Annotated in this window: 107 protein-coding genes, 1 tRNA gene and 1 pseudogene (1 of these 109 running past the window's edge); 38 read left to right on the forward strand and 71 right to left on the reverse strand. The window is 67.2% G+C overall.

Annotated elements, in window-relative coordinates; all coding sequences use genetic code 11:
- Both ACFOW8_RS01545 and ACFOW8_RS01550 read left to right on the forward strand, forming a co-directional pair.
- Positions 1–534 (forward strand): annotated as a pseudogene (locus ACFOW8_RS01545) (pyridine nucleotide-disulfide oxidoreductase); the annotation flags it as partial.
- Positions 535–586: 52 nt separating this feature from the next.
- Entirely contained in the window at positions 587–1,429 is an 843-nt protein-coding gene (locus tag ACFOW8_RS01550; RefSeq protein WP_378544263.1) for an amidohydrolase family protein, read from the forward strand.
- 13 nt (positions 1,430–1,442) lie between these two features.
- Here the strand turns inward: ACFOW8_RS01550 and ACFOW8_RS01555 are convergent, their stop codons facing one another.
- Positions 1,443–1,925, reverse strand: a complete 483-nt coding sequence (locus ACFOW8_RS01555; RefSeq protein WP_378544266.1) for a DUF456 domain-containing protein — start codon at positions 1,923–1,925, stop codon at positions 1,443–1,445.
- Positions 1,926–2,052: 127 nt separating this feature from the next.
- Here ACFOW8_RS01555 and ACFOW8_RS01560 point away from each other — a divergent pair, with 127 nt between their 5' ends.
- A complete protein-coding gene (locus tag ACFOW8_RS01560) occupies positions 2,053–3,144 on the forward strand; it encodes a CaiB/BaiF CoA transferase family protein (protein WP_378544269.1) in 1,092 nt (363 codons plus the stop codon).
- Positions 3,145–3,336: 192 nt separating this feature from the next.
- On the opposite strand, the gene yczR is transcribed toward ACFOW8_RS01560, so the two are convergent.
- Positions 3,337–4,839, reverse strand: a complete 1,503-nt coding sequence (gene yczR, locus ACFOW8_RS01565) for a MocR-like transcription factor YczR (protein WP_378544272.1) — start codon at positions 4,837–4,839, stop codon at positions 3,337–3,339.
- A gap of 61 nt (positions 4,840–4,900) precedes the next feature.
- Between yczR and ACFOW8_RS01570 the strand changes: the two genes are divergently transcribed.
- The 3 genes from ACFOW8_RS01570 to ACFOW8_RS01580 all read left to right on the forward strand — a co-directional run bounded on the left by ACFOW8_RS01570 (position 4,901) and on the right by ACFOW8_RS01580 (position 6,752).
- Complete coding sequence (locus ACFOW8_RS01570) at positions 4,901–5,092, forward strand: hypothetical protein (protein WP_378544275.1); 192 nt, start codon at positions 4,901–4,903, stop codon at positions 5,090–5,092.
- A gap of 118 nt (positions 5,093–5,210) precedes the next feature.
- The gene (locus ACFOW8_RS01575; RefSeq protein ID WP_378544278.1) at positions 5,211–5,774 is read left to right on the forward strand and encodes a methylated-DNA--[protein]-cysteine S-methyltransferase; all 564 of its coding nucleotides are present in this window, start codon (positions 5,211–5,213) and stop codon (positions 5,772–5,774) included.
- 159 nt (positions 5,775–5,933) lie between these two features.
- Positions 5,934–6,752 carry an alpha/beta fold hydrolase gene (locus ACFOW8_RS01580; RefSeq protein WP_378544280.1) on the forward strand — a complete coding sequence of 273 codons (819 nt, stop codon included), beginning with the start codon at positions 5,934–5,936 and terminating at the stop codon, positions 6,750–6,752.
- A 284-nt stretch (positions 6,753–7,036) separates the two neighbouring features.
- On the opposite strand, the gene ACFOW8_RS01585 is transcribed toward ACFOW8_RS01580, so the two are convergent.
- The 3 genes from ACFOW8_RS01585 to ACFOW8_RS01595 all read right to left on the reverse strand — a co-directional run bounded on the left by ACFOW8_RS01585 (position 7,037) and on the right by ACFOW8_RS01595 (position 10,272).
- Positions 7,037–7,330 (reverse strand): hypothetical protein, encoded by a 294-nt coding sequence (locus ACFOW8_RS01585; protein WP_378544282.1) that lies wholly within the window; start codon positions 7,328–7,330, stop codon positions 7,037–7,039.
- A gap of 162 nt (positions 7,331–7,492) precedes the next feature.
- Entirely contained in the window at positions 7,493–8,362 is an 870-nt protein-coding gene (locus ACFOW8_RS01590; protein ID WP_378544285.1) for a hypothetical protein, read from the reverse strand.
- Positions 8,363–8,982: 620 nt separating this feature from the next.
- A complete protein-coding gene (locus tag ACFOW8_RS01595; RefSeq protein ID WP_378544288.1) occupies positions 8,983–10,272 on the reverse strand; it encodes an adenylosuccinate synthase in 1,290 nt (429 codons plus the stop codon).
- A gap of 246 nt (positions 10,273–10,518) precedes the next feature.
- Here ACFOW8_RS01595 and ACFOW8_RS01600 point away from each other — a divergent pair, with 246 nt between their 5' ends.
- The 3 genes from ACFOW8_RS01600 (at position 10,519) to ACFOW8_RS01610 (ending at position 12,897) form a co-directional block, all read left to right on the forward strand.
- A complete protein-coding gene (locus ACFOW8_RS01600; protein WP_378544291.1) occupies positions 10,519–11,178 on the forward strand; it encodes a hypothetical protein in 660 nt (219 codons plus the stop codon).
- Positions 11,175–11,963 (forward strand): site-2 protease family protein, encoded by a 789-nt coding sequence (locus ACFOW8_RS01605; protein WP_378544294.1) that lies wholly within the window; start codon positions 11,175–11,177, stop codon positions 11,961–11,963. Before ACFOW8_RS01600 ends, ACFOW8_RS01605 begins: the two co-directional genes overlap by 4 nt.
- A 76-nt stretch (positions 11,964–12,039) precedes the next feature.
- Positions 12,040–12,897, forward strand: coding sequence for a glycosyltransferase (locus ACFOW8_RS01610; protein WP_378544297.1), 858 nt, complete (start codon positions 12,040–12,042; stop codon positions 12,895–12,897).
- A gap of 4 nt (positions 12,898–12,901) precedes the next feature.
- Here the strand turns inward: ACFOW8_RS01610 and ACFOW8_RS01615 are convergent, their stop codons facing one another.
- Positions 12,902–14,065, reverse strand: coding sequence for an FUSC family protein (locus ACFOW8_RS01615; RefSeq protein ID WP_378544300.1), 1,164 nt, complete (start codon positions 14,063–14,065; stop codon positions 12,902–12,904).
- A gap of 23 nt (positions 14,066–14,088) precedes the next feature.
- Positions 14,089–14,523 (reverse strand): DUF3151 domain-containing protein, encoded by a 435-nt coding sequence (locus ACFOW8_RS01620; protein WP_378544303.1) that lies wholly within the window; start codon positions 14,521–14,523, stop codon positions 14,089–14,091.
- A 1,285-nt stretch (positions 14,524–15,808) separates the two neighbouring features.
- On the opposite strand from ACFOW8_RS01620, the gene ACFOW8_RS01625 reads away from it, so the two are divergent.
- Both ACFOW8_RS01625 and ACFOW8_RS01630 read left to right on the forward strand, forming a co-directional pair.
- Complete coding sequence (locus ACFOW8_RS01625) at positions 15,809–17,335, forward strand: Rv0361 family membrane protein (protein WP_378544306.1); 1,527 nt, start codon at positions 15,809–15,811, stop codon at positions 17,333–17,335.
- A gap of 98 nt (positions 17,336–17,433) precedes the next feature.
- Complete coding sequence (locus ACFOW8_RS01630) at positions 17,434–18,489, forward strand: fused (3R)-hydroxyacyl-ACP dehydratase subunits HadA/HadB (RefSeq protein WP_378544309.1); 1,056 nt, start codon at positions 17,434–17,436, stop codon at positions 18,487–18,489.
- A gap of 6 nt (positions 18,490–18,495) precedes the next feature.
- On the opposite strand, the gene ACFOW8_RS01635 is transcribed toward ACFOW8_RS01630, so the two are convergent.
- Positions 18,496–19,167, reverse strand: coding sequence for a hypothetical protein (locus ACFOW8_RS01635; RefSeq protein ID WP_378544312.1), 672 nt, complete (start codon positions 19,165–19,167; stop codon positions 18,496–18,498).
- A gap of 123 nt (positions 19,168–19,290) precedes the next feature.
- On the opposite strand from ACFOW8_RS01635, the gene ACFOW8_RS01640 reads away from it, so the two are divergent.
- Positions 19,291–21,063 carry a hypothetical protein gene (locus tag ACFOW8_RS01640; RefSeq protein ID WP_378544315.1) on the forward strand — a complete coding sequence of 591 codons (1,773 nt, stop codon included), beginning with the start codon at positions 19,291–19,293 and terminating at the stop codon, positions 21,061–21,063.
- A 16-nt stretch (positions 21,064–21,079) separates the two neighbouring features.
- Here the strand turns inward: ACFOW8_RS01640 and ACFOW8_RS01645 are convergent, their stop codons facing one another.
- From ACFOW8_RS01645 to ACFOW8_RS01655, 3 genes are all read right to left on the reverse strand, one after another.
- A complete protein-coding gene (locus tag ACFOW8_RS01645; protein WP_378544318.1) occupies positions 21,080–22,198 on the reverse strand; it encodes a BTAD domain-containing putative transcriptional regulator in 1,119 nt (372 codons plus the stop codon).
- Positions 22,199–22,238: 40 nt separating this feature from the next.
- Entirely contained in the window at positions 22,239–23,276 is a 1,038-nt protein-coding gene (fbaA, locus tag ACFOW8_RS01650; protein WP_378544321.1) for a class II fructose-bisphosphate aldolase, read from the reverse strand.
- An 87-nt stretch (positions 23,277–23,363) separates the two neighbouring features.
- Complete coding sequence (locus ACFOW8_RS01655; protein WP_378544324.1) at positions 23,364–24,329, reverse strand: DUF368 domain-containing protein; 966 nt, start codon at positions 24,327–24,329, stop codon at positions 23,364–23,366.
- A gap of 26 nt (positions 24,330–24,355) precedes the next feature.
- Between ACFOW8_RS01655 and ACFOW8_RS01660 the strand changes: the two genes are divergently transcribed.
- Positions 24,356–25,039 (forward strand): DedA family protein, encoded by a 684-nt coding sequence (locus ACFOW8_RS01660; RefSeq protein WP_378544327.1) that lies wholly within the window; start codon positions 24,356–24,358, stop codon positions 25,037–25,039.
- 3 nt (positions 25,040–25,042) lie between these two features.
- On the opposite strand, the gene ACFOW8_RS01665 is transcribed toward ACFOW8_RS01660, so the two are convergent.
- From ACFOW8_RS01665 to ACFOW8_RS01675, 3 genes are all read right to left on the reverse strand, one after another.
- Positions 25,043–26,131: a glycoside hydrolase family 76 protein gene (locus ACFOW8_RS01665; protein WP_378548374.1), complete on the reverse strand. Its 1,089-nt coding sequence runs from the start codon at positions 26,129–26,131 to the stop codon at positions 25,043–25,045.
- A gap of 168 nt (positions 26,132–26,299) precedes the next feature.
- Positions 26,300–26,983 (reverse strand): TrmH family RNA methyltransferase, encoded by a 684-nt coding sequence (locus ACFOW8_RS01670; RefSeq protein ID WP_378544330.1) that lies wholly within the window; start codon positions 26,981–26,983, stop codon positions 26,300–26,302.
- A 25-nt stretch (positions 26,984–27,008) separates the two neighbouring features.
- A complete protein-coding gene (locus tag ACFOW8_RS01675) occupies positions 27,009–27,320 on the reverse strand; it encodes a DUF4190 domain-containing protein (RefSeq protein ID WP_378544333.1) in 312 nt (103 codons plus the stop codon).
- 75 nt (positions 27,321–27,395) lie between these two features.
- On the opposite strand from ACFOW8_RS01675, the gene ACFOW8_RS01680 reads away from it, so the two are divergent.
- Positions 27,396–27,863, forward strand: a complete 468-nt coding sequence (locus ACFOW8_RS01680) for a hypothetical protein (RefSeq protein ID WP_378548377.1) — start codon at positions 27,396–27,398, stop codon at positions 27,861–27,863.
- A 137-nt stretch (positions 27,864–28,000) separates the two neighbouring features.
- Here the strand turns inward: ACFOW8_RS01680 and ACFOW8_RS01685 are convergent, their stop codons facing one another.
- From ACFOW8_RS01685 to clpB, 8 genes are all read right to left on the reverse strand, one after another.
- Complete coding sequence (locus ACFOW8_RS01685) at positions 28,001–28,939, reverse strand: alpha/beta fold hydrolase (RefSeq protein ID WP_378544337.1); 939 nt, start codon at positions 28,937–28,939, stop codon at positions 28,001–28,003.
- A 165-nt stretch (positions 28,940–29,104) separates the two neighbouring features.
- On the reverse strand, positions 29,105–29,809 hold the full coding sequence (locus ACFOW8_RS01690; RefSeq protein WP_378544340.1) for a lysoplasmalogenase: 705 nt from the start codon (positions 29,807–29,809) through the stop codon (positions 29,105–29,107).
- Position 29,810: 1 nt separating this feature from the next.
- Complete coding sequence (locus ACFOW8_RS01695; protein WP_378544343.1) at positions 29,811–30,869, reverse strand: beta-ketoacyl-ACP synthase 3; 1,059 nt, start codon at positions 30,867–30,869, stop codon at positions 29,811–29,813.
- Between the two features lie 68 nt (positions 30,870–30,937).
- Positions 30,938–31,501 carry an orotate phosphoribosyltransferase gene (gene pyrE, locus ACFOW8_RS01700; protein ID WP_378544346.1) on the reverse strand — a complete coding sequence of 188 codons (564 nt, stop codon included), beginning with the start codon at positions 31,499–31,501 and terminating at the stop codon, positions 30,938–30,940.
- A gap of 81 nt (positions 31,502–31,582) precedes the next feature.
- On the reverse strand, positions 31,583–32,389 hold the full coding sequence (locus ACFOW8_RS01705) for an SDR family NAD(P)-dependent oxidoreductase (RefSeq protein ID WP_378544349.1): 807 nt from the start codon (positions 32,387–32,389) through the stop codon (positions 31,583–31,585).
- Between the two features lie 60 nt (positions 32,390–32,449).
- Positions 32,450–33,595 carry a hypothetical protein gene (locus ACFOW8_RS01710; RefSeq protein WP_378544352.1) on the reverse strand — a complete coding sequence of 382 codons (1,146 nt, stop codon included), beginning with the start codon at positions 33,593–33,595 and terminating at the stop codon, positions 32,450–32,452.
- Positions 33,596–33,662: 67 nt separating this feature from the next.
- Entirely contained in the window at positions 33,663–34,430 is a 768-nt protein-coding gene (locus tag ACFOW8_RS01715) for a DUF5666 domain-containing protein (RefSeq protein ID WP_378544354.1), read from the reverse strand.
- A 63-nt stretch (positions 34,431–34,493) separates the two neighbouring features.
- Positions 34,494–37,067: an ATP-dependent chaperone ClpB gene (gene clpB, locus ACFOW8_RS01720; protein ID WP_378544357.1), complete on the reverse strand. Its 2,574-nt coding sequence runs from the start codon at positions 37,065–37,067 to the stop codon at positions 34,494–34,496.
- A 212-nt stretch (positions 37,068–37,279) separates the two neighbouring features.
- On the opposite strand from clpB, the gene ACFOW8_RS01725 reads away from it, so the two are divergent.
- Both ACFOW8_RS01725 and ACFOW8_RS01730 read left to right on the forward strand, forming a co-directional pair.
- The gene (locus ACFOW8_RS01725; RefSeq protein ID WP_378544360.1) at positions 37,280–38,269 is read left to right on the forward strand and encodes an NADP-dependent oxidoreductase; all 990 of its coding nucleotides are present in this window, start codon (positions 37,280–37,282) and stop codon (positions 38,267–38,269) included.
- Between the two features lie 32 nt (positions 38,270–38,301).
- The gene (locus tag ACFOW8_RS01730) at positions 38,302–38,814 is read left to right on the forward strand and encodes a hypothetical protein (protein WP_378544363.1); all 513 of its coding nucleotides are present in this window, start codon (positions 38,302–38,304) and stop codon (positions 38,812–38,814) included.
- Here ACFOW8_RS01730 and ACFOW8_RS01735 read toward each other — a convergent pair whose 3' ends face one another.
- The 5 genes from ACFOW8_RS01735 to ACFOW8_RS01755 form a co-directional block, all read right to left on the reverse strand.
- Positions 38,815–39,594 (reverse strand): ESX secretion-associated protein EspG, encoded by a 780-nt coding sequence (locus tag ACFOW8_RS01735; protein WP_378544365.1) that lies wholly within the window; start codon positions 39,592–39,594, stop codon positions 38,815–38,817.
- Between the two features lie 13 nt (positions 39,595–39,607).
- Positions 39,608–40,930, reverse strand: a complete 1,323-nt coding sequence (locus ACFOW8_RS01740; RefSeq protein WP_378544368.1) for a hypothetical protein — start codon at positions 40,928–40,930, stop codon at positions 39,608–39,610.
- A gap of 2 nt (positions 40,931–40,932) precedes the next feature.
- The gene (locus tag ACFOW8_RS01745; RefSeq protein ID WP_378544371.1) at positions 40,933–41,283 is read right to left on the reverse strand and encodes a hypothetical protein; all 351 of its coding nucleotides are present in this window, start codon (positions 41,281–41,283) and stop codon (positions 40,933–40,935) included.
- A gap of 42 nt (positions 41,284–41,325) precedes the next feature.
- On the reverse strand, positions 41,326–41,832 hold the full coding sequence (locus ACFOW8_RS01750; RefSeq protein ID WP_378544374.1) for a DUF3558 domain-containing protein: 507 nt from the start codon (positions 41,830–41,832) through the stop codon (positions 41,326–41,328).
- A 274-nt stretch (positions 41,833–42,106) separates the two neighbouring features.
- The gene (locus ACFOW8_RS01755; protein WP_378544376.1) at positions 42,107–42,328 is read right to left on the reverse strand and encodes a hypothetical protein; all 222 of its coding nucleotides are present in this window, start codon (positions 42,326–42,328) and stop codon (positions 42,107–42,109) included.
- 410 nt (positions 42,329–42,738) lie between these two features.
- Here ACFOW8_RS01755 and ACFOW8_RS01760 point away from each other — a divergent pair, with 410 nt between their 5' ends.
- Positions 42,739–43,899, forward strand: coding sequence for an FAD-binding oxidoreductase (locus ACFOW8_RS01760; protein ID WP_378544379.1), 1,161 nt, complete (start codon positions 42,739–42,741; stop codon positions 43,897–43,899).
- A 30-nt stretch (positions 43,900–43,929) separates the two neighbouring features.
- Positions 43,930–44,688 carry an FAD-binding oxidoreductase gene (locus ACFOW8_RS01765; RefSeq protein ID WP_378544382.1) on the forward strand — a complete coding sequence of 253 codons (759 nt, stop codon included), beginning with the start codon at positions 43,930–43,932 and terminating at the stop codon, positions 44,686–44,688.
- Positions 44,689–44,828: 140 nt separating this feature from the next.
- Here ACFOW8_RS01765 and ACFOW8_RS01770 read toward each other — a convergent pair whose 3' ends face one another.
- Positions 44,829–45,368, reverse strand: a complete 540-nt coding sequence (locus tag ACFOW8_RS01770) for a dihydrofolate reductase family protein (RefSeq protein WP_378544385.1) — start codon at positions 45,366–45,368, stop codon at positions 44,829–44,831.
- Positions 45,369–45,551: 183 nt separating this feature from the next.
- Here ACFOW8_RS01770 and ACFOW8_RS01775 point away from each other — a divergent pair, with 183 nt between their 5' ends.
- Positions 45,552–46,208: a TetR/AcrR family transcriptional regulator gene (locus tag ACFOW8_RS01775; RefSeq protein WP_378544388.1), complete on the forward strand. Its 657-nt coding sequence runs from the start codon at positions 45,552–45,554 to the stop codon at positions 46,206–46,208.
- Between the two features lie 19 nt (positions 46,209–46,227).
- Here the strand turns inward: ACFOW8_RS01775 and ACFOW8_RS01780 are convergent, their stop codons facing one another.
- The 8 genes from ACFOW8_RS01780 to ACFOW8_RS01815 form a co-directional block, all read right to left on the reverse strand.
- Positions 46,228–47,397 (reverse strand): globin domain-containing protein, encoded by a 1,170-nt coding sequence (locus ACFOW8_RS01780; protein ID WP_378544391.1) that lies wholly within the window; start codon positions 47,395–47,397, stop codon positions 46,228–46,230.
- A gap of 616 nt (positions 47,398–48,013) precedes the next feature.
- Complete coding sequence (locus ACFOW8_RS01785) at positions 48,014–48,415, reverse strand: heat shock protein transcriptional repressor HspR (protein WP_378544394.1); 402 nt, start codon at positions 48,413–48,415, stop codon at positions 48,014–48,016.
- On the reverse strand, positions 48,415–49,593 hold the full coding sequence (dnaJ, locus tag ACFOW8_RS01790; RefSeq protein WP_378544397.1) for a molecular chaperone DnaJ: 1,179 nt from the start codon (positions 49,591–49,593) through the stop codon (positions 48,415–48,417). The genes ACFOW8_RS01785 and dnaJ overlap by 1 nt, the downstream gene beginning before the upstream one ends.
- Before the next feature lie 21 nt (positions 49,594–49,614).
- Positions 49,615–50,181 carry a nucleotide exchange factor GrpE gene (grpE, locus tag ACFOW8_RS01795; RefSeq protein WP_378544400.1) on the reverse strand — a complete coding sequence of 189 codons (567 nt, stop codon included), beginning with the start codon at positions 50,179–50,181 and terminating at the stop codon, positions 49,615–49,617.
- The gene (gene dnaK, locus ACFOW8_RS01800; protein ID WP_378544403.1) at positions 50,178–52,025 is read right to left on the reverse strand and encodes a molecular chaperone DnaK; all 1,848 of its coding nucleotides are present in this window, start codon (positions 52,023–52,025) and stop codon (positions 50,178–50,180) included. Before dnaK ends, grpE begins: the two co-directional genes overlap by 4 nt.
- Positions 52,026–52,389: 364 nt before the next feature.
- Entirely contained in the window at positions 52,390–53,940 is a 1,551-nt protein-coding gene (locus ACFOW8_RS01805) for a dynamin family protein (RefSeq protein ID WP_378544406.1), read from the reverse strand.
- Positions 53,937–55,763 (reverse strand): dynamin family protein, encoded by a 1,827-nt coding sequence (locus ACFOW8_RS01810; protein WP_378544409.1) that lies wholly within the window; start codon positions 55,761–55,763, stop codon positions 53,937–53,939. Before ACFOW8_RS01810 ends, ACFOW8_RS01805 begins: the two co-directional genes overlap by 4 nt.
- Before the next feature lie 17 nt (positions 55,764–55,780).
- A complete protein-coding gene (locus ACFOW8_RS01815) occupies positions 55,781–57,889 on the reverse strand; it encodes an IniB N-terminal domain-containing protein (RefSeq protein WP_378544412.1) in 2,109 nt (702 codons plus the stop codon).
- Between the two features lie 282 nt (positions 57,890–58,171).
- Here ACFOW8_RS01815 and ACFOW8_RS01820 point away from each other — a divergent pair, with 282 nt between their 5' ends.
- The 6 genes from ACFOW8_RS01820 to ACFOW8_RS01845 all read left to right on the forward strand — a co-directional run bounded on the left by ACFOW8_RS01820 (position 58,172) and on the right by ACFOW8_RS01845 (position 67,427).
- Positions 58,172–59,953 carry an Hsp70 family protein gene (locus ACFOW8_RS01820; protein WP_378544415.1) on the forward strand — a complete coding sequence of 594 codons (1,782 nt, stop codon included), beginning with the start codon at positions 58,172–58,174 and terminating at the stop codon, positions 59,951–59,953.
- Positions 59,943–62,420 (forward strand): LuxR C-terminal-related transcriptional regulator, encoded by a 2,478-nt coding sequence (locus ACFOW8_RS01825; protein WP_378544418.1) that lies wholly within the window; start codon positions 59,943–59,945, stop codon positions 62,418–62,420. Before ACFOW8_RS01820 ends, ACFOW8_RS01825 begins: the two co-directional genes overlap by 11 nt.
- 43 nt (positions 62,421–62,463) lie before the next feature.
- Positions 62,464–63,579: a hypothetical protein gene (locus ACFOW8_RS01830; protein ID WP_378544421.1), complete on the forward strand. Its 1,116-nt coding sequence runs from the start codon at positions 62,464–62,466 to the stop codon at positions 63,577–63,579.
- Positions 63,580–63,696: 117 nt separating this feature from the next.
- A complete protein-coding gene (locus ACFOW8_RS01835) occupies positions 63,697–65,058 on the forward strand; it encodes a S1 family peptidase (protein WP_378544424.1) in 1,362 nt (453 codons plus the stop codon).
- Positions 65,059–65,201: 143 nt separating this feature from the next.
- Complete coding sequence (locus ACFOW8_RS01840) at positions 65,202–66,464, forward strand: S1 family peptidase (RefSeq protein ID WP_378544427.1); 1,263 nt, start codon at positions 65,202–65,204, stop codon at positions 66,462–66,464.
- Between the two features lie 117 nt (positions 66,465–66,581).
- Positions 66,582–67,427 (forward strand): NRDE family protein, encoded by an 846-nt coding sequence (locus tag ACFOW8_RS01845; protein WP_378544430.1) that lies wholly within the window; start codon positions 66,582–66,584, stop codon positions 67,425–67,427.
- A 51-nt stretch (positions 67,428–67,478) separates the two neighbouring features.
- Here the strand turns inward: ACFOW8_RS01845 and ACFOW8_RS01850 are convergent, their stop codons facing one another.
- Positions 67,479–68,189, reverse strand: coding sequence for a hypothetical protein (locus ACFOW8_RS01850; protein WP_378544433.1), 711 nt, complete (start codon positions 68,187–68,189; stop codon positions 67,479–67,481).
- 458 nt (positions 68,190–68,647) lie between these two features.
- Between ACFOW8_RS01850 and ACFOW8_RS01855 the strand changes: the two genes are divergently transcribed.
- The 3 genes from ACFOW8_RS01855 to ACFOW8_RS01865 all read left to right on the forward strand — a co-directional run bounded on the left by ACFOW8_RS01855 (position 68,648) and on the right by ACFOW8_RS01865 (position 72,640).
- Positions 68,648–71,917: a (Fe-S)-binding protein gene (locus tag ACFOW8_RS01855; protein WP_378544436.1), complete on the forward strand. Its 3,270-nt coding sequence runs from the start codon at positions 68,648–68,650 to the stop codon at positions 71,915–71,917.
- A gap of 112 nt (positions 71,918–72,029) precedes the next feature.
- Positions 72,030–72,230, forward strand: a complete 201-nt coding sequence (locus tag ACFOW8_RS01860) for a type II toxin-antitoxin system VapB family antitoxin (RefSeq protein WP_378544439.1) — start codon at positions 72,030–72,032, stop codon at positions 72,228–72,230.
- Positions 72,231–72,241: 11 nt separating this feature from the next.
- Entirely contained in the window at positions 72,242–72,640 is a 399-nt protein-coding gene (locus tag ACFOW8_RS01865; protein ID WP_378544442.1) for a PIN domain nuclease, read from the forward strand.
- 7 nt (positions 72,641–72,647) lie between these two features.
- Here ACFOW8_RS01865 and ACFOW8_RS01870 read toward each other — a convergent pair whose 3' ends face one another.
- Complete coding sequence (locus ACFOW8_RS01870; protein WP_378544445.1) at positions 72,648–73,271, reverse strand: YdcF family protein; 624 nt, start codon at positions 73,269–73,271, stop codon at positions 72,648–72,650.
- Positions 73,272–73,413: 142 nt separating this feature from the next.
- On the opposite strand from ACFOW8_RS01870, the gene ACFOW8_RS01875 reads away from it, so the two are divergent.
- Positions 73,414–74,736, forward strand: a complete 1,323-nt coding sequence (locus ACFOW8_RS01875) for a UDP-glucose dehydrogenase family protein (RefSeq protein WP_378544447.1) — start codon at positions 73,414–73,416, stop codon at positions 74,734–74,736.
- Between the two features lie 125 nt (positions 74,737–74,861).
- A complete protein-coding gene (locus tag ACFOW8_RS01880) occupies positions 74,862–76,178 on the forward strand; it encodes an Hsp70 family protein (RefSeq protein WP_378544450.1) in 1,317 nt (438 codons plus the stop codon).
- Position 76,179: 1 nt separating this feature from the next.
- Here ACFOW8_RS01880 and ACFOW8_RS01885 read toward each other — a convergent pair whose 3' ends face one another.
- The 3 genes from ACFOW8_RS01885 to ACFOW8_RS01895 form a co-directional block, all read right to left on the reverse strand.
- A complete protein-coding gene (locus tag ACFOW8_RS01885; protein WP_378544453.1) occupies positions 76,180–77,454 on the reverse strand; it encodes a YibE/F family protein in 1,275 nt (424 codons plus the stop codon).
- Positions 77,455–77,844: 390 nt separating this feature from the next.
- Positions 77,845–79,098 carry a pyridoxal phosphate-dependent aminotransferase gene (locus tag ACFOW8_RS01890; RefSeq protein WP_378544456.1) on the reverse strand — a complete coding sequence of 418 codons (1,254 nt, stop codon included), beginning with the start codon at positions 79,096–79,098 and terminating at the stop codon, positions 77,845–77,847.
- A gap of 39 nt (positions 79,099–79,137) precedes the next feature.
- Positions 79,138–80,400 carry a helix-turn-helix domain-containing protein gene (locus tag ACFOW8_RS01895; protein WP_378544459.1) on the reverse strand — a complete coding sequence of 421 codons (1,263 nt, stop codon included), beginning with the start codon at positions 80,398–80,400 and terminating at the stop codon, positions 79,138–79,140.
- A gap of 204 nt (positions 80,401–80,604) precedes the next feature.
- Here ACFOW8_RS01895 and ACFOW8_RS01900 point away from each other — a divergent pair, with 204 nt between their 5' ends.
- Positions 80,605–81,117 (forward strand): hypothetical protein, encoded by a 513-nt coding sequence (locus ACFOW8_RS01900; RefSeq protein WP_378544462.1) that lies wholly within the window; start codon positions 80,605–80,607, stop codon positions 81,115–81,117.
- Here ACFOW8_RS01900 and dcd read toward each other — a convergent pair.
- Positions 81,030–81,629, reverse strand: a complete 600-nt coding sequence (gene dcd, locus ACFOW8_RS01905; protein ID WP_378544465.1) for a dCTP deaminase — start codon at positions 81,627–81,629, stop codon at positions 81,030–81,032. The two genes, ACFOW8_RS01900 and dcd, sit on opposite strands and share 88 nt — an antisense overlap.
- Before the next feature lie 111 nt (positions 81,630–81,740).
- Here dcd and ACFOW8_RS01910 point away from each other — a divergent pair.
- Positions 81,741–81,814, forward strand: a tRNA-Gly gene (locus tag ACFOW8_RS01910).
- 107 nt (positions 81,815–81,921) lie between these two features.
- On the opposite strand, the gene ACFOW8_RS01915 is transcribed toward ACFOW8_RS01910, so the two are convergent.
- Positions 81,922–83,283, reverse strand: a complete 1,362-nt coding sequence (locus ACFOW8_RS01915; RefSeq protein ID WP_378544468.1) for a Fic family protein — start codon at positions 83,281–83,283, stop codon at positions 81,922–81,924.
- 304 nt (positions 83,284–83,587) lie between these two features.
- Entirely contained in the window at positions 83,588–83,902 is a 315-nt protein-coding gene (locus tag ACFOW8_RS01920) for a hypothetical protein (RefSeq protein ID WP_378544471.1), read from the reverse strand.
- Between the two features lie 129 nt (positions 83,903–84,031).
- Here ACFOW8_RS01920 and ACFOW8_RS01925 point away from each other — a divergent pair, with 129 nt between their 5' ends.
- The 3 genes from ACFOW8_RS01925 to ACFOW8_RS01935 all read left to right on the forward strand — a co-directional run bounded on the left by ACFOW8_RS01925 (position 84,032) and on the right by ACFOW8_RS01935 (position 86,771).
- Positions 84,032–84,781, forward strand: a complete 750-nt coding sequence (locus ACFOW8_RS01925) for a crotonase/enoyl-CoA hydratase family protein (RefSeq protein WP_378544474.1) — start codon at positions 84,032–84,034, stop codon at positions 84,779–84,781.
- Between the two features lie 169 nt (positions 84,782–84,950).
- On the forward strand, positions 84,951–86,057 hold the full coding sequence (locus ACFOW8_RS01930; protein ID WP_378544477.1) for a DUF4185 domain-containing protein: 1,107 nt from the start codon (positions 84,951–84,953) through the stop codon (positions 86,055–86,057).
- Positions 86,058–86,081: 24 nt separating this feature from the next.
- Positions 86,082–86,771 (forward strand): class I SAM-dependent methyltransferase, encoded by a 690-nt coding sequence (locus ACFOW8_RS01935; RefSeq protein WP_378544480.1) that lies wholly within the window; start codon positions 86,082–86,084, stop codon positions 86,769–86,771.
- Here ACFOW8_RS01935 and ACFOW8_RS01940 read toward each other — a convergent pair.
- On the reverse strand, positions 86,751–87,215 hold the full coding sequence (locus ACFOW8_RS01940) for a flavodoxin family protein (protein WP_378544483.1): 465 nt from the start codon (positions 87,213–87,215) through the stop codon (positions 86,751–86,753). The two genes, ACFOW8_RS01935 and ACFOW8_RS01940, sit on opposite strands and share 21 nt — an antisense overlap.
- 34 nt (positions 87,216–87,249) lie before the next feature.
- Positions 87,250–87,843, reverse strand: a complete 594-nt coding sequence (locus ACFOW8_RS01945) for an alpha/beta hydrolase family protein (protein ID WP_378544486.1) — start codon at positions 87,841–87,843, stop codon at positions 87,250–87,252.
- Between the two features lie 198 nt (positions 87,844–88,041).
- Here ACFOW8_RS01945 and ACFOW8_RS01950 point away from each other — a divergent pair, with 198 nt between their 5' ends.
- From ACFOW8_RS01950 to ACFOW8_RS01960, 3 genes are all read left to right on the forward strand, one after another.
- Positions 88,042–89,877 (forward strand): acyl-CoA dehydrogenase, encoded by a 1,836-nt coding sequence (locus tag ACFOW8_RS01950; RefSeq protein WP_378548380.1) that lies wholly within the window; start codon positions 88,042–88,044, stop codon positions 89,875–89,877.
- 300 nt (positions 89,878–90,177) lie between these two features.
- Positions 90,178–91,257: a HigA family addiction module antitoxin gene (locus ACFOW8_RS01955; protein ID WP_378544489.1), complete on the forward strand. Its 1,080-nt coding sequence runs from the start codon at positions 90,178–90,180 to the stop codon at positions 91,255–91,257.
- 85 nt (positions 91,258–91,342) lie between these two features.
- Positions 91,343–92,056, forward strand: coding sequence for an MmyB family transcriptional regulator (locus ACFOW8_RS01960; protein ID WP_378544492.1), 714 nt, complete (start codon positions 91,343–91,345; stop codon positions 92,054–92,056).
- 219 nt (positions 92,057–92,275) lie between these two features.
- Here ACFOW8_RS01960 and ACFOW8_RS01965 read toward each other — a convergent pair whose 3' ends face one another.
- The 25 genes from ACFOW8_RS01965 to ACFOW8_RS02085 all read right to left on the reverse strand — a co-directional run.
- A complete protein-coding gene (locus ACFOW8_RS01965; RefSeq protein WP_378544495.1) occupies positions 92,276–92,596 on the reverse strand; it encodes a hypothetical protein in 321 nt (106 codons plus the stop codon).
- 1,411 nt (positions 92,597–94,007) lie between these two features.
- Positions 94,008–94,568: a hypothetical protein gene (locus ACFOW8_RS01970; protein ID WP_378544498.1), complete on the reverse strand. Its 561-nt coding sequence runs from the start codon at positions 94,566–94,568 to the stop codon at positions 94,008–94,010.
- Positions 94,569–94,746: 178 nt separating this feature from the next.
- Entirely contained in the window at positions 94,747–95,343 is a 597-nt protein-coding gene (locus tag ACFOW8_RS01975) for a pentapeptide repeat-containing protein (RefSeq protein ID WP_378544501.1), read from the reverse strand.
- A gap of 65 nt (positions 95,344–95,408) precedes the next feature.
- Positions 95,409–96,647 carry a hypothetical protein gene (locus ACFOW8_RS01980; protein WP_378544504.1) on the reverse strand — a complete coding sequence of 413 codons (1,239 nt, stop codon included), beginning with the start codon at positions 96,645–96,647 and terminating at the stop codon, positions 95,409–95,411.
- Between the two features lie 428 nt (positions 96,648–97,075).
- The gene (locus tag ACFOW8_RS01985; protein WP_378544507.1) at positions 97,076–97,444 is read right to left on the reverse strand and encodes a hypothetical protein; all 369 of its coding nucleotides are present in this window, start codon (positions 97,442–97,444) and stop codon (positions 97,076–97,078) included.
- Positions 97,445–97,503: 59 nt separating this feature from the next.
- Positions 97,504–97,950 (reverse strand): hypothetical protein, encoded by a 447-nt coding sequence (locus tag ACFOW8_RS01990; RefSeq protein ID WP_378544510.1) that lies wholly within the window; start codon positions 97,948–97,950, stop codon positions 97,504–97,506.
- Positions 97,950–99,239 carry a hypothetical protein gene (locus ACFOW8_RS01995; RefSeq protein ID WP_378544513.1) on the reverse strand — a complete coding sequence of 430 codons (1,290 nt, stop codon included), beginning with the start codon at positions 99,237–99,239 and terminating at the stop codon, positions 97,950–97,952. Before ACFOW8_RS01995 ends, ACFOW8_RS01990 begins: the two co-directional genes overlap by 1 nt.
- A 32-nt stretch (positions 99,240–99,271) precedes the next feature.
- Positions 99,272–100,315 (reverse strand): hypothetical protein, encoded by a 1,044-nt coding sequence (locus ACFOW8_RS02000; RefSeq protein WP_378544515.1) that lies wholly within the window; start codon positions 100,313–100,315, stop codon positions 99,272–99,274.
- A gap of 1 nt (position 100,316) precedes the next feature.
- Positions 100,317–101,423 carry a hypothetical protein gene (locus tag ACFOW8_RS02005; RefSeq protein ID WP_378544518.1) on the reverse strand — a complete coding sequence of 369 codons (1,107 nt, stop codon included), beginning with the start codon at positions 101,421–101,423 and terminating at the stop codon, positions 100,317–100,319.
- A 10-nt stretch (positions 101,424–101,433) separates the two neighbouring features.
- The gene (locus ACFOW8_RS02010) at positions 101,434–102,474 is read right to left on the reverse strand and encodes a hypothetical protein (protein WP_378544521.1); all 1,041 of its coding nucleotides are present in this window, start codon (positions 102,472–102,474) and stop codon (positions 101,434–101,436) included.
- Between the two features lie 15 nt (positions 102,475–102,489).
- Positions 102,490–104,052 carry a Gp37-like protein gene (locus ACFOW8_RS02015; RefSeq protein WP_378544524.1) on the reverse strand — a complete coding sequence of 521 codons (1,563 nt, stop codon included), beginning with the start codon at positions 104,050–104,052 and terminating at the stop codon, positions 102,490–102,492.
- A complete protein-coding gene (locus tag ACFOW8_RS02020) occupies positions 104,052–104,945 on the reverse strand; it encodes a phage tail protein (protein WP_378544527.1) in 894 nt (297 codons plus the stop codon). Before ACFOW8_RS02020 ends, ACFOW8_RS02015 begins: the two co-directional genes overlap by 1 nt.
- Positions 104,942–106,051, reverse strand: coding sequence for a hypothetical protein (locus ACFOW8_RS02025; RefSeq protein ID WP_378544530.1), 1,110 nt, complete (start codon positions 106,049–106,051; stop codon positions 104,942–104,944). Before ACFOW8_RS02025 ends, ACFOW8_RS02020 begins: the two co-directional genes overlap by 4 nt.
- 1,526 nt (positions 106,052–107,577) lie before the next feature.
- Entirely contained in the window at positions 107,578–108,003 is a 426-nt protein-coding gene (locus tag ACFOW8_RS02030) for a DUF5361 domain-containing protein (RefSeq protein ID WP_378544533.1), read from the reverse strand.
- Complete coding sequence (locus ACFOW8_RS02035) at positions 107,964–108,320, reverse strand: hypothetical protein (protein ID WP_378544536.1); 357 nt, start codon at positions 108,318–108,320, stop codon at positions 107,964–107,966. Before ACFOW8_RS02035 ends, ACFOW8_RS02030 begins: the two co-directional genes overlap by 40 nt.
- Positions 108,321–108,334: 14 nt before the next feature.
- Positions 108,335–108,922, reverse strand: coding sequence for a phage tail tube protein (locus tag ACFOW8_RS02040; protein ID WP_378544539.1), 588 nt, complete (start codon positions 108,920–108,922; stop codon positions 108,335–108,337).
- 97 nt (positions 108,923–109,019) lie between these two features.
- Positions 109,020–109,457: a hypothetical protein gene (locus ACFOW8_RS02045; protein WP_378544542.1), complete on the reverse strand. Its 438-nt coding sequence runs from the start codon at positions 109,455–109,457 to the stop codon at positions 109,020–109,022.
- Positions 109,458–109,934: 477 nt separating this feature from the next.
- Positions 109,935–110,534 carry a hypothetical protein gene (locus tag ACFOW8_RS02050; protein ID WP_378544545.1) on the reverse strand — a complete coding sequence of 200 codons (600 nt, stop codon included), beginning with the start codon at positions 110,532–110,534 and terminating at the stop codon, positions 109,935–109,937.
- A gap of 8 nt (positions 110,535–110,542) precedes the next feature.
- Positions 110,543–110,785, reverse strand: a complete 243-nt coding sequence (locus ACFOW8_RS02055; RefSeq protein WP_378544548.1) for a hypothetical protein — start codon at positions 110,783–110,785, stop codon at positions 110,543–110,545.
- A 58-nt stretch (positions 110,786–110,843) separates the two neighbouring features.
- The gene (locus ACFOW8_RS02060) at positions 110,844–112,193 is read right to left on the reverse strand and encodes a hypothetical protein (protein WP_378544551.1); all 1,350 of its coding nucleotides are present in this window, start codon (positions 112,191–112,193) and stop codon (positions 110,844–110,846) included.
- A complete protein-coding gene (locus ACFOW8_RS02065) occupies positions 112,190–112,825 on the reverse strand; it encodes a hypothetical protein (protein WP_378544553.1) in 636 nt (211 codons plus the stop codon). Before ACFOW8_RS02065 ends, ACFOW8_RS02060 begins: the two co-directional genes overlap by 4 nt.
- 209 nt (positions 112,826–113,034) lie before the next feature.
- Complete coding sequence (locus ACFOW8_RS02070) at positions 113,035–113,802, reverse strand: peptidoglycan recognition protein family protein (RefSeq protein ID WP_378544556.1); 768 nt, start codon at positions 113,800–113,802, stop codon at positions 113,035–113,037.
- A 236-nt stretch (positions 113,803–114,038) separates the two neighbouring features.
- Positions 114,039–114,344 carry a hypothetical protein gene (locus ACFOW8_RS02075; RefSeq protein ID WP_378544559.1) on the reverse strand — a complete coding sequence of 102 codons (306 nt, stop codon included), beginning with the start codon at positions 114,342–114,344 and terminating at the stop codon, positions 114,039–114,041.
- Positions 114,313–114,543, reverse strand: coding sequence for a hypothetical protein (locus ACFOW8_RS02080; protein WP_378544562.1), 231 nt, complete (start codon positions 114,541–114,543; stop codon positions 114,313–114,315). Before ACFOW8_RS02080 ends, ACFOW8_RS02075 begins: the two co-directional genes overlap by 32 nt.
- A gap of 23 nt (positions 114,544–114,566) precedes the next feature.
- Positions 114,567–115,343, reverse strand: partial view of a PE-PPE domain-containing protein gene (locus ACFOW8_RS02085; RefSeq protein ID WP_378544565.1) — the 3' portion only. 3 nt of this gene lie beyond the right edge of the window; only the last 777 of its 780 coding nucleotides appear in the window; its start codon lies beyond the right edge, outside the window; it ends in the stop codon at positions 114,567–114,569.

Below are 115,343 nucleotides of genomic sequence, written 5' to 3' on the forward strand. Positions count from 1 at the left end.
AAGGTCGTCGGTCTCAAGACCGAACGCACCCAGCTCGACGGCACCGGCAACGTCAAGGGCACCGGCGAGTACAAGCAGTGGGACGTGCAGGCGATCTACCGCGCCGTCGGCTACCTGTCGCAGAACATCACCCAGCTGCCGTTCGACGACCAGGCAGGCACCGTGCCCAACGAGGCAGGCCGCGTGATCGCCGACGAGGCCGCCGAAGGACCGGCCCGGTTCATGCCCGCCACCTACGTGACCGGCTGGATCAAGCGCGGACCGGTCGGCCTCATCGGCCACACCAAGGGCGACGCCAACGAGACCATCGCCTGCCTGCTCGACGACGCCAAGGACTTCGCCCCGGCCGCCAAGCCGGAACCCGAAGCGGTCACCGAGTTCCTCGAGGGCAAGGGCATCCCGTTCACCACCTGGGCCGGCTGGTACCGCCTCGACGCCCACGAACGCGCCCTCGGCGAGCCCGAAGGCCGCGAGCGTGTGAAGGTCGTGGAGCGCGAGGACATGCTCCGCGCTTCCGAGCCGAACAAGGTCTAGGGGCGAGCCCCGGACTCGCCGGTCCGGGGTCGGGTGAGGCATTCTGATACACGTGTTCGATGCGCACGTCCACATCATCGATCCGCGGTTTCCGCTGATCGAGAACGAGGGCTACCTACCCGACCCCTACACCATCGCGGACTATCGAGAGCGCATGGCGCCCTTCGATGTTCGCGGGGGTGCCGTAGTGAGCGCCTCGTTCCAGGGGACCGACCAGACATATCTGAAGGCAGCCATCGCCGCGCTCGGCGACGGCTGGGTCGGCGTCACCCGGCTCGACCTCGACGCCACCGACGACGAGATCCTCGACCTGGACCGGGCCGGGGTGCGAGCGCTGCGGTTCAACCTCAAACGCGCCGCCGCCGACATCACCCAGATGACCGTGCAGGCCCTGCGCGCCCACGAGCTGGCCGGCTGGCATGTGGAGCTCTACATCGACGGCCAGATGCTGGCCTCGCTGCAACCGGTGATCTCCAAACTGCCCGCGCTGTCGATCGATCACCTCGGCATGTCGCAGGAGGGTCTGCCCTATCTGCTCGATCTGGTCGACCGCGGTGCCAGGGTGAAGGCGACCGGGTTCGGCCGCGTCGACATGGATGTGGCCGAGACCCTGCGCCGCGTGCACGCCGTGAACCCCGGCGCGCTGATGTTCGGCTCCGACCTGCCGGGCACCCGCGCGGGCAGGCCGTTCGCCGACACCGATATCGACCTGATCTGCCAGGTCGTCGGCACCGACATGCACGCCGTCCTGGAGGACAACGCCCGCGCGGCCTACCGCCTGCCCGCGGTGCAGCGGCCCGCGGCCGACCCGCTGCCGACCATGCCGATCCCGCGCACCGACAACCCGACGCTGCCCATCCCCCGCGCCGAATTACCCACCGCGGGAATTGAATAGCACCCGGCCCTACTCAAACGATCACCACGCCGGCCAGCCAGACGCCCGCGGCGATGAGGGCGCCGAACAGTTCGACCACCATCGACAGGCCGACGCCTTTGAGCGCGTGCACGGTGGCGGGCCAGGCCAGCTCGTTGGTCTTCAAGCGGTACAGCTCGGCCAGGTACACGCCGAGGACGAAGCCGATGAACAGGCCGACGACCGGGATGACGAAGAAACCGACGATGCCGAACAGCGCGCCGACCAGCAGCGCCTTGTTCGACACTCCCGCCTCGCGCATCCGCCTGCCGGGCCAGGTGTATTTCACGACGCCGGAGAGCACCAGCGCGATCGTGGCGATCGCGAAGACCACCCATGCCGTTGTTCCGCCGGTGAGGAAGGCCCACACGGCGACGGCGGCGAAGATCAGGATGACGCCGGGCAGAATCGGCACGATCACGCCGATGATGCCGACCAGAATGACGAGGCCGACGAGGACCTCACCCCACACGCTCACTACCGGTTCCTCCCGTAACGGCGCCGGGTCGCGCCACCGGAATTCTCGCCCATGGTCTACCGGGGCCGCCATCGGAGACGATATTGTCGTTGTGTCAATACGGTTCGACGAGGAACAGAGGTCAGGTGTGAGTACCACTGCCAGGACGGGGCCCCTCGCGGGCATCAAGGTCATCGAGCTGGCCGGGATCGGCCCCGGGCCGCACGCGGCGCTCCTGCTCGCCGACCTGGGCGCCGACGTGGTCCGGGTACAGCGTCCGGGCATGATGCCCGGCTACATGGAGCGCCCGCAGTGGCGCGGCCGGACCATTGTCGAGGCGAACCTGAAGGATCCGGCCGATGTCGCCAAGATCCTCGACCTGGTCGAGAAGGCCGACGTGCTGCTCGAGGGCTTCCGGCCGGGTGTCACCGAGCGTATGGGTCTCGGCCCCGACGACGCGCTGGCCCGCAACCCGCGCCTGGTCTACGGCCGGATGACCGGCTGGGGACAGTTCGGTCCGCTGGCCGACCGCGCCGGGCACGACATCAACTACATCTCGCTGACCGGCGTACTCAACGCCATCGGCCGCAAGGGTGAGCGCCCGGTGCCGCCACTGAACATGGTGGGCGATTTCGGTGGCGGCTCGATGTTCCTGGTGTTCGGCGTGCTCGCCGCCCTGGTCGAGCGGCAAGGCTCCGGCAAGGGCCAGGTGATCGACGCCGCCATGGTCGATGGCGCGCTGGCCCTCTCGCACATGATGTGGGGCATGCGCGGGGTCGGGCTGTGGTCCGACGAGCGCGGCACCAACCTGCTCGATACCGGCATGGCGTTCTACGACACCTACGAGACCTCCGACGGCAAGTACATGGCCGTCGGCGCGATCGAACCGCAGTTCTACGCCCAGTTGCTGGCGGGGCTGGAGATCGACCCGGAGGGTCTGCCCGCGCAGATCGACCCGAACGGGCAGGACCAGCTGCGCAAGCTGTTCGCCGACAAGTTCAAGACCAAGACCCGCGACGAATGGGCCGCGATCTTCGACGGCACCGACGCCTGCACCACCCCGGTCCTCACCTTCACCGAGGCCACCGAGAACCCGCACATCGCGGCACGGACCGGCCTGATCGAAATCGAGGGCGTCGTCCAGCACGCGCCCGCGCCGCGCTTCTCGCGCACCCCTGGCGGCGTACCGACCCCGCCGCCCTCGGAGACCACCCCGATCGAATCGGTCTGGGCCGACTGACCACCGGCCTGTCGTCGATGGTGGCACCATCGACGACAGGCCGACCGGAGCTCTCGGCGGTCACGGAATGGCGAGCACGAGTTTCAGCGCGCTGTCGACGGCAAGAATCGTTGCCGGAGAAATCGTTCCGAGCAGCACCCCTAATTCGTCGCGATGCAACGCGAGAAGTGATGCGGACCGTGGTGCGGCTGATCAGTAGCAGGTGAGCGGTTGGAGCGGGTCGGCGGCGCGCGGGGACAGCGCCTCGTAGGCGGTGGCGATCGCCTTCACCGCCAAGCGCAGTTCGGGTTCGGGGTGGGTGAACGGCAGCCGCAGGAAGCGTTCGAAGGCGCCCTGCACGCCGAACCGCGGCCCCGCGGCGAGCAGCACCCCATGATTGGGCGCGGTGGCCGCCAGCGCGGTGGAGACCGGGCTCGGCAGCTGGGCCCAGACCGACATGCCACCGGCACCGGGCTCGGCATGCCATCCGGGCAGGTTCTCGGCGATCGCGTCGAGCAGGGCGGCGCGCTGGGCGCGCAGCTGGCCGCGGCGGCGCTCCAGGATGTTCTCGGCGTGCTCGAGCAGATGCACGGTCGCGAGCTGATCCATCACCGGGGTGCCGAGGTCGACGGTCGAGCGGATGCCGAGCAGCTTGGTGATCAGCGCCTGGTTGGTGCGGATCCAGCCGACCCGAAGGCCACCCCAGAACGACTTGGAGGCCGAGCCGATGGTGATGATCTCCGAGCCCTTGGCGAACGCGGCCACCGGCGCGGGCATGGGGGCCTCGGACAGGTTCAGTTCGCTCATCGACTCGTCGACGACGATGGTCATCCTGGTGTCGCGGGCGATGGCGGTCAGCTCGGCGCGGCCCGCCTCGTCGAGCAGCAGGCCGGTCGGATTGTTGAAGTCGGGCACCAGGTAGGCCAGCGTCGCCGCGGTCTGCCGCGCCGTGCTACGCAGCCCGTCGAGATCCCAACCGGCATCCGGCGATTCGGGACGCAACGGCACGGGGATCGGACGGGCGCCGACGTCGCGAATGGCCTCGATGGCGTTCGGATAGCTGGGATGCTCGATCAGCACGCGGGCCGCGGGCGAAGTGAGCACATTGAGCAGCAGCCGAAGCCCGTGCTGCGCACCGAGAGTCACCAGGATCTGATCGGGCTCGGTGGGCAGGCCGCGCGCGGTGTAGCGGCGGGCCAGCGCCTCGCGCAGCGCGAGTACGCCGACCGGATCCATGCCGTGCGTGCCCAGATACGGCGGAATACCCTGCAGTGCGGTGGAATACGCCTCGTGCAATTCTGGCGGCGCCGACATCGCCGCGTAGGTCATGTCGATCGTCGGCAGTTCCGGCTGGGCCATCAGGGCCATGATCCCGCGTGTCGGTTTGGCGCCGTCGTGCGCTACCGCGGGCGGCAGCGCCACCGTGCTGCGGGAACCCTGGCGGCTGATCAGGTAGCCGTGCTCGCGAAGCAGCGCGTAGGTGGAGGTGATAGTGGTCCGGCTGACACCGAGGGTGGCGGCCAGATCGCGCTCACTCGGCAGCGCGACGCCGAGCGGGGCGCGACCGTCGTGGATCAGCAACCGGATGGCCTCGGCCAGCGCCAGGTAGGCGGGCCGGTGCGGGCGGCGCTCGGGAAGGTCACCGTCGGGTTCGGGGTCGCGCCACCGCCCGAGGTCACGGGCAAGGCCGGACGCGCCGATCACTCTTGTCGCCATGAAGTCCAGTATTCCGTAAGTGGATATTTCTCGGCAAGGCCAGTTAGTGGATTCTTGCGATATGACCACCTTCCTCGTCCTCGCCGCCGTCGCCGTCATCGGACTCACGGCGTATCGCTTCTCGCCCACATCCGCGGACACGCGGTTCTGGCCATCCTTCCGATCGGCGCACGATCACGCCTTCGACACCTACGACGACCAGCGCCTGCACCGCGAGCTGGACACCATGCGGGCGCGCGCGGACACCGCCTAGGACGTGGCACCGACTCCCACCACACCAGTCCAGTATCCGAAAACTGGACCTTCCGATGCGGATAGGCGCGGTCCGGTCGCCGCGTGAACCTGTCACCGGGTGGGCGCACACTGTGCCCATGAGTTCCGGTACCAGGATCGAACCCGTCGCGGCGGCGCTGTTCGACACCGCGATCGGGCTGTGCGCCATCGCCTGGCACGGCGACACCGTCGTGCGGTTCCAGCTGCCAGAGGCCAGCGAGGAGGAGACGCTCGCCAGGATCACCCGGCCACTGGCAGGCATGCCGGTCGCCGAGGGCGAACCGGGGCAGGCGGTCACCACCGCGATCGCGGGCATCCGCGCGCACCTGGCCGGCCACCTCGACGCGCTGCGCTGGATCGACGTCGATCCCCGCGGCGCACCGGAGTTCCACCGCGCCGTCTACACGGTGACGCGTGAGATCGATCCAGGCCGCACCATGAGCTACGGCGATATCGCCGTCAGGATCGGCGCGCCCGGCTCCGCCCAAGCCGTCGGACAGGCGCTCGGCCGCAATCCGGTTCCACTCATCATCCCGTGTCATCGGGTACTGGCCGCCGACCACGCGCTGCACGGCTTCTCCGCCCCTGGCGGGGTCGGCACCAAGGCGCGTCTGCTCGAACTCGAGCGTACGCCGGGTTTCGGCGAGCCGATGCTGTTCTGATCGGTCGACTATCCGCCGCATCGATGAGTTCCTGGCCTGCGCGTCGTCGATACGAGTGACGGCACGGCGACCGAACGGGTAGCGGCGGGAAGCCCTGCCGACCTGCGCGGGACGCCTCGCGTACCGTCGAGTCCGACCCGAAACCGAGAGGAACCACCCATGCAGACTGTGACGTCGGCCGATGGCACCACGATCGCCTACGACCGGATCGGGACCGGCACGGCGGGCACGGTCATCCTGATCGGCGGCGCGTTCAGCTATCGCGAGTTCCCGACCATGGTCGAGCTCGCCGAGACGCTGGCGAAGGATCACGATCTGACGGTGCTGAACTACGACCGACGTGGGCGCGGCGACAGCGGCGACTCGCCCGGGGTGTACAACGTCGCCAACGAGATCGCCGATATCGCCGCGCTGATCGAGGCCGCGGGCGGACAGGCCGCGCTGTTCGGGTGGTCCTCCGGCGCGGCGCTGGCACTGCTCGCGGCCAAGACGCTGCCCGCGGTCACCGAGGTGGTCGCGTTCGAGCCGCCGTTCGTCGTCGATGCCAAACACCATGTGCCGCCGCAGGATCTGGAAGCCAAACTGCATCCGATGATCGCCGCGGGCGAGCGTAACAAGACGGTGCGGTACTACATGACCAAGGCCATGGGCATGCCGTGGCTGATGGTCGCCGCCATGCGGCCGACGCCGTTCTGGAAATCCCTTGCCGCGAACTCGAATTCGACCGCGCACGACTGGGCGGTGATGAAGCCGTACATGAGGGGGAAGGCGCTGGATCCGGCCGACTGGAGTGGAGTCACCGTGCCGGTGCTGGTCCTCGCCGGCGAGCGCACCGCACCGCTGCTCATCAAGGGCGCCAAGGCCGCGGCCGAGGTGCTGCCGAACTCCGAGTTCGCCGGTCTGCCCGGAGTGAGCCACAACCCGAAGGCGTCGGCGCTCGCCCCAGTAGTCGGCGAATTCCTCACGCGCGCACGCTGATCGGTGCGCTCGGCGTCGTCTTCGCCGCCAGATGGTCACGGTTTCGCGCCCGGCGGGTGTTCCTGGCATTCTCGATCGCCGCCGCTACTTGCGCGGCCGGTGGAGCGGCAGGGGCGCACCGATGTGCACGCCCACGACGGGCTGACGGTGCCGCCGTTCCCGAACCTGGTGCTCATGTACAGGCGATGGCCGATCGGCGCAGGCATCCAGCGCCCGCGGCGCCGAGCTGCCGGTTCGGCCGCACGCCTCCGGGGTGATCACGGTAGTGGGCGTCTCGCCGACCGCTATGGCGGTGGCGGGTGGTCGCGGTAGAACTGGCACGCGTCGCCGGTGAGATAGCCGTCCATGCAGGCGAAGTACGTTTGTACGCACGCGTTGCTGACGCAGCCCGCCGTGTAGAGCATCCCGCGAATACGCTCGTTGCGCTGTTGCGCCTGGTCGAGCATCTCCGCGGGCGGGGCGCTCGTTCGAACCGGCGACGCGCTGATCTGCCGCGCCGGTCCGGATGAGGAGGCGCAACCGGCCAGGGCCGTGAGCGCGACGAGTACCAGCCCGCACAGTCTCCCGCGAACAGTCATCCGCCACCTCCGATCCCGCGAGCCCCCTCCATCATCCCGGCACCGCGGCCAAAGCACGAACCCGAGAGCTGGACAGGTGATCACCAGGCGGTGGTGCGAGCGTTTCGCGAGTGGAATCCTGCACTATCGCCTGATGATCTTGAACTGGTGGCGCGGGCGCGGTCAGAGGGTGGCGCCGTAGCCGCTGCCGAGTACGCCACCGGCGACGGCGCCCGCGGCGGCGGCGGGAATGCCGAGTGCCGCGGCGCCGACGGCGGCCCCGACGCCCGCACCGATCGCTGCACCCGCGCCGGTGGCCGCCGCGGCGATGGGCCAAGCGGCCACGAATCCGCCCGTGATGATCGGGACCGCCGCGGCACCCGCGGTAGGGACAGCGGCGGCACCCGCGAGGATCGCGGTCGCACCCGCTGTACCTGCGGCGCCGACCGCGAAACCGATGCCGGCGCCGACACCGGCACCGATCAGCCCGCCGCCGACCGCGCCGACCGCGGCGGCAGGCACACCGGCGACGGCGGCACCCGCGAGCGCACCGCCGACGGTGGCGGCGGCGATCTTGTCGGAGCGGCTCGGGTTGATACCGATCGAGCGGCCCTGGGTGGCGATGGCGGCTTCGACGTCGGCGGCGGTGGTGTTCACGCCGTCGAGGAGCTCGCCGGGGACCTCGTCGGGGACGGGACTGGTGAAGTCGCCGACGCGCAGGGTGCGCGGGGGCGGGGCGATGGGGGCCACCGGCTCGACCGGCTCCGGGAGGTGCAACTCCTCGATGACGACCGGCGGAGGCGGCGTCGTGTACTCGGGCACCGGCCGCGACTCGGGCCGCGCCGGCTCCGGCGCCAGCCGCTGCAGCGTGTCGGGGGTATCGAAGTTGCCGAGTTCGGAGCGGCCCTCCTCGGCGGGCGCCGGGGTGTTGATGCCCGGCTGAGCGGGCGGCTGAGTGACCCCAGGCTGCGGCACCGCCACCGCGACACCGGCACACGCCACGGCCAGCGCCATCGGCAGCGCACCGACGATCGGGCGCGCGACGCGCCGCACCGTCGAATTGTTCACATCATCGGACCGACGGTTCACGCCGAACACCCACTCACACACTCGCCGAAACGCGACACGTCCCCGCGTGCCGCGCAGCGACGATAGCGTTAGCCGAACGGATGCTGTCAAATCGATAGCGAGTCGACATCACCCGCGCGTGTCGCCCCCGAACAGCGGAAACAACCGGCTACGCCGAGCGAAAAGCGCGCATGAACCGCATGCTGACCACCAACCAGCCCGCGCGCCCAGGCCCCGAGAAGGTGCACACCGCGCAGCGTCGGAACCGTCCGGTCCCGTCGAGACCCAAGGTGGCCGCGACGCGAGGACGCGAGCGCGCCAGCGCTCAACCAAACACAGCGCCTCGAGCGCGCCACCCAACCCGACCCCGTGGAGGGTCCGACCCGTCAGCGGCGGTCGAGCGCGCCAGCGCTCCAAACGAGCGCCGCAGCGTCACCACCCAACCCGTCCCCGCACGACCCGACCTCGAGGAGGGTCCGCCGCGCAGCGGCGGTCGCGGCCGTCCCCGTCGATCAGGCGCCGTTTCGCAAGCGACGAAGGAGCAAGAAACGGCGCCTGATCGACGGGGACCAAGGGGCCGCGACACGAGCGCGCCAGCGCTCCAACTAACAGAGCACGTCGTGGCGGACGATGGTCTGGTCGCGGCCGGGACCGACGCCGATGCAGGAGATCCGCGCGCCCGAAAGCTCTTCCAGCCGAAGCACATACGCCTGCGCGTTGGCCGGCAGCTCCGCGAAGGTGCGGGCGTGCGAGATGTCCTCCCACCAGCCGGGCATCTCCTCGTAGATCGGCTTGGCGTGGTGGAATTCGGTCTGGGTGGTCGGCATCTGCTCGACCCGCTCGCCGTCGATCTCGTAGGCGACGCAGATCGGCACGGTATCCAGCCCGGACAGCACGTCGAGCTTGGTGAGGAAGTAGTCGGTGATGCCGTTGACGCGGGTGGCGTACCGGCCGATCACGGCGTCGAACCAGCCGCAGCGGCGGGCACGCCCGGTGGTGACACCCACCTCGCCGCCGTTCTTGGCCAGGAACTCACCGAAGTTGTCGAACAGTTCGGTGGGGAACGGGCCGGAGCCGACGCGGGTGGTGTAGCACTTGAGGATGCCGAGCACCGTGTCGATCTTGTTCGGGCCGATGCCGGAACCCACCGCGGCGCCGCCGGAGGTGGGGTTGGACGAGGTGACGAACGGGTAGGTGCCGTGGTCGACGTCGAGCAGCGTGCCCTGCGAGCCCTCGAGCAGAATCGTGTCGCCGCGCTCGAGCGCCAGGTTCAGCTCGAGCCTGGTGTCGGAGATGCGGTGCTTGAACGACTCGGCCTGCGCGAGCACCTCGTCCACCACCTGCTGCGGGTCGAGCGCGCGGCGGTTGTAGATCTTCACCAGCACCTGGTTCTTGAACTCCAGTGCGGCTTCGACCTTCTGGGTGAGGATCTTCTCGTCGAGCACATCGGCGACGCGGACGCCGACGCGGGCCACCTTGTCCTGGTAGCAGGGGCCGATGCCGCGGCCGGTGGTGCCGATCTTGCGGCTACCGAGGAAGCGCTCGGCGACCTTATCGATGGCCACGTGGTACGGCATGATCAGGTGCGCGTCGGCGGAGAGCAGCAGGCCGGAGGTGTCGACTCCGCGCTCTTCCAGTCCGGCGAGTTCCTCGAGCAGCACACCGGGATCGACGACGACACCGTTGCCGATCACGTTCTTCACACCAGGGGTGAGGATGCCGGACGGGATCAGGTGCAGCGCGAACTTGTCGCCATTGGGGAGCACGACCGTATGGCCGGCGTTGTTGCCGCCCTGATAACGGACCACCCACTGCAACCGCTCACCGAGCAGATCGGTAGCTTTGCCCTTACCCTCGTCGCCCCATTGGGCACCGATGAGGACGATTGCCGGCATTTCGGAGTCTCCTACAGATCGACGGCAGCACACGTTCGCACTGCAGCTACCTGCCGTACTGAGGCGGTGGCCGGAGACACAGTCTAGCCGACACCCGTTCGGAGCCACCCGACCTGCCCCGCCCGGGTCGCCACCCCCGACCACCCGGAGCAGCACTATCGGTTACGGTTACCAGTCGGCAGGGGGCTTTGCCGTGTGCTTGTGGGCGACACACCGTCGGCCGAACCGAGGAGGGTGTACCGCAGTTTGAGTACCCACGTTCTCCGATGTGGTGACATACCGGTCCCGATCGCGCTCACCTCGCTACCGACCACCCACACCGGCCAGTTGCCCGATACCGAGGTGATCGACGAACTACTGCCGGTCCTCGCCGCCGACAGCCTGCCGCGCCTGATCGTGCTCGGCTCCGACGCCGCCCTCGCCACCGTGCTCACCCATCTGATGCGCACCGAGCGGCTGCACGTGGAGGTGGGTTTCGTTCCGGTCGAGACGACCTACGCCTCCCGCGTGTATCAGACGCCGACCGGCAATACCGCCGCCAAGATCGCGATCGAGGGCAGGGCCATCGAGACGCCGCTGATCCGCGACGACACCGGCACCGTGCTGGTCGGCCGGGCCACCATCACCGGCGTGGACGGTGGCAAGCTGGAGGGCGAAGCCTACGTCGACGACACGCTGCTGTTCAGCGGCGCCGTGAACACCATGCTGATCTCGCCGACCATGACCATGCCCGGCGTCCGCGCCCGCGTGCGCAAGGGTTTCCGCAAGCGCACCTGGGTCGCGGGCCGCGCCGCCCAGCTCGGGACCCCCGGCGCGATCGTCACCCGCGACGGGATCACCGCCGCGCGCACGGTCCCGCGCTCCACTTTCTACCGCTTCGAACACCCCTGGTTGCTGGTGCGATGACCTATTCGTTCACCCCTGGCAGGCGCGCCGATCACAGTGCGGTGCGGCCGAGTCCTGTCTTCCTGCTCATCGTGCTGATCACCGTGGCCGGTGGCGCCCTGGCCTGGGACGCCGACCTCCGCTCGGTCCAGGCCAAGGCAGGCGTGTTCGTGCTCGTCGTGTTCGGCTGGGTGGTCAGCCTGTGCCTGCACGAATTCGCCCACGCCTACGTGGCCTGGCGGGCGGGCGATCACGAGGTGGAGATGCGGGGGTATCTCACCCTCAATCCACTGAAGTACAGCCACCCGGTGCTGTCGATCGGACTGCCGCTGGTGTTCATCGCGCTCGGCGGGATCGGGCTGCCCGGCGGTGCGGTGTATCTGGACACCTCCCGGTTCAGTTCCGCGGTGCGGCGACTGGTGAGCGCGGTCGGTCCGGCGTCGAACCTGCTGTGCGCCATCGTGCTGTTGATCGTGATCAAGGCGTTCGGATCGGCCCAGGAGCACGCCGCGTTCTGGTTCGGGCTCAGCTTCCTCGCGTTCTTGCAGATCACCGCGTTTCTGCTGAACATTCTGCCGGTGCCCGGGCTGGACGGGTACGGGATCATCGAACCGTCGCTGCGTTACGAGACCCGGCGCGCGCTCGAGCAGATCAAGCCGTACGGCATGCTGATCCTGTTCGCCGTGCTCTTCTTCACGCCGCTGAACCGGGTGTTCTTCGACAGTGTTTACGCATTGTTCAGCTTGTCCGGGGTACCTGAGTTCTGGGCTGCGTACGGTAGCCAGTTGACCCGGTTCTGGTACTGAGTCTCGCAGCGCGAATCACCCGTATCGTGCACTAGCCTGTACCGGGCCATTCCCGATCCCGGAACGGAAAGCGCGCATGGGCACCACTGAAGACTCGCCCCCTGTCCTGTCCGTCGTCATCCCAGCTCTCGACGAAGCCGCCGGCATCGCCGCCTGTCTGGAGCGCCTGGTCGGCCAGCCCGAGATCGACGAGATCGTCGTCGTCGACAACGGCAGCACCGACCGCACCCGCGACATCGTCGCCGAACTCGCCGACCGACATCCGAAGATCACGCTCATCGACGAACCGCAGCGCGGGGTCGCGCATGCCCGTAACGCCGGGTTCGCGAAAGCGCGCGGCGACTACCTGGGCCGCATCGATGCCGACACCCTCGTCGGACCGGACTGGGGTGCCACTGTGCGCGCCCACCTCGACGCCAACCCGGACACCATGGCGGTGACCGGCATCAGCACGTATCACGACTCCCCGATCGGCTTCTTCCTCGCCGCGGCCATCGGCGGCCAGCAGCGACTCGGCCTGATCAAGAATCAGCCCGTCGGCAACGTGCACGGCGCCAATATGGCCATCCGGCGCAGTGCGTGGGAAAAGGTGCGCTCGGCCACGACCACCCGGCGCGACCTGCACGAAGACCTCGACTTGGCACTGTGCCTGACCAAGGCGAAGCTGCGGATAGACCAGCTGCCGCCGCTTCGCGCGGAGATCTCGGCGCGCCGCCGCCAGACCCCACCCGCCACCTGGTGGCGGTACCAGGTGCGCGGTCTGCAGACCATCGCCAATCAGGGCTACACCGTCGTGCCGTTCCACCGGGCGGTGATCACCGGCGCGTGGGTGATGCACACCTCGCAGTGGCCGATCTACCGGGCCTGGGACTTCGACCGCAAGCGCTTCTCGCTGCGCCCGATGCGGCCGCGGGTCTCCCCCGTCGGCGACTGAGCACTCACTCCTGCGGGGTCACATACGGATTGGGCACGGTGGGCGGGAGCAGCGCGATCGCCGAGATACGCTGCATCCCGCACACCACCATCAGGTCGACCACGATCGACCGGATCTGCGCGAACACCACGTGCGCCGAGAGCCCGGCACCGGCTACCAGCTCGGGGTCGGCCTGCTTGGCGACGCTGCGCAGCGCGCGAGCCGCCTCCGCCTGATCCGGCTGCTCGCCCGGATCGGCCAGCATCATCCTGCGCACCACATCGGTGACCTTGCCGAGCTGGTCGACCAGCTCGATCAGCCGTGGGTCGAGCACCTCGTCGTCACGGACCAGGGTGAGCGAACGCCGCAGCAGCACACGGGTGTTGCGGACCGCGTTGTCGAGCGGGTCGGCGGTCGAATGGATGCGTTCGAGGCGTTTGCGTGAGTTCCAGTACAGCGGCGAGATCCGGCTGATCTCACGGCCGCCCTCCAGCGCCGAGCGCAGCGCGTCGATCTGACCTTGCGTGGCGCGCACGGCGGTCAGCGCCGCGTGCACCTTGTCCGAGTCCTGCTCGAGCAGGCCGTCGGCACAGGTGATCATGGATTTGCTCATGACCGCGAGTACGTCGGCGGCATGCTCGCGCGCCCTGCGCACCGGATGCAGCGGGATCAGCCCGACCATCACCACCCCGACCAGGCCACCGACCAGCGCGTCGATCATCCGGCTCGGACCCTCGGCCGAGGATTGGCTCAGGGTCGAGACCAGCACCGCCGAACCGGCCGCTTGGATGGAGATGATCGAGCCGCCGTCGAGGAACACCGCGCACGCCATGGCGATGGCGACGACCAGCCCGACCTGCCAGACACCGGTGCCGACCTGCGCGATGAACAGGTCACCGATGCCGATGCCGACGGCGACCCCGACCACCAGCTCCACCGAACGGCGCAGGCGCGCGCCGAAGGAGATGCCGATCGAGACGATCGCGGCGGTCGGGGCGAAGAACGGCTCGGGATGGCCGATGATGTTGTGGGCGATGAACCAGGCCAGCGCCGCCCCGAGCGAGCACTGGATGATCGGGATCGCCGACAGCCGCAACCGCACCGAGGACCGTTTGAAGCGGTCGACGGTGCTGTCCTTGGCTGCGGCGACTACCGGGGTGGCCGCGGCGAAGACCGGACGTTCGCTCACCGGCGGATCGGGTTCGGCCTCGGTCAGTCCAGACCGAGTTCGGTCGCGGCCCGCGGATCACAGTCCTCGAGCAGGTCGAGGCAGCGGGCGTATTCCTCGGTCTCGCCGATCACCTTCGCGGCCGAGGCCAGCGCGCCGACGCTGCGCAGGAAGCCCTGGTTCGGCTCGTGGTTCCACGGAACAGGGCCGAAACCCTTCCAGCCGTTGCGACGCAGCAGGTCGAGGCCGCGGTGGTAGCCGGTGCGGGCGAAGGCGTAGGCGGCGATGACGTCGTGGTTGACCTCGCCGTCGGCGCGCCGCAGGGCGTTCTCGGCGAGCTGGGCCCAGGCGATCGACGCGGCCGGATGGGCCGCGGCGACCTCGACCGGGTCGGTGCCGGCCGCGATGGCGTCCTCGGCGTCGATCAGTTCGGGAAGGAGGACCGGCTGCGGTCCGAGCAGGTCACCGAAGGAGGTCATGCGTTCATTGTGCACCGCGCCGTGTTCGCCCGTGCTCCGGCCCGCCACGGGTGATCGGCGAACTCGCCCGCGTGGCGCGCATTAGGCTGACATGCGAGTGGAACGTTCGAGCCTGAGCGAGGGGTGTTAGGTGTCCGACCCGACCGACGAGAACAACACGGCAGCCGAGCCTGCCGATCCCGGCGCGCCCGGAAGCGGCGGCGCCGATTCGTCGAGCACCGACAAAGCCGCTCCCCGGTCGGCCCCGGACGCGGTGACCGAACCCGGCACGCCCACCGTTCCCCCGGCGACCGCGGAAACGGTGGTCATCCGGCGCGATACGCCGGCGGCGGATGCCGGAAGGCAGAGTCGTGGTCCCTCGGGCGACGCGCGGGGCGACCGCGTCGGTGGTGGCGCGCAGGCGGCAGACCAGGTGCCGCCCCACCGGACCGATTCCGAACGGTCCGGTGCACCGGATCCCGGTGAACGACGCGACCCCGCGCCGGGCGCAGGCGCGCAGCGGCCCGGCAGCGGACAGCCGAGCCCACGTCCCGGTGAACAACGGCCCGGCAGCGGACAGCCCGATCCAGGTGCAGGCGCGCAAGGGCACGATCGCGGGCAGCCCGGTCCGCAGGGTGGTCGGCCGTTCGGCGGGCAGGGTCGCGGTGAGGCAGGAGGCGACCGGCCGTTCGGTCCAGCAGGCGCGCCTCGCCCCGGTAATACCCCTGGCAGACAGCAGGTTCCGAACCCCGCAGCCCCGCACGGTTCCGGCTCCCCTCGGCTCGGTGCGCCCGGACCGGGACCAGGACCAGGCGGACAGCCTCCGCGCCGCGCGCAGCCCGTCGGCCGCGGACGGAACAACCCTGGGACACCGCAGACTCCGCCCGGCGGACCCGGTCCACAGAGGCCCGGACCGGGCGGGCCTGGCCCGTACGATCCGGGCCACCCCGGACCGGGCCGTCGCCCGACCGACCCACCCGGCGCGAGCGCGCAATCCCGCCAAGGAAACGTTCAAGGTGGGCCGCGGGCACAGGGCACAGGCCACGCCGGGAACCTCGCTGGTGAGCGACATCCCGGGCAGGGAGTGCCCGCTCGACCTTCCGGCGACGCATCCGGTCGACCTGGCAATGTTCGGCCTGCCGCGCCGGGTCGTGGAAGCGCCGACGATACGGCGCGGGTCGGCGGATCGGCGGGCGGAGGCGATCGCCCATCCGCAGGCATGGATCACCGGGCAGGTGGCCCCGAACATCCTGCACAAGAACAGGATTCGCAGGCAGGGGCAGCATCACCGCTGGCCGGACTCTCATTGGGACTGCCGGGCGGCGAGCGCGAGGAGGCAGCGGATTCGGCCCGGCAGGGTGCCACTCGCGGCGAGGGATCGGGCGATCCGGGCGTCGAGGACGCGGAAAACGCCGCCATGGCGACATCCGGGCGCGATGCGAGTAGCGAGCGAGACGGGATCCCCGACTCCGACGCTCCGACCGCCGCCGCCCCTGCCCGCGACGCTGAGCACCGCGGAGCGGGCCAGACCGTTCCCACCGCATCGAAGACTGGTCACGTCGACGCGGGCGACGCCGGGACGCCGATGTCCGGCGCGAATCGCGAGCAGGACGGGATCGCCGGCTCCGACGCCCCCACTGTCGCGGGAGCCGTTGTCGGGCAGCCTGTTTCCCGCGCCCCCGAGGAAGGCGCGACCGAGGAGTTCGTGACCGGGCCAGGTGCCGAGACGCAGGCGGGGCCAGGTGCGAGTACCGATAGCGGCAGGAACAGCGCCGGTGAATCCGGCCGTCCCGCGGAGCGCCCCGGTGCCGCGGCGGCCGCAGCCAGCGCAGCGGGCACCACAGCGGCAGCGGGCACGGCAAGCCCAGCAGGCCCGACAACCCCGGCAGGTCCAGGCGCGGCAGGCCCAGGCGCGGCGGGCTCTGCGGCATCCCCGCACAAGGCCGACATCCCCCCGTCCGAAGACCAGACGGTCGCCATGCGCGTGGTGAACCCGGCCGACGCGCCGACCACCGCCATGCCGATTCAGCGGATGACGGATCGGGTGGTGCCGCCCGCGGGCGGCAGGCCGATGACGCCGCCGCCGAGTACTCCGCGTGGGCCCGCTGGTCCGCGGCAGGCGGGAAACCAGGGTGGACCGCACGGGCACGGCGGCGAGGAGACGCAGCCGCCGCGCGGGCCAGGAGCGGTGCCGAAGCAGGCATCGGCACCGTCGCCCGCCGATATCCAGCCGACGCGGCCCGCCGAGCAGCTCGCCGACGGTAGGCGCCAGATCGCCCCGCCGAACGAGCCGGGTCCGCTCGCGCACGGGACCGAGCAGGCGCAGCCGGGTGGCCGTCCGGTCGCACAACCGCGGCGGATCGAGGCGCCGCAGGCCGCGCCCGCCGAGGCGGCGCCGGGCCGGTCGAAGAAGTGGTTGTTCGCCGTCGGCGGTGCCGCGGTGCTCGTGCTGGCGCTGATCGCGGGCGTGGTGTGGATGACCGGCGGGGACAACTCGCCGGAGGGACAGGTCAAGGCGGCGATCGGCACCTATACCGACGCGCTGCGCAGCGGTGATCTGGACGGGCTACGGGCCAGCACCTGCGGCGAGTTGCACGACTTCTACCAGGGCATCACCCCCGAACAGTTCAGCGGCGTGCATCAGCTCTCGGCGGAGCAGGGTTCCATCCCGGTCGTCGACAGCGTGGACGCGGTCAGGATCACCGACGACACCGCGCTGGCCGAGGCCACGGTCTCCACCTCCGCCGACCCGTCGACCCGCACCGCGCGCACCTTCGACCTGCAGCGCACCGAAGACGGCTGGAAGGTGTGCGACCCGACCGCCACTCCGTGACCGGCGCCGACCCGTCGTAGCGGGCAATTTCTGCCCGCTATGACGGGTCACACATAACTGGCCATTCCCTTGGGTACTCCATTATCATTTTTCGGATCATGAGCAGGGAACAGACAGTGTCGCCGGGCACCGAAACTGTGGTCCCGGACGCGACGCTGGCGGGCCAGCGCTTCGGATTCCGCGATCACTACGAGGTGGGCCGCGAGAAGATCCGGGAATTCGCCAGGGCCGTGCAGAATCTGCACCCCGCCCATTACCAGGAAGTCGACGCGCGCAAGCTCGGCTACGACGCCATCGTCGCGCCGCCGACCTTCGCCTCGGTGATCGGTTTCAACGCCACACGAGCACTGCTCGACAGCGTGCTCACCGACTACGACCTCTCCCAGGTGCTGCAGACCGACCAGGTCTTCGAGATCTACCGCCCGATACTGGCGGGCGAGGAGATCCGCACCGAGATCGAGATCGAGTCGATCCGCCAGTTCGGCGACAACGACTTCGTCAATGTCGGCTTCAAGCTGATCAACGGTGACGACGAGATCGCCGTGCAGGGTACAACCACCATCGTGGCCCGCCAGGGAGTCGAGGTCGACGCGAATATCGTGCAGGCCGTCGAGAACATCAGCATGCATCCGCGCCCGACCACCGTCGCCGGTGTCGACACCGGCGACGTGCTGATCCGCCGCACCGGCCCGGCCCCGGTCACCCCGCCGCGCGCCGACGCCCCCGTCAACACCATCCCCGAGTTCGGTTCCGTGGCCAAGGGCGATGAGCTGCCCGCCGGCGTCGCCAGGGTGACCCGTGGCGATCTGGCCAACTACGCCGGCGTCTCCGGCGACCCGAATCCCATCCACTTCAGCGACCGTGCCGCCGAGTTGGCGGGCCTGCCGACCGTCGTCGCCCACGGCCTGCTCACCATGGGTCTGGCCGCGCAGTACCTGACCGACTGGCTCGGCGACCCGACCGCGATCGAGAAGCTGGCCGTCCGGTTCTCCGGCTTCGTCCCGGTGCCTCCGACCGAACCCGGCCTGATCGAGTTCTCCGGCAAGATCAAGTCGATCGACCCGGAACGCCGCGCCGCGACCCTGCTGCTCAGCGGAGTCTCGGAGGGCCGCAAGCTCTTCGGCCGCGCGATCGCCGAGGTCCGGCTGACCTAGACCGGATCAGTTCCCTCCGGTCTCGTCGGCCTGTTCCTCGGCGATGATCCAGCCCGCGCCCGCGCTGTCGGTGCTGACGTGGATCCAGACGAGCCGATCGGGTCGGCGAACGAGGTAGGTGCTTGCCTTGTTGTTGTAGATGTCGCCGAGTCCGGAGCTGTAGGAGACCCGCAGGTCCTTATCGATGCTGTCGATGAACTCTTGCGGAATCTTGGATTCGGTCACCTTCACACCGCCCGCGTCGGCGACGGCCTGGTCGATCGATTCCAGCAGTTCGAACTTCGAGAACGTCCGGTCGTCGGAGGCATAGATCGGGGACTGATACACCTTGCCGACCACCCAGCGCAGCTGACTGCCGGTCCAGACCGGCACCCGGTCACGGTCGGCGATGGGCTCGGGGCTGTTCGGATTCTCGAAACCGGCCGGAATGGCGAAGTAGGGGAATTCGCCGAGTTCGGCGGTGGACAGCGGCGCGGTCTGCGGGTCGAAGGCCGGGCCGGTGGGAGTGGTGGCCGCGGCCGCGGTCGTGGTGGGCGCGGCGGTCGACGCACTGGTGGTGGCATCGGTCCCGCTGTCGTCGCCGGTGTCGGCACAGCCGGTCACGGTGGCGGATACGACGATCGCGGCCAGCATGCCGGCGCGGGCGGCACGAACGGGAACGGTCTGTCGCCGGTGCATGGTGAGATCCTCCTGGTAGCTCCTGCGCTGGCCACGCTAGCAACGGTTTCGGTCGCGCGCAGTCTCACGCCGGTCTCATCCTGAACGTAGACTTCCGGTCCAGCACCGGACAGGGAGACAGGCGTGACCGCACCAATTGACCCGGCGCCCGCGCGCGCCGCACTCGACGTGGCGCTGTCGGAACACGAGTTGGTCAATGTGTGCGGTCCACTCGGGGTCGGGAAGACCGTTCTGGTCGAGCAACTCGCAGACGCCGTCTTCCACGATGCGGGAGCTCCGGGTCCGACAGCCGCCGGACCCGGTCCGCTCGTCATCGACGGCGCCGACGGTGCCGAGCGGCTGGCCACCGCACGCGCCATCATGGACCGCCACGACGGCCCGGTGGTCGTGGTGACCCGGCAGCCGCTCGCCTGCGCCGTCGAGTGGACGGCACGGCCGATGGCCACCGTCGCCCTCGACCCACTCCCGGATGCCCGGATCGACGGCGTGGCACGAGCGGCGGGCATCGACGATCCCGCGGCGCGCGCCTGGGTCACGGCGCTGGCTTGCGGGATCCCACTGATCGCCACCGCTGCCGCGCGGGCGCTGCACGCCGGGATCGAGCCGTCGGCGACCGGTGCGATCGCCGACCGGATCGCGCTCGAGCTCACCGACCGGATCGGCCGTGAACTACCCGGCCGCCGTTGGCAATACGCGCTGCGCGGGCTGGCTACCGCCGGGGCGGCCGACGAGGGCGGGTTGGCCGCGGGCCCCGAACTCTTCTCGATGCTCTCCGGGCTCAGCGTGATCACGCCGGGAACGGTCGGGCTCGCCATCGACCAGCCCTACCGCGAGATCCTGGACCTGGCCTACCGCTGGCGGCAACCCACCGACCACCGCAGCGTCCGCGACCGCGCCGCGACGCGGGCCAGGACACTCCTGCGCGGCGCGACCAGCGATGCCGAGCGCGCGGCGCTGACCGAACAGGCGGTGTTCGCGTCCGCGTCGGCACCGGTCCGTGCCACCCTGTTCCCGGCGGCCCGCGGCACCGTCCCGATTCGCCGAGCTACCACGGCCGATGCCGATGAGATCGCTGAACTCATGCGAAAGTGGGCACGCCGCAACGATTTCGACCCGCGTCGGGCGGAGCGAGTCGTCGCGGGCTGGATCGACACCGATATCGCCGGCTTCCATCTCGCACACGATCCGGACGGCACGCTGGCCGGACTCGTCGGCCTGCTGCCGATCGCCGAGCACACCGCCGCGTGTATCGATCCAGTGCTGCAACAGCATTCGGCCGAGATACTCGACACCCAGCGGGGCGGGTTGTTCCTCGGTGCGGCCTTCGGCACCAACCGTGCCGCCCACGCGCAGATCCTGCGCCATACGCTGCGCGCGGGCGCGATCGCGGGGAAGCTGGTGGTGTCGACCGCGAATCCCGAATACCTGAACCTGCTGCGCAGCCTCCGTTTCGATCCGCACGGCGGCCTGCGCGACGACGTCTACCGGTGCGGCCGCGCCCCCGAGGTCTACAGCAATGACTTCGCCGCTGGCGGCGGACGTTGGCTGGCCCGCTTGTCCGGCGCTGCCACCGAGCCCGATCCCGAACGAATCGCGCACGCGCTGAACGGGATCCATGACACCACCGCCCTGGCCGTTAGCCCGCTGCTCGCTTCGCCCGCCACCCCCACCGCCGCCGCCCTGCGGGAATGGCTGCGCACGGCGGTGGCCGACATGGCAGACAGCCCGGATCCGGCGACCGCGGAATCCGGGCGCATCCTCGCCGACTACTACCTGCGCCCGGCCGCCACCCACGTCCAGGTCGCGTCCCGGCTGCACCTGAGCCGCGCGACCTACTTCCGCCGCCTCCGTCGCGGCCTCGACGCGCTGGCGACCCGGCACGCGCTTCCCGACTGAATCGGCGCCACCGTCCTCAGCTCACGGCGATGAAGGTCAGCACCGTCGCGCCGATACGGATGACATCACCGTCGGCCAGCAGAGCGCCGGTGTCGATGGGCAGTTCGTTGACATACACGCCGTTGGCCGAATGCAGATCCTTGATCAGCAGTCCGGCCCGGCTCGGCATGATGTGGGCGTGGTAGCGGCTGGCTTTCGGGTCGTCGAGGACGAGTTCGTTATCGGTCATCCGGCCGATCCTGATGCCGCCGTGCGGAATCGAGATGGTGCGCCCGTCGGCGAAGCGCAGATTGCCGCTGCGAATCGAACGCGGGACCTCGGTGACGGTCTCGGTCATCGCCGCAGCGAGCTGCTCGGTGCGCTTGGACTCGGCCACGTTCAGCGGTTCCTGGCGCAGTACCCGCTGCTCCAGGTCGATCAACGCGGCGCCCGGATCGATGCCGAGCTCCTCGGCGAGCACACCGCGCACCCGGCGGCACGCCTCCAGCGCATCAGCCTGCCTGCCGGACAGGTACAGCGCGGTGATCAGCTGACCCCACAGCGGTTCACGCAGCGGGTGCTCGTTGGTCATCGAGACCAGCTCGCCGATCACCGAAGACGCCCGCCCGCAGGCGATTTCGGCATCGACGCGGGCGGAGACCGCCAGCAGCCGCTCCTCGTCCATCGCGGTGGCGAAGCCGTCGGCGAACTGCAGCCCGGACAGATCCGACATGGCCCGCCCGGTCCATTCACGCAGCGCGGCACCGAACAGATTGGCCGCGCCGGGATGGTCACCCACATCGACACAGCGGGTCGCGGCCTCGCGCGCGTTCTCGAATCGGCCGAGATCGCAGGCGGTGTCGGGGATCTCGAGGCGATACCCGGCACCCTCGGTCCGCAGCACCTGGGCCGGGTCGATCCCGGCGATCCGCAACGCCTTGCGGATATTGGAGACGAACACCTGCAGGCTGGCGGCGTAGGAGTCCGGCGGATCCTCGTTCCACACCATCTCGGCCAGCACGGCGGACGACACCGCACGCCGCCGGTTGACGGTGAGCGCGGCAAGCAGAGCGCGCGGCTTGGGCCCGCCGACCGCTACCGGCTCACCACCGACCAGCAGTCGAACGGGCCCGAGCACACGAACATCAAGAGTCATGAGCTCGGGCCCCGTGTGATTGTTCGCGAAACAGCGGTGATCAGGACCCGCTGACCGACCGGCCGGCCGACTTCAGGTCGTTGCACGCCTCGACAACGCGGGCGGCCATCGAAGCCTCGGCCTTCTTCAGGTAGCTGCGCGGGTCGTAGACCTTCTTGTTGCCGACCTCGCCGTCGATCTTCAGCACACCGTCGTAGTTGCTGAACATGTGACCGGCGACCGGGCGGGTGAAGGCGTACTGGGTGTCGGTGTCGACGTTCATCTTCACCACACCGAAGCGCAGCGAATCCTCGATCTCGGACTTCAGCGAGCCCGAACCGCCGTGGAAGACGAAGTCGAACGGCTGCGCGTCGGCGGCCAGACCCAGCTTGGCGGCCGCGACCCGCTGCCCCTCGGCCAGCACCTCGGGCTTGAGCACCACATTGCCCGGCTTGTAGACGCCGTGCACGTTGCCGAAGGTGGCGGCGAGCAGGTACTTGCCGTTCTCGCCTGCGCCGAGCGCGTCGACGGTCTTCTCGAAGTCCTCGGACGAGGTGTAGAGCTTGTCGTTGATCTCGGCCTCGACGCCGTCTTCCTCGCCACCGACGACGCCGATCTCGACCTCGAGGATGATGTTGGCGGCCTTCGAGAGCTTGAGCAGCTCCTTGGCGATCTCGAGGTTCTCGTCGATCGGGATGGCCGAGCCGTCCCACATGTGCGACTGGAACAGCGGGTTCAGTCCGTTGTTCACCCGCTCCTGAGAGATCGCGAGCAGCGGGCGCACGTAGGTGTCCAGCTTGTCCTTGGGGCAGTGGTCGGTGTGCAGCGCGATGGTGACGTCGTACTTGGCGGCGACCACGTGCGCGAACTCGGCCAGCGCCACCGCGCCGGTCACCATATCCTTCACCCCGAGGCCGGAACCGAACTCGGCGCCACCGGTCGAGAACTGGATGATGCCGTCGCTGCCCGCCTCCGCGAAGCCCTTGATGGCGGCGTTGATCGTCTCCGACGAGGTGCAATTGATGGCCGGGAATGCGAACGAGTGCGCCTTGGCCCGGCCGAGCATCTCGGCGTAGACCTCCGGAGTCGCGATAGGCACTGTGTAGACCTCCGTAGTGTGCGGTGTGCGCCGTCGGGTCGGGCGCAGGTACCCGTCAACAGCTGATTATGTCAGCGCTAGCCTAGGTCAGGAGTGGGTTGAGTCGGCATTCGGCTGCTCGATCGCCGTCCCGGTAGGGTTGTCGAGGTGAGCCGCACTCGTCCTTCGTTCGATAACGATGATCGCGACGACGACGAGCCAACCGGCCACCATCAGCGCGACGGTGATCGGAATGTCGTTGCTGGGGGCTTGCAGTTCCCTGCTGTCGGAGCCCCACGGCTGCCACGGCCACAGTGCCCGCAGCGATCCGGCCAGCAGACCGGTCATGATGACCATGGTGATCCGGTGATGGTGCTCGAGCACCCACTGCAACAGCTTGACGAAGCACGAGAGGCCGAGGATCGCGCCGAAACCGAACAGCGCGATGTACCCGAGGTCACGATCGTTGAGCGCGTTGAAGGTCACGGTGTAGATGCCGGTGGCCAGCAGGACGAACGAGCCGGAGACGCCGGGCAGTACCAGCGCGCAGATCGCCACCGCGGCGATACCGACAACGAGCAGCGGGTTGGGATCGTCGATCTCCTGCGGCGGCAGGCCGCTGAGCACGAAGGCGGCGACGGCCACCAGCGCCGCGATGATCCACTCGCGTGGGGACCACCGTCGTCCGGATTCGGAATAAGGTACCCACAGCGAGGCAAGCACCAACCCGAAGAAGAACGCGAAAGTACGTTGCGGATGATTCTCCACCAGGGGCACGACCAGTTTCGCCGCAGTCAGCGCTGCGACGATCATGCCCGCCATGACCGCCAGCAGGAACCGCAGGTCGACGTGGCGGAACTCCTGCGCGGCACGCTGGGTGCCGCGCCCCTTCGGCACATCGGTGACCAGCAGTTTCAAGCTGCTCACCGTATGCCCGGCCGAGAGGATCAGGCGGTCGTACATGCCGGTGACCAGCGCGACGGTGCCACCGCTCACACCTGGCACCACTTCGGCCGTTCCCATGAGCCCGCCACGCAGGGCATCGAGCAGATAGCTTCCCGTAGATCGCGACACAGGCACAGCGTAGCCGGAGGATCCGCATGACAACGTGCCACGCCCTTGCGTTCACCCCCATCGAATCCGCGGGCCCGATGCTCGTCTGGACGATCGTGCTCACGTTCGTCTTCCTCGAATGCGCGTTCATCATCGGGCTGTTCCTGCCCGGTGACTCCATGCTCATCACCGCGGGCATCGTGATGGCCTCGCACGCCAATGGCGAAGCGCACGTGTGGGCGCTGTCGGTGGGCACCATGGTGGCGGCGATCGCGGGCAACCAGGTCGGCTATGTCGTCGGTCAGCGCACCGGGCATCACCTGGTCGCGCGGAAGAACGGCCGCTATATCAACACCAGGAATCTGGCGAAGGTCACCGCGCTGCTGGAACGGCACGGTTTCTTCGCGGTGCTGGTGGCCCGCTGGATTCCGTGGGTGCGCACGCTGTGTCCGATGGTGGCGGGCGCGGCGGGCATGGACCATCGCCGCTACACCATCGCCAGTACGATCGGCGCGATCATCTGGGCGCCGGTGCTGCTGCTGATCGGCTACTACGCGGGCGAGTTCCTCGAGCAGGTGCCGTGGCTGATGCCCGCGGTGATCGCCGTCATGATCGTCGGGCTGATCGTCGGCACGGCGCTCGGTCTGCGGCACTACCGCCAGGAAATGGCCAAGCCGGTCGAGGACTTCGATCTGGACCATCCCGAGAGCGTCACCGCCGACGAGCACTGAGCCTCACAGCCCGGCGGCGGTCACCTGGAAGGCCGCTTCCATCAGCATCCAGCCCGACAGCTGCACCGAGAGGTCGCGTTCGGGGACGGCCGAGGCGGTCACCGAACCACCCGCGGTCAGCTTGCCCGCGCCCGCGATGCCGCCGGGTAATCGGGCGGGCTTGCTCCAGTCGTGCCCGAACAGCGGCTCGCCCTCGACCTCGAGGCGGTTCGCCCAGGCCGCCGTGGCCGAGGCCTTGACGATGGCGGCGGCGACCCTGCGGTCGGCCTCCTGCTGTTTGCCGTCACCCGGCAGCATCAACGCGACCACCGCCAGATATCTGGCGAGGATGCCGTTGAACAGGCCGCCGTCGCCACCGCCGCCGCCGGAGATCACGAGCCGGGTGGTCAGGTGCTCCTCGACCGCGGCCAGCAGCGCGCTGACCCGCTCGGCGTGCCGGTCGTCGTCGGTCTGCACGGCCAGTTCGGTCTCCAGGCCGAGCACAACGCCCTGGCAGTAGCTGAACACCGGCCGCTCGATCTCGCCGGACGGCAGGTGGATGCCGTCGAGGATCAGCCCGGTCTCGTTATCGCGCAGGGTGGCGTCGAGCCAGTCGGCCATCTGCTGGGCGCGCTCGACCCGGCCGAGCCGGAGTAGAGCGATAGCCGCGGGGCCGTTGGCGGGCGCGTTGTAGAAGTCGGAGCGGATGCGCCACGGGATCCCGCCACCGACGGCCGGGTCCCAGGCGCCGTAGAGCTGCTGCTCCAGTGCGGTCAGCGCGCCACGAGCCGAGCTCAGCTCCTGGGTACGTTCGGCACGCTCCAGGGCGATCGCCAGCCAGGCCATGTCGTCGTAGTAGCGGTTGGTCCAGCCGGTGATGTTGCGGACGCGGATGCCGCGCGCGAGCGCGCCGATCCGGCGGCGCCTTGCCGGGGTGGGAACCCGGTTGGCGGCGTCGACGGCGATGTCGAGCAGGTGTGCCTGCCACCAGTAGTGCCAGCCGAGGAAGGCCCGCTCGCGGCGGGTCGCGGGCCAGCCGACGACACCCAATTCCGTTCCGGGACAGCCCCACAGCATGCGCAGGTGCCGGGAGACGATCGCCGACTCGGCCATGTCGGCGCGCTCGGACCACAGCGCCGGGGTAGGCACGGCTCCGGCGCGATCGGTGGGCTGCGGGCGCCGGCCACTGCGCGAGGTCATAGCACTATGGTGCCAGTTTTCCCCCCGTTTTCGCGCCCGTTCTGTTACCGAGTTGTGCTGTTGGCTTGTTGTAGCGAACCGCTACCACGCTTTCGACAGGTCAGCGTGCTGCCGGATCCAGGCGTGCATGGCGATTCCGGCGGCGACACCGGCGTTGATGCTGCGCGTGGAGCCGAACTGGGCGATCGAAACAGTCAGCGCCGCAGCTTCTTTCGCGTCCTCACTGACGCCGGGACCCTCCTGGCCGAACAGCAGTAGACACTCGCGCGGCAGCTGGGCCGTCTCCAGTGGCACCGCACCAGGCACATTGTCGACCGCGACCACGGTCAGCCCCTCGGCCGCGGCGTAGGCACGCAGCTCGGTGAGGTCGCTGTGATGCATGAGGTGCTGGTAGCGGTCGGTGACCATGGCACCGCGCCGGTTCCAGCGCCGTTTGCCGACGATGTGCACCGCAGCGGCGGCGAAGGCGTTGGCGGTGCGCACGACCGTGCCGATATTCGCGTCGTGGCCGAAGTTCTCGATCGCCACATGGAAGGGGAAACGACGCGCGTCGATATCGGCGACGATCGCCTCGCGGGTCCAGTACCGGTAGGCATCGACCACGTTGCGCCGGTCGCCCTCGGCCAGCAGCACCGGGTCGTAGCGGGGATCGGTGGGCGCCGGGGTGCCGTATTCCCGCTCCCACGGGCCGAGACCGTACGGATGCTCGCCCCACTCGGTCGGACCCGCGACCGCGTCCTGCGGCGTTGACACTGGCTCGTTCACCAGGAGAATGCTAGGCCGGGGCCGTTCACGCCGAGGACTGGGCCGCCCCGGCGATCATCAAGAGGACGAGTCCGCCGACGCCGATCAACAGGCTCGCACCGAGCACCACCGTGCCGACGATCCCCAGGACGTAGCCGGCGTAGACCGAGGAGCGGCCACCGATCAGGCCCTGCGCGGCATCGATCTCCGCCAGCACCGACCGGCCCTTCAGCCAGGCGAACGGCGCGCAGACACCGCAGAACGCGAGACCGAGAATCCCCAGGATCAGCACGGTGTTCGTCTGCGGGTGGTCCTTCGGCGGGAGATAGCCCGGATAACCCGGAGGCGGAGCGTTCATGGGGCGAATCGTACCGCCGAGCACATGGTCACTCGACCTATCCTGGAATCGAAGGGTCCACCGGTGGTCGACAGCATGGAACACACCCGCGTTCTGCAGGCCATGGCCTGCGTGGTCGCGCTGTACCTGGTCGCGCTGGCGGTCTGGCTCGGCTGGCTCGCGCCGCACACCCCGCCGGGGACGATGCCGTATCAGGTATTCATCATGGTCGGGCTGTTCGGCTCGGCCACCGGTATCGCGCTGGCGATCGCGTCGATGCCGTCGAGGGCCGACCGCAGGCTGCGCAGGCACGGCCTGGAGGGCTGGGCCAGGATCGAGGGGGTGCGGCCGCTGTCGCGCACCGACCATGCCAGCGAACTCACCGAACTCGACGTGGAACTGACCGTGCCGGGATCGGCCAGCTACCACGGCCGGATCGTGGTCGACGTGATGCCTGTGGACAAACCGGGCATGGTGATCGGTCGGACCCTGCCGATTCGCGTCGACCCGGACGACCGGGACCGGATCATGCTCCTGCCGCCGGCGGACTCCAGCCCGCCATAGCGCCGGATTGCGAAGGCGCCGCGGTCACCGGATGACGATCGGCGCCGCGTTCACCATCGCACCGCGCCGGTCGCGACCTGCGGCCTCGGCTCCTTCCGCCTCGGCAAGGGCGAACCGACTGTCCTCGCCCTGACCACTCACCCCCGAGCCACACCGGCCGATGGTAGGGCCACGATCGGACGGCCGCGGCGCAGGGTGCGCTGCCAGCGCTGCGGGTCGAACACCGCCGGTTCGGTGCCGTCGACGAAGGTGCACAGCAGTTTCACGAACCGGTCCGGGTCGTAGTGGTGCGGGAAGTGCCCGGCGCCATCGAAGATCTCCAGCAGCGAGCCGGGGAACGCGCGGTGCGCGCGTTCGGCGTGTACCGACGGGATGACGGTGTCGCGGGTGCCGCCGATGATCAGCGTCGGCAGGTGGGCCGCGAGGTAACCGCGGTCGAGCATGGTGATGGTTTGCCCGCGCCGGTCGGCGGCCGCGCGGATGGTGCGCAGGAACGCGTTGCGCGCGCCGGTATCGGCCAGCCTGCCGTAGAGCCGCAGCACATAGTCGACATCCGGGCCGAGGCCGAGCCCGCCGAGCGCGTGCACGGTCGGGATCGCGGCCCGCACCGCGGTCCGCACCGGCCAGCTGGTCACCGCCATCAGTCCGGGGCCGGCACCGGGCAGCGTGGCGAGGCGGAAGGCCGGATGCACCCCGGCTCCCATGCCGGCCGGGCAGACCAGTGCCACCCGCTGCACCCGCTCCGGGAACTGGTAGGCGAACTGCATCGCGATGCCACCGCCGAGCGAATGCCCGACCAGGTTCACCCGCTCGATCCCGAGCACGCTCATCAGGTCACGCATCCCGTTGGCGTATGCGCCGACGGCGTAGTCGGCGCGCGGCTTGTCGGACTCGCCGTGGCCGAGCAGATCCGGCGCGAGCACGGTGAAGTGCTCGGCCAGCGCGTCGAACACCGGCGCCCAGGTCTCGGAACTGTCGGAGATGCCGTGGATGAGCAGCACCGGCGGGCCGGATCCCGCCATCCGGAACGCACGGCGATAGCCGTGCACCTCCACGAACTGCACCTGCCCGGTCATCTTCGAAGCGTGCGCGGCGGGTGTTGCGTGGGGAGGTCGGCGGCGTAAGCGCTGTGTGACCGCGGCGTCAGGTGAGCCTGGCAGGACCCCAGCTGAGCGCGCACAAACGATTCGAATCGTCGCCGTCCGGCCGTCGGCGCGGAAGAATGTGCGCTCAGCGTGGCGCTACTCCATCGACCGCCGCCGGGAATCGACCCGCTGTGGCGGGCTCGTGAGCAGGTACTGCGCCGCGGCGTAGGTCGCCAGGATGACGCCCTCGGTGAGTCTGCGCGTCCGGTCATCGCGGGCGAAGAGGCGGCGCAGCACGATCAGGCCGTCCGAGACCGTGAACAGCAGGGCGCCTAGACCGTAGCGGCTGCGCGGATCGCCGTTCGGGATGTTCAGTCCCGCGACGTTCTTCGCCTCGGGCGCCAGCCCGGGATCGGAGGCGAGAGTGGCCGCGGTGCCGAGGGTGGCACCGTAGGCAGTCAGCGGGACCGCCAGCGCCGGAGCCTTGGCGCGCAGCAAACCGGCGGCACCGGCCCACGCCAGCGCCCGCGGCGCGGCGATCGCGGCCAGCGGCCGGGCACCGCGCCGCCACCACAGCACCGAATAACCCGTCTGCATCACCGCGAACGACGACGCGCCCGCGATGAGCCGCCGATCGTCGTCGGGCTCGATCAGCAGGATGTCGCCCACGGTCGCCGCGGCCAATGAGCCGACGAGCAGGCGACGCTCGACCGGATCGAGTTCGGCGGCGGTGAAGGTGTCGGCGGCGAGCAGCGGCATCAGCAGCGGCTTACTCAGCCATTGGAGCCGGTCGCGGCCGGTAACGGCACCGAAAACGGTGACCGCGGCCGCGGCGAGATACCCGGCGCGCAGCGCTCGCACGTCAGAAGCTCGCTTCCTTCGGCGCGGGCGGCAGGGTGACCACCTGGCCCGCGTAGCTCAGCCCGGCGCCGAAGCCGAGCAGCAGCGCCAGCTGGCCGCCCTTGGCCTTGCCGGTGACCAGCATTTCCTCCATCGCCAGTGGGATCGATGCGGCCGAGGTGTTGCCGGTGTTCTCGATGTCGTTGGCCATCGGGATGCCCTCGGCCAAGCCGAGGTTCTTCTTCATCAGCTCGTTGATCCGCGCGTTGGCCTGGTGCGGGATGAAGACCTCGATGTCCTCCTTGGCCACACCGGAGACGTCGAGCGCGGCCGACAGCGCGCGTGGCAGCGTCACCGCGGCCCACCGGAAGACCTTCGGACCCTCCATACGCAGCGACATCCGGCCGATCGGCTCGACCTCGGGGTCGGCGCCCTGCATGGCCTGTGCCTTGTTCATGTAGGTCAGGAAGTCGACGTCCTGGGCGATCGCCTCGGCGTTCTCGCCGTCGCTGCCCCACACCGTCGGGGAGATGCCGTTCTCCTCGGTAGGGCCGACCACCACGGCGCCGGCTCCGTCACCGAAGATCATCGCGGTGCCGCGGTCGGTGGGGTCGAGGCCGACGGTCATCGTCTCGGCGCCGATCACCAGCACGTATTCGGCCGAGCCCGCGCGGATCAGGTCGGCGGCGACGCCGAGCCCGTAGCCGAAGCCGCCACAGCCGGAGGTGAGGTCGAAGGCGGCCACACCGTTGAGGCCGAGATCGGCGGCCACCGACGGCGCGCCGTGCGGGGTGAGCTTGAGCCAGCTCGAGGTGCACAGGATGACCGCGTCGATCTTGTCGCGCTCAAGCGGGGTGTTCTTCAGCGCGCGGTCACCGGCGGCCGCGGCGATCGAGCGGATCGTCTCGTCGCCGCTGATCCAGCGCCGGTTGTGGATGCCGGTGCGCTCGAAGATCCACTCCGGTGTCGAGTCGAGAAGTTCGCACACTTCGGCATTGCTGACGATGCGCTGCGGTCGGTATGCACCGATCCCGAGCATCGCAACGTTGTCACGACTCTTGTTTACAGCAATGCTCACCACAGGTGACTCACACGTCCTTCAGACTTGCCGGACGACAACGTCGTCATCCAGGTTTGGCGTAGTCCAGGCTAACTCAGGGCAAGATCGCCGAGTCCGAGGATGGACCGATACTCCAGCCCCTCAGCGGCGATCACCTGGTCAGCGCCGGTTTCGCGGTCGACGACCGTGGCGACGCCCACCACGATCGCGCCAGCGTCACGCAGCGCGCGCACCGCGGTGAGCGGCGAGTTGCCGGTGGTGGTGGTGTCCTCGACGACGAGCACCCGCTTGCCGACGATGTCGGGGCCCTCGATCTGGCGCTGCATGCCGTGCGCCTTGGCGGCCTTGCGGACGACGAACGCGTCGATCGGCCGCCCCGGCGCGTGCATCACGGCCATCGCGACCGGATCGGCGCCCATGGTGAGGCCACCGACCGCGGCGAAATCCCAGTCCGCGACCAGCTCACGCAGCAGCGATCCGATCAGCGGTGCGGCCTGGTGATGTAGCGTCGCGCGGCGCAGGTCGACGTAGTAGTCGGCTTCCTTGCCCGAGGACAGCGTCACCTTGCCGTGCACGACCGCGAGCTCGCGCACGAGCGCGGCCAGCTGGTCGCGGTCGGCCTCCGTGAGCGCCTGACGTGCCTGGTCGATCATCGTTGCTGCATCCTTTCGGTTCATGAGCTGCCCTGACGCCTAGAACGCTACGCTGCCGACGCAGGGCCCGATGTTCGTGCCCTAGGTCCTGCCACGCGCGTTGAAGAGGCCACGATTCAGGCGGGTCATCAGGGTCCGCGGGACAAACCCCGCGACCGCGGTGATCACCTTGTACTGCACGCCGGGAACGCTGATCACCCGGCCAGCTTCGAGGTCGTGCAGGCACCCGTCGACCACCTGGTCGACGTCGAGCCACAGCCGCTCGGGCAGCGAGCTCATCTCGATGCCCGCGCGTTCGTGGAACTCGGTGCGCACGAACCCGGGGCACAGCGCCTGGACGCGGACACCCGTGCCGACCAATCCGCCCGCCAACCCCTCGGAGAAGGATACGACGTAGGCCTTGGAGGCCGAGTACGTCGACCCCCGACCGGGAATCAGCCCGGCCACACTCGCCACATTGACGATCGAACCGGTCCCCGCCGCGATCATCGCGGGCAACGCGGCCCTGGTGAGCTGCACCACGGAGGTGACATTGACGTCGAGCTGGGCCTGGAGCTCGGCCGGCTCGAGCGTCCAGAACTCGCCCGAGTGCGCGAAACCCGCGTTGTTGACCAGGAAGTCGAGCCCGGCCGCGGCCCGCTCGGCGACCCTGGCGCGGTCGTCGTCATCGGCGAGGTCGGCGACGAGCACCTCCGCCGAGGTGGCGTAGCGACGGCCGAGCTCGTCGGCGAGGGCGCGCAGCCGCTGCTCGTCCCTGGCGACGAGCACGAGGTCGTAGCCGAGCGCGGCAAGGCGGTGGGCGAAGCCGTGGCCGATCCCGGCGGTGGGTCCGGTGATCATGGCAACGGGGCGGTGCGCGCCGGGCGGGCGCGCGGAGCTATCGGTCATCGCTGGTCGATTCAAGTCGGGCTGGTTGGGCTGTCGCGGCGGGGATCGCCACGGCCGGGACTACTTCGGTACCGGACCCTGGTACGGACGGAAGCCGGGGTGGAACGGTCCGCCTGGCTGCTCGGACTCGGCGTCCCCGGGTTCCGGCAGTGGCGGTTCCGCGCGGGGGCGCGGTTCGGGAACCACCGCGAGTGAGGGTCGCTTGGGTGGTTCACCGAGCGGACGACGGCCGGGCGCCGGCTGGTCCTCGAAATCGGGGTCGTCCAGATCGGGGTCGTAGTCGTCGCCCGCGTAGGGCTGCGGCTTTCCGGGTGTGCGACGGCCGTAGGCGAAGTCGTCGGGCTCGGCGCCGGTCGGCTCGGCGCCGGGGGCACGACCGTACGGATCGTCGGCGGGCGCGCGGCCGTACGGGTCATCGCCGGGCGTGGGCCGGTAGGCGTCGTCGGCGGGGGCGCGATAGTGGTCGTCGAGATCGTCGGGACCGGGGAAACGGGCCCGACCCGGCTCGTCGTAATCGTCCTCGGCCCTCGCGGGGGCGCGGAGGTCGTCGAGCGGCTGGTCGGCATTGCTGCGCGGGCGGGTGTATTCGCTCGGCTCCGCGACCGGCGGCAGCACGTGTAGTAGGCCGGACAGGCGCAGCACCGCGTCGATCGCGGTCTCCCAGTCCTTGGGGCCGCTACCGACCGGCAGCATGCCGAGGGTCCAGTTGCCCTCGCTCCACAGCATCTGCACGGTGTCGGACAGCGATTCGATGAAGCCGACCATCCGCTGATCCACCGCGTGCCTGGCGATTTCGGGATCGGTGGCGAATACCACCCGGTCACCGATCGCACCGAGCAGCTCCAGATCGTGGTCCTTCGGCGGCGACGCGGTCTTGAGCCGCATATCGACGTCGATCTCCGAGCCGATCTGGCGGCGCACCGCGACCAGTGTCGCCGCGTCCTCCAGGTCGAAGAGCACGAACTTCTCGCCCTTACGGATGCCGGAGACCACATCGACCGCGGAAAGATAGCCGAGCTTGGCCAGTGCGCCACGACGCCACGTCGAGGCGAGCGCGGGCTCGACCGAGACGTAGGTGTAGCCCTGGGACTTCGCCCAGCCCTGGCGCGCGTGCCCGGTCCGCTGTCGCTGGACCCGATCGAAATAGAGCAGTACGACCGCACCAACGAGTGCGATCGCCGCCAACCCGAACCACATAGCCGTCATCGTCGCCTAGCCTATCCAGCCGTCGCCGTGATCGCCCGGCAGTGCGGGCTTTCGACGCGCGGGTCGCTCATCGGGGGCCGCCTGGCAACGCCGTACTGATGATGATCTTGGCGTGGATCGACCCGTCTGGGTTCTTGTCGCCCTGCACCATAACCATGTCGCCGACGGGCAGCTCGCTCGCCTTCGTGCTGGTCAACGAGATCACCTGGGTGGCATCGTCGATCAGCACCCGCAGGGTGGACCCGCCGAGAGTGCTCATCGTGATCTCGGAGCCGGTATTGGCGGTGATGGTGCCCATGGTGGCGCCGAGGTCGTCGCCACCACCGAGACCGGGCAGGCCGGGCAGTCCGCTGACACTCGGCGGCACGACCGGCGCGGTCTGGCTGGTCGGCGGTAGGAGCTGGGTGGTGGTGGGTGCGGCCGCGGTGTTCTCGTCGGCTCCGTTGCCGCTGAGGACGAGCCCGGCGAGCACCCCACCGACCGCGATCAGCGCGAGCACCCCGAGACCGAGCGCGATCCACAATACGGTGTTCCGCTTCGGCGGTTCGCCCTGGTCACCGCCCTGGGGATGCGGTGGATATCCCGGCGGCGGCGCGGGGTACCCCGGCGGCGGCTGTTGCTGCTGGTGCGGTGGTTGCGCGGCGGGATAGCCACTCTCGTAGGCGCCCCACTGCGCGTCGTGCGGTGGCAGTGCCATGGTCGGATTCGACGGCTGCCCCCACTCGTCGAACCCGCCGCCACCGTACGGTTTGGTCGTGTCCATGCCCGGCGAACCCAGCCGTTCGGTCGGCGAATCCTCCGGGCGTTGCCCCCACGGATCGTTCGGGTTCGTCATGAGATCCAATGTAGGTCAGCGCGGCGCGTAGGGATGCTCCTACGCACCGCGCTTGTGGATAATTCACGAGCTGGGGACAACCTCGCGGCCGACGACCAGCTTGTCGGAGGCGTCGTCTACGCTCACGCGCACCGTGTCGCCGTCGGTGACCGCGCCCGCCAGCAGCTCCTTGGCCAGGCTGTCGCCGATGGCCTGCTGGATCAGCCTGCGCAACGGCCGCGCACCGTAGGCGGGGTCGTAGCCACGCACCGCCAGCCACTGTTTGGCCTCTTCGGTGACATCCAGCGTCAGCCGCCGCTGGGCGAGCCGCTTCTGCAACTGCCGCAGGTTGATGTCGACGATCGACTCCAGCTGCTCGGCATCGAGCGCGTGGAACATCACCACATCGTCGAGCCGGTTCAGGAACTCCGGCTTGAACGCGCGCCGCACTGCCGCCATCACCTGGTCCCGGTCACCACCGGCACCGAGGTTGGAGGTGAGGATGAGGATGGTGTTGCGGAAGTCGACCGTGCGGCCCTGGCTGTCGGTGAGCCTGCCCTCGTCGAGCACCTGCAGCAGGATGTCGAACACGTCCGGGTGCGCCTTCTCGATCTCGTCGAACAGCACCACCGAGTACGGCCGCCTGCGCACCGCCTCGGTGAGCTGGCCGCCCTGGTCGTAGCCGACGTAGCCGGGCGGAGCGCCGACCAGGCGGGCCACCGAGTGCTTCTCGCTGTACTCGCTCATGTCGATACGCACCATCGCGCGCTCGTCGGCGAACAGGAAGTCGGCCAGCGACTTCGCCAGCTCGGTCTTACCGACACCGGTGGGCCCGACGAACATGAACGAGCCGGTCGGCCGGTTCGGGTCGGCCACGCCTGCGCGGGCGCGGCGCACCGCGTCCGACACGGCCGTGACCGCTTCCGCCTGACCGACGACGCGACCTGCGAGTTCGGTCTCCATCCGCAGCAGTTTCGCGGTCTCGCCCTCCAGCATCCGGCCGACCGGAACACCGGTCCACGACGACACCACATCGGCGATGTCGTCGGGAGTCACCTCCTCGTTCAGCATCACGTCGCCGTCGGCCGCCGCACCGCTGGCCTGCTCGGCCGCGGCGAGTTCCTTTTCCAGCGCGGGGATCCGGCCGTATCGGAGCTCGGCGGCTTTGCCGAGGTCACCGTCGCGTTCGGCCCGCTCCGACTCACCGCGCAGCGCCTCGAGCTGTTCCTTGAGCCCGCGCACCGAGTCGATCGCGTTCTTCTCGTTCTGCCAGCGGGTGGTGAGCTGGCTGAGCTTCTCGCGGTCGTCGGCGAGTTCGGAGCGCAGTTTCTCCAGTCGCTGCTTGGAGGCCTCGTCGGTCTCCTTGGCCAGCGCGACCTCCTCGATCTCGAGGCGCCGCACGGCCCGCTCCACCTCGTCGATCTCGACCGGGCGCGAGTCGATCTCCATGCGCAGCCGCGAGGCCGACTCGTCGATCAGGTCGATCGCCTTGTCGGGCAGGAAGCGCGAGGTGATGTAGCGGTCCGACAGCGTCGCGGCCGCCACCAGCGCGGAATCGGTGATCCGCACGCCGTGGTGCACCTCGTAGCGCTCCTTGATGCCGCGCAGGATGCCGATGGTGTCGGCCACCGACGGCTCCCCGACCAGCACCTGCTGGAACCGGCGTTCCAGCGCCGCGTCCTTCTCGATGTACTTGCGGTACTCCTCGAGCGTGGTCGCGCCGACCAGGCGCAGCTCACCACGCGCGAGCAGCGGCTTGATCATGTTGCCCGCGTCCATCGCCGACTCGCCGGTGGCACCGGCGCCGACGATGGTGTGCAGCTCGTCGATGAAGGTGATGATCTCGCCCGCGCTGTTCTTGATGTCGTCGAGCACGGCCTTGAGCCGTTCCTCGAACTCACCGCGATACTTCGCGCCCGCGACCATCGCGCCGAGGTCGAGCGAGATGACCTTCTTGTCGCGCAGCGACTCCGGTACGTCGCCTTCGACGATCCGGCGCGCCAGCCCCTCCACGATGGCGGTCTTGCCGACGCCGGGCTCACCGATGAGCACCGGGTTGTTCTTGGTGCGCCGGGAGAGCACCTGCACCACGCGGCGGATTTCGGTGTCGCGCCCGATCACCGGGTCGAGCTTGCCCGCGCGAGCGGCCGCGGTGAGGTCGGTGGAGTACTTCTCCAGCGCCTGGTAGCTGGATTCCGGGTCGGGATTGGTGACCCGCGCGCTGCCGCGCACCTTCGTGAACGCCTCGCGCAGCGCCTCCGGGCTGGCGCCGTGGCGGTGCAGCAGCTTGCCGATCTCGGTGTCGCCGTCGGCGAGGCCGACCAGCAGGTGTTCGGTCGAGACGTACTCGTCGCCGAGTTCGGTGGCCAGCCGCTGCGCGGCCGTGATCGCGGCCAGTGCCTCGCGGCCGAGCTGCGGAGTGGTAGTCGCGCCGGTCGCCTGCGGCAGCCGGTCGGCGATGTCACCGGCCTCGCGCTCGACGGTCGCCGGGTCGATGCCGATGGCCTTCAGCAGCGGGGCGGCGATGCCATCGGTCTGATCCAGCAACGCCACCAGCAAGTGGGCAGGACGGATCTCCGGGTTGCCCGCCGCCGACGCGGCCTGAAGGGCGGCGGTCAGCGCCGCCTGTGTCTTGGTGGTGGGATTGAACGAGTCCACTGATCTCCTCGGGTGTGTCGGGCGGTATCGACTTGTTCAACGCTGACAAAGTTGAGTCTGTTCCACTCAACTCTATTATTTTTCGCCTTCTCGTCCGGGTCGATCTCACGCTACCGCCGCGACACCACCGAAGACGATCAATCACCGCACGTCGCAGGGGTGCCCGCCTAGGATTGCCCCTGCCTGATCACCCCGAGACAAGGAGCCAGCCGATGCGCGCGATCGTGGTCCAGAAGTTCGGCGGCACGCCCGAGCTCGCGGACATGCCGGTACCGGAACCCGGCAGCGGCGAAGTGCAGGTGGCGCTCGACGCGGCCGGGGTGAACCCGTTCGACCTGAAGATGGCCGACGGCCTGCTCGAGGGGAAGATGCCCACCGACTTCCCGATGATCCTCGGCGTCGACGGCGCGGGCACGGTCTCGGCGGTCGGGCCGGGAGTACAGGCGTTCGCGGTCGGCGACCGAGTGGTCGGCAAGTTCCTCACCGCCCCGGCGGGCCACGGCAGCTGGGCCCAGTACGCGACCCTGCCCGAGGACGCGACCCTGGTGCCGATCCCGGCCGGCATCACCGCGGTCACGGCGGCCGCCCTGCCGATCGCCGGGGTGACCGCCCAGGACCTCGTCGACACCGCCGGAATCCAGCCCGGCCAGTCGGTCCTCATCGTCGGCGCGACCGGCGGCGTCGGCTCGTTTCTCGTACAGCTGGCCAATCTCGCAGGCGCGCACGTGATCGCCACCGCGCGCGGCGACGCCACCGACCAGGTCGCCCGCCTCGGCGCCACCGAGACCATCGACTACACCCGCCCGCGGCCGGCCGACCCCGACCGCATCGAGTCCGACCCCGCCGCCTACCGCGACTCAAGCGTCACCGACGCCGTTCACTTCACCCATCCCGACGGCATCGACATCCTGTTCGACCTCATCAGCGGCCCCGCCGATTTCGCACGGCACGCCACCCTGGTCCGCCGCGGCGGCCACGCCTACTCCACCACCTGGGCCGCCGACGAAGCCGCCCTGCGCGATCGCGACATCACCGGCGGCAACTTCGAATCCAAGGGCCGAGGCCCGGAATTGAGCAGGCTGCTCGCCCGCGTCGCCGCAGGCGACATCGTCGTCCCCATCGAGGCCACCGTCCCCCTCGAGGCCGCCCCCGCTGTGCTCGGCGCGGGCAGCGCGCGCGGAAAGACCGTCCTGGCGATCTGATCCACCCCACTTCCTCCCATGAAGGAATCGTCATGAGCCACCACGAATTCACCCTGGTGCTCGCTCGCACACCGAGCGATGACGAACTGGACACTCTCTTCGAGGCGGGGCTCGACGACTCGACACCGGAATTCGGACCGCGGATCGTCCCGGTTCTGCATGTGCATCGTCACGCCGATTCGGTGGCCTCGGCCATCATCACCGCGGTCGAGCAGGCCGAGGCCGCCGGTTTCGTGGTCGTCGGCGTGCGCACCGAGGATCTGGTCACGCTGAAGACGATCGCGGCGAGGACAACTCGCACCTACGAGAGCGTCCGCCGACTGGCCAACGGCGACCGGGGGCCTGGCGGGTTTCCGACGCCGATGAGCGGCGATGGTTACGCGCTGTACTCGTGGACCGAAGTAGCCAGGTGGTTCGCCGAGCACTACGGGATACCCGATACCACGTCGCAGTACGACCGGATCGTCGCTGCCGCAGACCATTTGGTGCGGGCCAGGCGACTGCTCGGTGGCACGGCAGGGGAACTGTCCGCCCTGGCGAGCTGATCAGCGAACGCGGTGAGCGCCCTGCTTGGCCTTGGCTGCGGTGTCTGCGAGGATCGCGCGCAGAGTGGTGTGGATGCGGTCGGCCGTGGTGGGTTTGGCGATGAAGGTGGATTCGCCGTAGAAGACATAGCGGCCGTCGCCGGTGATATCGTGCAGCTGGAAGTCGTCGCGGCCCTCGGTGTGCCGGTTGTCGATGCTGCCGTTGGCGTAGACGCCGATATGGGTCAGGGTATCGGTGGGCTCTGCCAAGAACTTTTCGAGCCGCTCACGCGGGGTCGGGTTCCACGGGTCGCGAACGTGCGGGCGCGGTGCGGCGAGTTCGGCCGCGGTGACCTTGATTTCGCGCCCCTTCCCCGGCCGGACCGCGGGCAAGGTCGCCAGGACGGCGGCGGCCAGCACGTCGGGCGACAGCAATCGGAGGGTGATGTCGCCCGGTTCGGATCGGTCGTCGGGCGCCTGAACCGCCAAGGCCGCGTACGCATCACGCATGCCGCCGTAGGCTCTGATCGTGCGCGTACTGCCGCACCCGCCCGCCACCTCGACCCTGGCATTGGGCGCGAGCAGAGCGGCCATCGCGGCATCGAGGTCGCTGTCGTACTCGGCCACCAAGTTCTCGGCGGCCTTACGGCGCAACCGCAGGATTTCCGCCCTGGAGTCGACGTTCGTGTGCCGGTGATGCAGGGGATACGGGAGGACATCACGGCCGGCGGCCTCCCACAACGTGCGGAAGTCGAGCGCGGTGAGCTGCCAGGTACGCACGGGAAATCTACTCTGCTCCATCAGGATCGGCGTTTCAGTCGGCGCCGATGACGGGCGGGACCAGCTTGGGCATGGTGTCCAGACCGGTGAGCTCGTCACCGTGTTCCTTGGTGACCAGATAGTCGGGGACACCTCTGGTGGTTTCGTCGTCTTTGCCCGCCCCTCGCGCACCGGGGGCGCCCATTCCCGCCATGCCCGCAGCACGTCCGGCGGCACCGCCGGCCGCGGCGGAGGTTCGCGCGCCCCCGGCCGCGGTACCCGGTGCCGAGCCGCCACCCGGCACCGAACTGCCGGAGGCGGGCGCGCCTGCCCCCGGACCGCCCGAACCCGGACCGCCCGAACCACCGGGTGCCCCGGCGGGCGAACCGGCACCGGGACCGGCCGACGTCGGCGCGGTCGAGGCGGGCGCGGTCGCGGTCGGATCGGTCGATTGGGGTGTGGTCGAGCCCTCGGACGCCGTGTCCTCGGACGCCGACGTTTCGGTGGTCGAGTCGTCGGTGATCGGCGACTCGTCGCCCGCGGTGTCGTCCTCGGCCGGTGTGGTCGCCGCCGGGGTGGTCGCCGCAGGTCCGCCGGGATCCGACGAGACCGGATTCGAGTTCACGCCGGGCCCGGTCGACCCGTTGGTGACGCCGGGATCACCCCCGTCGTCGACGGCCTTCGGGACCGGGATCACCGGAACCCTGTCGTCGGACTCGTGAATCACCGGGGCGTACACGGTCTCCAGCACCCGCACCGCCTCCACTCGCGCATTCTCTTGTGCCACATCATCATTGCGCCATGTGCGGCCGGTGAAAAGTCCACCGAGGTTTTCCAGGCCGCTGCGATGCTCCGGCTCGAACGGAACCAGCCGCTTGGTCGGCTCCAGCCCCGTGCGCAGTTCGTCCAGCTTTGCCCGCGTGAGCGCCGCCGCCGTGCTGACCCGCTGGCCGGTCGCGTCATAGGCAGCGACTGTCTGCGCGGCCGCCGACGCCGCGGCACCCGACCAGACCTCCGGCGACATCCCGCGGGTGATCTGCTTGCGGAACTCGTCCAGCGAGGTGCTGTTGCGCGTGGCGATCTCGTTCCAGGCGGCGATCAGATCGTTCACCGCGGTCAGATCGATCTTGTCGACCTTGGCCCGCAGTTCGGCGACGGTCCCGGTGAACGGATCGGTGGTCGTCACCATCTTCGCGCGGTACTCGCCGTCGAACCCGAGTTCGCTCGCCGCACGCCGGGCACCCGCCCGCTGATCGTTGTATTCGTCCTGGATATCGGCGATATCGGAACTGTCGAGCTCGCTGTGGTCCTTGCCGGGAGTGACGAAGTCACGGAGCCGACCGAAGAGATCGAGGCCTGCGATATTCGGGTAGGACATAGTCAGCTCACCTGGTCGGCGGTGTAGTCGAGAGTGTTGGCGTTTTCGATGTCTTGGCCGGTGAGGTTCTTGAAAGAGATCGCGAAGACTTCGCGAAGTTGTTTCACGGCTTCGATGTCCTTCAGAATGACGTTGTCGATCGAATTCTCGTCGCCGGTCGCCTGCAGCAAGAACTTCTTCTCGAGCTCCTTCCCCATCTGGAAGTCGCCGAATCCACTGACGGCTTGCACTCGTCTTGCGACGTTGCGAAGCTCGTCGAGGTCGAGAAGCCGCTGATCGCAGGCCTTGTACATGTGATAGGCAGCCTGCTCGTCGTTGAGGCCGACCTCGCCCGCGCGCGCCTGACCAAGCAAGTGACTATACGGTGATGCTCCAGTCATGTGATTCCCCGCCGGCTACTTCGGAAAGGTCGGCACGAGGTTTTCCCCTACCCGTGCAATGGTTACGCAGGGATCAGTCAGATCGTCCAGGCTTGCGCGATTCAGCACCTGCAACTGGACAACTCCCTGCGCAGTGGGAAACACCACGTCGCAATCGAGTTCCTTCGATGCCCCAGCGACCCGGAACTCCCGACCAGGTCGTCCGGCGATGGTCACGTCACGGAAGTCGACATTCCCAGGCTTCTGCTCGAACTCGGCCACTTCCTTGTCCGTGGCGTACACAGTGAGCGAATACTCACGACCGTCCCAGCCGCAGATCTCCCACCCCGACTGGTCGTGCCCACCGACCCCCTTCTCCTCCGACGCCGGATCCACCCCCGCGGCCCGCAGCATCTCATCGGGAATCTCCGTACACGGATTCCACAAAGCCGACGCGACCGTCGTTGTGGTCCCCACCGACGAGGTCTCCCCCGACGCACAGCCCGTCACCCCCACGACGACCAGCCCCGCTGTCACCAGCACCGTTCCTGCGTGTCTCATCCCGCCCCTTCCAGTCTGATCACCGCTCTGACCAGGGAGATTAGCACGGAGCCCGCGGGCGAACCGGACTCCCCGGCCTTGGTGAGGCCAGTGCAGGCCGGGGCAAACCGGTGGTGAACGCCTTCCTGGCGGCGGCGAAGAAGCGCACCCCACCGGGGCTTCGACCGTCCGCACGGCGCGCGCCCAGCGACTCGGGTGTCGCGGCGACTGCGCGAGCCACCAGAGGGAATTCGACCAGGGCTGAAACGTCCCGGAACTATCCGGCGCAGGGGCGTACCCGATCCGACGACGGGTGCGTCATCAGCGGATCCGGCCTGCTCCGGGGGCCGGTCAGCGTAACCTGTCGGCCGGTCAGGAGCAGCAGCAGATCGAGAGTGCTGCCGTGGATCTCGGGGCCCGCACCCCCGGCCCACCCGGAATCGTCGGCCACCAGCTTTCGACCCGCGAAACGGCGGCGGGCCCAGAACGGCCAGCCCATCGTCCAGACCCGCTGGGCGGCAACGGCCGCCGCGTCCGGCTCGACAGCGACGCGGCGGCCGGATCTCGGGGGTGGCGCCGGCGTGGCGGACGGCGGTGGCGTGGTTGAGGCGATGGAAGCTGCCGCGGGCGCGGGCCACTTCGCGCCCAACCCCGAGTGAGCGGCACACCCTGACGACCAGCGGCGAGAGCCCGGCCCGCGCCGCACGGGCTCTACCGAAGATCACCGGCATGTATCGATGACGGCGAGCGCGCGACGGCCGCTCGTCGGCGACGTACGATCCGTCCGGCGAATGGGACCGTGACGAGCATCCCTGCACCGAGCGGCGGGTTTCGGGGGATACTTGAGGCGGTGCCACCGCGAGGTGGGGCCACATTGCGGCAAATTTCAGGGAAAGGGAGCTTGACGACGTGGATGCGCGTTCGCTTGCGCTGGTCCGCGCCGATTTCCGCGGGGTGTCGGAGACACCCGGTGGCCCAGAGCGGCTGATCAGCGCTTTCTATGGTCACCTGTTCGCGCAGAACCCGGCGTTACGTGAGCTGTTCCCGCCCGCGATGGACATGATGCCCAAGCGCCTGGTGTCGGCGCTGCAGTACGTACTGGACAATCTGGAGGACTTCGAACGGGCGCAGAAGTTCCTCGAGCAACTCGCCCGCGACCATCGCAAGTACGGAGTCGAAGCCGACCATTACGACCTGGCGGGCCGGGCGCTGCTCGCGGCCCTGCGTTCCTTCCACGGCAATCGCTGGACCAGGGAGTTACACGAGGGCTGGAGCGACGTCACCATCCTGGTCTCGGCGTCGATGGCGATCGGCGCGAACGAGGACAAATCGCAGCCGTTCTGGGGCGCGACGGTGGTGGGCCATCGCAAGGTGCTCGACGATCTGGCCATCGTGCGGTTACAAGCCGACGGGCCGATCCCGTTCAAGGCCGGGCAGTACGTGCCGGTGCAGGTGCCACAGCGGCCGAACATGTGGCGCTACTTCTCCCCCGCCATCCCCGCGAACCCATACGGCGAGATCGAATTCCATGTGCGCCGGATCAGCGGCGGCTGGGTGAGCCCCGCCATCGTCAACGACACCAAGGTCGGCGACCGCTGGAAGATCGCAGGCCCGCTCGGCGGCCTGCACGTCGACCGGGAGTCGGGACGCGATGTGCTGCTCATCGGCTCCGGGACCGGGATCGCGCCGCTGCGGGCGCAGCTGATCGAGATGAGTCAGCGCGGGATCAACCCGCGGGTGCACTTCTTCCTCGGCGGCCACTACCCCGGCGACCTCTACGACGTGGACAACATGTGGCAGCTCTCCCAGTCGAACCCGTGGCTGACGGTGGTTCCGGTGTGCCAGGAACGCGACGATCCGTGGTGGTATCCGCAGCGGCCCACCGCCCCGCCGATGGGCATGCACCGCAGGCTCGTCGGTAATCTGGGTGCGGTGGTGACCAGCTTCGGCGCGTGGTCCGATCGGCAGATCCAGATCGCGGGGTCGCCGAAGATGATCGCCGAAACCCGGCGCACCCTCATCCGGGCAGGCACCCCACCCGAGATCATCGCGTCCGACCCGGTCAGCTGAGAACCTTCCCGCCCTTCGTGAAAGAGGCCGATGAGCAGCGAACTTCCCGATCCCGCCTGGACGGCGACCGTGGTCGGCCATCACCGCCTGCGCAACGACGTCGCCGTGATCCGTCTGATCGGTGACTTCGTGCCGTTCGCCGCGGGCGGTTCGGTGGAGGTGGAGGTGCCGCAGCATCCAGGCGTGCGGCGCAGGTTCTCGCCCGCGCTGCCGCCCTCCCTCGACGGCAAGCTCGAGTTCCATGTGCGCACCGTGCCCGGCGGCTGGTGCTCGGGCTCGATCGTCGCCGACACCAAGCCGGGCGACCAGTGGCGGATCAGCGCGCCGCACAGCGTTTTCCACATCGATCCCGAGGCCGCCGAGGTGGTGCTGATCGCGGGCGGCACCGGGCTGGCGCCGCTGCGCGCCCAGATCCTCGACCTGGCCCGCCGCGAAACCCCGCCGCGCACCTTCCTCTTCTTCGGCGGACGTTCGCCCCGCGACCTCTACGCCTCGGACATGCTGTACCTGCTGTCCGGCGAATTGCCCTGGCTCACCGTGATTCCGGTCGTCGAAAGCCCCGACGACTCCCCGATCCGCGACGAATGGCACGAACAGACCCGCGTCGACATCGGCTTCTCCCCCGCCGAAATGCTGCACGGCACCCTCGCCGACGTCGCCGCCGCGCACGGTCCCTTCACTCAGTCCCAGGTACTCGTCTGCGGTTCGCCTGCCATGGTCCGTACCACCGTCGACCGCCTGGTCGAATCCGGTACTCCCACGGAGAACATCGTGGCCGAGGGGGCTTGAGGTAGGCAGGGCCGACTCGCAGGACGGTCGCCGCAGATCGTCCTGCGAGTCGGCCGCATTCGGCAAGCACGTCGATACCGGTCGCGGCAGTCGAGTGGGCGCCACACTCTTCGCAATTCCGGTTTCGGTGGCGGTGTGGGCTATTTCGCGGGGGCGTAGATCTGGTTGAGCACACCGGTGCTGAACACATCGGCCGAGGTGAGCTTCAGATCGATGCTGTCGTCGAGCTTGTCGAACCAGCGGGCACCCTTGCCGACGATGACGGGGTGGACGAACAGCTGCAGCTGGTCGAGCATGCCCGCGCGCAGCAGGGACTGAACCAGGGTGAGGCTGCCGGTGATGGCGATGTCGCCGCCGTCGGACGTCTTGAGTTCGCGGATTCCGGCGAGCACGTCGCCGCCGATGATCTCGGAGTTGTTCCAGGTGGCTTCGGTGAGCGTGGTGGAAGCGACGTACTTCTTCTGGTTGTTCATGAAGTCGGCGAACTCGTCGTCGCTGGTCGGCCAGTGCGCCGCGAACTCCTCGTACTGGACGCGGCCGAGCAGCATCGCGTCGGAGGTACCCATGCCCGCGCCGATGGCGGCACCCATTTCGTCGTTGAAGTAGGGGAAGTGCCAGTCGTCGGGGGCTTCGGCGACGCCGTCAGCGGAGACGAACAGGCTGGAAATGATCTTGCGCATCGGATTCTCCATCAGTGGGGGTTCGCCTCGACCAGATCGGGCGAGGCGCAGAAAGCGTGGTCGTGGGCGGGCCTTCGACCCTTACCAGGGTGTACTGTACCGTACGGTTCCGGGTGAACTGAACAGTACGGTACACTCGATACTCTGTCAACAGATCCGAGAACGGGATATACCGGAGGCCTTATGCCACAGACCGAAACAACGTCCGGCCTCGCCGGAACCACCGCCGCCGAACAGGCGCGCCTCCGGATCATGGAGGCGGCGATGGAGGTGTTCCTGCGAGATGGTTACCTCGGAGCCAAAACCGACGAGATCGCCAAGGTCGCGGGTTCGTCGAAGCAGACGATCTACAAGCGGTTCGGCAGCAAGGACAAACTGTTCGAGCAGATCGTGTTCGATCGGCTCAGCGGAATCGACCAGGTCTTCCGGGAAGCCATCGGCGAACTCGCCTCCACCGACGACGTGGAAACCACGCTACGCACGGTGGCGCACCGCTTCGTCCACTTGCTCACTCGACCCGCGCAGCTGCGGGTGCGTCGGCTGGTCATCGCCGAGGCGGGCCGCTTCCCCCAACTCGGGCGCGCCTACTTCGAAGCGGGTCCCGAACGGGTCCACGCGATGCTGGCGTCCTGCTTCGCACAACTGACCGACCGCGGCCTGCTGCGCACCGGTGAGCCCGAACTTGCCGCGAACCATTTCACGTGGCTGGTGGTGTCGGTCCCGGTCAACAAGGTCATGTTCTGTGGCGACGACACCACGTTCACCGACGCCGAACTCGACCACTACGCCGACGCCGGTGTCGAGGTCTTCCTTGCCGCGTACCGCGCCCCAGCCCGGTAGCCCGCGCGTACCGCGCGGCTCAGAACAACGGGTCGTGGCGGATGGACTTGGCTTGGGTGCCCGCGGCCATGAGGCGGAACTTGGTGGTTTGGACCATGGACGGGGAACCGACGATTTGGACGTCGCGGTCGGCCCAGGGGCCATAGGCCGCGACGATCTTGCCGATCTGGCCGGTCATCCGAGGTTCGAGGCCGGGTAGGTCGGGTTGCGGTTCCCCGGAATCGTAGTACCACCAGGGGTTTTCGTCGCTCTCGCTGACGGGGGTGATGGTGAGCCACTTGTTGGCGACGGCCAGCTGGCTCAGGACCTGCAAGTCGTAGAGGTCGCAGGGGTGGTGGCCGCCGACGAACAGGTGCACCTTCGGGTTCACGCGGCGCTGGGCCATCGCCATGATCTGAGCGCGCAGCGGGGCGATGCCGGTGCCGCAGCCGACCATCAGCATCTTGCGTTTGGTGTTGCGTGGCACGCCGAGACCGCCGAGTGGGGAACCGAGCAGCCATTGGTCACCGACTTCGGTGTGCGAGACCATGGCCGGGCTCACCCAGCCGCCGAGCACGCTGCGCACATGGAACTCGACCTCGCCGTTCGCGTTCGCCGGATTGGCCGGGGACAGATAGCGCCACATCCGGGGCCGCGTCGGCACCTGGACGCTGACATATTGTCCGGCCGCGTACTGCATGGGCTGATCGAGCTGGACCCGGATGACCGACAGATTCCGAAGCACCTCGCGGCGTTCGACGACGGTCGCGGTCCAGGCGGGCGGAGTGGTCTCCTTGTCGGCGGCGCTGATCATCGCGCCGCTGATGGTGGCCAGGCCCTCGTCCCAGGCGGTGGCGACCTCCTCGGTCCACATCTCGGTGCCGGCGAATTGGCGCATCGCGGCCTTGAGCGAGTTGGCCACCGCGACATAGTGCGCGGGCTGCACACCGTACTTGCGGTGGTCGCGTCCGAGCTGGGCGAGGAAGGGCAGCAGTTTATCCGGCTCTTCGAGCCGGTCGAGCGCGTAGGAGATCGCCTTGACGAGCCGGTCACGCTGGGCATCCATGGCTGCCGGAAAGTAGTCGCGGATGCCGGGGTAGTCCGTGAACAGGATCGAGTAGAACGACCTGGCCAGCCGCTCGGGCCCACCGTCTTCCGCAGCAACCGCCTTGAACGTGGTACGGATCAAAGCGACAGTCCGCGAATCCATATGTGTCACAACCTCGTTTCGCCATCGAACGCTAGCCGCGCCGGCGAGTGACGGGCTGGGAGGACACTCGTCAGCAGCCGATGCGAGAAGTCTAGGCGAGGTTTGCCAGCTTCGGAATCGTACTCTTAAACATCACACGTGTAATTCAGAAAAAACCAGGTGGTACTCATTAGTAACACCTGAAAAACCTACATCGAGACTGTTAATGACCGGTGAACATGAGCTCATTCCCCAATGTATGGTGCCGTAAAATCGGCATCTCACCGCCAACCTGCCTGGTAGAGCGACCTTTCCGCTACGCACCACCAACCCGGCCGCCCGACGCGCCGTGCCGCGACACGCGGGGAGACTCCCCCGGAGCGGCCCGTCTAGCACACGAAATCGCGCTCCGATCGAGCCGAATTCAGCATCCCCTCAGCTAACTTTCGTGATGATCCCGAGATATATCCGCACCTCACGGCGTTGCGCCACGAGGGCCGTCGGACAGGATCGCGAATTAATGGGTTGCTGAAGAATCACCAGGCGGTCGCCGGGGGTTGACCGGGAAACGCACGAGCCCCCGGCCCGCGCCCGCCTACGGCGGAACGCGAACCGGGGGCTCGCCGGATCGTGGAACCTAACGCCGGTTCCGTGGCTGCCACACCACCAGCGCCGTGCTGCGCTGCGGCGGCGACAGATCGGGCCGATAGCCCGCCCGCAACCGCTCCAGCTCCGCACTCATCTCCTCGACACGCTGCTGCAGCGCCTCGACCTGATTGGTGAGCTCGATGATGCGCTTGATGCCGGCGAGGTTGACCCCTTCGTCCTGCGACAGCCGCTGCACCTCGCGCAGCAGCTCGACATCGCGGGCCGAGTACCGGCGTCCGCCACCCGAAGTGCGTTGGGGAGTGACCAGGCCCAGCCGGTCGTAGGTGCGCAGGGTCTGCGCGTGCATCCCCGCGAGCTGGGCCGCCACCGAGATCATGAAGAACTCGGCGCGCGCGCCGCCACCCGACGCGGACCTCGGACTATCGGACATCAGGCACCCGCCCATCCCGCACGCGGATCGAAACCACCGGCCTTCTCCGCCTCCTGGTAGCGCTTGAGCGCATCGGTGGCGTCGGAGTCCAGGTGCTGCGGAACCGCGACCTTCACCGTGACCAGCAGGTCGCCCGCGCCGCCTGCCGCGCCGCGCTTGGGCACACCGCGACCGCGTACCCGCAGGATACGCCCGTCGGCGGTGCCCGCAGGCACCTTCACGCCGACCCGGCCGTCCAGCGTCGGCACGGAAACAGTTGTTCCCAGTACCAATTCGCTGTAACTCACCGGGAGTACCAGGGTGAGGTCGTCGCCCTGACGGCCGAAGACCTTGTCCTGACTGACGTGCACGGTCACGTAGAGATCGCCCGAAGGCGCCCCACGCAGGCCCGCCTCACCCTGCCCGGCCAGCCGGATCTTCTGCCCGTCACTGACACCGGGCGGAATGCGCACGGTGATGGTGCGGGTGCGGTTCTGGATACCGGTGCCCGCACAGTCGACGCACGGGTCGTCGATGATCGAGCCGGTGCCACGGCAGTCGTCACAGGGCTCGCTGAAACCGAACGCGCCCTGATTACGGCTGACCACGCCGGATCCGTTGCAGTGCGGGCACACCCGCGGGCTGGTGCCCGGCTTGGCGCCGCTGCCGTGACACGTGGTGCACGGTGACGGACTGGTCATCCGCAGCGGGACGGTGACGCCCTGGGCCGCCTCACGGAAACCCAGCGTCGTCTCGGTCTCCACATCGGCACCACGGCGCGGACGGCTGGCGCCGCGCGCACCGCCCCGGTTGAACAGCCCGCCCAGCAGATCGCCGAGCCCGCCGTCACCGGCACCGGCACCACCCGGCTGACCGAAGATGTCACCGATATTGAAGTCCTGCGAGAAGCCACCGGCGGCACCGGGATTGAACCCGCCGCCGTAGCCGCGCCCGGCACCGCCCGCGAACAGGCGGCGCGTCTCGTCGTACTCCTTGCGCTTGGCCGGATCCGACAGCACGGCATTGGCCTCGCTGACCGCCTTGAACCGCTCCTCGGCCTTGGTGTCACCCGGGTTGGAATCCGGGTGCAGGTCGCGAGCGAGCTTGCGGTAGGCCTTCTTGATCTCGTCCTGCGAGGCGCCGGAGGAGACACCCAGCTCCTTGTAGAAGTCCTTCTCGATCCACTCCCGTTGGCTCACCGGGCATCTCCTCCTCTCGCGTTATTTTTGAGTGTCGCCGTCGGCATCCGGATCCGATGCCTCGGTGGCCTCGGCATCGGTCACCCCGACCAGCGCGTGCCGAAGCACCCGCTCGCCGAACCGATAGCCCTTGCGCATGACGACGCCGATGACTGGATCGGCGCCCGAACCCTCGTGCTGCACGGCCTCGTGCAGCGTGGGGTCGAACGGGTCACCGATCGCACCGAACTCGACCAGACCCTGCTTGGTGAGCGCGGTCTCGAGCTTGTCGGCGACGGCCTTGAGCGGGCCGGTGTCCAGGTCGCCGTGCGCCCTGGCCCGGTCCAGATCGTCGAGCACACCGAGCAGTTCGGTGACGACGGCGGCCTTGGCCGCGTCGATGTTCGCCTGACGATCCCGCTCGACCCGGCGGCGGTAGTTCGCGTATTCCGCGGTCAACCGCTGCAGGTCGGCGGTGCGCTCGGCCAGCTCGTCGCTGACCGGCGCCTCGGCCTCGCCGTCGGTGGCGGGCTCCGCCGCCGCGGCGGCGGAGTCCATGTCCTCGACGATGTCTTCGATCAGCTCCTGTTCGGAGTTGGCCTCGGTCACTTCTTCTCCGTGTCGACCGGCTCGTCAACGACCTCGGCATCGACGACCTGGTCGTCGTCGGCGGCGGGACCGGCACCGTTGCCACCGGCGGCCGCGTCGGCGGCCTGCGCCTCGTAGAGCGCCTGGCCCAGCGCCTGCGACTCGGCGGCCAGCTTCTCCACCGCGGTCTTCACGGCGGCGATATCGGTGCCGGCCAGCGCGGTGTTCGCCTCGGCGATCGCGGCTTCCACCTTGGACTTGGTGTCGGCGGGCACCTTGTCCTCGTTGTCCTTGATGAACTTCTCGGTCTGGTGCACCAGCGACTCGGCCTGGTTGCGGGTCTCGGCCTCCTCGCGGCGGGCCTTGTCCTCGGCGGCGTGCGCCTCGGCGTCCTTGACCATCCGGTCGATCTCTTCCTTGGACAGGCCGGAGCCGTCCTGGATCTTGATCTTGTTCTCCTTGCCGGTGCCCTTGTCCTTCGCGGTGACGTGGACGATGCCGTTGGCGTCGATGTCGAAGGTGACCTCGATCTGCGGCACGCCGCGCGGGGCCGGGGGCAGGCCGGTCAGCTCGAAGGAGCCGAGCAGCTTGTTGTGCGAGGCGATCTCGCGCTCACCCTGGAACACCTGGATCTGCACCGACGGCTGGTTGTCGTCAGCGGTGGTGAACGTCTCCGAACGCTTGGTCGGAATGGTGGTGTTGCGCTCGATGAGCTTGGTCATCACGCCACCCTTGGTCTCGATGCCCAGCGACAGCGGGGTGACATCGAGCAGCAGGACGTCCTTGACCTCGCCCTTGAGCACACCGGCCTGCAGGGCGGCGCCGACGGCGACGACCTCGTCCGGGTTCACGCCCTTGTTCGGCTCACGGCCGCCGGTCAGTTCCTTGACCAGCTCGGAGACGGCGGGCATGCGGGTGGAACCACCGACGAGCACGACGTGATCGATGTCGGCCACGTTGATGCCTGCGTCCTTGATGACGGACTGGAACGGCGCGCGGGTGCGGTCAAGCAGATCGGAGGTGATCTTCTGGAACTCCGAGCGGGTCAGCTGCTCGTCGAGGAACAGCGGGTTCTTGTCCGCGTCGACGGTGATGTAGGGCAGGTTGATCGAGGTGCTCTGGCTGGAGGACAGCTCGATCTTCGCCTTCTCGGCAGCCTCGCGCAGGCGCTGCATGGCCATCTTGTCCTTGGTCAGGTCGATGCCCGAGCTGGCCTTGAACTTGTCGACGAGCCAGGTGACGATGCGCTCGTCCCAGTCGTCGCCACCGAGGTGGTTGTCACCGGAGGTCGCGCGGACCTCGACGACGCCCTCACCGATCTCGAGCAGCGAGACGTCGAAGGTGCCGCCACCGAGGTCGAAGACCAGGATGGTCTGCTCTTTGTCGCCCTTGTCCAGGCCGTACGCCAGCGCGGCCGCGGTGGGCTCGTTGACGATGCGCAGCACGTTCAGACCGGCGATCTGCCCGGCTTCCTTGGTGGCCTGCCGCTGGGCGTCCTCGAAGTAGGCGGGGACGGTGATGACCGCGTCGGTGATCTCCTCGCCCAGGTAGGCCTCGGCGTCGCGCTTCAGCTTCATCAGCGTGCGCGCGGAGATCTCCTGCGAGGTGTACTTCTTGCCGTCGATCTCGGTGCTCCAGTCGGTGCCGATGTGGCGCTTGACCGAGCGGATCGTGCGGTCGACATTGGTGACGGCCTGGTTCTTCGCAGGCTGGCCGACGAGAACCTCGCCGTTCTTCGCGAACGCGACGATCGAGGGGGTGGTGCGCGAGCCTTCCGAGTTCGCGACGACGACCGGCTCGCCGCCTTCGAGAACGCTGACGACCGAGTTCGTGGTCCCGAGGTCGATTCCGACCGCACGAGCCATAGTGATTCCTCCTGTTTGACGTATGTATGTGAGTGCTCTCGAAGCCAGACCCCAGGCACATCACGCGGAGCACAGCCTCAGCAACGCTGAGCGTGGTCAGCTCAATCCTGCCCTCGAGTTCCGTCACGAGTCAACTAGAACTTGAGTCTGCCACGCTCAATGTTGTCGATCTGCACAACCTTCAGCTGCGACGATTCATTCCCGCCGCCCGAAAAAATTTCCCGAACCCTGGGCCATTCTTGCGTCGACCCGGCTCAGCTCGCATCTGCGGCCCGGCGATCGTGACGGCATCGAGACCAGTTGGTCGGTATCGGCCGCCGGAGCACCGTCGCTGCCCGTTCGATGCCCCGGCTCGGCCCGAAACCTATTGCCCTAGTCCGGCGATGATGCCTTCGGCGCTGCGGGCCGCCGCGCGACAGGCGGTAGCGGTGGCCTGGTCGGCCAGCGGGTGGGTGGAGCGGGATCGCCAGGTATGCACGGCCGTGACAGCCGCCGCGCGCACAGCGGCGGGGTCCGCGTCGATCGGGAGACCGAGCCGCACATGCGGCGCCACACCCGCACCACCGAGTACGCGATGCAGGTCGGCGAGCGCAGGGGCCGGCAGCGGCAATTCATCGGTGCGGAGGCGACCAAGCAGCCGGAGTTCGGTGAATCCGTGCACGTCGGCCAGGCGGGCACGGACCCTTGGCAGCAGCAGATCGGCTTCCGTGCCGGGATAGGCGGTGAGGACACGATCGAGTGAACTCAACGCCGAATGTGCCTTCAACTCCTCCGCGCGCTGGCCGAACTGCACCTCCAGCACCGCGCGCAACTCCTCGATTCCGCTGCGCGCCGACAGCTCCGCCGACAGCGACGCGGCATCGCGAGCCCCGAGCCGGACCAGCATGGTGGCCATCCGGATGCCGAACAAACCGAACCGGTCCACCAGCTGCGCGCGCAGTTCCGGGGCGACCGGGAGCGCGATGTCGGCGCGGGCGAAACGGTCGGCCGACAACAGCGCGACGCTCAGGTCCTCGGCCGGCACCGCCGACAACGCTTCGAAGGCGGCGAACTCCGGTTGCCGCAGCGTCGACGCCGCGAAGGCCAACAGCCCTGCGACCGGGATCACCGCCTGACACAAACCAGTTCGCTCCAGCTCCGCGGCGAATCTGGCGGCGATGTCACGCGCCGAGTGCAGCGCGTCGATGCGGCCCGCACCGATTTCGTCGGCCCGCGACACCACCCCGATCACCCCGAGCGGCCCCGCGCCGCCCGCACCGGTGCCGAGCTGTTCGAGAAAGCGGACGTCGGTGGCGTCGAGCCGGCGCAACAGATAGACGACGGCGTCCGCGCCCGGCGCCGCGAACGGTGGCGAACCACCACCGGGATCGGCGGGAGTCAGCAGCCGCGCGGTGCGCTGGGACACCTCACGCGACAGCGACGAGGTACCTGGCGTATCGATGATCGTCGTCTGCGCCAGCGCCGCCGACGGCCAGCCGACGGCCAAGTGATCCACCGGACGCGGCCCCGGCCGATCCCACTGCAGTGCGCTGAGGTCGAAGGTCAGACCATGCGCGCCGCCGCCACGGCGCACGATCACGTTCGCGCTGGCACCGTCGGGCGCGTACGCGGTGACGGTGGGCGTGGCGCTGTCGCGGTACCAGGTGACCACGCGGGTGCACTCGGTCGCGTCGGTGGGCGCCACCGCCTGACCGACCAGCGCGTTGAGCAGCGTCGACTTACCCGCCTTGATCGAACCGGCCAGAGCGACCCGCAACGGCTCGCGCAGCCGGTACGCGCAGTCGGCGAGCAATCTGCGCGGATGGGTGTTCGGGCCGAATGCCCGCGCCGCCGCGTCGACCAGCTCGTGCGCCTCGGCCAGGATCTTCGGTGCGGTCTGGCCCGCGGGCGACGCGGTGTCGAAACGGTTGGTCACCCGGATACCGTACCGTCGGCCCGTCCAGGTTCGGTCAGCATCGAATCCGCGTAGCGACGCAGCTCCGCGACAGCGTGCAACTGACGTTCGAGCACCGAGGTCCGCTCGGCCCGGAGGGTGGCGGCCATCGTCGCGGCCTCCTGCGCGGCGCGTAGCGACGCATCAATCGAGCGCAGACTGCGGTCGGCGACCCCGGCGAAGTGATCGCGCAGGGCACGATGAATGCGGTGCAAGCGGTCTTTGGTGTCCTTGGCCGCCTGGAAAGCGACGTCGTCGAGAAAGCGGCGGACCTCGGCGTTGGCCTCTATCCGGCGGCGGGCCAGCCGGGCGGTCTTGTCGTCGCGGTAGGCCTTGCCGCCGACGATCAGACCGGCGCCGAGAGAAATCGGATTCAGCATCGCGAAACCGGCGAAGGTGGTGGCCAAGCCGATCATCAGGACGCCACCGTAGGAACCACGCATGCCGACCAGCACCTTGCCGGTGAAGCCGAGATCGGGTTCGAGGTCCGCCAGCGAACCCGAGCTGGTGAGCGCGCGTTCGTCGCCGAGCTCGGGGAGATCGACCGCACCGACCTCGGTGAAGTGGTCCGCGATGCGCTGGGCGAGCAGCTCGGTGCGGTGGTGGGTGAGCAGCAGATTCTCACCCAGAGCTGTGTCGATGGCGTCGGTCAGCCATTCGGCGATCGCGTCCCAATGCCTGCCCGGATCGTGTTCGTCGATCCACTCCTGGCCGGTACGGGCTATCCCACGCAAACGTTCGCGCAGGTCGTGGTCGATATCGCCGACGAGGTCGGTGACTCCGTCGGCGAGCGTCTGCTGCCAGCTCGCGGTCCGTCGCTGTAGCGCTTCCGCGGCGGCGCGCGCGGTCTGCAGTTCGGTGACCGCCGCGGAGCCGAGCGCCGGATCACGCAACGCCACCAGCTCGCTGCCCAGCGCCAACGCGAGATGCTCGGCCGCCGAATGCAACTCGCGGGCGACCGCGTGCCGCGTGGCAGCCTGGTCGCTGGCGACGACCCGGTCACGCAGGAAGCCGAACAGCGGGCCGAATCCGGACTCACGACCCAGCTCCGCGTCTTGCAAACGCAAGGCGTGCGCACGCAGTAACGCCGACACGGGGATCAGGGCCACCTCGGCCTCCGCATTCGCGAGGTGGGTGCGATCCGCCTCGAGGACGCGATGCCAATGCGGATACAGGTCGGTCTTGGTGAGCAGGACGGCCACCGTGGGACACAGTTCACGGATCTGACGAACGAAGGTGAGCTCGGGTTCGGTAAGCTCGGTGCCCGCGTCGGACAGCACGAGTACTGCGTCGGCAGCCGCGGCCATGCCCAGAATGGCCGCGGTACTGGTACTTCCGTGACCGCCGACGCCGGGGGTGTCGATGAGGACGACGCCGTCGGCCAGCAGCTGATTCGGCAGCTCGGCCTCGATGCGCGCGATCCGCCTACCCTCCGCCAGCGGGCTGCGCGCGTCGATCTCACCGATCTCGCCGAACGGGATCTGCACCCGTGTCTCCTCGGCGCCGGGGGCTGTGAGCACCAGGTGCGCCCGCTGGACAGCGCCGTAGGACAGGTGCAGCGGAATCACGGTCGTGGTGTCGTCGCCGACCCGACACACATCCAGCCCGAGCAAGGCGTTGACGAACCGGCTCTTGCCCTGCTTCAGGTGGCCGGTCACGACGATGCGATGACGCGGATCACGCACTCGCTCGGCGACCTGTGCCAGCCGCCCGACCAGATCGTCGCGACCGGCCGCACGGGCCGCCGCGACGGTGTCGGACAACACCGTCGTCAGCGGCACCGCGTTCGGTGCGAGAGTCCCCATCGCCGTGCCCGTTTCGCTCAGTGGAACATTCCGTCGGTGTGCGTATCGACTCCGGTGTCGACGACGGTACTCGACTCGCCGAACAGCGACGTCTCGCCGCCGAGAGACGAGCCGTGCAGACCGGACCCGAACGCGCTCGACACGTCGACCGAAGACCAGGTGTCGGCGGCCGTGGTGACCGCGCCCTGGGAAGTCGCACCGAGAACGCCGTCGGTCTGAGTTCCCGCACCGGCATCGACGGCGCCGCCGAGGCCGGTCTGCGCCTCACCCACGACCGAACCACCAAGACCGACACCGGTCTCCAAACCGGATTGCGCGCCACCCGTGACCGAACCCCCGACCTCCGCACCCGCATCCACCACGCCACCGAGCCCGGTCTGCGCCCCACCCACGACCGAACCACCAAGACCGACACCGGTCTCCAAACCGGATTGCGCGCCACCCGTCATCGCGCCGGACAACTCGCCCCCGGCCTCGGCAAGGCCGCCGATGCCCGCCTGTGCGCTGCCTGCCGCCGAGCCGATCAGGCCGGTGCTTGCGTCGATCGCGCCGCCGAGCCCCGACTCGGCACCACCGGCAACCGAACCAGTGAGGCCGACACCCGATTCCAGCGCCGCGCCGAGACCCGCATCGATGTCGGCGGCGGCCGAACCGGCGAGCTCAGCGCCGACGTTCGCGGTGGTGTCAAGGCCGCCTTGCAGACCAGTGGTCAGGCCGATGCCCGCCGCACCGGACAGCGCTGTATCGAGCCCGGTGCCGAATTCCGCGGACCCCTCACCCGTCGACACTGTGTCGAGACCGCCGGTGAGTCCAGCACCCGCCGAAGCCGCAGCACCGAGACCGGTCTCCAGACCGGTGATCGCCGTGGTGGTCGCTGCCGCGCCGACGCTGCCCGCCGCCTGCGCCCCGGCACCCGCCGCCGCGCCGAGCCCGGCCGCCGCCGTGGTTGCCCCACTCATGCCGCCGGCCAGAGCACCTCCGAGTTGGCCTCCCAGCCCGGTTCCGAGATTCGACGTGAGCCCAGTCGTGCCGTCGACCCCGGCAGCGACAGCCCCTTCCAGACCCGCACCGAGATCCGCGGCGCCGCCGATCGCCCCAGCGAGACTCGCCCCGGCGCCGGCCACACCGTCCAAACCTGCCACGAGATCGGTGCCCGCACCCGCTGCGCCCGACAACGCGCCATCGAGCCCAGCGCCTGGACCGACCGCACCATCCAGCGCGCCACCGAGACCCGCGGTCAGATCGGCACCTGCCTCCAGCGCACCGTCCAGGTCGGCGCCGATGTCGAGGCCGCTTCCCAGACCAGCGCCCCCCGCGACAGCACCGGTCAGTGCGCCGTCGAGACCGGCAGCGGCGGCTGCGGCGCCGCCGAGCGCACCTTCGAGACCTGCGGCCACCTCAGCCCCCGCGCCTGCCGCACCTGTCAAAGCGCCATTCAGACCAGCACCGATACCGGCCGCGCCGTCCAGCGCACCACCAAGACCAGCCGCCAGATCAACCCCCGCACCAACCGCACCGTCCAGTGCGGCGCCGAGACCTGCGCCCGCACCGATCGCACCGTTCAGCGCGCCGCCGAGACCTGCGGCCAGATCAACCCCCGCACCGACCACCCCGTCCAGTGCGGCGCCGAGACCTGCGCCCGCACCGATCGCACCGTTCAGCGCGCCGCCGAGACCTGCGGCGATATCGGCACCGACACCGATCGCGCCGTTCAGGCCGGTGGCGAGATCAGCGTTCACGTCGATGTCGGCGCCCGTGACGGCGCTGACGGCAGCGTCGATGCCCGCGCCCACCTGCGCGGCGGCGTCGGCGACAATCGAGCCGCCGAGGTCGATATCGGCACCAGCGGCGGCCGCGGCGGTGACAGCCGCGGCCGTGGTCGCGGTGGCGGCGACCGTAGCGCCGGCGCCAGCGGCCGCGCCTGCCGCGACAATGGATTGCAGCTGGGAGCCGCCGTGGACCAGCGCGGATTCGGCCACCATGGGGGCGACCGCGGAGATGTCCTCGGGCGTCACATCCAAACCTGCGGCGGACAGCGCGGCGCACGGATTGGCGCAGTAGCTCGCAGCCGCCTCCTTGTCGCGCAGCAGGTTGAGGATGAACTCCAGAATCGCGTTGGGTGTCATCGAGATCAGCTCCTCCAGATCATTGGCCTCGGTGGCCGATCCGTTGTCGTCGGAATGTCTTTCACGCTAGGACGGCACCCCGTTACAGGAAACGGGGCAAACCCCTAGTTCGCGCGAGGCACGACCCACTAGGGGGTCCTTGGTGATTAGGGGAAATTCCCCGTACTTGCCCCGGCGCGGGTAACGGCCGCCCCCTGGCAACCGACAGATCGAGTGGGAAGCCGGTCACCACGGCGGTCCCGCTCCACTGTCCATCGGAGTCCTGCGAACGGGGTTGTGCACATGACAGAGCGTCTGGCGCTCGGTATCACAGTCGGGGCGGCGAACTCGATTGCCGTTGCCACCGCGGCCGACGAAGCAGGCTCCACCGTCACCACCCATCGCAGTGCTCTGCTGGTCGGCGCCGACAGCTCGGCCAGGTTCGCCGATGCCGCACGTCACGCCGGCGGAGTCGTGGTCGACGACTATCTGTCCCGGGTCGGCGATCCGGTAGATCTGCTGGCAGCGGACGGTTCGACGCACGACGCAGCCGATCTCGTCGCCGCGGCCACGCGCGCACTGGTCGCCGAGCTCGCCGGTTCGGCCGAGCAGGCGACGATCGTCGCCTGCTGTCCCGCCTGGTGGCCGGAACAGGTCATCGAGACCGCGCGTGCCGCGCTCGGGCGGGCAGGCCTGACCGAGGTGACGCTGGTCCCGGAGCCGTTGGCCGCGCTGCGCCGCTATGAGATGGAGAATGGACTGCTCGACGACGGCGCGGTGCTTGTCTACGACCTCGGCGCGAGCGGCTTGACGGTATCCGCGCTGCGTACTGGCGAAGAGGCCGGGATGCTCGGCACCGCAGTCCACAGCACTGCTGTCGCCGGTACCGAATTCGATCTTCTGACAATGCGCTATGTCCTGGCTAACGCGCTCGGCGAGAATTCCATCGATCCGTTCGATCCTGCCGTCGAGAAAGAACTCTCGGCACTGCGAATCCGTTGCGGGAATGCGAAGGAGGAGCTCTCCAGAACTACCGCGACCGTCGTTCCGGTCGGCATGTTCGACCCCGCGGTTCGTACCGAACAGGTGCGGCTGACTCGCGGCGAACTCGAAGATCTGCTGCGCCCGTCACTGCTCGACTCGATGAATACGATCCGGGACGCGATGCACCGTGCCGGGCTCGGCCCCGGCGATATCAGCCGGGTACTGCTCACCGGCGGCGGTGGCGCGATCCCGCTGGTCGCCGAGCTGATTTCCAGCGAATTCGGGCTGCCAGTCACCGCCTGCGCCGACCCAACGACCTGTTCGGCGCACGGAGCGGCCGAGATCGGACTCGATGTCGCCGCTGTCTCGGTGCCCACCGAAGCCATCCCCACTGTACCGGTGTTGGTGCCTGCACCACAGGCCACGGCGGCCGCGGAACTCCCGCTGCCCGCCGCCGAGCCAGTGCGCACCCGCATGTTCACCGCGAGGCGGGCGGCGATCATCGGCGCAGCGGCTGTGGCCATGGCGGCACTGACCACCGGCACCCTCGCGATCGGGGGCGTGACACCGTCCTCGCCGACCGCACCCGCGACGACAACCAGCGGCGCGCCCATCCCCGGAGTCGGCGCGCCCACAGGCGCCGACGGCACACCAGCGCATTCCACCGATTCGACCGTGGCCGATCCATCGCAGCCGGGAACGCCAGGAGGCGTCGCGCCGTCCGGCGCGGTGCCCGTAGGCACGATCGAGGCGGGAACTCCGGACAGCCCACCCGCTCGAGGCAGCGCCTCGGCACCAGGCACCCAGCGTGAGGCGACCCAAGCCCCAGCGCCGGCGGGCGCCGCTCCGGCCCCAGCCGCTCCGCAGTCCGGTCAGTCACCCGCCCAGCCGGCACCGGCGCCTGCTCCCGCCCCCGCTCCCGCGCCTGCTCCCGCTCCCGCTCCCGCTCCTGCTCCTGCGCCTGCGCCAACCCGCCCCAACCTCCCCCCGGTGCAGGTGAATCCGGGCGGGTTGGTCGAGGATCTCGGTGGCGTGGTCGGCGACACCGTCGAGTCGGGAACGCGGCTGCCAGGACAGGTCCTCGGAGGAAATGGTGGCTGAGATCGCCCTCGACGCGCTCCCGAACGCCCGCACGGTTTTCCGCGAGCTCGACGCCATCGATCACCAGCCCGTCCTGATGCTCATCCGCGGACGCGCAGGAACCGGGAAGTCGGTCCTGCTCGGGGCGGTTCGGAGCGAACTTCGCCGCCGTGGCCACACGGTCGCCGATTCGGCGCACGACGATGCGGCGGTGCTGGTCGCCGACAATATCCACAGTTGCGGCGACGACGAGCTGAGCACGCTCTGCGCCGCCATCGAATCCGGCCGCTCTGTCGTGCTCGCCAGCCAACCGCGACCGCACGACGCCCGGCTGCGCACCCTGACCGACGCGGTGGCGCGTCGTGGCCGCACCGTGGAACTGCGGCCGCTCGGCCGCGCCGATATCGCCGGGTTCGCCAGGGAACTCGGCGTCGCCGTGTCCCAGCCGCTCGCGCTGCGCATCCATCAGCAGACGGCGGGCATCCCCAGCGGCGTGGTCGCCGCGCTGCGGGCGGTGCGCGCGGCCCCGCTGGAGATGAGTGTCAGCGCCGTCGACCACGCCGTCGCCGGGTGGACTCGTACCCTGCTGGACACCGTCGAACCAGATCTGCTCGAGACCCTGGTGATCGCCGCCACCGGAACCGGTTTGGACGCTACCGAACTCACCGAAGTGCTCGATGTCGACGCCGATGCCGCGCACGCCATGATCGACCGGGCCAGGGCTGGGGCGCTCGTCACCGACGCCGATCTGCTCCTCGCCCCCGCGGTCGACCCGCTGCGACGTCTGCTCGGTGAGCGACGCTTTGTTGCGGTGCAGCGCAGATTGCTGGCCACCCGCCTGGACGCCGGGCTCCTGCGGGATCGCACCGCGCTGATCCTCGCCGAGTCCGGAGTCGTCGATACCCGGCTGGCCGAGTTCCTTTGCCACGGCGCCGCGAAGTCGGAAGAACCCGCGCGATACTACGCCGCCGCGGCGGCGGCGGGCGCGCCCGTCGAGCCGATCGCGCTGGGGTGGGCCGAGGCGGCCGCAATCGCCGGTGACGCGCACACCGCGCGGCGGCTGGCCGAACCACTGCTGACCGCACCAACCGTGGACCATTCCGATCTCGTCGCCGCCGTGCGAATCTGCGCGGGCGTGCGGACCCGGCGCGGACTGGTGAGCCGCGCGGCCGGACTGTACAACTGGCTCGGAGCGGATCGGATCGGTGCCGACTGGGCCTGCGCGGCGACAGTGCTCACGCTATCGGGTGACCTGGCGGGCGCGGCCCGCATGTCCGCCATGGCCGAACACTGGCCGCCGACCGAAGCCGACGCGAGTGCGCGGCTGGTCGCCGACGCGCTTGCAGACTCACTCGACCCGCACGGCACAGGCACCGCCGCGGCGATCTCCGCGTTGATCCAGGCGGGCAATTCCGCCGACGGCCGCTACCTGCCCTGCTCCCCGATCTCGGTCGCCACCCTGCTGTGCCTCGGCACCGGTGACCCGCGCCGCGCCGAAGACGCCCTGCGCCGGACCACCGATACGGGCCGCCACCTCCCCGTTCTGCGTGCCTGGACCGCGCTGCTCGGTGGCGACGAACGACAGGCCGCGAGCCTGCTCGCCGATCTCGACATCCCCGCACTCGACGCCAGGGACCAGCTCCTCGCGCACGCTCTCGCCGTCGGTCTCGCCCGTCGTGGTGGCGACCACGCGGCACTTGCCAATGCCTGGCAGGCCGCCTGTCCGCTGTTCGACGAGCTGGAAGCCGACCTGCTGAGCCTGTTGCCGATCGGCGAACTCTGGCTGGCCGGAATCCGGGTCGGCGACGTAAGGCGAGTGACGCCGCTGGTCGACGCGGCGCGCGCGCTGCTGCGCAAGATCGGTCGCGCACCCGCTTGGGCCAACGCCTTCCACTGGTATGGGGTACAGGCCGCGCTGGCCGAGGAATCACCGCGCGAGCTGCTGCCGCACGCTCACGCGCTGAAGACGGCCGCGGAGGCCGGTGACCGCCAGGCCGCCGCGCTGGCCGATGCTGGGCGCACTTGGGTACTCGTCCTGCGCGGACAGGTGGTGGCGGCCGAGGTCCAGCCCGCGGTGTCGGCGCTGGCGGAGCTCGGCCTCACATGGGACGCCGCCCGCCTCGCCAGTGAGGCCGCGCTCGCCGTCGGAGATTCCGCGACCGCGACCCTGTTGCTGAAGCTGGCGCGCTCTGTACGTACCCGAGCACAGCCCGTCGAGCCGCGACCGGCTCAGGCACCGGGCTCGCCCGCGCGGGAGGACCCGGCACCACAAGCCATCGACGCCTCCGCCCTCAGCGAACGCGAACGCGAGGTGGCCGAGCTGGTCCTGCTCGGTCTGACCTACCGGGAGATCGGCGCTCGGCTGTACATTTCGGCGAAGACCGTGGAGCATCACGTCGCGCGGATCCGACGCCGGATAGGCGCGCGCTCCCGATCGGAATTATTGTCAATGCTCCGCGCCATGGGACACGGTTCGCTGCTGGTGTAACTCGGCGCGGAGTGTTGGTCGACGCCGAAGCGAGGTAAACCGGATGGCCACTGGGGTGGGCCTGCGGATGGCCGATGACGAGTGCATCGCCGCCGTGGTCACCGAGGACGGTGCGGTGCGGGTCATCGCGCGGGACACGGTGCTGCACATGTCCGACGACGGTGACGCCGCGCTCGGCGGTCCCGCTCCGGCGGGGCACACGCATTCCATCGCCGGTTTCGTGCGCGCGGTCGGCGACCCGGCCGGTGTCGACGTGGACGGCGGGGAGGCCTACCGCGCCGAGGATCTACTGGCAACGGCCATGTTCTGCCTGATCGATCAGACCACCGAGTATCTCAGCGGACCGGCCGAGTTCTACGCGACATGTCCGGCAGGCTGGTCGCCGGAGATCGTGCGCGGAGTACGCGAGGCGCTCGACTATCTCGGTCTGAAATCGGTGGCGCTGCTCGGTGAGGACGAACTGCCCGCGCCGGCGGACGGTGCGGAGCCGGGTCCGTCCTTCGCGACCGACGCCGCGCGGGCCGCGCTGGTCGCGGTGCTGGCTACCCCGGCCGGCACCACCCCGCCCGATCCGACCGTCACCGAGAACTCCCTGGTCGCGACCGACGTGATTCCCACGCTGGCCAAGCCCGCGGTGACCGCGCAGGCGTATTCGGCGGCGATGCCGGTGGCCGGGCAAGCGACGAAGGCGCTGCCGACCCACACCGCCGCCGCCGCGGCGACACCGCAGCCCGCGCCACCGACGGCGACGCGCAGCCGTACTCCGTTGCTGATCGCCGCCGCGGCGCTGGTCGGGCTGCTGCTCGGTGGTGTCGCGGTGTCGGTGGTGCTGCGCGGCGGCCAGACCCCGACCCCGCCGTCGATCTCGGACGCGCGCCATGACTCGCCGACCGTGTCCCCGACCCCGACGCCGGTCGTGCCACCGCCACCGGTGGTCGAGACGACGACGCCGGAACCGATCGTCACCACCACTCCGGAACCCGAACCGACACCGGAGCCGACGACCAGCACCGAAGCGCCGACGACCACGACGCCGGAGCCGACGACGACCCCACCGTCGACCACGCCGGGCCGTAGCACCACCCGCCCGTTGCTGCCGTTCCAGAACTACCCGCCGGGGACGCTGCCGGAACCGATGCGGATTCCGGGATACAACTGACCAGGTACGGGGTACCGTAACCGCGCCCGCCACCCGCGCGTGCCTTAGAGTGATGCGCTGACCGACATCACCGCCGCGGGCGGTGGTCTCGATCACTCGTGCCGACGAAGGGATTTCATGCGCAAGTTGGTGGCGCGTCGCGCCGCAGTCAAGGCTGCCTCCGCCGGATTCGCCGCGACTGTACTTCTGGCACCCTTACTCGGCTCCGGTCTCGCCACCGCGGAACCCGCTGCGCCCGCACAGCTTCCGACCGACGCACTGCCCGCCGAACTGGTCACCGCTATTTCGCGCGACCTCGGGATGTCGGCCACGGAGTATCTCGACCGCGCCGCGCGCGCCCAGCAGCTGCGCGAATACGCCACCGAGTTCCGCTCGGCCAACCCCGACACCTTCGCGGGCGCGTGGCTGACGCCGGAGGGCAAGGCCGTGGTCGCGGTCACCGACGCCGAGGCGGGCAAGCTCGTCGAATCAGCCGGCTACCAGAGCCATCTCGCGCCGATCTCGGCAGGCGGGCTGGAAGGCGCCCTGGTGCAGCTCAGCCAGTGGATCGCCGCGCTGCCGAGGGAGATCTCCGAGCCGATCAGCTCGGTCGCCATCGACGTGCTCAACAGCCAGCTGGTGCTCAATATCGCCAACTCCGGCACCGGGCACCTGCTGAACCTGCCGACGCTGATCGCCACCATCAAGGTGGTGCTCTCCCCCGGCGGCGGCGGTCCGGTCGAGTACCGGCCGATGGGCGGCGACACCTACATCACCGCCACCAAGAGCCTGCACGACACGAGCCTGCAGGGCGTCGACGTGTGCTCGTTCGGTTTCAGCAGCACCGATGCCGCGGGCAACGCGCTGAACATCTCGGCGGGCCACTGCAATCCGAACGTCGACAACGGCGGCACCGCACCGGTGTATGTGCCGAACGTGCGCGATATCCCGAACAGCCCCGAGGTCGGTTCCTTCGCCAAGTCGGTGCTCGGCGGTCCGGCCTCGCTGGACTACTCGGTGATCCAGCTGAACGAGCGCGCGGTGAACGGGGGCATGGATCTGCCGCGGGTGCGTGGCGCGAACGGCACCTCGCTGGCGATCACCGGTACCGCGGAGCCGGTCACCGGCGCACCGGTCTGCAAGACCGGGCAGTCCTCTGAGTTCACCTGTGGTTTCGTCTCGGCGGAGCGGGTGGAGACCCAGCTGTTCACCGCCGAGGGGGTCAGCAAGACCATCCGCGGGTTCGCCAGCACCGCCTGCACGCTCGGCGGTGACAGCGGCGGCGCGATCGTCACCGGCACGCTGGCCCTCGGCATCACCAGCGGCTCCAACGCGGCCGAGGCGCCCAACTGCACCGAGGCCAACACCCAGCTTGCGCCGTTCGGCGGCACCGCCTCGCTCGGTGTGCCGATCCGGTCGATCCTCGCCGACATCGAGGCGAGCTCGGGCGGTGGGCTCGGCAGCGGGATCTCGGTGCGGACCAAGCCGGTCGCGGGCTGAGTCGTGATCACAACCGGGTGGGGGAAATCTCTTGCCCGGTACGAGTAGGAATAACCCGTTCGAGCCCATATAGTTCGATCATGCTCCTGCCACGTATGGGTCGCACCCCGTCCGCGCGAAGCTCGAGAAGAGCTCGGAAGTCCGTGATCGCCGCATCCGCGGCGATTCTGCTGTTCGGCCCCACGATGGCGGTGGCCGAAGCGCAGCCTGCGCCCGGTGCGGATCTGCCCACCCAGCTGGTCGAGGCGGTCACCCGCGATCTGAAGATCTCGCCGGAGGAGTACCTGCGCCGCGCCGACGTCGCCCAGCAGGTCGCGGCGTTCACCACCACAGCGCAGCGCCAGTTCCCGCAGGTCTTCGCGGGTGCCTGGCTCGACGACGCGGGCAACGCCGTCGTCGCGCTCGCGCAGGGTCCCGGCGCCGACGAGGCGACGACGGCCGCCGAGTCGGCCGGTTTCGCGGTGCGCAATGTCGCCAAGAGCGAGTCGGCGCTGCGCGGCGAGAAGACCGCGTTCGAGAACTGGCTGGCCGCCGCGCCCGCCGAGGTGTCGGCGCTGGTGCGTGGCGTTGTCATCGACCCGGTGAACAACGCGATCGCGGTGCGGGTCGACCAGGCCGGTCTCCCGCTGCCCAGCTTCATCGATCCGTCCCGCGTCGTGGTCACCGCGCCGCCGGTCGCGGGCGAGCAGGTCGAGCTCAGCGCCACCCCGATCGCCGGTGACGGTACCGGCGCGCTTGCGGGCGGCGACGGCTACGCCTCGGTGATGGGCCGCAGCTCGCTGCGCTGCTCGCTCGGCTTCAACGGCACCGACCGCGCTGGCAATGTCATCAACATCTCGGCCGGTCACTGCAACCCGGATCTCGGCACCGCGGGCACCGACGGCGCGGCCGCCATCTACGAGCTCAACGGCGACCGGGCGGGCGCCCAGCTCGGCACCTTCCAGAAGTCGGTGCTCGGCGAGCAGGACTACTCGATCATCCGGGTGAACGACAACGCGCGCGCTCGCTTCGAGAACAACCTGGTCCGGGTGCCAGGCAACCACCCGATCGCGGTCGACGGTGTCGCCGTGCCGGTGGTCGGCGCCCCGGTCTGCAAGTCGGGTTCGCGCACCGGTTTCAGCTGCGGCATCATCAACGGCGTCGACCAGACCGTGCAGGTCGGCGATCGTCAGCTCACCCAGAGCTTCTCCGCCAATATCTGCGCCCTGCCCGGTGATTCGGGTGGCGCGATCGTGTCCGGTCGGCTGGCGCTCGGCATCTCCAGCGCGTCCTCGGTCGCCGACTACCCGATCTGCGAGATCCCGAACATCATCGGCGCCATCACCGGTGACGTGCCGCAGCTGTTCGCGCAGCCGCTGAGCGTGATCCTCTCGGACAACCCGGGACTGGCGGTCCGCACCAACTGAGCGCGGGTTTCCGCGGGCACTGAGCAGCAGGGAAGTCCGGCAGCGTTGCGCTGCCGGACTTTTCTGTGTCTGGGGGCGGGCGCCACGGTGCCGGGTCCGCGCGCGCATGCTGGTGGCATGTGTTTGGTCCTGCTCGCCTGGCGAGCGCATCCGGAGTACCGGCTGATCGTCGCCGCCAACCGGGACGAGTTCTACACCCGCGATACCGAGGCACTGCGGCCGTGGCCGGGGGAGGCGCTGCTGGCCGGGCGTGATCTCGGTGCGTCGGCACCTGGCACCTGGCTCGGTGTGCGCACCGACGACGCCCGGTTCGCGACGGTGACGAATGTGCGCGATCCCAAGGACAACCCGCCGCGTCCGCGCTCGCGAGGGGCGCTGCTGCTCGACTATCTGCGCGGTTCGGCCACCCCGGCGCGATACTTGCGCGAGATGACAGCCGCACCGGACGCCTACGTGGGCTACAACCTGCTGGTCAGTGATCTGCGGACGCTGTGGTGGCAGTCCAACCGCAGCGGCGTCGGCCCGGCCGAGCTGGCGCCGGGGCTGCACGCGCTGTCCAATGCGGCGCATATTCTGTCGGAGCCTGGATCCATCCACAGCCGTCCCCAGGATCCGATGGTGACCGGGGCGGGCGCGCCACCGGTCTGGCCGAAGGTGTCGAGCGGGCTGACCGGTCTGCACGAGATCGTGGCCACCGCACCGGATTCCGTCGACGACTACTTCGCCCTGCTCGCCGACCGCACCGAGGCACCCGACGAGCTACTGCCGCGCACCGGCATCCCGCTCGGCTTCGAGCGGGCCGTATCGGCGCGCTTCGTCGCCCATGAGCTACACGGCACGCGGGCGAGCACGGTGCTGCTGGTTCGCGAGGACGGCACCTTCACCATGGCCGAGCGGACGTTCGGGCGGCACGGGGTGGCCGAGGGGGCGGAATCGGTGTCCGGGGTGCTGGAACTGGGGTGAGAAACGCGAAAAGGCCCCGCTCCTCGGCGGAGCGGGGCCTCAGGCGTTGACTCAGTTCTTCGGCTTCTCGGCCCACACGGTGGTGCCCTCGGGCGCCTGCAGAACGTTCAGGAGTTCGACACCGGCGGCGATCATGGTCGGGCCGCCGATGGCGATCATGCCGAGAATGCCACCGACAGCGGCACCGAGCGGCAGACCGGCCAGGCAGCCGACACCGAACAGCGGCAGGCCGAACACGCAACCCACGACGGCGCCGATGGCGGTGCCGACGAAGGTGCCGATGGCGGTGCCGATGCTGAACTTCGAGGAGAAGTCGTTGATCGCCTTCTGGTTCTCCTGCGCCGAGGCGATCGGGGTGGCCTTCAGCACCGGCTTCACACCGACCGGATCGGCGGTGACGTCGACGCCCTCAGGCTTCTCCGGGGTCAGCGCGAGGATGGTGCTGTCCTTGGTGACCGCGGCCTTGGTCGGGATCTCGGTGCCGTTGATCGTGAAGTCGATCGGCAGCGAGACGACAGTCGCGCCGGTGGTGTCCTTGATCTCGGCGACCTTGGTCTTGGGCGCCTCGGGAGTCTCCCCCGCCTCCTCGACGATCTCGAACGTGCCGTTCTGCAGCGTGGCGATGATCGTCTTGTCGACCAGCTTCACCGAGTACTTGATGTCCTGCGCCGCGGGAACCGGCTCAGCGTGCGCGGTTCCCAGCGACATGGTCATCGCGCCGATAACCAGCGCGGCTGCCGCAGTGGTCCTACGGAAGTTCATTCAGGTTCCAATCCATCAGGTGTGGTACAGCGCCCAAACCCTCGACATGCGAGACCCGTCAAGTAGGAGACCCCTGTGAGGCGTCCCTTACTTCTCCCCGAGCAATGTGAAGGTCGGCACAGCTAGTAGAACAGGTGGAGCCTAATGGACCGAATCCTATGAAGCCACACAGAATCTCGATCAAGTAAGTAAGCCTGACCTTAGCTCCGTCGCAGATCACCGACGGTTTACGGTGTTCACCAGCGGACATGGGCACGCCGAAGGCGATTTTCGTGTGATATTGCTCACAGGCAAAACCCAGGTCAAGCCCTAGTAAACAAGGTCAGAGCACAAATGCCGATCCTACGGTGGACACCGGTAGTTACTGGCCGGTAACTTAGCGCCGGTTACGATACGAGCCAACTGGGTGAGCCCGCTCGCCCATGACCCTCGTGTTGCCTCTAAAGAAAGGTCGCGACATGAATGCCCTGACAATCACGTTGGGCACGATTGGAGCAGTGCTCAGCCTGTTCTGTTGGGCGTCGTTCCTCGGCGGCGCATGGAACATCGGGAAGGCCGTGACGATCGGCCAGTCCGCGCCGGACCGGTGGCGACCGTTCTTCCCGCGGTTCAAGACGATGATGATCGAGTTCATCGCGCATACCAGGATGAACAAGTTCCGCACTGTCGGCTGGGCGCACTGGCTGGTGATGATCGGCTTCCTGGCCGGCGCGCAGTTCTGGTTCATGGCCTACGGGCAGACCTTCGATCCCACCTGGTCGTGGCCGTTCATCGGCGACACCTGGTGGTTCCATCTCGGTGACGAAATCCTCGGCGTCGGCACCGTTGTCGGCATCGCGACGCTGATGATCATCCGCCAGCTGAACCACCCGCGCCTGCCGGCGCGCCTGTCGCGCTTCAGCGGCTCGAAGTTCGGTCCGGCGTACTTCGTCGAGTGGGTCGTGCTCACCGAGGGCATCGGCATGGTGCTGGTGAAGGCGGGCGTGCTGTCGCTCACCGGGCACTCCACCTGGACCGACCCGATCACCGGACAGATCGCCAAGATCATCCCGGCCAACGTCACGCTGATCTCGATCTTCGCGTTCGTCAAGCTGATGTCCGGCATGGTCTGGCTGTTCGTCGTCGGCCGCAACATCACCTGGGGTGTGGCCTGGCACCGCTTCTCTGCCTTCCCGAACATCTACTTCAAGCGTGAAGCCGACGGCGGCGTCGCCCTCGGCGCGGCCAAGCCGATGATCTCCAACGGCAAGGTCCTCGACATGGAGAACGTCGACCCCGATGTCGACAACCTCGGCGCCGGCCGCATGGAGGACTTCTCCTGGAAGGGCTGGCTGGACTTCTCCACCTGCACCGAGTGCGGTCGCTGCCAGTCCCAGTGCCCCGCCTGGAACACCGGCAAGCCGCTCTCGCCCAAGCTGTTGATCATGTCGCTGCGCGACCACGGTTACGCCGTCGCCCCGTACCTGCTGGCGGGTGGCCGCAAGGACCCCGGTGGCGACGAGATCGGCCTTGTCGACGCCGACGGCAAGCCGAACGAGGCGAAGCTGGCCAAGATCTCCGAGGCCGCGCGGGCTGAGGCGGAGCGTCCGCTGGTCGGTGGTGAAGATGTCAACGGTGTGATCGATCCCGAGGTGCTGTGGTCGTGCACGAGTTGTGGTGCGTGTGTGGAGCAGTGCCCGGTCGATATCGAGCATGTGGACCACATCATCGATATGCGCCGCTATCAGGTGTTGATCGAGTCGGAGTTCCCGTCCGAGCTGGCCGGGTTGTTCAAGAACCTGGAGAACAAGGGCAATCCGTGGGGTCAGAACTCCAAGGACCGTTTGAACTGGATCTCCGAGGTCGATTTCGATATCCCGGTGTTCGGTAAGGACGCCGACAGTTTCGACGGCTACGAGTACCTGTTCTGGGTCGGTTGTGCCGGTGCGTATGAGGACCGTGCCAAGAAGACCACCAAGGCTGTGGCCGAGCTGCTGGCTACCGCGGGCACCAAGTTCATGGTGTTGGGTGCGGAGGAGACCTGCACCGGTGACTCGGCGCGGCGTGCGGGTAACGAGTTCTTGTTCCAGCAGCTGGCCATGCAGAACATCGAGGTCATCAACTCGGTGTTCGACGGTGTGGAGCAGTCGCGCAAGAAGATCGTGGTCACGTGTGCGCATTGCTTCAACGCGCTCAACAACGAGTACCCGCAGATCGGTGGCACTTACGAGGTGGTGCACCACACGCAGTTGCTGAACCGTTTGGTGCGGCAGAAGAAGCTGGTGCCGGTGGCGTCGGTGTCGCAGAACATCACCTACCACGATCCGTGCTATCTGGGTCGGCACAACAAGATCTACAACGCGCCGCGTGAGCTGATGGAAGCCTCCGGGTCGACGTTGGTGGAGATGCCGCGCCACGGCGAACGGTCGATGTGCTGTGGTGCCGGTGGCGCCCGGATGTGGATGGAAGAGCAGCTCGGTAAGCGCATCAACGTCGATCGTGTCGACGAGGCGCTCTCGACGAATCCGACCAAGATCGCGACCGGTTGCCCGTTCTGCCGGGTGATGCTCACCGATGGTGTCACCGCCCGTCAGGAGCAGGGTCAGGGCGAGGGTGTCGAGGTCGTCGATGTCGCGCAGTTGATGCTGGACTCGATCTCCCGGGTCGATGCGGCGGAGTTGTCGGCGAATCTGCTGGTGGTGCAGGAACCCAAGGCTGAACCCGCACCCGAACCCGCACCTGAGCCTGAGTCGGCGCCTGTGGCGCAGGCGGCTCCGGCTGCGGCGAAGGCGGCTCCGACCGGTGGCGGTTTGGGGATGAAGGGTGCCGCGAAGGCGCCCGGTGGTGGTCTCGGCATGAAGGGTGCGGCCAAGGCGCCCGGCGGTGGCCTGGGTATGAAGGGTGCGGCGAAGGCTCCGGGTGCGAAGGCTCCTGCGGCCGAAGCAACTTCGACTGATGCTGCCGCGTCGGCGCCTGCCAAGGGTCTCGGCATGAAGGGCGGTGCGAAGGCCCCCGGTGGCGGGCTGGGCATGAAGGGCGGTGCCAAGGCGCCGGGCGCGAAGGCTCCCGCGGCCGCCGCGTCGGCTGAGGCTCCGGCCGCCGATACCGCCGCTCCCCCGGTCAAGGGCTTGGGGATGAAGGGCGGTGCGAAGGCACCCGGTGGCGGTCTCGGCATGAAGGGTGGCGCGAAGGCACCAGGTGCGAAGGCAACCGCTGCCGGCGCCCCGGCCACGGAAGCTGCACCGGCCCAGGCGCCCGCGGCCGAGACTGCGGCCGCGTCGGAGTCCAAGCCGACGGTCGCGGCCAAGGGCCTTGCCATGAAGTCGGGCTTCAAGCGCCCCGGCCCCAAGGCCCCCGGCACCGCGGCTCCGGCAACGGAGGCTCCGGCTGAGGCGGCGACCACCGCATCGGCCCCGGCGACCGAAGCACCGGCCGCGCAAGCTTCCGCAGCCCCGGCTTCGGCCCCCACCGAAACCAAGCCGACCGTCGCCGCCAAGGGCCTGGCTATGAAGTCCGGCTTCAAGCGCCCCGGCCCCAAGGCCCCCGGCACCGCCGCCCCGGCAGCGACTCCGGCCCCCGCCGAGCCCGAAGCCACGGCCGAACCGGAGACCCCGGTCGAGGCACCAGCCACGGCGGACCAGGCCGAGCCCACCAACGGCAACGGCACCCCCACGGTCGCCCCGCCGACCGCCAAGCCAGGCGGCCTCGGCTTCAAGTCCGGCGCAAAGGCCCCCGGCCGCAAGAACTGACAACAGAACACCTCGGCCCCGGAACCGTAGGCGGTTTCGGGGCCGAGCTATATCGACCGACACAAGAATTTGATATCCTCTTCTTGGCAGATTTGATATCTGGAGGTAGGACATGTCCCGGACACTGATCGACATCGACGATGACGCCCTGAACCTCGCCGCAGAGGAGCTGGGGACCAAAACCAAAGTGGCGACTGTCAACGCCGCGCTCCGCGAGATCGCGAACCGGCGGGCGGTCGCGAAAATGTTGCAGCAGTTCCGGGATACCGACACCGACCTTTCACCCGAGGGTACGAAGGGGGCCTGGCGCTGAGAACGACGTTCATGCTGGCTGACAAGTCAGCGATCGAGTGGGTGCTGCGCGACAGCAGCGCCGCAGCGGACTTCGCCGAGATCACCAGCGCACCCGGCGCACTGGTCGCGGCGTGCCATCTCACTGCGCTCGAAATCGGCTACTCTGCGCGGTCGCTCGCCGACTATACGGCGAAGATCGGCCATCAGAAGTCGCTGGTGTGGCTACCGGTGACCGAGGAAGCGATGGATCGCGCGCTCACCGTGCAGGAACTCCTCGCCGGCAAAGGCGCACATCGCCTTCCGATCCCGGATCTGATCATTGCCGCGACAGCGGAGATCCACGGTGCAACAGTGCTGCACGTCGACAACGACTACGAGACGATCGCCGAGACCACCGGCCAGCCACACCATCGGCTCGCGACGAGCTGACCACCGGTCAGCAGTCGGCGAACCAAGCCTTCACATACCCCGCGGATTGATAGGCGTAGTCCCAGGCCCAGCGGGCCGGTGACAGGTCGGGTTCGGGATCGACGAACAACAGTTCACCCGGCCAGCATTTTCCGAGGATGTAGCGGGCGCGCGAGATATGCGGTGTGAAGGTGACCACGATGACGCGATCCCAGCCGGCGCCGCGGCGGGCGAGTGCGCGGCCTTCGCCGAGGGTGGTGCGCGGGTCCGGGTCGAAACAGATCACCTCGAAGCGGTAGCCGCCGTGGCAGATGCGGTTGATCATGGGGCTGTATTCATAGGGGTTCGAGATCAGGACGCGGGGCGCGTAGCCCTCGGCGGCCAGGCGCAATCCGAGCTGTTCGCGACCGTCGTGCGCACCACCGAGCACGAGGATCGCGTCGGCGGCCAGCGGCTCGTCGGTTCGCGGACGCACGTACACCGGCCACAGCGCCACCACCGCGACAACGACCACGACCAGCAACCCACCGAGAACGACCAGCACCCGGCGCGCGGCTGTCCCACCGCTCCGCGACTTCTGTCCCGCGGCCTGGTCGTTCTTCGTCAGCGGCCGACGGCCGGGCTGGTCGCCCGTCTCCGGTGAGTTACTCATGTACTCCCCTTTACGCGGCGTCGCCCTGCGCAGAGGCTACCGCGCCGGTGAACATCGACGTCTCTCCCTGTACACCAGATGTTGCGCCCCCACTTGCCTCGCTGACGCGGCGTAGCCACGCGAGCGGCTTACCAACGGAGGTATGCGATGCACAGTCTTCGGAACGGGGTACCTGGGGGCCACGCATGCCGCGTGTATGGCCGAGCTGGGGCACGATGTGGTCGGGGTCGATGTCGATCCCGGCAAGGTGGCCAAACTGGCCGATGGAGTTGTTCCGTTCTACGAACCGGGCCTGGACGAGGTGCTGCAGCGCAACCTCGCGGCGGGCAGGCTGCGGTTCACCACCGACTACGCCGACGCGGCCGACCACGCCGACGTGCACTTCCTCGGGGTCGGCACCCCGCAGAAGAAGGGCGAGTACGGCGCCGATCTGAAATACGTACACGCCGTGGTGGATACGCTCGCCCCGATGCTGGAGCGCCCGGCGATGATCGTCGGCAAGTCCACCGTTCCGGTCGGCACGGCCGCGGCGCTCGGCGAGCGGGCCCGCGCGGCGGCGAAGGTCGACGTGGAGGTGGCCTGGAACCCGGAGTTCCTGCGGGAGGGGTTCGCCGTGCAGGACACTCTGCGCCCGGACCGGCTCGTCCTCGGTATCGACGGTGCCCGCGATCGTGCGGGCTGGGTGGAGCAGCAGATCCGCGAGATCTACGCCGACCTGATCGCCGCCGAGATCCCCTTCCTGCTCACCGATCTGGCCACCGCCGAGCTGGTGAAGGTCTCGGCGAACGCCTTCCTCGCCACGAAGATCTCGTTCATCAACGCGGTCTCGGAGGTCTGCGAGGCCACCGGCGCCGACGTGACCATGCTGGCCGACGCCCTCGGCTACGACGCTCGCATCGGCCGCCGGTTCCTCAACGCCGGTCTCGGTTTCGGCGGCGGCTGCCTGCCCAAGGACATCAGGGCTTTCATGGCCCGCTCCGGCGAGCTCGGCGCCGACCACGCGGTGGCTTTCCTGCGCGAGGTCGACAACATCAATATGCGCCGCCGCACGAAGGTGGTCGACATGGCCGCCCGCGCCTGCGGCGGTTCCCTGCTCGGCGCGAACGTGGCCGTGCTCGGCGCCGCGTTCAAGCCGGAGTCCGACGACGTGCGCGATTCGCCCGCGCTGAATGTGGCGGGCATGATCCAGCTGCACGGCGCGGTCGTCACCGTGTACGACCCGAAGGCCGTGGAGAATTCGCGGCGGGTGTTCCCCACGCTGAACTACGCGACCTCGGTGGCGGAGGCGTGCGATCGGGCCGACGTGGTGCTCGTGCTCACCGAGTGGAACGAGTTCACCGCACTGACGCCTGCCGATCTGGATCCGGTGGTGCGCACCAGGTCGATCATCGACGGTCGCAACTGCCTCGATCGCGCTGCCTGGCGCGACGCCGGGTGGGTGTACGCCGGACTCGGCACCCCGTAGAGTGGCGGTCCAAGCGGGGGCTGCCGGGCGTTGACCCGAGTACGCGGGCTCCGCATGTCGTGCGATGGGAACGAGATGGGTAGCTGATGAGCGCGGTACTTGGAGTATCGGTGGGAGCCGGGACCGTGCGTCTGGCACGTCCGCGCCCCGGCCCCAACGGGTTCACGCCGCCCTATTCGTTCGACGTGCAAACCGTGTCGCTCCCCGAGCAGCAGACCGAGGAGGCCGCGGCCGACACGATCGCTGTAGCGCTGGCCGCCGCGCCGGAGATCGCGGCAACCACGGTCACTTTCCGAAGTGAGCCGCAGGCCAGGGCGATCCGGGCGGCGATGGCCCGCCGCCAGCTCACCAACTATCAGCTCGTCCCCGAAGCCGTCGCGGCCGTGCAGTTCGCGCACGCGACGACCGATCTGCGCGAGGTATCCCATCTCGCCGTGTACGACCTGGGCAGTTCGGGTCTCACGGTGAGCGTGGTCAACGCCAGGACCAGCGATGTGTACCAGTGCGACCGGATCAGCGACATCAGCGGCGACTATCTGGATTCGCTGATCCGGGAGCAGCAGATCGCCTCCGGCCGGATCGCACACCCGTCCGATCCGGTCGGCCTCGCCGAGCTGGACGCGCTGTGCCGGGCCGCGAAGGAGCAGCTGTCGAGCAGCAATGCGGTGGCGCTGCCGAGCGAGCAGGGCTTGGTGCTGCTCACCCAGGAGAATTTCGAAGCGCTGATGATGCTGGCGATCGAGTCGTCGGCGCGGTTGACGCGCGACGTCGTCATTCGCTCGCAGCATCCGGTGCAGGCGGTGTTGATGGTCGGCGGCGGCGCCAGGATTCCACTGATCGCGCGGGTGCTGGAACGCACGATCGGGGTGCCGGTGATCGTGCCCGCCGAACCGGAGACGGCGCTGGCGCGTGGTGCGGCACTGCTGGCCAGGCCAGCGCAGGTCCCGCAGGCGCCGACCGCTTCACCGGCGAGCCTGGATGATGCGGTCGAGGACTCCACGCCGGCCTGGCTGACCGCGCCCGCTCGCCGTCGGCCGCTCGCCGCGCTCACCAGCCGATCCGGGCACAGCAGGCGCGAGCTGAACGGCGCGGTGCTCACGGTGAGCGCGCTCGTGGTGGTTTCCGCGATCGGTCTCGGCCTCGGCTACGGCCCCCAGGTGCTCGAGCGCGGCAACTCCAGTGACGGTTCTCATGCGGTGCCCGCGTCGACCTCACCGCCACCGACGGTCGCCGCGCCGACCTCGGACATGGCACCGGCCACCGACGCCGTCCACGCCACGGTGGCAGCGCCCCCGGTTCCGCAGCAGAGCGCCGAGGAGCCTTCGGAGGCTGCGCCGACGCCGGGCCCCAATACCTTCACCGTGGTGCCCGGTTTGCCGCCGATCGTGGTGCCGACCTTGCCGCCGGTGGTCCTGCCCGGTTTCCCGCCGCCTGGTCAGTAGCTCAGTTCCGCGCGTGCCTGGCGCGACGCGGCGGGGTGGCGGGTTTGCCGCCGAACGGCCGGGCGAGCAGCACCGCGATCCCGGTGGTCAGCGGCACCGACAGGGCCAGCGCGATGCCGCCGACGGCGGAGCGGGCGATCTCGATGGCGACCGCGTCGCCGGTGAGCACGTCGGTGATGGACCGTCCGGCGACGCTGAACAGCAGCAGCAGCGGCAGCGCGCCACCGGCGTAGGCGAGCACCAGGGTGTAGACGGTGCTGGCGATGTGGTCGCGGCCAACGCGCATGGTGGCGGTGAAGACTTCCCGCCGGGACGCGCCCTCGTCGAGCGCGGCGAGTTCGAAGGCGGCCGAGGCCTGGGTGATGGTCACGTCGTTGAGCACACCGAGTGAGCCGATGATGAATCCGGCGAGCAGCAGCCCGGTGATGCTCACGTGCTGAAGATAGGTCGCGACGTTGGTGTTCTGTTCCTCGGACAGGCCGGTCAGGTTGGTGACCTCGAGTGTCAGCCAGGACAGGAAGGCCGCGACGAGCATCGAGGCGAGGGTGCCGAGCAGCGCGGAGCTGGTCCGCAGATTCACCCCGTGCGCGAGATAGAGCACCACGTAGAGGATCAGTGACCCGGCCACCAGGGCGACCGGGATGGCGGGTTTGCCGTCGAGCAGTGCGGGCAGCAGGAACACCACGACCACCAGGAATGCGAACAGCAGCCCGATGAGGGCACGGAAGCCACGCCACCGCGCGACCACGCAGATCACCACCACGAACGCCAGCACGATCAGCAGCAGCGGCAGCCCGCGCGAGTAGTCCTCGAACGCGTAGAGCGTGGTCCCGCTCGGATCGGCGGCCCGCACGATCCTGATCTCGTCACCGGCCCGCAGATCGGGCTGTCCCGGTCCCGGCGCGATCTCGAACAGCGTCTTCGAGCCCTCGTCGGGCCCGGACTCGATCAGGATGATGCTGCGCTGACAGGTGTAGGCGGCCGTGCGCGGCGGAACGGGCTGGTCGGCGAACACCTTGCCCTGCGAGGTACTCCCACAGGGCCCCACATCCTGCAGCACGACCGTCCCCGCCTCGGTCTGCACCGCCTCCCCGGTGGCGGTCTGCATCGGCAAGGGAATCTCGACATGCTGCGCACTCGGCCACAGCAGCACCGTCGCCGCCAGCACCACCGCCCCGATCACCCCGAGCAGCCCGACGACAACCTTCGCCGCCGTAGCCCCGATAGCGATAGGCCCGGAATGATCGTGATGGTGGTGGTGATGATGATCGCTCACGCGCAGATCTTAAAGGACATCGTTTTCAAGAACGACTCGACAGAACCGCTGATCACGCAAGCACACGGGTAACTCACCGGGTACGGGCAAACTGAGCCCACCACAGGAACCCCGGCCGCGTCCCCAACGAACCACGCACCTAGAGCCTGGCCGAAATAAGCGGAGGAGCAAGGTAAGGGCGGCGGAGAGCAGGGGGATGTCTCCGCCGCCCGCAGGTCGGCGCCCAGGGGGGTAGGCGCTCATACCTAGGGCTCTCGGTTGTCCAGGGGGGGGTAGACAACCGGGCCGGGCGCCGTAGCGCCAAGGACTACTGTACACAAAATCCAGACTTTTGCATCAGCGCATCCTCAAAAACTCCAAAATTCCAAACCTGAAGTCTGTTTCAGCTGGTCACTGGCGGTAGCTCGACAGGAAGTTCCCGAACCGCTCGATCGCCACCGCCAGATCGCGCGCCCACGGCAGGGTGACGATCCGCAGATGGTCGGTATCCGGCCAGTTGAACCCGGTGCCCTGCACCATCAGGATCTTCTCCTGCAGCAGCAGGTCGAGCACCAGCTTGGCGTCGTCGTGGATCTCGTGCACGTTCGGGTCGAGACGCGGGAACGCGTACAGCGCGCCGCGCGGCTTCACGCACGAGACGCCGGGGATCATATTGAGCCGCTCCCAGGCCACATCGCGCTGCTCGAGCAGCCGCCCACCGGGCAGGATCAGATCCTCGATGCTCTGATGGCCACCGAGAGCCACCTGGATGGCGTGCTGCGCGGGCACGTTCGGGCACAACCGCGACGAGGCGAGCAGGTCGATGCCCTCGAGGAAGCCCGCCGCATGGTCCTTCGGCCCGGTGATCGCCAGCCAGCCGGCCCGGTAGCCGGCCACCCGATAGGCCTTGGACAGGCCGTTGAAGGTCAGGCACAGCAGATCGGGGGCCAGCGAGGCCAGCGAGATGTGCTTGGCGTCGTCGTAGAGGATCTTGTCGTAGATCTCGTCGGCCAGCAGCAGCAGCCGATGCTTGCGCGCCAGGTCGACGATCTGCTGCAGCACCTCCGCCGAGTACACCGCACCCGTCGGATTGTTCGGGTTGATCACCAGCAGCGCCTTGGTCTTGTCGGTGATCTTCGATTCGATATCGGCGATATCGGGCTGCCAGCCGTTGGCCTCGTCGCACAGGTAGTGCACCGGCGTACCGCCCGCCAGGCTGGTCATGGCCGTCCACAGCGGGTAGTCCGGCGCCGGGATCAGCACTTCGTCACCGTTGTCGAGCAACGCCTGCATGGTGACGGTGATCAGCTCGGAAACACCGTTGCCCAGGTACACGTCGTCCACGTCGAGCTCGGGGAAGCCGGGAACCAGCTCATACCGGGTGACGATCGCGCGCCGCGCCGACAGGATGCCCTTGGACTCGGAGTAGCCCTGCGCGTACGGCAGCGCCGCGATCATGTCACGCATGATCACGTCCGGCGCCTCGAAGCCGAACGGGGCCGGATTGCCGATATTGAGCTTGAGGATGCGGTGCCCCTCGGCCTCGAGCCGCGCCGCGTGCGCGTGTACCGGACCACGGATCTCATAGACCACGTTCTGCAGCTTCTTGGACTGCTCGAGGACGCGCGGCGGCACATGCGGCGATTGAGGACTCACCCAACCCATGGTGCCATCCAGCGCAAACCGATAAGGTCCCGCCCGCCCTCACCTGCCTGGTGGCAGCCCCGCCGCCGCGGTGGCACCGCAGAACTCCTCGATCCGCTCGTCGAGCTGACGCGCTTCGAACGCGTCGCGGTAGGCGGGCGCCGCGATGCGCCTGCGCACCCCGACCAGCCGTTCCCCCAGCTGGGCGATCCGCCGGTCTTCCGGCATGCCGAGAACGGGACGCAGGGCGTCGGCCGCGCCGTCGATGCTGCCGTTGATCAGGTGGGCGGCGGCATTGTCGACCCTGGCCAGCGATTCGGCGCCGTAGGAGCGCTGGCGGGCCGGGCCGCTGCTGTAGAGGGCGATGGCCCGCTCGGTGGCGGCGAGCGCGTGTTCGGCGCGGCCGAGCTGGATGCAGGTGGCGCCCGCGTAATAGGCGGCCTTCGGCTCGGGAAATCCGAACACCCCGCCGATCTCGTCGTGCAGTTCGTCGCGCCGGTCCCCGCCCGCGGTCTCGGCGGCCCGCAGGCAGCGGTCGGTCTCGGTCTCGCTGCCGAGCCGGGCCCACACCCTTGCCTCGATATTGAGCAGCCGTATCCGGCCGATTCCCGGACCGGCGAATTCCTGCCCGCTGCGCGCCAGCTGGATGGCGTTGCGCGGACGATCCGACCAGTTCTCGATGAGCGCGTGCATGCCGCGGGTCCACGCGCGTAAACCGCTGTGCCCGCTCAATTCGGCATAGGCCCACGCGGCCCTGACCTGTTCGCCGGCCGCGTCGAGATATCCGAGATCGGTGCTCGCGTTGGCCATCAGGCCGGACAGGGTGCCCGCGAGCAGATATAGATGACTGGTGTCGCCCGGTTTCTGCTGCCCGTCGAGCAGCCGGTACACCCGCCGCCGCACCCGCAGCATCTCCACCATCATCGGCGCCGGTGCGGCATGCACGTATTCGTTCGCGATCCGCCGGACGTCGGCGTCGAGCTGGGCCAGCGTCGTCGCGCCGACATTCGTGCTCTCCGCGGCGGCCGCGTGCTCGCTCGCCTCGTGCGCAGCCGCCATGATCAACTCCCTCTCCGACATCACCTCTGGCACAGCGCCTTTACCCACGCCGGCGTCGACGAAAGCGAGCAGGTCGACGTCACCTCCCGCGGGCGCGAGCAGCGTCGAGAAACGTGCGCGGACCACCTCGTCGGAACGCGCGAGCGACGTGTCGAGCGCGGCCTGATTCACCGGCCGCGGGCGCACCCGAGCGCCGCCGGCCTCCCATTTCGACACCAGTCGTTCGTGCACGCCGAGATGAGCCGCGAACTCCCGGATGCTCATTCGTTTGGCATCACGAAGCGCCCTGGCTTCTCTTCCCGTCCACTCCCCGACCACAGCGTCACCTCATCCGACGGACAACTGCCTCCAGAGTACGAGTGCCCCAGTGAGACACACCACAATCTTGACCGAATCGGTTGTCTGAGGCAGTGAAAGGGCGGTGCGGGGCAGTGGCCGACGACCTGCGACAAAGCGCATTCTGGAGGCGTGGAAGCCAGGACCGTCGATGACTGGGTGACGTGCTACCAGCGCGAATTCGGGCTACCCGTGCGCGAGCGAGGTGGTTTCGTGATGCTGCCGATCACCGATCGGCTCTGCGTCGTCCACCTGCCGACCACGCGGGCCGAGCTGGTCCTCGCCACGCTGCGCGAACAGCACCGGGAGGGCCCGGTGCTGGCCAGGCAGATCCGCTGGAGCCTGCTCGCCGAACCCGACGCGCGACCACCCGCCGATGTGGTCTCCGACCTGGCCGGGCTCGACATCGATATCCCCGGCGTCGGCAGCGCCGTCATGCTCCCGACGAGTCTCGGCCGCTGGAGCCGCGAAGGCTGCCACTGGGTTCGCCCGCCCGTACCGCGCGATGTGCTGCCCCCGCTGTCGCTGGTGCTGCACCTGGCGCTGTCGGTGACCCGTCAGCGGGTTTCGAGTGCGTCCAGCGAGGCCGATGGCAAGGGAAAGTTGAGGTACGACCGCGACGGCGTCGGCCCGCGCTGCCCCTGATACTTCGACCCCGCCTTGGCGCTGCCGTACGGGTGCTCGGCCGGACTGCTCAGCCGGATCAGGCACAGCTGCCCGATCTTCATGCCCGGCCACAGCGTGATGGGCAGGTTCGCCACATTCGACAGTTCCAGGGTGATGTGGCCGCTGAACCCAGGATCGATGAACCCGGCCGTCGAATGCGTGAGTAGCCCCAGCCTGCCCAGACTCGACTTGCCCTCCAGCCGACCGGCCAGATCGTCGGGCAGCGAACACACCTCCAGCGTCGACCCGAGCACGAATTCCCCGGGGTGCAGCACGAAGGGCTCGCCCGGCTTCGGCTCGACCAGACTGGTCAGATCATCCTGCTGCAGCGCCGGATCGATATGGGTGTACCGGCTGTTGTCGAACACCCGGAACAACCCGTCCAGCCGCACGTCGATACTCGACGGCTGCACCATCGACTCCAGCATCGGTTCGACCCCGAGACGCCCGGCGGCGATCTCGGCTCGGATATCACGATCGGAGAGCAGCACGCGGCCAGTCTAAGCAGCCCGAATCCACCGACCCGACCCGGCCATCGATCAAGAGTTGACCGGCACACGAGCCGGTCTGATAGAGTCGTCAACGCGCTCGAAGAACGCGATGCCGATGTAGTTCAATGGTAGAACTTCTGCTTCCCAAGCAGACAGCGCGGGTTCGATTCCCGTCATCGGCTCCAGCACCGAAGCCCCCAGTCCGCCTGGGGGCTTCGGTCGTTTCGGGTGGCCGCAGGCGATGCAGCATTGCCGCCGATGCGCCGAGCCGGTCGCCCGACGCTACCTCCGGCTAGTCGGCCGTGGTCAGCGTCTTCTCGAAGTTGGCAGCCGGAGACCACACGAAGGTTCGGCCTGCTTTGGAGCGATCCAGCAGCCCCCGACGCTCGAGATCTGTCAGATCGTTCCGCGCCGTCTGGTCAGAGATCTTGTGGCTTTGCATGTGCGACTGGACCGTGTACTCGTTCGACGAGTTCTTGATCGCCGATTCGATCAGGGCGAGCTGCCGGTGATTGAATTGCCCTCGCTTCGAGAGCAACTGCCGCGTCTCCTGCAGTTCAGCGGTCTTCCTTGTCAGATATGTCGCCAGATCGTCCAGCGCGCGTCGCAAGATATTGAGGTGATAGATCAGGAAATAGGTGAGATCACCTTCGTCCTGTTCGGTGAGCACGAACGAACGTACATACTGCGCGGGCGCCTTCTTGAGCAACCGGGAGATCGTCACGTACTCGGTGAGCCAGTAGCCCTGTTTGAGCATGCTCCAGTAGAAAAGGGCACGCGCGGTCCGGCCGTTTCCGTCCTCGAAATAGTGGTCGTACCCGACCATGAAGTGGATCGCCAGCGCTCGGACGACCGGAGGGATGTACTCGCTGCCACCGTTCGCCTCGTTGGCGAACACACAGAGAGTCCGCATCCGGGCAGACAGCTGATCCACGGGCGGAGGAAGGTGCAGTACGTCGTCATCGCGGCCGTAGACCCTGACCCGGTCATCGGGATCAGGATTGCTTTGGATACGGCCAGCCGACTCGGGGTCGTCCAGGGTGCCGTCGGTGACGATCCTGTGCAACTCGCAGATCAGCTCGGGGGTGAAGTCCTCGTCCTTGTGATCGCTGACGAACAACATGGCATTGTAGTTGTTCACGATCATCTTCTCGCTGCGGTTGCGCGGTGCGCGGCCCGATCGAATCATGTCCTTCGCCACTTGCCTGCTCGTCGATGCGCCCTCGAGCTGACTGGACGTAATTGACTCTTCGATCAGCGAACTGATCACATAGCGGTTCTTCGTGGACGAGTTGGTGATCTGTTCGGGTGCTGCGATCTGGCCGCTCGCCCGTTTGGTTATCTCGTCGGAAAGCCGGAGAACTTCGTCCGGGAGCGCGTAGGTGAAATGCTCGTCGCCAATGGTCGTGAACGGCAACGGCCGACGCATCGACCGCCGTGCAAACTTCACACCGAGCCACCACTCCTCGGCCGTGAGGTCTCCCGGAGCCTTCTTGTGGCGCAACTTGTCCCACGGCATGTACGGATCCGATGGTGAGCTGAATTGCGCGACGGAGTCGAGCACGTCGATGACGCGCCTCGTCTCCATCATCTCCATCGTCTGCCGCAGGTCGGGAGGCGGTGCAGGATGCATCAGGTCCCCTCTCGCGCGCATGTCAACCAAATCCTATCAAAATTTGGTTTTGCCATCCGGCGATCGTAAGCATGACCTGCGGCTTCGGCCGACACCACCTCCCGTAGGCCGCCCACAACTCCATCGGCCTGGCGGCATCGATCGCCAAAGTTTGGTTCTATTTGGTCGTCGCTTGACGTTGACTACCGCTCGCCGGTTCGAGCTGCGGCTTTGCCGCGCGTCCACGACGACTCCGCCACCGGGACAACCCGACCACGACCGCCAAAGTTTGGTTCGGTTTGGTTGTCGCTAGGACTCGGCGGGCGCGGCCGGCCAGTCGACCCCGTCACCCACCCAACCGCACACAATCCGCGGCGATCTTGGACTGGGCCGCGCCCACCTTGGCCGCGTCCTCCTCGCCGAGCAGTTCGGCGGGATCGCCGGACTGCGCGTTGGACACCATCACTCGCAGTCCGTCCTGTGACATGCCGGAGTCGAGGAACACCCCGGCCGCGCAGTCGGCCAGTTCGGGGTTGCTCAATCCCTTGTCCTGTAATGATTTCGACAGTTCAGCCTGGGTAACCGCAGGGGGCTCGTCGCTACCGCACGCCGATAGCACCGGCACGGCGAGCAGTGTCGCGGCGAGCAGACAGATCCGCACTTTCCAAAGTCCTCTCGATCGCTGCGGATCGGATGATGCGCAGCCGTGCAGGATCATGCCGCACACCACATCCGCCTGGCCACATCTACGACCACACACAGGCAACTGACTCGCCAGTAAGATATGCCCATGGGAGACCACATCACGCTGCGCTTCGAGAGCGAACGCGCATATGTCGCGCTGAATCGGCCGGGCAAACACAACGGACTGACCCTGGAGATGCTGCGCGATCTCGTCGCGACGGCGAAGGAAATCGCCGCACACGATGGGACGAGAGCCGTCGTCCTCAGCGGCAACGGGCCGAGTTTCAGCAGCGGACTCGATATCGCCGCGGCCGCCCGCGATCCACTGGCTATCGTGCGGGAATTCCTCCCACGACCGTGGCGTGGCACCAATACCTTTCAGGAAGCCTGCTGGGCCTGGCGCCGCCTCGACGTGCCGGTGATCGCCGCGGTGCACGGCCGCTGCTACGGCGGCGGGCTACAACTGGCACTGGCCGCCGACTTCCGCATCGCCGCCCCCACTGCCGAGTTCTCGGTGATGGAGGCAGTCCACGGACTGATCCCGGACATGTCGGGCGTGGCCACCTTGTCCCAGCTCATCGGCATCGACCAGGCCAAGCTGCTGACCATGACCGCCGACCCGGTCGATGCCGCGTATGCCGACCGCATCGGCCTGATCACCGCGATAGATGACGATCCATCGGCCGCGGCGGCAGCGCTGGCCGATCGCGTCGCGACCCGCGATCCCCGCGCGGTCGCCGCCGCCAAGCGACTGTTCGACTCCTCCTGGCACCGGCGCCCTCGCGCGATCCTCGCCGCCGAGCGCGCGGCCCAAATTCCCTTGCTGCTGAGCAAATCACGCAAAGGGGGCGACTGACAAGCAAACGATCCAGGGCTGGTGTCGACTCACAATGCGGGGATAGCACATTCGGCGCCGATAGCCTGTTAGCATCGCTGGGATTCGCACACCAGCTGGAATGTGGTACGCGACACAGGCATCCTGCCGCGCGGCCGATTTCGGCGCGACCCGGAGGCTGTCGACAACCGTGCCAAAGACCGGTTCCATCCTGCTGGCCGCGCTCACCGGCGCCACCGCCCTGTTCGTCGGCGCGGCGACGCCCGCGGTGGCCAACCCGAACGCCATCAACCCGATTCCCGTCCTCAACGGCACCCACGGCCTGCCCGTGCTGCACGGCCGCACGCAGGCGGTCTTCCAGGTCACCGGGATGGCGAGCCCCAACAACACCCAGAACTACAACGTGCTCGGCACCGACCTGGGCATCATGTGGGACAACGGGCGCGGCGAGATGCTCACCGCCTTCGGCGACACCGCGGGCCTCGGCTTCCCGAACCTGCTGGCGGGCAGCACCTGGGCGTGGCGGTCCAACATCCTGGTCCGCAGTCACACCAAGGACCCCTCGCGTGGCATCTTCTTCGACAGCGTGGTGCGCGACATCTTCGGCCAGGCGCGCGATCTCATTCCGAGCCCGAAGATCCCGTTCCTGGAGATCAGCCGCATTCCGACGGCGGGGATCTCCGCCAACGGCGTGCAGTATCTGTCGCTGATGTCGGTGAAGACCTGGGACGCGCCCGGCGCGTGGACCACCAGCTTCTCCGGGCTGGCCGCCTCCGCCGACAACGGCGAGACCTGGGCCGATCTGGGCCACACCCGCCGCCCCGACGAGGGCGGCAACAGCAACTTCCAGATGAACGCCTTCCTGAAGGACGGCGGCTTCGTCTACGAGTACGGCACCAGGTCCGGCCGCAACAACGACGCGTTCGTCGCCAGGGTCCCCGAAGCCGAGATCGAGAACCTGAGCGCCTACGAGTACTGGGACGGCGGTGGCTGGAAACTCGACGATGTGAACGCGGCGGCGCCGATCATGGGTGGCGTCGGCGAGCTGTCGGTGATGTACAACGAGTACCTCGGCCAGTTCATCTCGCTGACCACCGATCCGTTCAACTCGGTCGTGTTGCGCCGCGCGCCCTCCCCGGAGGGCCCGTGGAGCGCGCCCGAGGTGCTGATCGATGCCCGCGATCTGCCGACGGCGTACGCGCCGTCGATCTTCCCGTACCAGACCGGCCGCGATCTGTACTTCATGACCACGATCCACACCCAGTACAACGTCGTCCTGATGCGCACGCGCCTGTAGCACCGCGCCCATAGACTGCCTCCTATGGACGCAGCGGAGTGGGACGCCCGGTACGCACACAGCGAATTGGTGTGGGGCGCACCGCCGAACAGCACGGTCGTGGAGTACGTGTACGGCCTGGACCGCCGGGTCCCGCTGGTCGCCGACGAACCGGGCGGCACCCCGCCCGCGCTACCGCGCGCACTCGATCTGGCCTGCGGCGAGGGCAGGCACGCGCTGTGGCTGGCCACCCACGGCTGGCAGGTCGACGCGGTCGACTTCTCCCAGGTCGGGATCGACAAGGGACGCACGGTCGCGGCCCGGCTGTCGCGTTCGGTCCGTTCCCGCGTCACCTGGCGCTGCGCCGATATCACCGATCTGGACGCGGCGGGCATCACCGGCCGGTACGAGCTGATCCTGGTGGTGTTCGTGCATCTGCCCGCCGCGCAGCGCGCCGACCTGCTGCGCGAGCTGGCCCGCATGGTCTCCCCCGGCGGCATGCTGCTGATCCTCGGTCATGACACCCGCAACATCACCGACGGTTACGGCGGTCCGCAGGATCGGTCGATCCTGTTCACCCCGGAGGACATCCGCGCCGACCTCGGCGCGGCGGGCGAGCACCTCACCATCCGTATCGCCGATGTGGTCCGGCGCCAGACCGAGGGGCCGGACGCGCTCGACGCGCTGGTCGTCGCCGAGCGTCCGGTGCCGGAGTCAGTCGAATCCGACGCGTAGCTGTTCGGCGAAGCCGCGTGCCGAATCCAGATCCGCGGCGCTGGGCCTGCCTTTGTTCAGCCCGCCGATCAGGGCAAGCGGCCCCATCGTGTCGAGCCCGCGGCAAGCGAAACCGCCGACCACCTCGTAGCCGTTGCCGGTGAGCTGGTCGGCGAGATGGCGTAGATAGGGCCGCAAGCCCGGTTCCTTGATGCCGCTGGTGGCGAAGACGAACGCCGCGCGTCCCTGCCCGGCGGGCACCGCGTCGACGAAGGCGCGCAGTCGCTTGTCCATGGCCAGGTAGTAGACGCCGGAACCGAAGCCGACCAGGTCGTATTCGGCGATCTCGACCGGACTGATCTCGCCGGGTTCGACGACCCCCGCGCCGAGCACCGACCCGATGGCGTCGGCGACTTTCCTGGTGTTGCCGTGCGAACTGGACGCGCACACGATGATCGCCTTCACGAGGCCCCCTGCCTGTCTCGGTGTCGGCCGCAGCCTATCGCCAGCGGGTGAACCACGGGGTCACTGTCGCCGCGATCACGTCGAACCCGGCGCGGAAGGAGTGCGCCTGTTTCGGGATCACCCGCACCTCGGCGGCGTCGGCGGCGTCGGGCACGCCGAACGGGTCGCTACCACCGTTGATCACCACGACGTCGATGTCACCGGGCGCGAGCAGCTCGTCGCGCCGGGACTTCTCGGGCTTGCCCGGCGGATGCAGCGGGAACGACAGCGCGATCACCCCGCGCGCGCCCACCGCGACGGCGGTCCGGCAGGCCACCCGCGCCCCGTTGCTGCGGCCACCCTGCACGATCGGCACGTCGCCGAACCGCTCCCGCAGCGCCGCCACGATCTCGAGCCACGCCGCGTCCTGCTTGTCCGCCGAGCCGGGCGCGCGCCGTCCGGCGACCCGGTACGGCTGCATCACCCGCGCCACCGCACCGCCGGATTCGAGCGCCGAATCACGCACCACCAGTATGTCTTTCGCATCGACACCGCCGCCGGCGCCATGGGTGATCACCAGCAGGAAAGCCGGCGATTCGACCTCGTCGAGCTCGATCTGGGCGGGTCCAGCACTCGTCTCGATGCGCATACCTCACGGTAGCTCGCGTGTTTTTCCGGTCACATTGCGGCGGCCCCCTTTGCCGACAGGCTTACCCACCGGTAATATGGACCATAAGTTACCCGCGAGTAGCATGCGGAAAGCTGGCAAGGCTACCCCGGTGGACGACACAGGGCGGGAACGGCAGACAACCGACCGCACCAGACTCAACGGAGAGTGAGTACTCACATGGGCCACTACAAGGCAAACGTTCGCGACCTCGAGTTCAACCTCTTCGAGGTCCTCGGCATCGACAAGCTGCTCGACGCGGGCACCTTCGGCGATCTCGACACCGACACCGTGAAGGAAATGCTCTCCGAGGTCCGCCGCCTGGCCGAGGGCCCGATCGCCGACTCGTTCGCCGACGCGGACCGCAACCCGCCGGTCTTCGACCCCAACACTCACTCCGTGTCCATCCCGGAGTCGTTCAAGAAGTCCTACAAGGCGCTCGAAGAGGGCGAGTGGGCCAAGGTCGGCGTGTGTGAGGACCTGGGCGGCCTGAACGCTCCCTCCGCCATCACCTGGGCCCTGTCGGAGATGGTGCTCGGCGCCAACCCGCCGATCCAGATGTACGCCGCGGGCGCCGGCTTCGCCCAGGTGTTCTACAACAACGGCACCGACGAGCAGAAGGGCTGGGCGGCCAAGATCGCCGAGCGCAACTGGGGTGCCACCATGGTGCTGACCGAGCCCGACGCGGGCTCCGACGTCGGCGCGGGCCGCACCAAGGCCATCAAGCAGGAGGACGGCTCCTGGCACATCGAGGGCGTGAAGCGCTTCATCACCTCGGGTGACTCCGACGACATGTTCGAGAACATCATGCACCTGGTGCTGGCCCGCCCCGAGGGCGCCGGTCCAGGCACCAAGGGCCTGTCGCTGTTCTACGTCCCGAAGGTCCACTTCGACTTCGAGACCGAGACCTACGGCGACCGCAACGGCGTGTTCGTCACCAACGTCGAGCACAAGATGGGCATCAAGGCCTCGGCCACCTGTGAGGTCACCTTCGGCGGCCACGGCGTGCCCGCCAAGGGCTGGCTGGTCGGCGAGGTCCACAACGGCATCGCGCAGATGTTCGACGTCATCGAGAACGCCCGCATGATGGTCGGCACCAAGGCCATCGCGACCCTGTCGACCGGTTACCTGAACGCGCTCGAGTACGCCAAGACCCGCGTCCAGGGTGCCGACCTGACCCAGATGACCGACAAGACCGCGCCGCGCGTCACCATCACCCACCACCCCGACGTGCGCCGCGCGCTGGCCATGCAGAAGGCCTACGCCGAGGGCCTGCGCGCCATCTACCTCTACACCGCCGCCCACCAGACCCCGGAGATCGCCGAGGCCGTCTCGGGTGCGGACAAGGACGTGGCGTTCCGCGTGAACGACCTGCTGCTCCCGATCGTCAAGGGTGTCGGCTCCGAGCGCGCCTACCAGTACCTGACCGATTCGCTGCAGACCTTCGGTGGCTCCGGCTTCCTGCAGGACTACCCGATCGAGCAGTACATCCGCGACGCGAAGATCGACTCGCTGTACGAGGGCACCACCGCCATCCAGGCGCAGGACTTCTTCTTCCGCAAGATCGCCCGCGATCGCGGTGTTGCCCTGGCCCACGTGGCGGGCCAGATCCAGAAGTTCCTGGATGCCGACTCCGCCAACGAGCGCCTCAAGGGTGAGCGCAAGCTGCTCGCCACCGCGCTCGAGGACGTGCAGACCATGGCCGCCACCCTGACCGGCCACCTGATGGGCGCCCAGGAGCAGCCGACCGAGCTGTACAAGGTCGGCCTCGGTTCGGTCCGCTTCCTGATGGCGGTCGGCGACCTGTTCATCGGCTGGCAGCTGCTGCAGCAGGCCGAGATCGCACTCGCGGCCCTCGACAACGGCGCCACCGGGTCCGACGTCGCCTTCTACACCGGCAAGGTCGCCTCGGCCCAGTTCTTCGCCCGCAACGTCCTGCCCGAGCTGACCGCCACCCGCGCGATCCTGGCCAACCTGGACAACGACATCATGGAACTGGACGAAGCCGCTTTCTGAGGTTGATCGCCTGATCCATCCCGAACGGCCCGGAGTCTTTTGACTCCGGGCCGTTCGTCGTGTCAGGTCACAGCTGGAATTGGTCGGCGATCGCCAGAGTAGAAGCCGTGCGATTGCACGAGTAGGAGCCGAGCGATCATCGGGTGACGATTCGATTTCGCCTGCTCAGACAGCTTCTGCATAGTAGCCATCACCCGTAGGGTGATGCAGGGGGAACGGAGTGCGACGACACCGGACGCACGGTACTCATCGTCGAGCTGTGCGACTATCACTGATCCGCTGTGAGGGGAGGCCTGGAACATGAGTGAGATCGCTGGGCTGCCCGCGCAGGCGTTCCCTGCGGGCGAATACCTGCGCGATGAGATCGAGGCGCGTGGCTGGACTGTCACCGAGTTCGCGCAGATTCTCGGGCGACCACAGCAGGCGGTTTCCGAGATCCTCAACGGGCGCAAGGAGATCACGCCCGAGACAGCGATCGAGATCGCTGCCGCTACCGGCACCGAGGCCGCGACCTGGCTTCGCCTGCAGAGTGCCTATCGGCTCTGGAAGCTGGCGCGAACCGATGCCACGGAGCGTGCAACGACGGTCGCGAGACGAGCGAGACTCTCCCAGCTCGTGCCGATGCCCGAGCTGCGCCAGCGCGGCATGATCCCGACCGGCGCCGATCTCGACACCGAGGAATCGGCGGTATGCGACCTGTTGGAGATCTCCAACATCGCCGAGCAGCCAACGCTGCAGTTCGCGGCCCGGCGGTCGGTCGAGAACGCGCCGATCTCGCCCCCACGACTCGCGTGGATCGCGTGCGTTCGCCAAGAGGCGCGGCGCGGGCCAAGCGCGATTCCCGAACTGGGCGATGTGCCGGTGCTCGCGACCGAGACCGTTCGGCGCCTGAGCGACCCCAGTGCACTCGCGACGTTGCCAGGGCTGTTCGCGGACAATGGCATTCGCCTGGTTTACGTGCAGGCGTTCAACTCGGGCAAGATCGACGGCGGAGCCTACATCGACGATTCCGGCGTTCCGGTGATCGGGTTGTCCGGCCGCATCCAACGATTGGACAGCGTCGCGTTCACCCTCCTGCACGAGCTCGCGCATCTTCACCTCGGCCACCTTGACAGCGGCATCACCCTCGACACCGACGTGTGCGCCGCGACCGACAACGAGACTGAGCGGTCGGCGGATCGCCAAGCCGTGCGATGGGCGCTGCCGGAGCCGATCGGGCTCGCTGCCCCGATCTCGAAAAGGGCGGTTGTGGCGCGGGCGAAGGCGATGAACGTCCACCCAGCGCTGATCGTCGGCCGTCTCCAGTATCAGCGAATCCTGCCGTGGACCCACATGCGAGACCTCACCCCTAACGTACGGGGATTGCTCGCAGCCTGGTGATCCATGCCGATCATGACTGCGCCGCCGATGAGGCACGCGTACTCTGGAAACTACCGTCGGTCGGGTGGAGACCTCGGGGGTAGGGATGGGTGAGAGTAGCGCGCTCAGTGTGTATCTGCGGGAGCGGCGGATGGCGGCCGGGCTGGCGCGGTCGGAGCTGGCGGTGAAGGCGCAGATGGCGCCGTTGCTGATCGGGCAGATCGAATCAGGTGCGCTGGTGCCGAATCCACCGATGCTGCAACGACTTTTCGATTGCCTGGATGTGCCGCTCTGGTATCGCAAGCACATCCTGGTGCTCGGCCTCCCCGCCATCGATACCGGCATGTCCTCGGCCACCCCGGCGGCCGACGATCTCACCGACCTGGCCAGCCTCACCCACCCGGCCTGCTTCCAGCGCTTCCCCACCATGGACGTGCTCGCCGCGAACTCCGACTACCAGCGCATGTTCCCCGGGCTCGGCGCGGGCACGAACATGCTCGAATGGATGTTCCTCGACCCGGCGGCCAAGAAGGTCTTCCTCGACTGGACCACCGAGGCCCAGCTGCTCGTCCACGCCTTCCGAATGCTCGCCCCGCTGGCCCCGTCCAAGCGCGTCAGCGAGATCACCGAATCCTGCGGCACGTCACCGGACTGGGATCCGGTGTGGACCAGCGAAGTTCGCTCCCACGACATCTCCCGCCGCCACCTGCGGGTCCGCGAACGCAGCACGGGCATCGAACGCCGCATGCTGCTTCGCGTCTACGACCCAGCCTTCCCCACCCGCCCCTGGTGGCTCTACCGCCTCATCCCCACCCGCTGACCGGCCCGTCAGCCGAAGAACACACCCAACAATCGAATCAACCCCGTCATGGCCGACAGCATCGTGGTCGCCGACCCGGTCGGCCACTGCAACTCATCCAAGCTCATACCCCAAACCCTCTGTCACTCAGTATCAACGCCACCCGTATCCTACTGGACCCAACCGACCCGGAATCGGCTCCGGTACTCGGCATGCACCGGACACGGAACCACAGAATATTCACCCGAGGCTCCACCCTGACCAGTTCGCGACGTAGTCACGAAGACTCACCTCTCCGATACCATCGCCACCGATTTCTTCATAGCCCGCGACTTCATCGTCATATTTCGCATCATAGTCGCTGTATACGCGTACTCCGTGATAGCCATGCTCTGCAAGAAACTTCCAGAGCACAGCAGATATCAGCCCGTTGTCCGGGTTTCTCTTCTTGTCGGAATCGCCGGAATGAAAGTACCGAACTCTCGACAGATCCTTTACAGCCTTGCCCAGATCAATCTGAACACGACACTCGCTGCAAGCAAGGCTCGCACTCTCGGACACAACCCACTCCCCACGGCACCGAAACCTGGTAGTCAAGTATACGATGAATACCCAAACTTTCACACCATCGGATTTTGCCGATGCGCATGAATAGCCGAACGAACGACTTCGCCGGAAGTAGCGAAGAACTCCGTAGCAGACGAATAGCGGCCCACATGGCCACCCTCAGACACTTCCCAGACCTCCGGAGCTGACTACCATGTCATACCCGAAGACACGACAGCATCGAACACCGCGCGAATTTATTAGCGGCGAGCTATACGTCCGATTGCATACGGCCCTCTTCCTGGAACTCTTCTGCATTCTACGGGCCCAGGGCTAGGAGCCGTTTGCCCTTCCGCGCACAATGCAGCGTCCCCAATCTGTTCTAATCGAGACCTACGATTCCACTACCCACGGAAGCCACGAGTCCTTATGTTCAGCAAAGGGCGTGGTACCCTCCGGGAAGCAGTGCACACCCCTGCCTGGCAGGTACGCAGACTTGAGACTCTGCGCATCGTCGGGCGCAAAAGAACTGCTACTTCAGGAAGTCCTACGACCAGCTGATCGAAGATCTCCTCAGCATCTTGCATTTGCACGATCCGATTCGTTGCCGAAATATCGAACATCAGACTGTAGCCGATGTCGTACGCCGCAGCAGCATCCTCGAGCTCTGCACCGGATTCAGCCAATATGTTTCGAATAAGCCGACCACCAACCATGCCCTTCCCCGAGGCAGAGGGACGGGACAGAACGTCTTCCCCGCGATCATTCAGATGCACAGACATACCCAAGGCTGTGGAGATGACATTCGATTTCAGCAGACCGGATCCACCCAAGAACAGTGTTTCAAACCTAGACACTATACGTACCAACATTGCGTGCATCAATGACAATCTCGCCACCACTAGGTAGCTGGCTTCCAGCCTTGTGCATCATCTCTTTCAGCACCCCCGGAGAACTCGACAACGACGCCCGGGTCATCGGGAATCCTTCGAATCATAGCATCAGGAGTTGAATTTCCCGACACCCCGTCGTCGGATAGCCTGACATCAACTCGCCAACCATTTCTCCAGTCGCTCGGCCAGTTCCCGATCACGCGGAAGGAAAGATCCATTCAGGTCGTATGCCCCAGGCAAAGATTCGCGCCCTAGATTTCCATGCCCAATCGAAGGGTCGTTGATCTTTGGAGAATCGAGCTTCTTCTTTCGCCTATTAGAATCTGACCGAACCTGAGCAACAGTTTGCCACCAACTCTTCAGCAAAAGAGATCACTGATGGCCAACCCAGCATTGAGCGGGGTCGACGTGGTGTTCGTCATCTGCACCCAAACTTGGTCTCCACCACTGAGTTCCAGCGCGAGGTCGGGCAAGGAGATTGTGGCTGCGGAGCCGTCGCGACGACCATCAGGGCGGGCAGGTACTGCGGAAGGTCAGCTCGACTGCCGCCATGCGCCGATCGCGTCGGCGAGTCCGTCGGCGAGCAGCGCGTCCAACCGCGAGGGTTCCATGCACATCAGATGACTGATCGGCACCGCGGCGAGACGGTGGGTCAGGCAGTAGACATCCGGGTCGCGGTCGAGCGCGACTCGATGGAGTTCTTCGTCCGCATTCACGTTCGGATCGAGTCCCGCACTGTCGAACGCGCTTTCAACCGTCGCCAAGCCGACACGATGTCGAACCCTGTCGATCAATCGCATGACAATGTACTGGCTCGCATCCACCAACCGTGAGAACTTGGGGCCGGAAACCTCCAGAAACTGTCGATCATTCACCGACACCGACTTGTACAGCTCGTGTTCGTACATCAGACCATCGTTCAACCCCGCCACACCCGACGAATCCGCGCCGATGTCTTCGAGGAACAGGACCCCATCCCGGTTCATACAAGGATGAATTTCACTTTCCCAGCCCATGCCATCCAACATGTTTCGCCAATATTCGAGACGCTCCGCGAGCGGCCGAAAGTCTCGAAATTCATACTTATCGGTCACGAAATCCTACTCCATCCTTGATCCCTAGAGCGAGCAGCCTTTCCATCAAACGTTCGAATGATCGGCAACCTCGACGAATGCCCCGAATCATACTTCGCCTACATCAATCTATCCAAGTCTCGGCAACAATGCCCGGGCCGTCCGCTCCGATCATTGTTGCCGATCGACTGAAATTGTTCTACATCACGCCCAAAGATGGCGGCTTCAGTTCCAAAACAACCACCTCTGGAGCACCATGTTCATTGAACCAATGGCGCAGTACATCCCCATCAATAATATGTGGTTCGGTCAGGCCTACATCGACGGGTCCGTAAACCGACCCGTGCCCGCCCGCGACCTGCGCACCACCTATGCGACTACCATTCAGATTGGTGCGCATATACTCACAATCGGTCAGCCTCGAGTTCCGCAGGTCAGAACCAGAGAAATTGGCACGCCTAAGGTCGGATCCACTAAAATCAGCAGCTCGGAGATCCGCTTCTTCCATGACTGCGCCGCGCGCGTCGACACCTCGGAACGATGCATCAACAGCAGTACACCCCCGTACCTCAGATTTCTGGAGGTCGGCTCCGTCTAGCTTTGCCCTGTCGAGTCGTGCGCTGTTCAACCATGCCCGAAACAAGACGACATCAACGAGACAGGCTTCCGACAAATCGGCTTCAATCAGCATTGCTTCTACCAGAGACAAGCCCGATAGATCCGCTTTCGAGAAATCCAATCCGTATCCGCCAAGCGCATCATCAGCGTCTGCAGACCCAGCCGCGTTTCTCTGCACACACTCACGGTATTCCTCCAGCGCCGCACAAGCAGCCGGAGATTTCGGCCACTTCCTAACAAAGGTCATCGCTCAGCATCCATTTCAACCCACACAACGTGATCGTACCATTCCGGGTGTGCCAATATCAGGTCCTTGATATGAGTCTTGCGTGCATCACTCATTCCGACAGGATCGAGCAAGATCTTCTCACCTGAGGCGATGTCTTCGTTGATCATATCTATAAACTTCTCATCAGATTGAGGATGGGGGATAGGCTTTCCAGGCGCCTTCGTGTAGAACGGGGTAATATCAGGAGAACTCTTGACATCCCAGCGAGTTCCCTCGGCGTCGACAAATTCTCCCATATCCCCTCCATCGGGGCCAAGCTGCGCTCTACTGATCGGACCGGGGACGGACCCTGTACGTTCAGCCTCGAGCCCAACCGCCGCCTCGCGCATCGACGCGCCACTCACTCTGCCCCCTTTCGCGGGATCCATCGCCAATTCTTGCTGGCGCTTCTCGTACTCCGGCGTTCCCGGCGTATTGGACGGATTTGCCGGGCCTTCAATCGAACTCGGAAACGGAAGGTCTGGCGGGTCAGGGTAGTCGCTTGCTGCCGCACTACCAATCTCCCATAGGAACTCGAGCACAACACCCGGACCATTCGCCGGGAGGTCGTCGGGACCGGTTATCAGGTCACCCCAGCGATCCCAGAGTGCTGGCAGTGATTGGCGCACAGTTACGGTTTCACCGTCAGGTGAAACATCGTAGACACCTGCGAGATTCTCCTCGTCCATGAGATGAAAGCGGTAACTTCCGTCTGACATCATCTCGATGTCGGCGATTATACGTTCGCCATCCCGGACCTGAACCAGGTTCACCTTTCCGTCCGGGTCGGCATATATGCGATACCCGGTACCCATAACATCGGCGAATGGCGCATCGATAGTTACTCGAGGGATATGTTCGTCGTCGCCCTCCCAGAACTCTGCAACGTTCTCGCCTGTATCCGAAATATCCCCGGTCGCTGCCTCTTTCGGGGGCGTAGGGGCAATATTTGGTGGTCCAGCCGTAGTCGGCGGTGGCGGTGTGACACCTGGTATCGGCGGCGTGGCGGTCGACGGTCCAGGGTTCCGTCGATCGTCAATCGGCTCAATAGCTGCATTGCCAAGCCAAGCGTCCAAGGCGTCTTGAAGGGCCGCCTCGATTGATTGTCCAACTCTGTGGCTCGACGGAAGTTCGACAGACTGTGATACCGTATCGAGCATCGAACGTGAGGCGTGCAGTCGCTCGATTGTTCTGGCCGACGACGCCGGTGTCATGCCGTGAAAGTTGCGAACCTTCGCACTTCCGTCCCGCCTGCGGCTATTACCACTAGCCACGAGAGTGGCAGGGACAATTCTGCCGAGCCACGATACCCTCCGCAGAACCTCTGACGGACTGGATTCAGAGTTCACCGATATCGCCCACCCCTTGCCGCAGACTCAAGAGCAGATTTATCCATCAAAGGTCCTACCTACTGGGGTGAGTAAGCAATTTAATTGTTGACCAACGGAAATCGACCCGATCGACGGACGATCGGGTCGATTTCTCGCTAGTCGAAAACTCTGCAATTCTGCACGAATATCGAACAGGGAAGCTCAAGTCCAAAAGCATGATCGGGCTCCCCCGTTCGCGCTATTCGGCACGCGCGGCGCGTTCTATGCGCGAGACGATATCCTGTCGCCCGTTCGCGGCTCCGAGAATCACCTCAGGCGGTGTTCGGCGGATAACCGCTACCCTCTCGAAAAAGATCTCGAAAGATCCAGAAGAATTCGGAATCATCGGCGAAGAACGCGGTGGCACCCGAGAGGCCGGATTCACTATCCACATCGTAGGGCGGCTCCTCGGGCCCGGTTGGTGCGGGGTCGGGGAGAACCCCTCGACGGATCAGATAGGTCTCTTCACCGGCAATCGCGTTGCTCGGCACTTCCCAGTAGGTGTTGTAGTAGGCAGTGTTCCCAGGACCTTCTCCACCGACCGACATCCGACGCGCCCGCAGCGGCTTGGCTTGCCTCGGCACCCGAATAGTTGTCCAGTCCGGGTTTGAATTCACCCGGATACGTACCATCTTCGACATTAATCGACCTTCCAAGAAGTAGGTTTTGCTACAGGTCCACGACCGACGCGTGGCAATGCTCAGGCCAGATCGATCGACAAGTACGTCCCCGAACCGGTCTGCAGGGTGGCATCACGGCTGTATGGGGTCGATGTGGTGTTCGTCATCTGCGCCCAAACTCGGTCTCCACCACTGAGTTCCAGCGCGAGGTCGGGCAGGGACAGGGTCGCGGTCCCGGACGTGAAGGACGCGGTTGTCAGCACAGTGGCGTTGCGCATGATGCTCACTTGAAGGCTGCCAGTGAAGGGGCTCCAGGTGGCAGTCAGCGAAATCTGGCACCGAATGATGGCGGATACATCGTCGGTGACCACGAGCTCATTGGAAACGATGCTCGACTCTTCATAGCCGGCCCGCACAGCCCAACCGACGACTTTGACGTCGCTCGTCGTAGCGCTGATCAGCTGAGTGCCGCTCTTGTTCATACCGGCTGGGGAAGCGCCTGCTGATCCGGCGACCATGAGGTGCATCAGGCTGTCACTCCTTGCAAACTCGCCTGCAGCCCACGGCCGGCGGGGCTGTCGACGGTGGTCACATGCACTGTCACCCGATCACCGACGCCGAATGTCCACGGACCACCGGTCGTGACGACCGTATCGGCGTTGTGCGCAGACGCCGGGATCGTCGCACCGGTGCCCGACACGAGCGTGCCGTTCTTTCGCAGTTCCACCACCAGATCGCCGGTACCGGCAGTCTCGCCGCGGTAGGTGATCGACGAGATAGTCAGCGGCCGTTCGATCCGGAGCCCCTCGGGCATCACGTTCCCGGCACCGGCCTTTCGTGTCCCGGTGTGCGACTTGAAGGTGATGTCGTATGCCTGGCCGGCCGCGGTCGGAGTGCGAGCATCCGACAGCCTCGGGTCCGAGGTCGAGACCGCTGAGATGGCGGCGCGAGCCTCGACATCGGTGGTCGAGCTCAGTAGTGCGTCGGCGATCTGGGTGAGGCCGGAGATCTCCCATGCCGGGTGCGTGTGGGCAGTGGGGGTGCGCGCATCGCTCAGGCGAGGATCGTCACCCGCGACGGCCGTAGTGGCAGTCGAACCGATGGTCGGCGCAAAGGTGGCGGGCTTTCCACTGATGCCCGCCCACTGTGTGGTCCCGGCAGGTCCGCGCACGACCACGCCCTGGCCGTCCGGTGTCCACCCGCTGACCTCATCGTAGAGATACAGCAGACCGTCTGCCCTGACGATGTACTGGCTACCGTCGGCCGGACCGGTCGGCAGTTCGGCGTAGGTGGCTGCCTGGCCATCGATCTGGATTCCGGTGCCGCGCTCGCCTCGGACCACCGCATCGCCCGCGCTGGCCCGAACCGGGGAGACCAGCGTGAGATCGACCAGTCCGGTAGAACCGGCGTCCGGGTTCTCGGGGTCGGGACCGGCCTGGTACTCACCGACAGTGAAGCTGAACGGATCGAGCGGGACGGGATCACCGTCGTAGCTGAGTTCGAAGGAGACCTTCCAGGTCCAGTCACTGGGGTTGGTCGCTTCGTCCGGTGCGACCAGCCGGATGCCACGCATCCCACGCCAGGTGAGGTAGCCGAATTCGTCGAGCTGACATTCGTAGTGCTTGGGCAGCTGAATGTATGTCGCCGGTGCGGGTTCACCGCCGGCGACCAGTACCTTCGGCGCGTCCGCGGTAAAGGTGACACGGCCGCTCAGCGGTGGAAACTCGGGCAGGTCTGCGAGATCGGGGCCGTCGGCGACATTCGCAAGGAAGCGCCCGACGACCTTGCCGTATTTGAGGGGAGGGAGGTCGGCCATGTTGTTCTGCCTTTCGGAATGGAGGAGTGTGATCAGACCGGGCGGGCGTAGACGATGATCTGGGCGCCATACGGACTGACGGTGTAGCGGCCAGTGCCGTAGGCGCGCCGAACGATGACGTAGAGCGTCACCGTTCGGTTCGCGGGAACGACGCCGAGCGGCTGGTCGGGGGAAACAGGGTGCTCGAACGCCGGGGTCACCATGGCTGCACCGAAGTTGGTCGCCGGCGAGCCGACGCCGAGCCCGACCAGCTCGCCTTCCTTCGGATCGCCGATCCGCACCTCGATGTGGCAGGCGGTGGACTGATCGGTAGGTTTGCTGACCACGCCGACGATGCCTTCGACCATCGGCTGCCACGCCATCGGCTGGGCCGGGATGGTGATGGCCGCCAGCACTCGATGGTCGTCATCGAGATTGGAACCGCCGTTGAACTGCCCCTGACCGATTGCCCACGGGCCGACAAGCCGGGGGCTGGGAATCGGGGTGAACTTCTGCAGAGCGTCGTCCCACGACAGGACGAAGTTCTGGCCGAGCATCCGATCGGCATCGATCAGGACGTCATCCGCATCCTGGATGCGGCCACTCGCACCCGGATCGCCCGGATCACCGGTTTCCCCACGGGGAAAGGTGATTTCGAGCCGCTGTTCGGGTGCTTCACCGAGAACCTGCGCCGCTGCCGCTGATCCGGTCGGTCCGGCCACACCCACGCCGGTCATCCGGCTCGGCGCGCCGCGCTGCCCACGTTTGCCGAACGCGGTACCGAACGCGATGAACTCCAGGCCGGTCCAGTAGTAGACAGCGTTCTCGGCCACCACTCGCCACGCCTTGCGCGCGTCGGCGGTGGTCAGGTCGAGTGCACGCAACGCGGCTTCGTCGCTGATGTCGCCCTGCCAGTCCCAGGGCTGTGCAGGCTCGCCGTCTGGGCCGATCGGACCCGCGGGCCCCTCGCGCAACTCGATGACCGCTTCGCGATCAACCAGTTCGACCGGGTTCACCGTGTAGGGCAGGCCGACCGAGTCGGCTACGCCACGCATCGTGATCATGATGTCGTCGTCGAACACCGGGGTTTCGGTCATGTCACAACTCCATGGGGGCGAGAGACTGCACTGCTTCGGGCGCCGGGGCGAGCACCGGCTGCGCCCAGCAGAGGAGCTGCGCGCTGCCGCGGGCGTAGTGGTAGTTGGCCGTGCCAAGGTTGCGGCTCAGGACCACGTGTAGCTGCGCCGGCTCGCCCGCGGGCACGACACCGATCGCGCTGTCCGGGGCGACGGTGGTGCCGAAGAAGCTCTGGATCCGGCTGTAGGCACCGGCACCGGCGGTAGCACCCGTACCGAGCCCGACGAGCTGGCCGCTAGCCGAACCGAGCCGAACTTCGGTGTCCACCCGGTGGTCGAACGAGGTGTTCAACGGCCGGGTGAAGACGCCTCCGGTGACCAGCGGACGCCAATCGGTGTCTTGGGCGGGAATGTTCAGCGTTGCCACGGCGTATGTCGCACTCGAGATCGACGACACCGAGCTTGCGAATCCCGCACTCCCATCCCATGATTCGGCTTCGTACACCGACCACGGACCACGTAGGCCCGGATAGGGAGTCGGCACCCACTTCTCGACGACAGCGTCCCAGGTGGGCACCGCACCGTCGACGTGGCTACCGTCGGCGTAGTCCGGCGCGTTCCGCAACGGTCCCGGACCACCGGGCTCGCCAGGCTGCCCTTTGATGCCACGTGGCACCGTGAGGTTCAGCGTGAGATTGGGTGCGGCGCCGCTGACAGTGGCCTGCAAAGGCGTGCCTGGTTCACCGGTTTCGACCACGCCGAGCGTGATGTCGCAGGGATCGCCCATCGGCCCGATCGCACCGAACGCTTCGGCGAAGGAGTCGAATCCCGTGCCATTCCAATACATCAGGGCGTCGTTGGACAGCACCCGCCAGGCCTTGCCTGCCTGTGCCGGACCGAGCCGGGCAGCCAAGCTCGCCAGTGCGGCCGGATCGGCGATATCGCCTTCCCAGCGGAACGGGCGGCACGGATCCCCGGCCGGACCGACCGGGCCCGCGGGACCGGTCATCAGCTCCAATGTCCCGTCGGCCGGCGTAGCGTGCATCGACTGCACGACACCGGGCCTTCCGATCCCTTCGTCGATGCCACGAACCTGGGCCGAATCGAAATATTCGCTGATAGTGGACATGTCACCTCCTTCAGATCGGCCGCGCGTAAACGACCAGGGACGAGCGGCTGTTGTTGAAACTGATGGCGCCGGTGCCGTTCTGGCTGCGCTCGACCGAAACGACCAGGCTGGCTGTTTGGCCGGCCGCGACCGTGGCATAGGTGGAGGTCGGCGACATGTTCCTGGTCGCTTGTTCCTCGCTGTAGGTTCCGATCAGTGGGAGACAGATCGTCCGTGGTCCCGCGACCGGCAGGGTCGTAGCCAGCACCTGTCCCTGGGTGTTGTGCAGGCGAACGGTGCCCTGAGCATGGTTCGAAGCGGTCGCGGCCGCGCCGACATAGAGATGCCCACTGACGAGCGGGCGCCATGCGAACGGCTGTGCGGGCACAGTGAAGGTCGCAACAGTGAGCCTGCTGGCTGTGACCTCCGTGGTCGCGATGAACTCGGACTCGTACCAGCCCCACGGACCGACACCCAGCGGTGCGGGAGCCGGGCCGAACTTGCCCCCCGCGCGGTTGTAGGCGAAGACACCGCCGTGGGACGGACCGGATGTGCTGTCGAAGTCGGGCGCGGTGTTGATCGGGCCGGACTCACCAGCTGGGCCCTTCGGACCGCGCAGACCGGCTGGCGCGGTGGCCGTGATCCGCTGTTGCGCACCGACCGGCTCGATCAGCACTGCGGGCGCGGTCAATTCCGCTTTGTGCCGGGTTTCGGCCGGCACGAACGAAGTGGGTTCGGCTACCGAACCTTTCGGGCCGACCGCGGCCGGAGAGTGCTGCCAGGAGTCACCGGTCCACACATCCATACCGTCGTCGTCGAGCCGGTGCCACCATTGCCCGCGATGCTCGGTACCGAGCCCGCTCGGCCTGCCTGCGATGTCGGGGATCTCCCCCATCTTGCGAAATGTGGTCCCGGGTCGACCCGGCCTGCCCTTCTCTCCGGCCGGGCCGGCGGGCAGTTCGAGTACGGCGACATCGTCGGATACGGTGATCTCGGCATCGAGAATCGGGAGTCCGTCGATATCGGTCTCGTGGGCCACGGTGATATGGGCGGGAAAGCTGATGTCCGCCATGAATTCCTCCGTGTGTCAGATAATGAGCAGGTCGAGATCGGCGCCGACATCGGTCGACAGGTCCTTGATCGCGGACGCCACGCGCCCGAGGCGCTGCCATGCCTTCACGATCGAGTCCTCCTCGTCGGAGCCGTCGCCGACGGTGATCTGCCAGGTCGCCGAGGTTTCCCGGTTGTCGACGAAGGTGATCTCGGTGACGAAGTCGGTGAACACCTGGTCGCCGAGTGCGAAGCCGATCTGGTCGCCGAGGCCGAAGTCGCGGCCGAGCTGGTAGGGCGCGTTGTCTTCCACGGTCACCTTGTGGCTGGTGTAGCCACGGGTGAGGTGCAGGCCCTGGCGTCCCGCGACCAAGCCGTCGAGGGTGAAGGCCTTGTCGCTGCCGGTGATGTAGAGCTCGCGGAACGCGTAGGGCCCGGCGCGTTCAGCGCGGGCCCTGTCCTGGTACACCATCCACGCCAGGAAGATGTCGTCGAGCTGGCCGCGATACAGGAAGTCGAGGCCGATCAGCGACAGTAGTCCCTTGATCGCGTATTCGATGCCTGCGTTCACCCAGCCGGGCGACCGGCCACCGATGATCACATCCGTTGCCGTAGGTTTGTGCAGCGCGACCTCGGACGGCCCGATCCCCGAGTACTCACCCTCGAAATACCAGACCCAGGGGAAGTTGCGGACCGTGCCGAACTTGCCGGGCTGGCCGTAGATCGCCTCGTACTCAGTGGTCGAGTCGAATCGCGGATACCGGACCGGAGTGGTCCCATCGTCGGCGAATTCCTCGATCCACGAGATGATTCCGTCCAACAGGGTGCCGGTCGGACCGGTGACGCCGGACTTGTCCACGGTCTCCAGGACCACGGTCGGCTTGTCCAGGTAGAACCACTCGGGGGCGGGCTGTTCGTCCTCACCGGGCAGGAAGAAGCGCGCGGTGAGCATCACACCCGAATCCTCGAGCATCGGCTGGAACAGCTTGTCCGCCATGTCGAACCGGGCCGACGCCGCGCTCCAGGTACTCGTGTCGGTGAGCGGGTCGACGGGAACCACCGCGATCGGGAAGGTCGCGTCGCCCTGCAGCCGCATCAGGTTCATCGTCAGATAGGCGGTCACCATCGACCGCACCGGCCCGAACATGATGTGGTGCCGTGGGAACTGCGCGAGGATCGGCGCGAACGGTGACGCCCAGCAGCAAATCGTCGACACATGATTCCAGGCGTGGATCGCCTCGATATCGACGGTCTCCACCCCGTGCTCGTCCCGCACGATCGACGCCTTGGTGATGTAGCCGTCCCAGCGGAACCCCTTGGTGTTCACCGTGATCGGGATCGTCGCGTCTTCCAGATCCTCGTTGTTGAACAGGTGGTCGAAGTGCTCCATGTCCCGCGGGCACAGCATCTTCAGCCCGCCGGCGGCATTCCGCGGGTAGGTGAATTCCAGCGAAAGGTAGCTGTGTTCCTCACCTACCTCTTCCATATCCTTGTTCCAGTACCGGACCAGCACCTCTTGGCTGCGCGCCTGTTCCCGCTCGACACGCACGATCTCGTCCATCCGCCGCGACCCAGCGTGCGGATCCCATGCCGCGCTCATCAGAACGGCCTGGACGATCGCGGGCTCGCCGAGGCGACGATGCTCGACTCCGTGGTGCCGCCCTCGACCTGCACCACGACCTCAGCCGTCGACCACTGAGCCACCGAAGCCAGCCACCGCCTGCCCGCCAGCTGGGCCCACACATTGCGCCCGTTAGGAGCGTCATCGGTGTAGAGCCGAGCGGTGCGATGCCGCGGATGCGTATCGATCCGGAGCACCTCGCCTTCGGCCAGCGTCGGGGTCTGCACCAGGCGCAGCTCTTCGCCTTCGACCGGGTCGAGGATCGCCCACCGGCCAGGACCGTTCATCGTGTACCGAGGCCACGCCGGCTGGTCCGCGGCATTCCGCACACGCACAACGCCCTCCCCCGCACCCGAGCTGTTGGTCCACACAGACCGCTCTTCGAAGTGCCCGAACAGCGGATCCATCGCCGCCGCCGACATCTTGTACGCGACCAGCCGATTCCGCGCCGGATCCACATCACCCACGGGCTCGGGCGCGGCATCCAGCTGCACCTTCTGAAACCGCCAGCCCTGATGCCGGGTGAAATACCCGACCGTCGCCGGCTTGTCGGTCGACCAGCCTCGGAACCACGCATCGTGGACCGCGTGGAACTCCCGAACCGAATCGGTCCGTCCCGCACCGCCGGTACCGGCGATCACGACAACGAAGTCCCATTCCTTCTTCGAACGCACCGAACGCATGAACGTCGCGCCATCCTGACGCGCGCCCTCGGAGACCAGTAGTTCCACCGGCGCGAACATGTAGCCTGTTTGCGCCGCCAGCCGCACCCCTTCCCTACCCGCGTTCACACCGGACAGGTGCCACACCCGACCATTCACATCCCACACCACGATCTTGGTGCTCTGATCATTCAAAAGCTGGTGCGTCACCGCCCCATACCTCCTCCACGCTGTTGCGCCAGAACCCGACGCCGGCGAACCCGTTCCACCGCTACCGCAGCGCTCTTCGGGTCCATGCCATTGAAGTTGTAGATATCGCCGCGAGCGGTGTGCCCGCCAACGCCTTCGGCGAGATCGACCAGGCCGAAACCAGTTCCGACGACTTCCTTCGCGGTTTCGGCGGCGTACTCGATCGGTTTCGAAATCACATCTGCAGCGGTACCTGCGACTTCCGAGCCCAAAACCGATCCCAACGCACTTCCAACTGCAGTGCCGACGGGGCCACCGACAGCCGTGCCGATCGCTGCGCCGATACTGGAGCCAACCTGACTTCCGGCCGAACTAGCCGCACCCCTCAAGCTTCCAGTTAGACCACCGACGAGCCCCCCTTGCTGCACGCCAGACATCGCCCCAGAAACTCCACCCGATAGGCCGGCAACTACTCCGTCAAGTAACATCGCCCCCGCATTGAGTTCGATATTCTGCGGGAAATCAGAGTCTTCTACCGGACTACTGGATTCAACACCGAGCGTTCCACTGTTGATCGCCCCGAGAAGGGCCCCATATCGCGATGCAGATTCGGCGTTCACTACATACTCGCCATTAGATACCCAGGCAGGAATCAGGTCATCGGTTGGACCTCCGGGTCCAGATATCAAACCACCTGGCCTAGTAACTAGACCACCATTCGAATATTCTTCGGGAAGAACATAATCCGCCCCCTTTGAGCCAAGATAAGTAGCAACAGCGCTCACGCCGGCACCAATCGCCATCCCAGTGACTGTTCCCACACCAGGAAAAAAGCTCCCCAACACCGCGCCAGTCGCCGCACCAGCCGCCAACCCCGCACCGAAGCCGACGGCTTCTCTGGTCGCCGCCCGCTCGAACGAGTCGCCACCTGCCATATTTGCTTCGATTGACAGCGGAACTGTAAACAACCCAATCAGAGGAGTAACACGACTGATTCCAGTATTGAATCCACCCGGCGTCCAAGTACCGGTTTTCGAGAGGGCAGCTGCCGCCTTCTCGGGAAACAACGAAGCAGCGAGCTCACCGCCCGTACGCAGCGGATATCCAGATGCCTGCGATGCCTGCACACCCGCCAAGCTGGCCAGAAGCGTAGATCGCGCGAGCGCACGTTGGGAGTCAACGCCCAAAGTCACAGCTGCCGAGTACCCCATCAGTCCCATATCGAGAGCGGTAGGCGTAAGCGTAAAATCATCGTCAACGCCGACCGCCTTACCGGAACCCGCTATTGTTCCACGCGGCACTTGCGTAATACCTTCTACGACCGCAGCGCTGCTAGATCCGCTGGCGTCGCCGACAGTTCCGACGGGCACCTGAGTGATTGTCTCAACTACCGCGGCGCTACTACTCGAACTTTGATTCCCTAATCCTGATCCGTCTCCTATGGTCCCAGAAGGAACTTGAGTGATGGCTTCTACGACGGTCGCATCGCTATCGCCATAGCTCGCCGACCCGACTCCGGCGCTACCGACACTCTGCTCGGACACCCCAGTAAGCATCTCTAGAGTAGCCATGCTCGCATCGCTGTCACGTTTCGAAGGTTCCGGTGCCATTGGCATACCTCTTTCTACATCGAATCAAGGCTCAGCACTTTGACCAAGCCTCAACAATTTCCGGTGCCGATATCGCAACCGCATACCCGCCCACACCTCGCCTGGCATCAACGCAGCTACCTGATGCAATCAGCGCGTGCATTGATCTGCGCAAGATCAATACCTCCATCCGACGCCTGCGTCGGATTTGCACTACCAAATTCCCGAGACCAGCTGAGTGGCACGAATCCAGCAAATTGGTATTCTCAAGCAGGAATACAGACGACCATCATCCATGCTCACCATCCAGGGCGGCACTTTCCAAAGCAATTCCACAGGGACGTCCCGACTTCAGACGCAATGAAACCCCGAGTGTCATGCCTTACACGGCCGAAGAGGTAGCAAGCTACTGGCTACTTTTGACAACCACTTGCATCGCATGGGATACGATTGAGTGCGTGTCATCCCACTCTCCTAACACATCACGCCGCGATGCCCTACCAAGGGTTCTACTCGGCATCTTGGTCCTCATCTTCGCAATCGCGCCGGTGCCAGTCGTGGCGGCAGGTGCCGGCGAACTGATCCGCGCATCCGAGATTTCCGGCACTAGCGGGATATTCACGGTTGAAGAGTGTTTTCCGGAGCGAGGCCGGCGGGGTGCCAGATGCACAGGCTCATTCGTCTCCAATGACGGAATTTCACCAGTTATTAGGACGTCGATCCGCGGCGGTCCACATACACAAGGCAGGAAGATTCCCGCGCAGTTTGACGGCACGCTGTCAGCTACCGGACTGGACGCAGCTGCAGCGGGATTCTCGCTCGCAGCAATTGCCCTGTCTGTGATGAATATCATGATACTGGGAGGTATCCTGATGATAACCGGTCAGGGTCCGAGCGTTACGATAGGTCGAGGGCTACTCTTCATTAGCGCTGTCCTATTCTCATCAGGCGTAGTCGCTGCCGCATTAGCACTCGGCCTCCCTTAGCAGAGACAATTGCCGAGTTTCCGGCATGCTCGGCATGAGCCGCCAGCCCATACGTCAACGCGAATCGTGAACGGCAGCCTAGGTTTTCGACACTCCCCATCCGAGCATCTCGTTCACTCCAGAGACAGTCGTCGAATCTCCAATACGTTCGCGCACGTCCTTAACTCCTGGGCGCGGAATCGGCTCTGGCCGATTCCGCCCATGCTGTGCATCTGACGACTTTGCCCACACCAGCCAGCGAAGCGAATCCGCTATATCCGCGAGCAGCATTCGATCTAGGCGCCATTCGTGTTCTCTAGGTTGCCGCGCTCGATACAGCGCAGATGTGTGTGGACTGCAGCTGATAACCGCTTTGAGATCGCCCCAGGAAAGTTCGTCGGTCCCGAGGTTGCGCAGCTTCAAACCCATCGTAATCAGGTCGTATTCGATCGCCTCGGCGTACTCCTCGAGGAGTGCATCGAGGCTTAGGATTCCCCCAGGCTCACCCCCGAGTGCCGCTGCCATGCTGCGATCAGACGGTAGTAGGAGTCGTGGTCCATCTCATCCAGTGCCGCGAGAACCTCACCGGGAACACTAAATTCGATGATGGTGTGCAGCGCGTCGGTGAGGCCGAGGCGCCGGATTCTGCGGATCGTGCCGGGCTTTAGGTAGGTCAGTGATGGAAGCCGAACTTCTACGGCACCGATGCGTTCTACGAAATCCTCCTTTACCTTGTCGGGAGTCGGTGTGACGGGAGCCTGGGGCGAGGACATGCGGTTCTCTCGTTCGTGGTGGTTGGTGCCGTCTTCCGCTGTGGGCCAGCTCGTGTGGAGCCAGCCCACAGCGGATCGTTCGATCAGGCAGTCTTGATGCCGTCGTCGAGGTAGCGGTACGCCTTGATACCGGCGTCGTTCTTGAACGCCTCGACGGTGATGGTGAAGCCAGCCAGCTCCTTGGAGACGAACTTCTTCTCCTTGACCGCCGAGATCTTGGCGTTCGGCAGGACGATGCGCAGCTTCTTGTCCTCGTTGATCATGTCGAAGATCCAGGCACGATGCGGCAGCACGGCGCCGGTCTCGTGGACGTCGATCCGGGTGCCGTTGGTCGCGTCGGCCGCGGTGACGGTCACGTTGTCCGGGCCGAAGACCTCGCTCAGCACATCCTGGTCCCACACGGCGTACAGGGTGAGGCCGAATCGGACCGAGTGCTCGGTCTGGAGCTGGGCGATGATGTCGGCGTTCCAGTCCTTGACGGTCTCGACCTTGCGCTCACCCATCGACTCGATGCCGTCTTCGGAGACGTAGCCGAGCGGGGTGAAGCCGGCGTCGAGCACGCCCGCGGCCGAGGTCGGCAGGGTGGTGGACAGCGGGGCCACCAGGACGCCGCCGGTCACCGCGATGTTCGGAGTGCCGGCGCCGATGTACTTGCTGGAGGGCAGAGCCATGAGAGTTGATTCCCTTCGGATTTCTTGTTGTAGCTGACTCGGTATTCAGTTGTTTCCTCCCGGCTTCGACCACATGCTGTGATTTCGCCGGGAAGTTTCAGGCGAGGACTTTTCCTCGCACGATCAGGTCGAAAATGATCGAGTATCGCGGGGTACCGGTCGCAGGATCGGTATCGTTCTCGCCGCCGGCGTCTTCGACACTGTCGCACCACACTTCACCGATGAATCCGGGCGCAATGGCAGCGACGATTGCTCGAACATTCGAGGCGAGCCCCGCGGCCTGCCCGGCATCATCGATACATTCGATGACGACCCTGGGCCGGTCGAACACGAGGTGGGCACCACGCCGGCCCTCGCGGTCTTCCACATCGAGCCTGGCCTTACGGTCGTTTCTGACCACTCGAACCATTCTCGGCGGGCGTGGGTCCGGAGTCCGTGTAACTACTTCGGCCGTGTCAGCGAGTTCAGACAGTTCGGCGGCGAGGTAGTCCACGAGCTGCTCTTCGATATCCGCGAATACGATTCGCTCGTACATGTGAGTCCTTAGTTCCAGAGAGTTATCCGGTAGAAGAAATTCATGGCCAAACGGCCGTCACGCTTGTGCTGGCTTCGCACGAAGAAGGATGTTGCGCATGCTTGCCGTAGCGCAATTCACCCAAGCCAGGCATGTAGACCAAGAGAGTTCGAAAGGCTGGCCCGATTGGCCAGAAAGAGGGAGTGGCCGAGACCGGCGTAGAGACGGACTACAGCACCTTACAGGTTATAGCACCATATTGATGCCTATGGTCACCCAGAACAAGCGGTGCCGGGTCCGCGATCGAGGAAGTTGCCTAACAGGCAAGTCGCCCACGGGTGACTTCCGGAGAGAATTGGTACCGAAAAGTGGAGCCTCTCCGAAATGAGATATTCAAGGTATAGCGTCGCACATACAGGCAGAAGCCTTCTGCGGGATCTATCCCTGCGCATGAACGCACGCATTCCTGCTCAGAATCGTTATCAACGGAAAAGATGCTTAGGTGAGCACCCAATCTCGCCACACCTCGATATCCTCGTAGTCCGGCGTGGTACCTGCGGGAAAGTGGTGAATACCGCGTCCTGGAAGATAAGACGTTGCGAGTGTCTGCAAGTCGTGCGTAAGCAGAAGAGCGTACGAGGGCACGCACGACGATAGCTCGTTCAACACGTCAAGCGCTTCGGCCTGCTGAATTGACCTGTCGTGCGCCCACATGTCGAACACGATGCGGTATCCATCATAAGCAGCGACCTCCTCGGGACCATCGTCGGAACACGGGAAATCGTTTATATACACCCGCCCGCTGATAAACCCTTTACCGCGACGAGCCGGTCTCGCAAGAAATACTCGATCAGCATCAGTTCGCACAGACATGCCGAGGTGTTTTCCAATTTCAAGGCCCACCTCGAGAGGTGAGCCTTCCGTCCAGATGAAAAGTGGCTCGAAAACGGACACCGCTAACCTTTCGGATAAGCTACGACAGATCCGTCGGACCATGCGCGTATCGGCATAGGTACGCAACTCACAGAGAATTGCACCATCGACGTTCTGATCGAGTTGATGGTGGCCCGGCATATGACGGTGAAGGTACAGCTTCACAGCTAGGCCTAACACATGGTGTCGAATTCCTCGCCAGACTCGAGTGTAACCCTACGACCCCAGCCATTCGGTTGCCAGATCGCAACGAAATTCTCCAGATGTTGAACTTCGCCGACTTCGTCCTCATACCCCGAAACCGGCGGTGTCCATTCGATGTCGATATAACTGTTCAATGGCAGATTCAAGAGCGCCCCACCCGGCTCGAACATCACTGTCAAATCGTTTGACTGAGCACTAATTCTGAACTTCATTTTTCACCTTGGACCTATGCGCATACAGCCAGCCTCTTGAGCACTCTTGGATCTCATGTTACACCACGTCCCAATTCTTGATGAGAAATTGTGCGACCTGCGCCCTCTGCAGAGCACTGGGGTTGTTTCCGTCTCCACCATGCGTGGCAACGGAAACAGCATACGTAGCCGCGTACATATCGCGCACAAGCATCACATCCTCCCGCGTCAGATGTTGCTTTACCTTGCGAACCTGGTCGACCGTCATCAGACGATAGTTCAATTCGGTAATCACATCCTTCTTCTCCTTGTACCTCCGCTCTCCCTCGGGCCTTTCCTGATCGGCCTTCCACTCCGCTTCAATGTCTTTGGGATTCGCCCAGAGAAGCCCCTTCAAACCTTGGACGCCGCCCAGACCGCGCTCCTTGGTCATCTCCGTGACTGCGGACACGTACGGAGCGATCTGTTCGTTAGCACCCCTCGACGGATCCGGCGTGAACCCTGATGGTGGCGCGGGAACATCGCTATACACACCCGGCTCCGGGAGGGCCGGGGGTGGTGCCTCAGGTTTTGCCGCCGCCTCCGACAGTTCTTTCAGGAACTCGGTGACCACTCCAGTGGGCGACGTCGGGACCGAATCTGGTCCCGTGATGAGATCACCCCATTTGTCCCACAAAGCCGGTAGCGACTGTCGAACTGTCACCGTCTTTCCATCGGGAGACACCAAGTACTCTCCCGCGAGGTTCTCCTTGTCGGAGAGAATGTAGAGATACGATCCATCGGATTGAATCTCGATGGTCGCGATTATTCTCCCTTCTTCCACGATCTCGACAACTTTGGGCGCCTTGCTTTCCGTGTCGACATACACCTTGTATTCGGTGCCCATAACACCTGCAAATGGCTCATGGACAACGACAGATCCCTTGAGGGCGTCTGTATCCGGACGATAGCCGTCAGGTGCATCTGCTTGCGGCAACGCCGGCTTCTCGGGTGAGGGCGCAGCGGGTGGTCTGGGTACCGGATTCGGCGGCGCCGCTTCGGTCGGAGCTGGGAGCGTCTCTTTCGCATCTGGAGTCGGTGGCGTAGCAGTGGTTGGCACCTCGGGCCGGTCCTCGCCATCTATATGCTCGACCTCACGAGTACCTCCCAGCAAGTCCGTCAGAACCGCGGTGACCACATCTTCGGTGCCTTCGCCGATGCCGAATCGACTCAGGACATCGTGCTCGCCCGTTGCCGATTCGAGCATCGAACGCACGGCGTCTATGCGCTCGATCTCTTGTGCGGCAGACCTTGGCGTCATGCCGGAGAAGGTCCGCCGTCGTCCGTGTTCACCGGATCGACCTTTCGGCGGAGATCGAGTGACGGCCGGAGTAATCGAATCGAGCCAACTCTGCCGTTCCGACGTCGACGCATTCAGATTTGCGCTCACCGAGTATCAACACCATCTACACTGCGGCCATGCCGCACAGCGTCAATGCGCTCGCGAAGCTGCTCGACGATCCCGGCATACGCGTCGGTCCGCGTCGAACCCTCGCACGCCAGTCCTCGCGGATGTGTGGCACTCCAGCGACCGTCATCGGCCTGGCGCACCTCGATTTCGTCGAGGTTGTAGAACTCTTCCGGATCCGGCGTCGGCCATTCGCCGTACTCGTCGCGGGAGACGTGCTTGCCGGTGTCGAAGGCTCCTGGCGGGCCTGCCGGAGTCGGTACCCAGCGGAGTTCCTCCAGCTCGGGGTTTACCCGTACACCGCGCTTCACGAGGTACTCCGCTACCCGCGTGGCCTGCTTGATCGATGTCACCGTCGGCTCGGCGAGCTTGCGTCCGACGTGGCTACGCCATTCGGGCAGGTGTATCACCGATAGTTCTTCGGCCAATGCTCGGACTTCGGGCGCCAGATCGTCCTCGGCCTCGGACTGAGCGAGCTTGCCCGACAACGTCTGCTGGATCAATGCCAGGAACTCGGGAGTGACCAGCTGTCCGGAATCGGTCTGTACGTATCCCGATGGCTGCGCTTCGCTGGTGCCGAAGTCGACCGAGCCGATGATTTCCTTACCGGACATATTGGTAGAGCCTCCCGAGCTCGAGCATGAGAAGAGCCCAGGCCGGATGGCTGGGCTCTAGCGGTTGCGGTGGTTCAGTTGTGGGTGGTCAGAGGCCGAGCAGCGGCAGGATCACCGGGGCGAGCACGATGGCCAGCTCGAGCATCTCGATCAGGACAGGAAGCACGGAATTCACCTCCCTTCCCAGAGTTCGGACAGTGGGCACCGGGTCAGTTCCGTGGAGTCTCGAGGGCTTTCAGGCGGTCGAGGATGTCGGCGAGGGCGTCGACGACGGTCATGCCGTCGAGCTGTTCCCACCCGGCGAACATCCCCGCGTCACGCTGCCCGCTACCGCACAGCTGTTCCCGGATGTCCTTGACATCGGAGCCGATCGGGCCGCAGAACGTGGTGATGAAATCCTGGATCTGTCGGACTTCCGCTGCGCTCATCGGCGCGTCCTCCCTATCGATGAATGCCTGTACGTCACGGCGGAATTCGTCCATGTCGATACCGGCGGGGTCGATTTTTCCTTCGTGCGAGTACTCGCGGTGGGCCACGCAGTCTTCGGCGTCGCGGCCGATGCGGGCCAGGATGGCGGCGCAGCCGCGCTTGTAGGCATCGAGTTGGGCTGGGGTCCAGTCGGTTCCGTCGCCGCGGGAGACGGCTTCGATGCCGATCACGTGGTAGTTGGCGTTGTTGGTTGGCCAGCCGGGCCAGGAGCCGCGGCCGGCGTGCCAGCAGACGCCCGCGGCGATCACGCGGTAGGTGCCGTCGCGTTCGAGGACGAGCTGGGCCAGGGGGCCTGGCAGGTCGACGCGGCCGTTCTGGACGATGCGCCAGTCGTTGGCGCTGCCGCCCGCGGTGTGGTGGCACAGGACGCCGCGCAGGTCACGGAAGTCGCCGTGGCCGCGGTCGCGCCAGCCTTCGTGTTCGATGACGACCAGTCCGGCGGCGCGCAGCACGTCGGCCAGCCATACCGGGTCTCCGGTCCAGCTCATGGAATTCTCCTCGTTGTCACAGAAGTTCGGTGGTCCCGCCCTCGCGATGAGGGGGAAGGAGCGAGGGCGGGACCTGCGCGCGGCGAGGCGGCGGCGGCGTCTCGACCGCGAACCACCTGCGGGAGACGGGCGCTTCGCCGAGCGCGGGCATGCGGCGGGCTCTTGTCCCGCACCGTGTCGAGTGTTCTCCGGGGGCGGCCGCATGCTGTTCGGGAACGGCACCGGGGCGGGTGCCGTCAGATTTCCTCTTGGAGGGTTGCCGGGATCGTGTATTGCGCCACGGGGGGCTCCTGGCCGGGGACGTGCAGCCGCAGGAAGCCGAGCAGCTCGTCGATGTGCCGTTGCAGTGCGCGGATCAGGCGGATCGCGTCGCGGAAGCGCAGCTTGTCGTCGGCGGCTTGTTCTTCCAGTGCCACCACCCGTTCGCGCAGTTTGGCGACCTCTCTGGCCTGCCAGGCGGTGACCGCGCCGATCACGGTGGCCAGCGCGACACCGGTCGCCTGGACGAACTCAGGACTCAACCACGTCGCCACGTAGCTCACCCGCCGATCCCGTCACCGGGGTGACCGCGGGTCTGATGGCCGCTCCGGCGATCACCGGCGTCGCCAAGCCGTACAGGGTGAGCAGGGTTTCGACCCATGCCTGGTCGACTTCACGGCCGATGACGAACGCCACCACACCGGTCACGGCGACCAACACCGACCTGACCAGTGCCGGCTCCGGCACCTTGCTGATACGCATCGGGATCCTTTCCACAGGTTTCGTCAGATTCGTCCCTCGGCGACATCGCGGTTGAGGGCTTGTGCGAGCGCGCGGGCATGGCCGTTGCGGACGTAGTCGTCGGTGTGTCTGCCGTCGAACAGGTAGCCGCGGGCGTACGCGACGGCACCGGCCCATTCGCGCCAGTTCGCGGGAGACCACCAGCGTTGCAACTGCTTTCGGGTCGCGGTGTCGAGCATGCGCTGCGCCCAGCGGACCGCCGCGCTCGGACTGGCGAAGCTGAAGAACGCACTCAGGTCGGCGATGGTGCGCAAGGGGTTGCCCGCGGGCAGCGCGGTGATGGGGTCGCCCGGCGCGGCGGCCCAATACGCGGGGATGCCATCGATGTGGCGTTCGCCGACGACGCCGAAACCGCCGGGATCGGTGTCACCGAGGTAGCGGCCTGCCGGGCGGCACGGGTCGGCGATCAGGGCGCACGCCAGGACCTCGAGGCCGGGGTGCTCGCCGCGTCCGATCGCCGCGGCCACGTCACCCGCGACGGCAGCTCCCTGCGAATAGCCCGCGAGGACAACGAGATTGGGCGTTCTGTCGATGGCGGCCAGCAGTGCGCGTTTGCCTGCCGCGACGCTCTCGGTGAAGCTCATGGTGGTGCCGTAGTCGGCGGGGTAGGGCACCATGCGCGGCCGGAACATCGACGTGTTCAGTGCGTCGGTGAAAGCCGTGGTGACGCCGTCGCCGCCGGGGTTCCAGGTTCCACCCAGCACCAGCACGTCGATGGTGCGGGCGTCATGGCGTGGGCGGGCCTGGCCTTTGGGAGACCA

It is taken from the genome of Nocardia rhizosphaerae, from assembly GCF_042650365.1.
GTDB lineage: Bacteria > Actinomycetota > Actinomycetes > Mycobacteriales > Mycobacteriaceae > Nocardia > Nocardia rhizosphaerae.

Coding starts and splice junctions, on each gene's coding strand:
- yczR (WP_378544272.1), bottom strand. CDS start 4,839: ATGGCGACAAGAGTGATCGGCGCGTCCGGCCTTGCCCGTGACCTCGGG.
- ACFOW8_RS01570 (WP_378544275.1), top strand. CDS start 4,901: ATGACCACCTTCCTCGTCCTCGCCGCCGTCGCCGTCATCGGACTCACG.
- ACFOW8_RS01575 (WP_378544278.1), top strand. CDS start 5,211: ATGAGTTCCGGTACCAGGATCGAACCCGTCGCGGCGGCGCTGTTCGAC.
- ACFOW8_RS01580 (WP_378544280.1), top strand. CDS start 5,934: ATGCAGACTGTGACGTCGGCCGATGGCACCACGATCGCCTACGACCGG.
- ACFOW8_RS01585 (WP_378544282.1), bottom strand. CDS start 7,330: ATGACTGTTCGCGGGAGACTGTGCGGGCTGGTACTCGTCGCGCTCACG.
- ACFOW8_RS01595 (WP_378544288.1), bottom strand. CDS start 10,272: ATGCCGGCAATCGTCCTCATCGGTGCCCAATGGGGCGACGAGGGTAAG.
- ACFOW8_RS01605 (WP_378544294.1), top strand. CDS start 11,175: ATGACCTATTCGTTCACCCCTGGCAGGCGCGCCGATCACAGTGCGGTG.
- ACFOW8_RS01610 (WP_378544297.1), top strand. CDS start 12,040: ATGGGCACCACTGAAGACTCGCCCCCTGTCCTGTCCGTCGTCATCCCA.
- ACFOW8_RS01620 (WP_378544303.1), bottom strand. CDS start 14,523: ATGACCTCCTTCGGTGACCTGCTCGGACCGCAGCCGGTCCTCCTTCCC.
- ACFOW8_RS01630 (WP_378544309.1), top strand. CDS start 17,434: ATGAGCAGGGAACAGACAGTGTCGCCGGGCACCGAAACTGTGGTCCCG.
- ACFOW8_RS01635 (WP_378544312.1), bottom strand. CDS start 19,167: ATGCACCGGCGACAGACCGTTCCCGTTCGTGCCGCCCGCGCCGGCATG.
- ACFOW8_RS01645 (WP_378544318.1), bottom strand. CDS start 22,198: ATGACTCTTGATGTTCGTGTGCTCGGGCCCGTTCGACTGCTGGTCGGT.
- ACFOW8_RS01660 (WP_378544327.1), top strand. CDS start 24,356: ATGACAACGTGCCACGCCCTTGCGTTCACCCCCATCGAATCCGCGGGC.
- ACFOW8_RS01665 (WP_378548374.1), bottom strand. CDS start 26,131: ATGGCCGAGTCGGCGATCGTCTCCCGGCACCTGCGCATGCTGTGGGGC.
- ACFOW8_RS01675 (WP_378544333.1), bottom strand. CDS start 27,320: ATGAACGCTCCGCCTCCGGGTTATCCGGGCTATCTCCCGCCGAAGGAC.
- ACFOW8_RS01680 (WP_378548377.1), top strand. CDS start 27,396: ATGGAACACACCCGCGTTCTGCAGGCCATGGCCTGCGTGGTCGCGCTG.
- ACFOW8_RS01685 (WP_378544337.1), bottom strand. CDS start 28,939: ATGACCGGGCAGGTGCAGTTCGTGGAGGTGCACGGCTATCGCCGTGCG.
- pyrE (WP_378544346.1), bottom strand. CDS start 31,501: ATGATCGACCAGGCACGTCAGGCGCTCACGGAGGCCGACCGCGACCAG.
- ACFOW8_RS01705 (WP_378544349.1), bottom strand. CDS start 32,389: ATGACCGATAGCTCCGCGCGCCCGCCCGGCGCGCACCGCCCCGTTGCC.
- ACFOW8_RS01710 (WP_378544352.1), bottom strand. CDS start 33,595: ATGACGGCTATGTGGTTCGGGTTGGCGGCGATCGCACTCGTTGGTGCG.
- ACFOW8_RS01715 (WP_378544354.1), bottom strand. CDS start 34,430: ATGACGAACCCGAACGATCCGTGGGGGCAACGCCCGGAGGATTCGCCG.
- ACFOW8_RS01725 (WP_378544360.1), top strand. CDS start 37,280: ATGCGCGCGATCGTGGTCCAGAAGTTCGGCGGCACGCCCGAGCTCGCG.
- ACFOW8_RS01730 (WP_378544363.1), top strand. CDS start 38,302: ATGAGCCACCACGAATTCACCCTGGTGCTCGCTCGCACACCGAGCGAT.
- ACFOW8_RS01735 (WP_378544365.1), bottom strand. CDS start 39,594: ATGGAGCAGAGTAGATTTCCCGTGCGTACCTGGCAGCTCACCGCGCTC.
- ACFOW8_RS01740 (WP_378544368.1), bottom strand. CDS start 40,930: ATGTCCTACCCGAATATCGCAGGCCTCGATCTCTTCGGTCGGCTCCGT.
- ACFOW8_RS01755 (WP_378544376.1), bottom strand. CDS start 42,328: ATGGGCTGGCCGTTCTGGGCCCGCCGCCGTTTCGCGGGTCGAAAGCTG.
- ACFOW8_RS01765 (WP_378544382.1), top strand. CDS start 43,930: ATGAGCAGCGAACTTCCCGATCCCGCCTGGACGGCGACCGTGGTCGGC.
- ACFOW8_RS01770 (WP_378544385.1), bottom strand. CDS start 45,368: ATGCGCAAGATCATTTCCAGCCTGTTCGTCTCCGCTGACGGCGTCGCC.
- ACFOW8_RS01775 (WP_378544388.1), top strand. CDS start 45,552: ATGCCACAGACCGAAACAACGTCCGGCCTCGCCGGAACCACCGCCGCC.
- ACFOW8_RS01780 (WP_378544391.1), bottom strand. CDS start 47,397: ATGGATTCGCGGACTGTCGCTTTGATCCGTACCACGTTCAAGGCGGTT.
- ACFOW8_RS01785 (WP_378544394.1), bottom strand. CDS start 48,415: ATGTCCGATAGTCCGAGGTCCGCGTCGGGTGGCGGCGCGCGCGCCGAG.
- dnaK (WP_378544403.1), bottom strand. CDS start 52,025: ATGGCTCGTGCGGTCGGAATCGACCTCGGGACCACGAACTCGGTCGTC.
- ACFOW8_RS01810 (WP_378544409.1), bottom strand. CDS start 55,763: ATGGGGACTCTCGCACCGAACGCGGTGCCGCTGACGACGGTGTTGTCC.
- ACFOW8_RS01815 (WP_378544412.1), bottom strand. CDS start 57,889: ATGACACCCAACGCGATTCTGGAGTTCATCCTCAACCTGCTGCGCGAC.
- ACFOW8_RS01820 (WP_378544415.1), top strand. CDS start 58,172: ATGACAGAGCGTCTGGCGCTCGGTATCACAGTCGGGGCGGCGAACTCG.
- ACFOW8_RS01825 (WP_378544418.1), top strand. CDS start 59,943: ATGGTGGCTGAGATCGCCCTCGACGCGCTCCCGAACGCCCGCACGGTT.
- ACFOW8_RS01830 (WP_378544421.1), top strand. CDS start 62,464: ATGGCCACTGGGGTGGGCCTGCGGATGGCCGATGACGAGTGCATCGCC.
- ACFOW8_RS01835 (WP_378544424.1), top strand. CDS start 63,697: ATGCGCAAGTTGGTGGCGCGTCGCGCCGCAGTCAAGGCTGCCTCCGCC.
- ACFOW8_RS01845 (WP_378544430.1), top strand. CDS start 66,582: ATGTGTTTGGTCCTGCTCGCCTGGCGAGCGCATCCGGAGTACCGGCTG.
- ACFOW8_RS01850 (WP_378544433.1), bottom strand. CDS start 68,189: ATGAACTTCCGTAGGACCACTGCGGCAGCCGCGCTGGTTATCGGCGCG.
- ACFOW8_RS01855 (WP_378544436.1), top strand. CDS start 68,648: ATGAATGCCCTGACAATCACGTTGGGCACGATTGGAGCAGTGCTCAGC.
- ACFOW8_RS01860 (WP_378544439.1), top strand. CDS start 72,030: ATGTCCCGGACACTGATCGACATCGACGATGACGCCCTGAACCTCGCC.
- ACFOW8_RS01865 (WP_378544442.1), top strand. CDS start 72,242: ATGCTGGCTGACAAGTCAGCGATCGAGTGGGTGCTGCGCGACAGCAGC.
- ACFOW8_RS01870 (WP_378544445.1), bottom strand. CDS start 73,271: ATGAGTAACTCACCGGAGACGGGCGACCAGCCCGGCCGTCGGCCGCTG.
- ACFOW8_RS01875 (WP_378544447.1), top strand. CDS start 73,414: ATGCGATGCACAGTCTTCGGAACGGGGTACCTGGGGGCCACGCATGCC.
- ACFOW8_RS01890 (WP_378544456.1), bottom strand. CDS start 79,098: ATGGGTTGGGTGAGTCCTCAATCGCCGCATGTGCCGCCGCGCGTCCTC.
- ACFOW8_RS01895 (WP_378544459.1), bottom strand. CDS start 80,400: ATGAGCATCCGGGAGTTCGCGGCTCATCTCGGCGTGCACGAACGACTG.
- ACFOW8_RS01915 (WP_378544468.1), bottom strand. CDS start 83,283: ATGCGCGCGAGAGGGGACCTGATGCATCCTGCACCGCCTCCCGACCTG.
- ACFOW8_RS01925 (WP_378544474.1), top strand. CDS start 84,032: ATGGGAGACCACATCACGCTGCGCTTCGAGAGCGAACGCGCATATGTC.
- ACFOW8_RS01935 (WP_378544480.1), top strand. CDS start 86,082: ATGGACGCAGCGGAGTGGGACGCCCGGTACGCACACAGCGAATTGGTG.
- ACFOW8_RS01945 (WP_378544486.1), bottom strand. CDS start 87,843: ATGCGCATCGAGACGAGTGCTGGACCCGCCCAGATCGAGCTCGACGAG.
- ACFOW8_RS01950 (WP_378548380.1), top strand. CDS start 88,042: ATGGGCCACTACAAGGCAAACGTTCGCGACCTCGAGTTCAACCTCTTC.
- ACFOW8_RS01955 (WP_378544489.1), top strand. CDS start 90,178: ATGAGTGAGATCGCTGGGCTGCCCGCGCAGGCGTTCCCTGCGGGCGAA.
- ACFOW8_RS01960 (WP_378544492.1), top strand. CDS start 91,343: ATGGGTGAGAGTAGCGCGCTCAGTGTGTATCTGCGGGAGCGGCGGATG.
- ACFOW8_RS01980 (WP_378544504.1), bottom strand. CDS start 96,647: ATGACACCGGCGTCGTCGGCCAGAACAATCGAGCGACTGCACGCCTCA.
- ACFOW8_RS01985 (WP_378544507.1), bottom strand. CDS start 97,444: ATGTCGAAGATGGTACGTATCCGGGTGAATTCAAACCCGGACTGGACA.
- ACFOW8_RS01990 (WP_378544510.1), bottom strand. CDS start 97,950: ATGCACCTCATGGTCGCCGGATCAGCAGGCGCTTCCCCAGCCGGTATG.
- ACFOW8_RS01995 (WP_378544513.1), bottom strand. CDS start 99,239: ATGGCCGACCTCCCTCCCCTCAAATACGGCAAGGTCGTCGGGCGCTTC.
- ACFOW8_RS02000 (WP_378544515.1), bottom strand. CDS start 100,315: ATGACCGAAACCCCGGTGTTCGACGACGACATCATGATCACGATGCGT.
- ACFOW8_RS02005 (WP_378544518.1), bottom strand. CDS start 101,423: ATGTCCACTATCAGCGAATATTTCGATTCGGCCCAGGTTCGTGGCATC.
- ACFOW8_RS02010 (WP_378544521.1), bottom strand. CDS start 102,474: ATGGCGGACATCAGCTTTCCCGCCCATATCACCGTGGCCCACGAGACC.
- ACFOW8_RS02015 (WP_378544524.1), bottom strand. CDS start 104,052: ATGAGCGCGGCATGGGATCCGCACGCTGGGTCGCGGCGGATGGACGAG.
- ACFOW8_RS02030 (WP_378544533.1), bottom strand. CDS start 108,003: ATGGCAGCGGCACTCGGGGGTGAGCCTGGGGGAATCCTAAGCCTCGAT.
- ACFOW8_RS02040 (WP_378544539.1), bottom strand. CDS start 108,922: ATGGCTCTGCCCTCCAGCAAGTACATCGGCGCCGGCACTCCGAACATC.
- ACFOW8_RS02045 (WP_378544542.1), bottom strand. CDS start 109,457: ATGTACGAGCGAATCGTATTCGCGGATATCGAAGAGCAGCTCGTGGAC.
- ACFOW8_RS02055 (WP_378544548.1), bottom strand. CDS start 110,785: ATGAAGTTCAGAATTAGTGCTCAGTCAAACGATTTGACAGTGATGTTC.
- ACFOW8_RS02065 (WP_378544553.1), bottom strand. CDS start 112,825: ATGTCCGGTAAGGAAATCATCGGCTCGGTCGACTTCGGCACCAGCGAA.
- ACFOW8_RS02070 (WP_378544556.1), bottom strand. CDS start 113,802: ATGAGCTGGACCGGAGACCCGGTATGGCTGGCCGACGTGCTGCGCGCC.
- ACFOW8_RS02080 (WP_378544562.1), bottom strand. CDS start 114,543: ATGCGTATCAGCAAGGTGCCGGAGCCGGCACTGGTCAGGTCGGTGTTG.